At 53.7% G+C, this 89762-nt stretch carries 64 protein-coding genes and 4 pseudogenes; 38 read left to right on the top strand and 30 right to left on the bottom strand.

Annotated elements, in window-relative coordinates; genetic code table 11:
* Positions 1-55: 55 nt before the first annotated feature.
* The 7 genes and pseudogenes from ACTHYN_RS04575 to ACTHYN_RS04605 form a co-directional block, all read left to right on the top strand.
* Positions 56-1951, top strand: a pseudogene (locus tag ACTHYN_RS04575) (type VI secretion system Vgr family protein); the annotation flags it as partial.
* Positions 1952-1961: 10 nt separating this feature from the next.
* Positions 1962-2513: a DUF4123 domain-containing protein gene (locus ACTHYN_RS04580; RefSeq protein WP_441811323.1), complete on the top strand. Its 552-nt coding sequence runs from the start codon at positions 1962-1964 to the stop codon at positions 2511-2513.
* A gap of 38 nt (positions 2514-2551) precedes the next feature.
* On the top strand, positions 2552-6148 hold the full coding sequence (locus tag ACTHYN_RS04585; RefSeq protein WP_441811324.1) for a hypothetical protein: 3597 nt from the start codon (positions 2552-2554) through the stop codon (positions 6146-6148).
* The gene (locus ACTHYN_RS04590; RefSeq protein ID WP_441811325.1) at positions 6148-7170 is read left to right on the top strand and encodes a hypothetical protein; all 1023 of its coding nucleotides are present in this window, start codon (positions 6148-6150) and stop codon (positions 7168-7170) included. Before ACTHYN_RS04585 ends, ACTHYN_RS04590 begins: the two co-directional genes overlap by 1 nt.
* A gap of 480 nt (positions 7171-7650) precedes the next feature.
* Complete coding sequence (locus ACTHYN_RS04595) at positions 7651-8190, top strand: DUF4123 domain-containing protein (RefSeq protein WP_441809928.1); 540 nt, start codon at positions 7651-7653, stop codon at positions 8188-8190.
* A gap of 36 nt (positions 8191-8226) precedes the next feature.
* On the top strand, positions 8227-12111 hold the full coding sequence (locus tag ACTHYN_RS04600) for a hypothetical protein (protein WP_441811326.1): 3885 nt from the start codon (positions 8227-8229) through the stop codon (positions 12109-12111).
* A 142-nt stretch (positions 12112-12253) separates the two neighbouring features.
* Positions 12254-13096: a hypothetical protein gene (locus ACTHYN_RS04605; RefSeq protein WP_441811327.1), complete on the top strand. Its 843-nt coding sequence runs from the start codon at positions 12254-12256 to the stop codon at positions 13094-13096.
* A 127-nt stretch (positions 13097-13223) separates the two neighbouring features.
* On the opposite strand, the gene ACTHYN_RS04610 is transcribed toward ACTHYN_RS04605, so the two are convergent.
* Positions 13224-13703 carry a biotin transporter BioY gene (locus ACTHYN_RS04610; RefSeq protein WP_441811328.1) on the bottom strand — a complete coding sequence of 160 codons (480 nt, stop codon included), beginning with the start codon at positions 13701-13703 and terminating at the stop codon, positions 13224-13226.
* A gap of 168 nt (positions 13704-13871) precedes the next feature.
* Positions 13872-14966, bottom strand: coding sequence for a rhomboid family intramembrane serine protease (locus ACTHYN_RS04615; protein ID WP_441811329.1), 1095 nt, complete (start codon positions 14964-14966; stop codon positions 13872-13874).
* Between the two features lie 279 nt (positions 14967-15245).
* Here ACTHYN_RS04615 and ACTHYN_RS04620 point away from each other — a divergent pair, with 279 nt between their 5' ends.
* The 10 genes and pseudogenes from ACTHYN_RS04620 to ACTHYN_RS04665 all read left to right on the top strand — a co-directional run bounded on the left by ACTHYN_RS04620 (position 15246) and on the right by ACTHYN_RS04665 (position 24203).
* Positions 15246-16358, top strand: a complete 1113-nt coding sequence (locus ACTHYN_RS04620; protein ID WP_441810016.1) for an AI-2E family transporter — start codon at positions 15246-15248, stop codon at positions 16356-16358.
* Positions 16359-16467: 109 nt separating this feature from the next.
* Positions 16468-16866 (top strand): annotated as a pseudogene (locus ACTHYN_RS04625) (alcohol dehydrogenase catalytic domain-containing protein); the annotation flags it as partial.
* Positions 16867-16998: 132 nt separating this feature from the next.
* Positions 16999-17151 carry a hypothetical protein gene (locus tag ACTHYN_RS04630; protein ID WP_441811330.1) on the top strand — a complete coding sequence of 51 codons (153 nt, stop codon included), beginning with the start codon at positions 16999-17001 and terminating at the stop codon, positions 17149-17151.
* 96 nt (positions 17152-17247) lie between these two features.
* Positions 17248-18897 (top strand): AMP-binding protein, encoded by a 1650-nt coding sequence (locus tag ACTHYN_RS04635; RefSeq protein ID WP_441810018.1) that lies wholly within the window; start codon positions 17248-17250, stop codon positions 18895-18897.
* On the top strand, positions 18894-19319 hold the full coding sequence (locus ACTHYN_RS04640) for a PaaI family thioesterase (RefSeq protein WP_441810019.1): 426 nt from the start codon (positions 18894-18896) through the stop codon (positions 19317-19319). Before ACTHYN_RS04635 ends, ACTHYN_RS04640 begins: the two co-directional genes overlap by 4 nt.
* A gap of 77 nt (positions 19320-19396) precedes the next feature.
* A complete protein-coding gene (locus ACTHYN_RS04645) occupies positions 19397-20191 on the top strand; it encodes an ABC transporter ATP-binding protein (protein ID WP_441810020.1) in 795 nt (264 codons plus the stop codon).
* Complete coding sequence (locus ACTHYN_RS04650) at positions 20188-20910, top strand: ABC transporter ATP-binding protein (protein ID WP_441810021.1); 723 nt, start codon at positions 20188-20190, stop codon at positions 20908-20910. Before ACTHYN_RS04645 ends, ACTHYN_RS04650 begins: the two co-directional genes overlap by 4 nt.
* Positions 20911-21002: 92 nt before the next feature.
* Positions 21003-22217, top strand: coding sequence for an ABC transporter substrate-binding protein (locus ACTHYN_RS04655; protein WP_441810022.1), 1215 nt, complete (start codon positions 21003-21005; stop codon positions 22215-22217).
* A gap of 100 nt (positions 22218-22317) precedes the next feature.
* Entirely contained in the window at positions 22318-23205 is an 888-nt protein-coding gene (locus tag ACTHYN_RS04660) for a branched-chain amino acid ABC transporter permease (protein ID WP_441810023.1), read from the top strand.
* A 2-nt stretch (positions 23206-23207) separates the two neighbouring features.
* Positions 23208-24203 carry a branched-chain amino acid ABC transporter permease gene (locus ACTHYN_RS04665; RefSeq protein ID WP_441811331.1) on the top strand — a complete coding sequence of 332 codons (996 nt, stop codon included), beginning with the start codon at positions 23208-23210 and terminating at the stop codon, positions 24201-24203.
* A 69-nt stretch (positions 24204-24272) separates the two neighbouring features.
* Here ACTHYN_RS04665 and ACTHYN_RS04670 read toward each other — a convergent pair whose 3' ends face one another.
* Both ACTHYN_RS04670 and ACTHYN_RS04675 read right to left on the bottom strand, forming a co-directional pair.
* Positions 24273-24701, bottom strand: coding sequence for a hypothetical protein (locus ACTHYN_RS04670; protein WP_441811332.1), 429 nt, complete (start codon positions 24699-24701; stop codon positions 24273-24275).
* A 114-nt stretch (positions 24702-24815) separates the two neighbouring features.
* Positions 24816-25521, bottom strand: a pseudogene (locus tag ACTHYN_RS04675) (aspartate/glutamate racemase family protein).
* A 180-nt stretch (positions 25522-25701) separates the two neighbouring features.
* On the opposite strand from ACTHYN_RS04675, the gene ACTHYN_RS04680 reads away from it, so the two are divergent.
* The 5 genes from ACTHYN_RS04680 to ACTHYN_RS04700 all read left to right on the top strand — a co-directional run bounded on the left by ACTHYN_RS04680 (position 25702) and on the right by ACTHYN_RS04700 (position 37108).
* The gene (locus tag ACTHYN_RS04680; protein WP_441811333.1) at positions 25702-28848 is read left to right on the top strand and encodes a hypothetical protein; all 3147 of its coding nucleotides are present in this window, start codon (positions 25702-25704) and stop codon (positions 28846-28848) included.
* Between the two features lie 320 nt (positions 28849-29168).
* Complete coding sequence (locus tag ACTHYN_RS04685; protein ID WP_441811334.1) at positions 29169-30089, top strand: cytochrome-c peroxidase; 921 nt, start codon at positions 29169-29171, stop codon at positions 30087-30089.
* A gap of 96 nt (positions 30090-30185) precedes the next feature.
* Positions 30186-33389: a hypothetical protein gene (locus ACTHYN_RS04690; protein ID WP_441811335.1), complete on the top strand. Its 3204-nt coding sequence runs from the start codon at positions 30186-30188 to the stop codon at positions 33387-33389.
* Complete coding sequence (locus tag ACTHYN_RS04695; protein WP_441811336.1) at positions 33379-34515, top strand: cytochrome-c peroxidase; 1137 nt, start codon at positions 33379-33381, stop codon at positions 34513-34515. The genes ACTHYN_RS04690 and ACTHYN_RS04695 overlap by 11 nt, the downstream gene beginning before the upstream one ends.
* A 151-nt stretch (positions 34516-34666) precedes the next feature.
* A complete protein-coding gene (locus tag ACTHYN_RS04700; RefSeq protein WP_441811337.1) occupies positions 34667-37108 on the top strand; it encodes a hypothetical protein in 2442 nt (813 codons plus the stop codon).
* Positions 37109-37174: 66 nt separating this feature from the next.
* On the opposite strand, the gene ACTHYN_RS04705 is transcribed toward ACTHYN_RS04700, so the two are convergent.
* The 12 genes from ACTHYN_RS04705 to ACTHYN_RS04760 all read right to left on the bottom strand — a co-directional run bounded on the left by ACTHYN_RS04705 (position 37175) and on the right by ACTHYN_RS04760 (position 52142).
* On the bottom strand, positions 37175-38800 hold the full coding sequence (locus ACTHYN_RS04705) for a phytoene desaturase family protein (RefSeq protein WP_441810288.1): 1626 nt from the start codon (positions 38798-38800) through the stop codon (positions 37175-37177).
* A complete protein-coding gene (locus ACTHYN_RS04710; RefSeq protein ID WP_441811338.1) occupies positions 38797-39417 on the bottom strand; it encodes a TetR/AcrR family transcriptional regulator in 621 nt (206 codons plus the stop codon). The genes ACTHYN_RS04705 and ACTHYN_RS04710 overlap by 4 nt, the downstream gene beginning before the upstream one ends.
* A gap of 161 nt (positions 39418-39578) precedes the next feature.
* Positions 39579-41276 (bottom strand): AMP-binding protein, encoded by a 1698-nt coding sequence (locus ACTHYN_RS04715; RefSeq protein ID WP_441808158.1) that lies wholly within the window; start codon positions 41274-41276, stop codon positions 39579-39581.
* A 65-nt stretch (positions 41277-41341) separates the two neighbouring features.
* Positions 41342-41920 (bottom strand): peroxidase-related enzyme, encoded by a 579-nt coding sequence (locus ACTHYN_RS04720; protein ID WP_441808157.1) that lies wholly within the window; start codon positions 41918-41920, stop codon positions 41342-41344.
* 37 nt (positions 41921-41957) lie between these two features.
* Positions 41958-42860 (bottom strand): hydroxymethylglutaryl-CoA lyase, encoded by a 903-nt coding sequence (locus tag ACTHYN_RS04725; RefSeq protein ID WP_441811339.1) that lies wholly within the window; start codon positions 42858-42860, stop codon positions 41958-41960.
* A complete protein-coding gene (locus ACTHYN_RS04730) occupies positions 42860-44866 on the bottom strand; it encodes an acetyl/propionyl/methylcrotonyl-CoA carboxylase subunit alpha (RefSeq protein ID WP_441811340.1) in 2007 nt (668 codons plus the stop codon). The genes ACTHYN_RS04725 and ACTHYN_RS04730 overlap by 1 nt, the downstream gene beginning before the upstream one ends.
* Position 44867: 1 nt before the next feature.
* Positions 44868-45692, bottom strand: coding sequence for an enoyl-CoA hydratase-related protein (locus tag ACTHYN_RS04735; RefSeq protein WP_441808154.1), 825 nt, complete (start codon positions 45690-45692; stop codon positions 44868-44870).
* A 15-nt stretch (positions 45693-45707) separates the two neighbouring features.
* On the bottom strand, positions 45708-47315 hold the full coding sequence (locus ACTHYN_RS04740; RefSeq protein WP_441808153.1) for a carboxyl transferase domain-containing protein: 1608 nt from the start codon (positions 47313-47315) through the stop codon (positions 45708-45710).
* Positions 47316-47502: 187 nt separating this feature from the next.
* The gene (locus ACTHYN_RS04745) at positions 47503-48669 is read right to left on the bottom strand and encodes an isovaleryl-CoA dehydrogenase (RefSeq protein ID WP_441808152.1); all 1167 of its coding nucleotides are present in this window, start codon (positions 48667-48669) and stop codon (positions 47503-47505) included.
* Positions 48670-48737: 68 nt separating this feature from the next.
* Complete coding sequence (locus tag ACTHYN_RS04750; RefSeq protein WP_441808151.1) at positions 48738-49184, bottom strand: MerR family transcriptional regulator; 447 nt, start codon at positions 49182-49184, stop codon at positions 48738-48740.
* A 239-nt stretch (positions 49185-49423) separates the two neighbouring features.
* Positions 49424-50998 carry a fatty acyl-CoA synthetase gene (locus ACTHYN_RS04755; protein ID WP_441811341.1) on the bottom strand — a complete coding sequence of 525 codons (1575 nt, stop codon included), beginning with the start codon at positions 50996-50998 and terminating at the stop codon, positions 49424-49426.
* 130 nt (positions 50999-51128) lie between these two features.
* Positions 51129-52142, bottom strand: coding sequence for an AraC family transcriptional regulator (locus ACTHYN_RS04760; protein WP_441808149.1), 1014 nt, complete (start codon positions 52140-52142; stop codon positions 51129-51131).
* Positions 52143-52264: 122 nt separating this feature from the next.
* Between ACTHYN_RS04760 and ACTHYN_RS04765 the strand changes: the two genes are divergently transcribed.
* The 5 genes from ACTHYN_RS04765 (at position 52265) to ACTHYN_RS04785 (ending at position 57906) form a co-directional block, all read left to right on the top strand.
* A complete protein-coding gene (locus ACTHYN_RS04765) occupies positions 52265-53407 on the top strand; it encodes an acyl-CoA dehydrogenase family protein (protein ID WP_441808148.1) in 1143 nt (380 codons plus the stop codon).
* A gap of 51 nt (positions 53408-53458) precedes the next feature.
* The gene (bktB, locus tag ACTHYN_RS04770; RefSeq protein WP_441808147.1) at positions 53459-54646 is read left to right on the top strand and encodes a beta-ketothiolase BktB; all 1188 of its coding nucleotides are present in this window, start codon (positions 53459-53461) and stop codon (positions 54644-54646) included.
* Positions 54647-54756: 110 nt separating this feature from the next.
* Positions 54757-55518, top strand: a complete 762-nt coding sequence (locus tag ACTHYN_RS04775) for an SDR family NAD(P)-dependent oxidoreductase (RefSeq protein WP_441808146.1) — start codon at positions 54757-54759, stop codon at positions 55516-55518.
* A gap of 37 nt (positions 55519-55555) precedes the next feature.
* Positions 55556-56707 (top strand): acyl-CoA dehydrogenase family protein, encoded by a 1152-nt coding sequence (locus ACTHYN_RS04780; RefSeq protein WP_441808145.1) that lies wholly within the window; start codon positions 55556-55558, stop codon positions 56705-56707.
* A gap of 17 nt (positions 56708-56724) precedes the next feature.
* Entirely contained in the window at positions 56725-57906 is a 1182-nt protein-coding gene (locus ACTHYN_RS04785; protein WP_441811342.1) for an acetyl-CoA C-acyltransferase, read from the top strand.
* 18 nt (positions 57907-57924) lie between these two features.
* On the opposite strand, the gene ACTHYN_RS04790 is transcribed toward ACTHYN_RS04785, so the two are convergent.
* Genes ACTHYN_RS04790 through ilvG form a run of 4 tightly spaced genes read right to left on the bottom strand, consistent with a single transcriptional unit; the run spans position 57925 to position 61133 of the window.
* Positions 57925-58077, bottom strand: a complete 153-nt coding sequence (locus tag ACTHYN_RS04790) for a hypothetical protein (protein ID WP_441811343.1) — start codon at positions 58075-58077, stop codon at positions 57925-57927.
* 17 nt (positions 58078-58094) lie between these two features.
* Entirely contained in the window at positions 58095-59105 is a 1011-nt protein-coding gene (locus ACTHYN_RS04795; protein ID WP_441811356.1) for an MFS transporter, read from the bottom strand.
* A gap of 31 nt (positions 59106-59136) precedes the next feature.
* Positions 59137-59436 (bottom strand): ACT domain-containing protein, encoded by a 300-nt coding sequence (locus ACTHYN_RS04800; protein ID WP_441811344.1) that lies wholly within the window; start codon positions 59434-59436, stop codon positions 59137-59139.
* The gene (gene ilvG / locus ACTHYN_RS04805) at positions 59433-61133 is read right to left on the bottom strand and encodes an acetolactate synthase 2 catalytic subunit (protein WP_441811345.1); all 1701 of its coding nucleotides are present in this window, start codon (positions 61131-61133) and stop codon (positions 59433-59435) included. Before ilvG ends, ACTHYN_RS04800 begins: the two co-directional genes overlap by 4 nt.
* 334 nt (positions 61134-61467) lie before the next feature.
* On the opposite strand from ilvG, the gene ACTHYN_RS04810 reads away from it, so the two are divergent.
* Together ACTHYN_RS04810 and ACTHYN_RS04815 are read left to right on the top strand one after the other, a co-directional pair.
* Entirely contained in the window at positions 61468-62550 is a 1083-nt protein-coding gene (locus ACTHYN_RS04810) for an efflux RND transporter periplasmic adaptor subunit (protein WP_441811346.1), read from the top strand.
* Between the two features lie 5 nt (positions 62551-62555).
* Positions 62556-65639, top strand: a complete 3084-nt coding sequence (locus tag ACTHYN_RS04815) for an efflux RND transporter permease subunit (RefSeq protein WP_441811347.1) — start codon at positions 62556-62558, stop codon at positions 65637-65639.
* Positions 65640-65680: 41 nt separating this feature from the next.
* Here the strand turns inward: ACTHYN_RS04815 and ACTHYN_RS04820 are convergent, their stop codons facing one another.
* On the bottom strand, positions 65681-67132 hold the full coding sequence (locus tag ACTHYN_RS04820) for an amidase (protein ID WP_441811348.1): 1452 nt from the start codon (positions 67130-67132) through the stop codon (positions 65681-65683).
* Positions 67133-67289: 157 nt separating this feature from the next.
* A complete protein-coding gene (djlA, locus tag ACTHYN_RS04825) occupies positions 67290-68066 on the bottom strand; it encodes a co-chaperone DjlA (protein WP_441808138.1) in 777 nt (258 codons plus the stop codon).
* 200 nt (positions 68067-68266) lie between these two features.
* On the opposite strand from djlA, the pseudogene ACTHYN_RS04830 reads away from it, so the two are divergent.
* From ACTHYN_RS04830 to ACTHYN_RS04840, 3 genes and pseudogenes are all read left to right on the top strand, one after another.
* Positions 68267-68509: pseudogene (locus ACTHYN_RS04830) on the top strand (alpha-ketoglutarate-dependent dioxygenase AlkB); the annotation flags it as partial.
* Between the two features lie 125 nt (positions 68510-68634).
* Positions 68635-70122 carry a SulP family inorganic anion transporter gene (locus ACTHYN_RS04835; RefSeq protein WP_441811349.1) on the top strand — a complete coding sequence of 496 codons (1488 nt, stop codon included), beginning with the start codon at positions 68635-68637 and terminating at the stop codon, positions 70120-70122.
* Position 70123: 1 nt separating this feature from the next.
* Positions 70124-71017, top strand: a complete 894-nt coding sequence (locus ACTHYN_RS04840; RefSeq protein ID WP_441808136.1) for a universal stress protein — start codon at positions 70124-70126, stop codon at positions 71015-71017.
* A gap of 530 nt (positions 71018-71547) precedes the next feature.
* Here ACTHYN_RS04840 and ACTHYN_RS04845 read toward each other — a convergent pair.
* The 4 genes from ACTHYN_RS04845 to ACTHYN_RS04860 form a co-directional block, all read right to left on the bottom strand.
* Entirely contained in the window at positions 71548-73464 is a 1917-nt protein-coding gene (locus ACTHYN_RS04845; protein ID WP_441808135.1) for an LTA synthase family protein, read from the bottom strand.
* A 511-nt stretch (positions 73465-73975) separates the two neighbouring features.
* The gene (locus ACTHYN_RS04850) at positions 73976-75169 is read right to left on the bottom strand and encodes an NAD(P)/FAD-dependent oxidoreductase (RefSeq protein ID WP_441811350.1); all 1194 of its coding nucleotides are present in this window, start codon (positions 75167-75169) and stop codon (positions 73976-73978) included.
* A gap of 43 nt (positions 75170-75212) precedes the next feature.
* Positions 75213-76019: a PhzF family phenazine biosynthesis protein gene (locus ACTHYN_RS04855; protein ID WP_441811351.1), complete on the bottom strand. Its 807-nt coding sequence runs from the start codon at positions 76017-76019 to the stop codon at positions 75213-75215.
* A complete protein-coding gene (locus ACTHYN_RS04860; RefSeq protein WP_441811352.1) occupies positions 76016-76297 on the bottom strand; it encodes a hypothetical protein in 282 nt (93 codons plus the stop codon). The genes ACTHYN_RS04855 and ACTHYN_RS04860 overlap by 4 nt, the downstream gene beginning before the upstream one ends.
* A gap of 190 nt (positions 76298-76487) precedes the next feature.
* Between ACTHYN_RS04860 and ACTHYN_RS04865 the strand changes: the two genes are divergently transcribed.
* Positions 76488-77903, top strand: a complete 1416-nt coding sequence (locus tag ACTHYN_RS04865) for an aminotransferase-like domain-containing protein (RefSeq protein ID WP_441808131.1) — start codon at positions 76488-76490, stop codon at positions 77901-77903.
* Positions 77904-77927: 24 nt separating this feature from the next.
* Here the strand turns inward: ACTHYN_RS04865 and ACTHYN_RS04870 are convergent, their stop codons facing one another.
* Both ACTHYN_RS04870 and ACTHYN_RS04875 read right to left on the bottom strand, forming a co-directional pair.
* Positions 77928-78581, bottom strand: coding sequence for a response regulator transcription factor (locus ACTHYN_RS04870; RefSeq protein WP_441808130.1), 654 nt, complete (start codon positions 78579-78581; stop codon positions 77928-77930).
* Entirely contained in the window at positions 78574-80052 is a 1479-nt protein-coding gene (locus ACTHYN_RS04875) for a PAS domain-containing sensor histidine kinase (protein WP_441811353.1), read from the bottom strand. The genes ACTHYN_RS04870 and ACTHYN_RS04875 overlap by 8 nt, the downstream gene beginning before the upstream one ends.
* Before the next feature lie 173 nt (positions 80053-80225).
* On the opposite strand from ACTHYN_RS04875, the gene ACTHYN_RS04880 reads away from it, so the two are divergent.
* From ACTHYN_RS04880 to ACTHYN_RS04900, 5 genes are all read left to right on the top strand, one after another.
* Entirely contained in the window at positions 80226-81854 is a 1629-nt protein-coding gene (locus ACTHYN_RS04880) for an acyl-CoA synthetase (RefSeq protein WP_441808128.1), read from the top strand.
* 96 nt (positions 81855-81950) lie between these two features.
* Entirely contained in the window at positions 81951-83327 is a 1377-nt protein-coding gene (locus tag ACTHYN_RS04885) for a solute carrier family 23 protein (protein WP_441811354.1), read from the top strand.
* A gap of 250 nt (positions 83328-83577) precedes the next feature.
* Positions 83578-84411 (top strand): metal-dependent hydrolase, encoded by an 834-nt coding sequence (locus ACTHYN_RS04890; RefSeq protein ID WP_441811355.1) that lies wholly within the window; start codon positions 83578-83580, stop codon positions 84409-84411.
* Between the two features lie 111 nt (positions 84412-84522).
* Positions 84523-85473 (top strand): DegV family protein, encoded by a 951-nt coding sequence (locus ACTHYN_RS04895; protein WP_441810242.1) that lies wholly within the window; start codon positions 84523-84525, stop codon positions 85471-85473.
* A gap of 27 nt (positions 85474-85500) precedes the next feature.
* Positions 85501-86544: a hypothetical protein gene (locus ACTHYN_RS04900; RefSeq protein ID WP_441810241.1), complete on the top strand. Its 1044-nt coding sequence runs from the start codon at positions 85501-85503 to the stop codon at positions 86542-86544.
* Between the two features lie 120 nt (positions 86545-86664).
* On the opposite strand, the gene fdxA is transcribed toward ACTHYN_RS04900, so the two are convergent.
* Both fdxA and mutS read right to left on the bottom strand, forming a co-directional pair.
* Positions 86665-86988, bottom strand: a complete 324-nt coding sequence (gene fdxA / locus ACTHYN_RS04905; protein WP_441810240.1) for a ferredoxin FdxA — start codon at positions 86986-86988, stop codon at positions 86665-86667.
* Between the two features lie 147 nt (positions 86989-87135).
* Positions 87136-89754, bottom strand: a complete 2619-nt coding sequence (mutS, locus tag ACTHYN_RS04910; RefSeq protein ID WP_441811357.1) for a DNA mismatch repair protein MutS — start codon at positions 89752-89754, stop codon at positions 87136-87138.
* Positions 89755-89762: the final 8 nt, after the last annotated feature.

Consider the following 89762-nt stretch of genomic DNA (forward strand, 5'->3'; position numbering starts at 1 on the left):
TCGGTTTATAAGAACAGGGTATCAGAGGGTGCGACACTCATCCTGACACTGGGGGGTAAATGAATTTGCCCGTGGGGATAGTGGCCACCGCCGTACCAGTTACGAGCTGATCATTCAGCCGCCTTTATGGCGCTTAGGGCTGATGCACAACAGCCGCATCTTCCAAACCCAGACCACAGACACCATCGTGCGCACTCTGCTGGAAGAGCGGGGCATTGTGAGCTCGGGGTTTGATTTAAAACGTGCGCCCCAAGAACGGGAATACTGCGTTCAACACCGAGAAAGTGATCTAGCGTTCGTTGAACGCATGGCCGTAGAAGAAGGTTGGCACTATCGTTTTGAACACGGCAGTGTGGATGGTGGCGAACAGCCCGGCCTTATCCTCGCCGACCATCACGGTGACGCGCCAAGGCTGGATGCCGCCGAATACAACGGTAAAGCCGGCGGAAGCACCAAGCAGCCAGCCGTGTTCCGCTTCCGCTACGAAGAACGGGTGCGCGCAGCCTCCGTAGCCACGAAGGATTACACCTTCAAGAACCCGGCTTACGCCCTGATGCACGAGCAGAACGCAGCCAGCCCCAACCAGCGCCAAGACTATCAACACTTCGATTACCCGGGCCGGTTCAAAGTCGATGCCAGCGGCCAGCCGTTTACCGACGCTAAGCTAGATGCCCTCCGAAACGACGCCAGCACCGCGAGCGGCGAAAGCAACCGCGCAGACTTTACCTGTGGTGCCAAAACCGAACTGACCGAGCACGATAACGCCAACCTGAACCGGGATTGGTTGCTTACTGCAGTCACCCACACCGGCAAACAGCCCCAGGCGATGGAAGAGGAGGGTGGCTCTGGCCCGACTACTTACCACAACACATTCAGTGCCATTCCTGCAGACAAAACCTGGAGACCTCGGAGTGACCATCGCTTGCTGATGGACGGCCCTCAGATAGCCATCGTTACTGGCCCCGAAGGTGAAGAAATTCACTGCGATGAATTTGGCCGGGTAAAAGTACGATTTCCATGGGACAGATACAGTAAAAATGATGAACACAGCAGCGCTTGGCTAAGAGTGAGCCAGGGTTGGGCTGGCGGACAGTATGGCTTTATGGCCCTGCCCAGAATCGGCAACGAAGTGATTGTCAGTTTCCTCGATGGCGACCCAGACCAGCCCATCATCACCGGCCGCACCTATCACGCCACCAACACACCGCCGTACGCGTTGCCAGAACATAAAACCCGAACCACCCTGAAAACCCAGACCCACAAGGGCGAGGGCAGTAACGAATTACGATTCGAGGACGAAGCAGGCAAAGAGCAGGTATACGTCCACGCCCAGAAAGACCTGGACCTACTCACCGAAAACAACCGCACCGAAGTCATCAACAACGACAGCCACCTGACCGTTGAGAATGATCGCTTCAGTCACGTAAAAGGCAGCCGGCATCAAACCATCGATGGCGAAAAGCGCGAACAGACCGGTAAAAATCACAGCTTCAACGTAACTGGCACCCTGCATCTGGAAGCCGGCACGGCCTGGCTCAGTGACTCGGGTACCGAACTGCATATTAAGGCTGGGCAGAAAGCCGCTATTGAGGCCGGTGCCGAGATTACCCTCAAGGCTGGTGGTAGTTTTGTGAAGATTGATCCGAGTGGTGTGGCTATAGGTGGGGCGAGTATCAAGATGAATGCCGGGGGCGCGCCGGGTAAGGGGAGTGGGCAGAAGGTTGGTTTGCCGGGAATGCCAGGGTTGGTGGATAAGAGAGGTGAGGCCGTGGCGCCTGTGGGGTTGGAGGATGTTGGGCAGAGAGAAAATGCTGGCCCAAAGCCTATTGTGGCTCACCGGCTCATACAGGCACGAAAAAACAGGACAGCTGTTGTTGAACAGTGCCAAGAACAGCCTGACGGCACTTGCCCATTGAGCGATTGCCCCTGCGGGCGGGCAGCGATGTCATAGAGGAAGCGCCATGAACCATTATCCGGATCTGCAGCAACAGAAAGATCAACAGACTTATTTGCTTCTGGAAAAAAGCAATATTGTCGACGTACGCCAAGCTCTCTACCAGCATGAAAATACTCCTCAGTGGGTTCCGCTTTTTGCCGGCACCCAATGGGCAGTCTATATGGGTGAGAGCCCTTCGTTGATTCAGGCACATCCTAAGTCGTCATTTTTCAAGTGGGCAGTCGGTGCCATGGCTGACTCGGACAGTGTGCGCGGACTGGTTATTGAGTCTTCTGCTGAATTGGACGTTGTCGCTGAATGGTCACGACAGAGACTGACCGTTAATTTTGATGAGAGTCGGACGGGGCTGTTGCGCTTTTACGATCCCTTGGTTTGGGAGGCTCTGAAACCCCAATGTCTGGATAACCACGCGGCTGTGTCCCGTGTGCACTACTGGCAAAGACATACCGGGAAGGGTGGTTGGGGGTTCAGTGACAATCCTGAATTCGTGATTCCGGGCAATCCTGCGAAGCTAGACAAAGCACGGGCTAACGCCATCAGAAATGTTCGTGCATAAATCAGTAAAACTGAAAGACGACAGCAAGGACGACAGGGATGTCTGAACATCAGTCAAACGCAAATAATACGAGCAATGGCCTGGCCTGTGAAGGCGAAAAGCTGATTGTCGAGGTGATGGGGACAGAACATCCGGATCCGCATACATTTCGAATTTACGATCGAACCAATCAACAGCAACAGGAGTGGCTCGAAAACAAGGCTGAGACTGAAAGCCTGGATGCACAGCAGCTTCATTGCTGGCCGTGGGAAGGGAAAGACAAGAAAAATGTCTGGTTGGATATTGCATCTGAGGAGGGTGCGCCTGTTCGTGTGTCTCTATTCAGTGATGTCGAAGCAACACCACGCCAGTCAGAGGCGCAGTGGAATCGCATTTGGCCTGTTGTGCCACTCACTCTACTCCACGACCAGAATCCTGCTCCGGGGCTCCCGAAATTTCACCCTGTTCCGGTCCGGCCTGGATTCATTTATATCTTCCGTGAAGGAACTCTGTGGCGTGAGTTGGAAGTAACCAATACCGATTCAGGGCAGCTAACCTTTAGCGATGTTCGCCTGACGGACTATCGAAGTGCGCCCGGCCAACTATTGAATGCGGATCATCGCCCTCCAGTGGGCTCTAAACTTGAATCAGTCTGGTTGCCTGTTCGTGGCATGGCACAACCTGTAACCGACGCATTCGAGCTGGCTTTTTCTGAGGTTCAATGGTCGTCTGATCGCGTGATTTATCTGGAGCAAAACGCCAGTGCCAGGTCACAGCGCTGTGCAAAGCCCGGTAACCCGGATTCCGCTCAGATACCGGATGCGGCAGGTCAATGGGCCAGTGTCAGTGATTTGCCTGAGATGCGGGCGCGAGAGTCCTATCTGGAGCAGCATTTGCCCAAGCCCTGGAAGAGCATTCACGACCTGACGGGCTCCTACTCCAGCAACTTGTTTGGGCAGGCGGTGGAAGAGCAAGAGGCATTCGCAGCAGATAGAAACTCTGCGGAATCTGCTTATGAAGCTGCTAACTACCGGGATGCTTCGTTGCGAGGTGCACCTTCATTGCGTGTGGCGGCCCTTGAGGTTGTGAGAACGCAAGCGTGTGATGGCCTTGATGACCAGGCAATGTGGCAATCCCTCGGAAATGCCTCAGATGTGCTGGCACCGGTTCGTGAGCGAGGCTGGCATGCGTTGGTGCTCGACGACCCGCTATTTCAAATTCGCCACCGTTTGGCTCAGGCGATGGATGCGCAACGTTATCTCGCCACATTGACCGAGACTGTCGGCGAACAACCCAATACTGACAGCGCACAGCTGATTTACCGTGTCATGGGCCCCGCATACGTAAGCGGCAAGGAAAATCCGCTTCATAAGCACCTCGAGGAAATTGAAACCGGTCTGTTCAGCAAGTTACACCTCACACTTCGCACAGCTCAGCGGCAGGTGGCAACTGATGAGTTGGCAGTAGGTCAGCAACATTTTTTCGAGATTATCGAGCGCCCTGAAAACCAACGGGCGCTAGCTGATCTGTTTAGCCTGCAAGGCGCTGATTACATCGAAGGATTTGCCCTCGCTCAGCAGTTCATTCAGGTTCTGGCGATGAATCCACGAACCGCAGACAAGCTACGAATTAACGAAGCTAACGTTGAAACAGCTTATACCGATCGCGCTCATAAGCTATTGGTTGACATCCTTTCTGATGGCAGTAATCAGCCCATGCATGCCATGCTTTTCCCGGCGGGGGACGGCGACGAGATGGCGGACAAGGGAGAAACAGATGAAAATTGTGGTGATGGTCGCTGCCGCCCGCAGGACATTGAGGCCATCGCCAAAAATACTCCGGATACAGAAAGCCTTCAAACGCTATCCGCGGTAGCCCTTGCGGGCATCGCGAAGCACGAATCACTGAACCTGACAACACAACTCAAACGTTGGGTTACGGCCGTCAATGCCATATTTGATGGCATTCAGAAATCATCTCAGGCTGCCGTGACCACGCTAAAGTCTCACGCCTATCAAATCAACGCACGTTTATACGGGCCATTGTTACGAATGGCGAAAGCGCGTGATCCGAAATTACTGGGGGCTGTCAAATTAGTGTCTCGCTCATCGGTACCGGCTGACTGGGTTATCCTTGGCGTCACTGACCCCAAGGGTGGCCTGACCTTCGGGCTCACTGAAGCGGAACGACAGGAATACGTCAACCGGCACGGACGCCGACGTTTTTACGGCGAATTTTATCAGCCGGACAGCAATACGCCGCTGGGCAGCACTAATCGCTCAAAGATGCCGAATCTGGGGGCTGCCGCTGAGGCGCGCGACGTGCATGTTTATGCAGCTCCGGCCTCGTCGGAGGTCACGGAAACGCATCGTAAGTTGCGACGATATAAACGATGGGATGAGATTGCAGACAACATTCGGCTGCCCTATTTTATTGTGGTAATTGAGGCTTTTAATATTTGGAACGAAACAAAGCTCTTAAACAAGGTTTATGCAAATCGTGGACGAGCAAGGGCCTATTTAGGTTATGGTAGCGCCGGATTTGATCTGCTTTTCGCTTCAACATTGTCAGCTGAAAGGTTGCTTCTGGATGTCGGTAAATGGAGAGGATTAACTTCGGGCCTAAACGCCGCACATTTTTCGATAAACCGCAACTTGGTGGCTCGATTTTCTCCAAATCTAGCGAAAGCGTTGCCCCGTGTTGTGAGTTATCGCTTACTCGGTGGCATGGTGTCAGGCGGCCTTACCGCAATCGTCTCGCTGATGGATATGATGCACGAGATTGATACCGGCGACGGGGATGCAGCGCTTGCACACGGCGCATCAGCGGTCGGTGGTGGCATGATGTTGATGGGCGGCTTGATGTTTTCTAGTACCACTTCATCCAGTGCGTCTTTAATTCTTCTTGGAATGGGTCCAGCAGCTTGGCTGGCGATAGGGATTGCTCTGGCAATCGGTGGTGGAATTGCAGCCGTTATGCTGAATGATCCACCATTGGTCGACTGGCTTAAACGTGGCCCCTTTGGCGCTGAGCAAGACGACATGTACGGCCATTTAGCCAGCGACCCGGCTGAATCCTACTATCGTCTCGTTGGCCTGCTTTCCCAACCACGTATTCTCATGGAGCGCGTTCGTAATCTGCCGGTCAAATTACTGCAAAACGGTGTTGAACTGGATGCCCAGCAGGAGAGGCGCTTGAGTCAAGTGAACTATATGGTCCGCATTGAAAACAACGTCTCATCGTTTCTGGACGAAAGTAACCTGATCGGCCATCTCCGGCTGGTTACCGAAAATAAGACGATAAGCCACAAGCCAAGCTCCAATGGTTTCCCGGTGACGCGTCGCAGTGTGCAAAAAACGTCGCCCGACGTGTTGCTAGAACAGCCGCTGGCCAACGGAAGAGCTTACTATATTGCCTTGCCACCAAATCAAACCAGTAGCAGTCTTTTCCAGACCACTGTCAAAGGTAGCTCAGTGGCTGTTCGTGCCCAGTGGCATTCGCGCTGGAGCGACGATGAAAAGCGCTATTTTCCGGCGCCGGAATTGAGCGAAGCGCTGTCTTACTCTCCAGACGATCATAGCCAGCCGAAATTCGGTAAGGAAAATCAGCCATTTTGGGCCGATGAGCAAACACACCGAACTAAGGAGGATGCTTGATGACAACTGCTATAGATAGTCAGCAGCCATACGCTGACACCGCGTATCGTAGCAACCGCAAGCAGCCCGTCTTGTCGGAGCCCAATCAACAAAGCGCGCTGTTTCAGAAGGGTTGGACCATGGGCCCGCCGCTTTCCAGAGAGCGCCTAAGCTATGTCTATCCCACGGTCTTTGTCGATATCTGGACACCAGAAGGGCTTCGAGATAATGAGGCTGAGGAGGAAAGAAAGGGCGTTACAGAGCTTGAAAAACGTCACACCTACCATGGTCGACTGGATGAAGAAGTGATTCGCTACGCGACCCTCCCAAAAACCAGCTGGATTCTATTGTGGATGCGCCATGGGGGGCGTGCGATATTCCTGATGCTGTTTCCCGTATTTCTCCTGACTTGGATTGTTGGTTGGACATTTTTAGAAGGGCCGGATGTAACCTTCAATGAATTTTTTCTGGAAGGGGTTCTTCCCCTAATTGTTTATATGTTTTGTCCGCTGCTCTTTTGCTGGTGGTTCGGTGCCTTTCTTGAAAAGAAGTTTCCTCAGATTATTTACCAAGAACCCAAAGGCCCCCTCTGGGAGCTTAGCCGCCAAACGGGCCAGGTCACTGTGTTCCACCATCCCGAAAAATCAGACAAGCCCGGTCAGATCGACGCCCAGGCCCCTTTCCACGAATGGGATGGCTATATGCTCAGCCTGCCGGACCATCAGGGCAATATCTGGTATCGCCTGGTGCTGGTCCACAAAACTCAGGAATGGGCGTTGCCCCTGAATCAGCTTGTTGCCGCTACCACCCTTCGCGAAGACGTACTGGCCTACTGGGATCTGATTCGCCAATACATGGACGTGACCAAACCATTGCCAGACATTCCTTTGTTTGAAGCCTATCGTCGCCTCGATCCCACAACGGCCGAACACGACGAAAAGAAAGGTCGAGATCCACAGCACTGGCGCAATATGGATGATGAGAGCTACAAGACTTTTCAAAAGGACAACCTGACCAAACTGCACAAGCACAAATGGAACTGAACTGCGTGCGCAACATTTGATCGTAGAGATCAATATCAGCGGGATAGTTTTTATTGCAGAGGTGCCTTACTTCTCCTCCCTCCCGTCTTGGCCATCGCCGACCACCTCCGCGACCCAGCATCACTGACCGAACGTATCACGCCACCAACGCACCGCCTTACGCGCTGCCAGAACAAAAAACCGCACTCTGCACCTGAAAGCCGGGGGCGCGCCGGGTAAGGGGAGTGGGCAGAAGGTTGGTGTGCCGGGAATGCCAGGGTTGTTGACGGCTACGGGTGGGGTTGTGGAGCCTGTGGTGTTGGCAGAAGTCGGGCAGCGGATGGATGCAGAGCCTAAAGCAATCGTGGTGCACCGTATGAGGCAAGCAAAGCAGCAGCGCTCCGCTTTGGTGGAACAATGCCAAGAACAACCAGATGGAACTTGCCCGTTGACTCACTGCCCTTGTGGTAAGGCGCAGGCGGTTTGAAGAGCGCCGGGAGCATGAATAATCAGTCTGTTAAAAACGCGAATGTCCGCTATTTGGTGCTGGAAAGCACAGAGCGTAAGCCCTTGCTGCAGGAACTCTATGAAAAGTCAGAATCTCCTGTCTGGATGCATTTGTTTGCGGAGACAGAATGGCAGCCTTATCTGAGTGAAAGCCCTCTTGTGGTTGAGGTGTTTACGGATAGTGCAGCTTGTACTTGGGCCATGGAGGGGCTTGAGAGTGGCCGGCTTAGAGGGTTGGTTCTCGAGTCGCAGCATAATCTGAAAGTGGTGTCAGACTGGCTGCGGGAGCGACTCACCGTGCGCTTTGATAGAGGCCGCATAGGGCTTCTTCGATTCTATGATCCGCTAATCTGGCACAAACTAACCCCCGAAACCAGAAAAGAAAAGAGTGTTATTGAGCGTGCGTGGTATTGGCATGACGCGCTTGATGAGCAGCATTGGCTTGTGAGTGAACACCCCGAACCGGTCACGATGTTGCCGGTGCCATCATTGGAAGAAAAGCAGTGGCTCGCATTGAGCGCGGGAAGCGCTTGATCATGAGCCCGATATACAAAGAAGGGAGTGACAGGGATGTCTGAATCAAAACCAACCCGAGATCAAGGCAACTGCGGTCCTGCCTGTGAGGGCGATACGCTCATTGTGGAAGTGCTGGGTACGGATCATCCGCAGGGACAGGAACTTCGCATACTGCATCATGAAGGCTCGGCTCCCTACACCGCCGTTGATGGCCAAATTGACAAAGAAATTCTGGACTCCAGCGTGCTTCGCGTATGGCCATGGCAAAGCGCGCAGCAGGCCGATGTAGCTCTGGAAATTGCAGCGGAGGAGGGCGACCCGTTATTGATTCCGCTATATAGCCTTCCAGAGTCAACTCCACGGCAATTGAATCGCCAGAAGCTGATTCTTGCGCCATTTGTTCCGCTAACTTTGGTGGAGCGTGAGGAGCCAATAGCTGGGGTACCGGCACAACAGATTGTGTCGGCTCGGTCAGGTTATCTTTATCTGTTCCGGGATAACCGGTTATGGCGTGAAATAAACATAACTCAGAGTGATGATGGACAGCTCATATTTCGGGACGTCTCGCTGGGTAATTACAGAGAAGAAGGGCAGCAATACCTGAGCGCCAACATACGTTTGCCCACGTCGGTGCCTTTGGAAGAAATCTGGGTGCCTGTAAATTATTACCGCACAAGTGTTACTTACTCCAGCGACGTTAGAGTGGCCTGGTCGGAGGTTCAATGGTCTGCTGCACGCGTCAATTTCCTGGAAAACGATAGGGCGGCACTAGGCGAGCGAACCCAGAGGATAGTGCAGAACCCGAGTGCCCGTTGGGGCCCGAAGTTTGCAGAACTGGTTTCCTTGGATGAAGTGGAGCATCAGCGTGGCCGGCAACCTCTGCTGGAAGAACAGTTGCCTTGTGCTTTCGAGTTTCTCAGTAATCTTGACGGCCAGTATGGACTGGAGTGTTATGAGTTAGCGGTTGAGGAACAGAAAAACTTCTTTGCCGGCGGAGACGATGCTGAAAACGCATGGCGTGAGAGCCAATATCGAAATACAAACCTAGGCCCCACTGCAGCAATCAGGAACATGGTATTACAGGACCTTGCCGGTGAGACTGGCGAAGCCGCAACTGCGGACGCTAGCACTCGCAAAGTGTGGGAGAGTATTGGCAAATCCAAAGATATCTTTGATGGCTGCCGTAATAGGAGGGTACTGGGAGTCGTCGTTTACGATGAACTGTATGAAATCCGCAAAGCCATGGCTCGTACCAACGCCGGTATGGTGTACCAAAAGGGTTTGCGGGAGTGGGCCAATCGTCAGCCCCATTATCAAAGTGCTGAACTGGTCGAGCAAACGATATTGCCAGAGATGCTGGGCGGGCAGCCCAACCCTTTGAACAAACATACGGAGCATCTTGATCTCTCCATGGCTGGTAAGCTTGGGCAAGCTCTTCATCGTGCTTATAGGGCTCATGGAATTAATACGATCAAAGCTGCTCAACGACGACTACTGGCCTTGGTAGAAGACGCTCATAATCAGACCCGGCTGGCTGACCTGTTCTCTTTGGAGGGGGGTGATTACCAGAGCGGTTTTATGCTGACGGGGCAGCTGTTCAGCACCCTGCAGCATGACGCGGAGGTTGTTGATAAACCGTGGTTGGCTGCCAGCAACCCTGATTGCGATACCCGTTGCAGTGGCCGCCTGACCGACGCGGATGATAATCCGGCTCTGGGTGGCTCCCGGCTAGTCATCAATATTGCAAAGGAAGGTTCAAACCACCCATTGCATGCCATGTTGTATCCCCAACCAGAAGCTGTGCCGCTGAACCAACCCTACGAGTTACCGGAGTTGGAAACTAACACGGGTGACGGCTTGTTTCGGCCAGCAGCTTTTGCGGAGCTGGATCAGGATGACCAGTTGCCGGCTCAGGAAGACCTGCAGACTTTGGAGGCTGTCTCAATTGTGGCCTTAACTGAACAAGGGGCTTTCAATTCCCTCGGACACTTGAGGATGACAACCAAGGCTCTCGATGGAATAAGTGGCCATCTGATGAACCAGTTCAACAAAGCTCTGCAGCGCGTTTATGGTGAAACGATGCGTATCGATCTGGATATTCATGGCCCCATAGTGCGAGCCCTCAAGGCCATGAACCCCACATTGCTCGGTGAGCTTCATTTTCTGCCTCAAGGGTCGCAGGGGATGAATATGGTCGTGCTGGGCGTGGAAGATCCCGAGATCGGGTTGCGTAATGGGCTGACCGAAGCGGAGCGTGATTACTTCAATCGCAACAATAGCAGTGGTCGGTTCTTCGGAGAAGTCCAGGACAGCGAAGGGCGCATCATCGGTAGCACCAACCCAAACAGAGTGCCGGGCGGAGTGGGGGTGGAAGATTCCGGTCGGTTCTTCGCCTTTATGGCACCCGCAAACTCCGAACTTGTAAGGAACTACCGCGAGGTGCGGCAACAGATGAGCCGGCAGCGCAGTCTTGGGAAGTCTCTGGATCGGCTTGGGTTGCCTTATGTGGTGTTGGGGTTTGAGCTTTGGAACCTCAATAATGTAACCGCAAAGTATGCTGGCTTGACGAGATCACGAGGAAATGGGCGCGCTCGAGCAGAATATACGTCTGCAGTATCGGACCTCATGTTCGCGTCAATTGCTGTGGCTGAGCAACTGTCCAAGAAACTGATGGATAGCACGGCCATTGCCCGCCAAATGAATCGGGTGATATTTGACGTTGAGAAGGCCGTAGCTGCAGGCAGAATCTCTCAGGCTTTCGGAAGCCGATTGCCACGAGCGGTAACCTTGCGAATGGCGTCGGTTTCTATATTGGCCTTGCTGGATGCCGGTATCCGAGCAGCGGATTCGATTCACTACCTGAGAACAGGTCAAGCGGCCTCAGCCGTTGCCATGGGAGGCTCGAGTGTTGGTGCCCTAATGACAGGCTGGGCTGGCGCTGCACTGATGAGCCCAGGTCCTGCGGCGGCTTCCAGTACCGGAGCTGTGTTGGGGCTGAGCACCCCAGCGGGCTGGGTCGTGCTGGGCGTCGGCCTGACGCTGGTCATTGGCGGGTCACTGGCCGCCAGCTTATTGGAAGACGACGAATTGGAGTCCTGGCTTAAGAACGGGCCATTCGGGGACTACCGCAATTCGTCGTACGAGCACTTATGGGGCGAGGCTCCAGAAACAGATGCAGTCACCCTGGATGAGGAAACCCAGGTGGAATCCTCTGAGGGTTTCTGGTCTTGGCTGCCTTGGGCCAATGATACGCCCGAAGCGCCAGCACCCAAACCAGTGCCAGAACGGGAGGCCTTCTACCGGCTTGCCAATATTCTGGCCGGTGTTCGGATCGAGGAGTCGCTGCACCATGTAGACTCAGCTGAGGCGCGTAGAGTGGCTGAAACCCGCCTCAGCGAACATGGATCAACACCTTCTCGCCGGGAGGTAGATGCGTTGCACGATGAGCTGATAAAGACCAACTTCCGTGTGGTAGTTAAAAGCAATCTGGTTAGCATATTGGGAGATGCTGCACTTAAAGTTTATATTCGCCGCCTCAAAGAAGAGCGTCGACCAAACCCACCGGGGGGCGGCACCACAGTGATCAGTAGCGAGCTGGAGGAGCCTTCCTCTAGCCATTGGTGGACTCACCGCAGAGCCTTGCCAAATGGCATCGAGTACTGGCTGCATACACCCAAGCGGGCGGGGATGGTCTATTACGAGTGGACGGTACGGGGGCGACTGGTTGCCAAACTGGGTACGGACAGGGAATATGTGTTTCCGGCACCGCCCGTCCGCGATTCGTTAGTCTTTCAAACGAGCAAGTACGGCGATCACGATGAGCCGGACTTTACCCAGGATGACGCCCCTTTCTGGGCCAACCTGACCACAAACCGGGTAGCTCTGAATATCCGTGCCCACCGAAACCAGAATGTTATGGAGAAAGCTTCCAATGGGTGAGAGTAGCTACTACAGCCCGACCGCCTGGCAACCCGAGCGAGAAAGTAAGTCTCGTCGCCGAGGGCAACTGGACACTCGCTCCCGAAGCTTTCGGTTCCAGTGGGCAGCGGGACAAAAGCTGTCCAAGGAATATTTCCCTAATGTGGCGCCTGGTGATTTTCTGGAGACCTGGCCGCCGGGACAGGAGGAGGATACTAACTGGTACGTTGAAAAAGGGCCCGGTAAAGAGAACATACCGATTGCCTGGATCAACCAAGAGAGTATTCGTTACACCACGCTGCCGAGTTCGTCATGGCGCTGGTTAATAGTCAAAGCTTTTGCTAAGTTCCTTTCGACCATTGGGATTCTTGTCTTTACTTTTATCTGTATCACCATGCTCATCACGGTTGAAAATGATTGGCGGTCACTGCTTAAAGAATTTTATATACCCGTAATGTTTTATGGTGGGGGTACGAGTGTTTTGGTATGGGGTATTATCAGTCTCATCGAACGCCTCTTTCCTGCCTGGATCTACAAAGACCCTAAAGGCCCCCTCTGGGAATTCAACCGCCGCACTGGGCTGATCACAGTTTTTCGTAACCCAAAGAAGAAGCGGGATGCCGGCCAGATTGCCTGGCAGTCGCCGTTTTCCGAGTTTGATGGCTACGTCCACAGCGGCCCTACTCACCAGGGTCTACCGCTATACTATGGCGCAATGGTTCATAGGTTTCGTGAGGAGGCACTGACCCTGACTGCCTTCCAGGCGGCCTCTGCCAACGACGAAGACCACAAGGCGTTATGGAACTTCTGGCTGCAATACATGGACAGCACAGCCCCGTTGCCGGACATTCCGTTGTTTGAGCCCCATCGCGACAAAGACCCAGTGACCGCAGAACACGATAAAACTGACCGTCGCAATCCCAAGTACTGGCGAGACATGGATGAGGCCACCTACAAACAAAAAACGGATGATATGTACAAGCGATGCCTCAAGGTGTTTGGGTGACGATGAAAGACTCGCCTTTGAAGTGTGATTTTCCGGAAACGGCTCTAGAGCCACACCTTGGCCTGACCGCTTTTGACCTTGGGGAATAGGTCGCCCCAGATTTCATAGAAACTAGGGGGCAGGTCTCTTAATGGGCATGATCCGCGCTGAGAAAACGATCAGCAACGAGTATCGTTCCTACAGCAAGAGCTGATTTTATGATGCCTCCAACTAAGAATGGCAAAACGCCTTTTAGGAATGCATCTGCCGGGCCGATGGTAAGTGCGAGCCATAACCCGCCGAAACCAAGGCAAACGGCATGGCCCAACAGCATCGCCAAGAAAGCCAGGGCAACATTTTTCACGTTCCAGCCACGCTCAAAGAGCAAACCAACAACGGCAACGGCCAATGGAAAGGCAAAGAGGTAGCCAGCCGTCGGTCCGGAGAAGTAATCCAGCCCACTGGAACCGCCAGCAAGAACAGGAAGCCCTAGAGCCCCGAGAATCAGCCATAGGACCGTTGAGGCGGTGCCAAGTTTCCAGCCGAGAAGCCCAGCAGCGGTGAGAAGCACATAGGTTTGTGCGGTAATAGGCACAGGTACCATTGGAACCTCGATATACGATGCCACGGACAGGCACACGGTTGTGATCGCGACAGTAACCAGTTTCCAGCTTGCTGACTGGCCCTTTGGGTCGACAGGGCTAAAACTTTGGCGTGGCACAGAAATCATTCTTCTTTCCTCAGGTAGAGTTGGTTTTGAGACGTTAATGCCGCTTCAGCCTTTTAGGCAGGCCCCTCACCGTCGTAACATAGCTTCCGGCTGATTCAACATCGCAATCAGTGGGTTCTTCCTAAACACGTAGTCCTTCAACAGGTAACCCAGCAGCAACCCAAGGGCGAACCCGCCTAGGTGTGCGGCCCAAGCCACGTCGCCCTGTCCGGAAAACATACCAACCACATTTATCAGGCTCCAGATCAGGAAGTACCAATGGGGTGCGAGTTTCTTTTGGTAAACGACGATCATGAAGGTCAGGCTGGCGTGGCGGAACCACATTAGATAGAGGCCGAAAAGGGCCGCAATAGCGCCGCTGGCGCCAACCAGTAGCAAAGGGCCTTGACTGGTGTCGAACAGCAGCAGTTCGGCCAGTGCAGCCATTACGCCCGCGAACAGGTAGAGCGCCAGGAACGCACCATGGCCTAAGGCATCTTCAAGGTTGTCGCCAATAATCCACAGGAAATACATGTTGCCTGCCAGATGCATTAGCCCACCGTGCACGAACTGGTAGGTCAGCAGTTGTAGCACAAAGTCTGCAGGGCTTTGGGTATCTGAGTTCAACGCCAGGTTTACGAAGATCCATTCATTGGCCTCCGGCGACAGCGCGCCCAAGCCGAATATCAGGCTACACAGAACAACCAGTGTGCGGGTGATCCAGGGCGTGCGCTGGGGCTGTACGTTGTATTCCGCTGGCATGGCCGTCAGAAACTGGAACAGCCAGGATTTCCACGACACTGCCTGGTTCAGGTCCGTTAACGCTTGCTTCAATTTGGGCGAGTGCATCACCTGATCTATTTCATGCTTATCTAGCCAGACTCCGTCGCAGTCTGGGCAGCAATCGATTTCGGTGCTGTAGTGCACAAGCAGTTGATACTGAGTCATGGTTACGCGGCAACGTATGCACAAGCGTTCGCTGGTGCGAAGTGCGGGGCCCAGATGAAGTTCGTGGTCGTATTGGTCTAGACACTCGTGCTGTTGGACAATGGCCTGGTTCAGCGATCCGTCTTCAAACCACAAGCCATGGCAGTGGCGGCAGTCGAGAATGGCTGGATTACTGGTGGGCTTCAAACCTTTAGTAGTGCAGGACGGGCAGTATTTAGAACGTTTTCTGAGCATGAAATCCTTTTCCCTGTATGACGGCACCCGGCGTATTGAAGGCATATTCGGGTCAATCAGGCCTATATCGCCTCCAGTGCCCAGGCTGAAGCCTATCGCACGGAGCCCATCTTATTTCAGTCTACTTTCGATTTACCGCCTTTGCTCTAGCTTAGGCCGTTCTATAATGCGATAAAGCTTCACCAAAGGTACACTGATTGGCCTGCATGCCAGCCGACACCCTCGGTGGTGCACCAAATTATGCTGGCAGTGGCTCAGCGGACAGGCTACGGATTTTCTATGGAAGACGAACAATACTCGAGTGAACAACATAGTCTTAGAGCCGGCAAGACTCTAGCCGACCTTTCTACGCCTATTTACGGTCTCTTTATCCTAGGCGTGCTTTACACCCTCTATCTTGCTCACCAGATCATTTTGCCAATGGTGCTGGCGCTGCTGACAAGCCTGCTGTTGTCGCCTTTGGTTTCCCGCATGAGTACGGGGTTGCGTATGCCTAGAATGGTCAGCTCGCTGATTCTGGTATCGCTGGTGCTTGCGGGTATCGCCGGTGTGTCCTTGGCGGTCGCCACGCCTGCTTTGGAATGGGCAGGTAAGGCTCCTGAGGGTATTTCCCGTTTACTGGTCGGGGAAAGTGAACTAAAGCGTCAAATCAGCAAGGTTACGGAGTCTGCCCAGAAAGTGGAGGACTCTGTTAATGTGTTCTCGGAGGGCAGCGACAAGAAAGCTGCTGCTGAGCCGACAACCGTTGTTCTGCAGACAGAGTCTTGGCGTGCTCAGTTAATGAACAAGGCCCGTGATGGTGTTGCGGGGCTTGCGCTTGCCATGGCGCTCACATATTTCTTGTTGGTTAGCGGCGACAGGCTGGTGCTTAACTTTGTACGGCAGTTGCCGAGAAGTCACCGCAAAACTGTGCTGCGCATAACCCGAGACTCCCAGCATCAGATTGCCCAGTATCTCTGTGTTCTGGGTGTCAGTAATACGTCTGTTGGTTTGGCTACTGGATTAATGGCCTGGGCTGTCGGGTTGCCTGATCCGGCGGTTTGGGGGCTTGTGGCTGGGCTGGCTCGCTTCATCCCTTATCTTGGCGTTATCCTCACCATTTTGATGCTCGCTGTTGTCTCAGCGGTGAGTCTGGACACCTTGTGGATGATGGCCATCGCACCTGTCGGTTATCTTGCCCTGACCACAATGGTGGGTTTCTTCATCGAACCGTGGATACACGGTTTTCGCATGGCGATTAACCCGGTGATTATATTTGTTTCCATCTTTTTCTGGGGCTGGCTCTGGGGGCCAGTGGGCGTTTTGCTTGCGGTGCCCTTGATGACTGTTATTCAGGTGGTTTTGAAGCAGATCCCCAAGCTGCGCCCGATATACAAGGTTATTGCTCGCTAGCGAGTGGTGGGCAAGATAATGAATCCTCGGTGTGCGCCCGGACACCTGCGTGAATGTCGCCTATTCTGATGGAATACCTTATTCCGCAGACAGGGAGGATCATTTGCTTGTGATTCCGAACACCATGAAAGCCATGGTTCTAACTGGCCATGGCGACCTCGATAAGCTTGAATATAAAGACGTACCTACCCCGTCTCCGTCGCCTGGGGAAGTGCTTGTTCAGGTAACCGCGACCGCAAAAAACAATACAGACCGCAAAGCACGGGAAAGGTTGTACCCCACCAAAAAGGGGGAAAACACCTCATTTCAGATGGGTGGCAAACCCACTCTGATTTTCCCCTGTATTCAAGGTGCAGACATTGCTGGCCGAGTTGTGGCAGTCGGTGAGGGCGTTGATGCCGGTCGTATTGGCGAGCGAGGTCTGATGGATTTTAATATCTATGCCAATAACCGCCGAGATATAAACCTGACTCCGGATTACTACGGACATGGTGCAGACGGCGCTTTTTGACTTTCGGAGCTGCATCAGGCCGAGCGTTATTTTATGAACCGTGGCAGCAATTATCTAGGCAAGATCGTCATAGCATCCGGATGCCCAATGGGAAGAGCACGGCAAATCCTATTCTCTGGAGAGCACTCCATGAAACAGGAACTGACGATTCAGCTTATTGATACCCACGCCGGAGGCGATGTCAGCCTTATTATGACCTATAGCGTGGCATACAGTGGTTGGTTTTACGCGCTGGTGGACTGCGATGAGCTGCGCCAAATCCTCAGTAATGGCTCTTCCTGACGACACCCTTTCGCCTAAAGTTTACCTTTACGTAAAGTGAAGGCTGTGCTAAATCTTCATCCATGCATTTAAAGATAAAAATAGCAGGAGTTGATTATGAGCCTTCCTAAATACGCAGATGTCTATAACGAATTCGACCCCGGCGCTCTTGAAGCGGAAATTCTAGATGGAAATCTGGCAAGTGGGCTGAATGTCTGTCATGAGATTTGTGATAAGTGGGCCGCTGATCCAAAGAAAGTTGCGCTTTTTTATGAAAAAGACGGCGGTGGCGACGGTGTGCTTACCTTTGCTGAATTGAAGGAGCAGTCCGCCCGTTTTGCCAACTATCTAACGTCGCAAGGCATCGGTAAGGGGGATCGGGTAGCAGCTTTGCTGCCAAGAGGGCCGGAACTATTGATCGTTATTGCCGGCACACTGCGTATTGGTGGGGTGTATCAGCCGCTGTTCACAGCATTTGGTTCCGGTGCTATTGAATACCGCCTTGAACGTGCGGGCACAAAGCTGGTGGTCACCGACCCGGCAAACTACCCCAAACTCAACGACGTGAAGGGTTGCTCACCAGTACTTTGCATTGATGCAGAAAAGACCGGCGCCGATGTTCCAGATTTTCGGAGCACTCTTGAGGCGCAGAACCCGGACTTTGAGCCGGTGATGATCAAGGGTGACGATCCCTTCCTGCAGATGTTCACCTCCGGCACTGTGGGCAAATCCAAGGGCGTAGCCGTGCCTGCCCGGGCATTGATGGGCTTCTATGTATACATGAAGTACGCCATTGATCTGCGCGATGACGATGTGTTCTGGAACGTTGCGGATCCGGGCTGGGCGTATGGTCTTTATTACGCCGTGGTTGGCCCATTGCTGATGGGGCACGCTACCCACTTCAACCCAGGCGCGTTTACCCCTGAATCCACCTACGACATGATTCGTAAGTACAAAATCACCAACCTGGCTGCGGCACCCACTGCCTATCGTCTGCTGAAAGCCAATGACCATGTTTTGCCTGAAGGTGAGAACCTTGGGTTGCGTGTCGCCAGCAGTGCCGGCGAGCCACTAAACCCAGAAGTTGTTAGCTGGATTAAAAACCGCCATTTCTGCCCGGTTACAGACCACTATGGCCAAACTGAAACCGGTATGACCTGCTGCAACTTCCTGGCGCTTGAGCACCCGCAACGCCCGGGCTCAATGGGTTTCTCTTCCCCAGGCCATAGAGTGGTTGCCCTGAACGAGAAAAATGAAGAAGTGGGCGAGGGCGAAGTAGGGCAGATTGCTGTGGATGTGAAAGCGTCTCCACTGTTCCACTTTGATGGCTATACCTGGGGCGAAAAAGACCCATTCGTGAACGGCTACTACCTCACCGGTGATATGGCGATCTGCCATGGCGATGGCAGTTTCTCATTCAGCGGTCGTGACGATGATATTATCACCACAGCCGGTTATCGGGTTGGTCCAGCAGATGTGGAAAGCACGTTGCTGGAACACGTTGCAGTTGCAGAATCTGGCGTAGTTGCCAAGCCTGATGAGAAGCGTGGCTCTATAATCAAAGCATATGTTGTGGTCAAGAGCGATCAACAGCCTGCAGACGATCAGGCACTGCGGGACGAACTGCAGGAGCTGGTTCGCCGTCGCCTTTCCACACATGCATTCCCCCGTGAAATTGAATTTGTGGATGAGCTACCGAAAACCCCCAGCGGCAAGATTCAGCGGTTTGTACTGCGTAACCGAGCCCAAGAAGAGCCAGGTTCATGAAGATTACGCTTGAGGAGCTTGAAGGATTTCTTCAGGAGCAGTTTCCCCAGGGTGCCGCCTACGGCAGCCTGAGGAAGCTCGGTGATGGTTGGGCCGAGATGGGCCTGGATGTTGACGACGGGCATCTCCGGCCGGGTGGAACCGTATCCGGTCCGGTGATGATGGGCTTGGCAGACGTGACTGTCTATGCGGCACTGCTTAGTAGAATTGGGCTAGTGCCCTTGGCGGTAACCACTAGCCTGAACATTAACTTTCTGCGCAAGCCTGCCGCCCACACTCCTATTTGGGCACGAGCGACTATGCTCAAAGTGGGTCGCACCATGGGGGTGGGAGAGGTGTTCGTGTATTCGGAAGGCGTAGAGGAGCCTGTTGCTCACTCAACGATGACCTACTCTATTCCGCCAAAAAAACATGAGAATTAGATTGACGTATACGTAAACGTCAATCTAATCTGTAAGCAAGAAAAATTGTACAACAATAACAAAAGGTAGATTGGATCATGAGTGACCAGTACGTGCTGGAGACCCAGAACCTTGTGAAAGAATTCAAAGGCTTTGTTGCGGTCGACAACGTGAATCTTAAGATTCAGAAAGGCCATATACACGCTCTGATCGGTCCTAACGGTGCAGGCAAGACCACCGTGTTCAACCTGCTCACCAAGTTTCTCATTCCGACACGTGGCAAAATTCTCTTCAAAGGCGAAGATATAACCACACTGAAATCGGCGTCGATTGCCCGCAAAGGCATGGTTCGCTCTTTTCAAATCTCCGCGGTTTTCCCCCATATGACGGCTTTGGAAAATATCCGCATTGCGTTGCAAAGCTTTGAGGGAAGCTCTTTTAGTTTCTGGAAATCCGGCGCGTCCCTGAACAGGCTTAACGCGCGTTCCATGGAACTTCTGGAGTCCGTTGGCCTAACTGAATTTGCGAACACCACAACCGTTGAGTTGGCCTATGGCCGTAAACGGGCATTAGAGTTGGCGACAACTTTGGCAATGGAGCCGGAAATACTGCTGCTTGATGAACCGACTCAGGGGATGGGCACGGAAGACGTTGATCGCGTTGTGGAGTTGGTGCGCAAGGCTGCACAAGGCCGAACGGTTCTGATGGTAGAGCACAACTTGAGTGTGGTCTCCAAACTGTGCGACCGCATAACGGTTCTTGCACAGGGTGCCGTGCTTACGGAAGGCGATTATGAAGCAGTCTCTGCTGATCCCCGCGTGCGCGAAGTGTATATGGGCACGGGATCAAGTGGTGAGAGGGGCGCGGTACCAGAAGAGGAGGCTGCCCAATGAGCCAAAATGTGGGAAAAGAATACGAACAGCTGCGTATTTCAGGGCTGCATGCGTTTTATGGCGAATCTCATATTCTGCACGGAATTGAATTGGTCGTTAACCGGGGTGAGTTGGTCACGCTGCTTGGCCGTAATGGTGCCGGTCGCAGCACTACGCTTAAAGCGATCATGAACATGGTTGGCCGTCGTACCGGTTCCATCATGATAAACGGCGAGGAGACCATGTCTTGCGCCCCACACAATATTGCAAGGTTGGGAGTTGGGTATTGCCCCGAACACAGGGGCATTTTTTCGTCACTCAACGTTCAGGAAAACCTCACCTTGCCGCCGATTGTGCGCAGCGGAGGTATGAGCCTGGAAGAAATCTACTCCATGTTCCCCAATCTCTATGAACGTCGCTTCAGCCAAGGCTCCAAGCTCTCGGGTGGAGAGCAGCAGATGTTGGCACTGGCGCGCATTCTTCGCACCGGCGCCAACATGCTTTTGCTAGACGAAATCACAGAAGGCCTGGCGCCGGTTATCGTAGAGAAGCTGGGTGAGGTTTTGTTAGCCCTTAAAAAGAAGGGGTTAACCATCATTCTAGTAGAGCAGAATTTCCACTTTGCAGCGCCATTGGCCGACCGACATTACGTGGTTGAGCATGGTCGAATTGTGGAAGAAGTCAGTGCCGAAGAGCTTCATGCAAAACAGTCGGTGCTGGATGGCTATTTGGGGGTTTAAACCCGGATAGGTATCCCGGATAGGTATGTGTAAACGTAAAACAATAGCAACAAAAACCCGAACCAACGCAACACAGTCGCGGAGATATAATAATGACAATCATGAAAAAGCTTCTGACCTCAGCCATTGCATCAGCCATGATGGTGGGCGGCGCCCAAGCAGAAATCAGCGACAACGTCGTTAAAATCGGCTACCTGGCGGATATGTCTGGTACTTACCGCGACCTGTCCGGCCCGAACGGCCTTAAAGCCCTTGAAATGGCCATTGCCGATTTTGGCGGCAAGGTAGACGGTGCAAAAATTGAAATTGTCACGGCTGATGACCGTAACAGCCCAGATGTAGCTTCCACCACAGTGCGTCGCTGGGTTGAAAACGATAACGTCGATATGGTGGCTGGCCTTGTTGCATCTTCTGTAACCATTGCAGCAACCAAAGTGCTAGAGGAGAGCGACAAGCTCGGTCTGGTTAACGGCTCTGCGGCATCCAGTATTACCAACGAGCACTGCACCCCGAACCACATTCACTATGCTTATGACACCTACGCGTTATCTATCGGTACCCCCACGGCGATCGTTAAGGAAGGTGGCAAAACCTGGTATATCCTGACTGCTGATTATGCCTTTGGTCACGCGATGGAGAAGGACGTAACCCGCGTTGTAGAGGCCAATGGCGGTGAAATTGTAGGCAGCATTCGTCATCCGTTCCCAACCCCGGACTTTTCATCATTCATCTTGCAGGCGCAAGCCTCAGGTGCGGATGTTATCGCTTTGGCAAACGCCGGTGCAGATACCACTAACGCCATTACCACGGCCGCAGAATTTGGTGTCACTCAGTCGGGCCAGACCATTGCCGGCCTTGTTGTTTTCCTGAGTGATGTTCATGCCCTTGGCACCGAAGCCGCGCAAGGCCTTCAGCTGACCACCGGCTGGTACTGGGATATGAACGATGAGACTCGCGCCTGGTCTGACCGCTTCATGAAAGAAACCGGTGCAAGACCAACCATGGTTCATGCAGGTATCTACTCCAGCACGCTTCAGTATCTGAATGCCATTAAGGCGACTGGCTCCGATGATACCCAGACTGTGCGCAAGCAGATGATGGATACGCCCATCAACGACATGTTCGCCACGAACGGTCGCATTCGGGAGGATGGCCGCATGGTGCACGATATGTATCTGGCCCAGGTTAAAACGCCGGAAGAGTCCAAAGACGAGTGGGATCTGTACGAGATTCTCCGCACCATTCCAGCAGACGAGGCTTTTCGCCCGTTGGCAGACAGCGACTGCAAACTGGTTAGTGGTAAGTAAAACGTAGACTAAGGAGCTCTCCGGCGTTTGCCGGAGAGTTCAAAGCACTACGTAAAATAAAAACTGATTCAACGTCTGTGCTGCTTTTGGAGTTAGCAACATGTCCATGATTTTCGGCGTCCCCATGGCGGTGCTGTTTGGCCAGCTTTTGATCGGGGTGATCAACGGTGCCTTCTATGCACTTTTGAGCCTCGGCCTGGCTGTTATTTTCGGCCTTCTCAAAATTATCAATTTTGCCCACGGTGCCATGTATATGCTTGGCGCCATGGGCACGGTCATCCTGTTTGACACTTTGGGCGTCAACTACTGGGTGGCTCTTTTTCTAGCCCCGGTTCTAGTCGGCATAGTTGGGGTGCTTGTTGAGTATTTCCTTCTTCGCCGTATCGCCGGTCAGGATCATATCTACAGTTTGCTGCTGACGTTTGGCGTTGCGCTGATCATGCAGGGCGTTCTCACCAATATCTACGGCGTCTCCGGCCTGCGTTATTCCATGCCGGATATGTTCAAGGGTGGCGTAAATCTCGGCTTCATGTTCCTGCCATTCTACCGGGCCTGGGTTATCGTGGCGGCCCTTATTGTGTGCTTTGGTACCTGGTTCATGATTGAAAAAACCAAATTGGGCGCATACTTGCGTGCGGGCACCGAAGACTCCCAACTTATGCAGGGCTTTGGTATAAACGTGCCCTTGCTGGTCAGCCTTACTTATGGGTTTGGGGTCATGCTGGCGGCTTTCGCGGGCGTGTTGGCTGCACCTATTTACTCGGTAACTCCAGTGATGGGCTCACACATACTGATTGTGGTGTTTGCTGTGGTAGTTATTGGCGGCATGGGCTCCATAGGTGGGGCCATTATTACCGGTATTCTCATGGGTGTTGTGGAGGGCCTTACAAAAACCTTCTACCCGCCTGCATCGTCTGCTGTGATCTTTCTGGTTATGGTCGTGGTGCTGATGATCCGGCCCACTGGCCTTTTCGGTAAGGAGGCATAATTATGAGCCAGACCGATATTCAGTCAGATATCCAGAAGACGATCATGCAGCAGCAAAAAGCCGAGGATCGCAGAAAACTCATACTGAACGGTGTACTGCTGGTGCTTTTGCTGTCGGCCCCGTTTGTGATGTACCCCGTGTTCCTGATGAAAATCCTTTGCTTCGCGCTGTTCGCGGTAGCCTTCAACCTGTTGTTCGGGTTCACCGGCTTGCTGTCGTTTGGCCACGCAGCTTTTCTGGCCACAGGCGGTTACACCACCGGTTACCTGCTCAGCAACTTTAGCGGCCTAACCACCGAAATGGGCATAATTGCAGGAACCCTTGTGGCAACCGCGCTCGGGCTGGGCTTCGCCCTCCTGTCTATCCGGCGCCAAGGTATCTACTTTGCCATGGTCACCCTGGCTCTGGCGCAGTTAGTGTTTTTCTTCTTCGTGCAGTCGCCATTCACCGGTGGAGAAGATGGCATGCACGGTGTGCCCAGAGGTGAGCTGTTCGGGCTGATCGACCTTGAAAACAACCTGAATATGTATTATTTCGTGCTAGCGGTATTCCTTGGCTGCTACCTGTTGGTTCAGCGAATTGTCAGCAGTCCCTATGGCCAAGTGTTGAAAGCAATCAAACAGAACGAGCCCCGGGCCGTATCCCTGGGTTACAAAGTGGATCGCTACAAAATATTGGCGTTTGTGATCTCGGCGGCACTTGCCGGCCTTGCGGGCTCCATGAAATCGGTGGTGTTCCAGCTAGCTTCTCTGAACGACGCGCACTGGCATATGTCTGGTGAAGTCATTCTGATGACACTCGTAGGCGGCATGGGCACATTGTTGGGGCCGGTTATAGGCGCAACCCTTGTTGTAAACATCGAGTATCAGCTTTCTCAGAGCCTGCTCAGAGACTGGGTAGATCCGATTCTGGGGGGGATATTTGTACTCACAGTACTGGCGTTCCGAAGCGGTATTGTGGGCGAGATTCAGAAGTTTGTGAGGAAGAATATGGGGTAGAGGCTCAGCCCTGGCTAGCAAACAGAAAAGGGCCACTTTTATAGTGGCCCTTTTTACAACTTCTTAAATCTACTTCGTTTCGAGCATTTTTTGCACACTCATAGCGGCGGTTTTTGCTTCGTCGTAATCGTCTGTGTCGAGCCCACTGTTCGCTTTCTCAACAGCGCCCTCCAGCTTTTTCTTCATGTCATCGTCTTTGTTATCAGGAATGGCACCCTTGCCCATGTCACCACATGGGTTCATTTCATCACTGTCAAAATCATCTCCATCTGGGCCGACAAGACAATTCAGTGTGTGATGTAAGTGCGTGTGCACCCCTTTAACATCTGCCGCCTGGGAAGCAAGGCCTGCGTGTACCGCGGCGGTCTTCACTTGGGGGGCCATGTCTGCGGCCAACGCCGATGATGAAATCAGCAGGGCGAGTGTTGTTCCAAAAACAGTCGATACGAACCGTACAGCGAAACCGGGACGTAAGGTAAAGCCAGAATGAATGTTCATTTGTGCTTCTCCTTAACGTGATAAACGTGAAATTGCCGGGTCAGCTTTTTTGCCAACCGGATATTAAGCGTAGCAGTTTTCTAGAGACCTTTATTTACTCGCGAGATAGACACATTAAAAATTTGCATACTGCCTATTCAAGGCTAACTCAACCGCCTGAGCCGCATGGATCTCAGTGGTGTCGTACAGAGCAACCGGCGTATCGGAAGCTTGAATCAGCAAACCGATTTCAGTGCAGCCCAGAATAACGGCTTGAGCACCACGCATGGCCAGTGAATCTACAACCTCAAGGTAGATCGCTTTTGAATCAGGGTTGACGATGCCCTGGCACAATTCTTCATAGATTATCCGGTGTACAGCGTCTCGCTCGCCGCCCTCTGGAATGATGACATTAATACCCTTTTCCTCAAGGCGTTCACGATAGAACGTTTGCTCCATGGTGAACCGGGTTCCAAGCAACCCGACCGATGATATCCCGTCTTGCAGCAGTCTACTGGCAGTGGCGTCGGTAATGTGAAGCAGGGGAGTGGCAAGCCTGCTCAATCTAAGGTGCAACCTTATGCATGGTGTTGGTGCAAACCAACAGAATATCGGCGCCACCGGCCTCAACAGATTGCGCTGCTGATATCAGTGTTTTCGCAGTTTCGTCCCGGTTTTCCTTATGCTGAAGACTCTCGATTTCTGCAAAATCCACGCTGTAGAGAATAATCTTTGCAGAGTGGAGCCCACCGAGTTGTTCCCGAACTTTCTGGTTGATGAGGCGGTAATAAGTCTGAGTTGACTCTCAGCTCATGCCTCCGATTAATCCGATGGTTTTCATAAGGCTTCCGTTGCTCAACAGATTCGCATAGATGCCGGCGCTGCAATTTCTGCAGTACCGTCAGGATTATGGATATCGGTCACCGTACAAGCATCTAGCTCGCAGATGAAATTTCTTGTTATAAGAGTGTAAATAAGTATCATTAGCATTTGCTTGTGATTTACATCTGGAGGTTAGTTCATGATCCAACGCACTATGGATTGGTTGCAGTTCTTTGGAGCTCGGAAAGCTGCTTTGGTATTGGCAGGGAGTCTTACCATTGCGGGCTGTGGTGGCAGTTCCGGAGGAGATTCATCATCGGCTGACCCAGCCTCAGGAAACGTGGCATTTAGTGGGGTTGTTACCGATCCAGCCATTGTCGGATCTTCGGTGCGTCTGGTTAACAGCGAAGGCGAGGTGCTGAGTCGGCTCGCTCAGACAGGAATTAATGGTGAGTTCCAACTCGAGCTTGACGCTGAGCAGGCGGAAGAGGTTGCAGGGATTTTGGCGACTGGCGGCAAAGACAGCGTAACCGGGCTGGACTTCAGTGGGTTGGCTTTAACCGCGCCGATAGATGGTGCCGGCGACTCCTTGGTAGTGTCGCCATTAACAACCTTGCTTGGCAGCAAGGGAGAGCAGGAGCTGGCGCAGATTCTGGGGTTGTCTGAAGCCGAGATCAAAGGCGACCCAGCTGCATCGGTGAATGCTCAGCGTGCAAGCATGTTGTTGTCAGAGTTGATGGTTGCCTTGCGAGGAGTTGAAGATGCCAACGACCTTATTGCTGATGCTCTTGCGGCGGCTGGCACAGATACAACCGGTGGAGCGAATTTCATTGCTGCTGCTGAGAGGTTGGAGGCCAGTGAGTTAACCACGGGTTCTGTGGATCTGGCTTTGCAATCACTGGCTAAGCGAGTTGCTGCCTTGAATTTACTGATAACAGATCCGCAAGCAACTCCGAAAGACACCGTTGAGGCATTTAACCGCATCAACCTTCGTGAAGGCGTCGAGCAGTATTTTATTTTCAATCTGGGGCTGTCAGAAACTGAACAGCTCGCCAGTAATGCCGATAACGTGGCCGATGCAATCTGGGGCGCCATTGGAAAGCGGGGTGTTCCAGCCGAGAGTTCCGCATTGCTGAATATGGTCCGTTTCGTGTTGCTTGATAACAATGTTGCCGTCACTGAGTTGGCTGCCGGGAGTGTGGCTTTGCCTACGGCCATTGGCGCCGATGGTGTGCTGCTTCAACTGGCGAACCGTAACTATGTGGACGTTACCCAGCCCCTGGCTTCCGGTGAAGAGCTGGGTGACGATAATGCTGCCCGCGTTGACTATTTTTTCCGCTCCGATGCATCTCCATATTTTCGTGCTCTTCAGCTTTTTGAAGGTGTTTATGATGATGCATTACTGGATCCGATATATGGCGTTGCGGCGGCGGGGCAGGCTTCGGCCGGCTTGATTGACGAGGCGGAGCTGACGGTTTCGGCTTCAGTTTTTGGTGCGGTTGAGCGTGCTTTGGCTTATCGCTCTATCGGACTGGCGTTGCTTGATCAGGGAGACAGTAGTGCCGCTGGTGATTACCTCAAGAGATCCCGGGATATCTATGTGAGCTACCTTGAGGCCAAAAGCGATCCTTCTGGCCCGCTGGAGCTTGATGGTGATGACGCTGCGTATTTCCAGCAACTCAGCGATGACTTTCTTGAAGCGGGCGATGAAGCTGAATCGAACGCCTCGTTTGACCGGATATCTACATACCTGACCGCTCAGCAGGGAACTTATTCCACGGCTTATGCACGCCTGGTTTACGCCATGAAGCGCAACATGGAAGAGCTGTTCGAAGCCGAGTCTGATCGCGTTGTAACTGCAAATCGTGCTTTTCGCGAAGCGGTCTACGGGCTGGGTTCCAATGGAACGACGCGCAACTGTAACTCTGTTAGAAATAGCCTGCTGGCTGATGTTGCGGATTTCGCCGTCCGTTTAAACGACACGGTGGCAGTTAGTGAAGCGCTGGGAGCCTTCAGCCAAAGCTTTGATAACGCTTGCGATGTGTCATGGTCTTCTCGTATTTCTGAACGTTTTGCGTACAGCTTTGGCTATCTGGAACGTGCCGACGAATTCCGTCAGTTGGTTGAGCAAAAGGTTCTACCAGAAAGCGAGCAGTATGCAAGCTCCGCACTGGCGGCGCTGTATCTATACGATGCGTTGGCTAAAGTTGAGGAGGGTGATCTGGAAGGTGCCATCAATGTGATTGTTGCAAGCACGACCGATATAGAGGATCAGCTGCAGGCACTGACTTACGACGACATTATTGATCGCAACTATCTCGCTGGCACACTTTACGCCCGTGGAGAGAAAGACAAGGCAAGGCAGGTGTTGGACTTTGCGTACGATTTATCCATATCTAACGAATTCTACAATCAAACATCGCCTACTACATTCACCGCGAATGGCTGTGCGGAAATGTCACTGCGTTATCAGCAGTGGGAAAGCGATGAACTGGCGCAGGAGAAGATGAGGCTTTGTAAGGACGAAGTCACGGGCAGGGATAACCAGCAATCCACGAATGACCAATTTCTTGTTCGTGCGGTACTGATACCCAAGTACCAGCGGGTGGGTCTTGTTGATGAAACCCTGGAGTTGGTGCAGAGCTACAACGACCTGATCCCGATTCTGCAGACGCCCTCTGATCGTTTGGCAAAAACTCTGGTGGCTGGCGAATTTTTTGCTTCGGCAGGATCTTCTGAAAAAGCTGAGCAGAATCTGACGAGCACCTGGGATCTGGCTAAAGACCTGGTAAATGCGTCGACTACAGATGAAGAGCTTGTCGATGCCGTCGAGAGCTGGGTAAACGTCAGCAAATATCATGCAGACGTTGCCGACATCATTCGTGAAAACCTTCGTGGTGAAAATGCTGTTCTGACCCGCAGTGTGGCGGATCTTCGAGCCAGCGCAATTGCTGAGCTTACGTCGGGTGAGGGTATTCAGTCATCTATTGGTCAGCTTAATTCACCGGAGGACCGGGAAGATCTCTACAGTGATGTGGTGAGTCAGTTGGCCCGGGCCCGGGCTTTTGATCAGGCAACTGCAGTTGCACAGAAAGCTGATACCACGCCTGATATTAACAGCCGCCTGAAACTTGTTGCAGAAGAGCTGGTTAGTTATGACGATTTTCCAGGTACTACGGTGATTCGTTTCGACTTTGATCAGGACGGACTTCCGGACTTTTTCAGCCCACAGTCCACAGCTGAGGAGCGGACAACCCTGGGTGTAGCGATGGATTCAGATATTGATGGCGATGGTATTTTCGATACCACGGATATCGCTCCATACGATGCTCTTAATGCTGACTGATATTGAGGGGGCCGGCGGATGTGCCGGCCCCCTCCTCTATATAAAGTCTGGAGATGCTAGCTTTGCCTGATCACGAAGGTCAAATCATTGTTCAGCTATGGAAACAACGTTGTAAGCAGATCGGGATTGCCTTGGTTGCGGGTGTTCTGGGTGGGGGTAGTGCGTTTTCATACGCTGGTGCTGCTGAACCGGAAAGCTGTGAATCCTCCATAGATGCCTTACGCCAATGTTATCAGCAGCCTGTTGCGAACTGGCCTGCTCCGACCCTGGACGTAGAGGAGCACGTTGAGCTGGGGCTTGTGCCCAAGGCACCACCCGCAGTGGGGATTGAAAAACAGCGCCAGGCACTTGGTAAACGTCTTTTCTTCGAGCCTCTCCTGTCTGGCTCGGGTCAGATCTCATGTTCTTCGTGCCACCGGCCTGAGCAAAAATACAGCGATGGCTTGCGTGTCGCCATTGGTCATAACCATCAGAGGGGTACGCGCAATACCCCGGGGTTGTTGAACGTTGGCTTGAAGCAGGCATTTTTTTGGGATGGACGAGCGGTAACGTTAGCGGAACAAGCCGCGGCGTCAATGACTAGCCCGATTGAAATGGCCGCTGATCCGGAACAGGTTGTAGCCCGTTTAGCTGCGCATCCTGAATATCCTGCGTTGTTCGCGGAAATCTATGATGAGCCGCTGAGTTTCGGCCAGATTACAGAATCAATCTCTGCCTGGGTGGGCACGCTGCGGTCACGCCGAAGTTCTTTTGATCAATTTTTAGCGGGCAAGTCCAACGCATTGAGCGATAGCGCTGTTCGCGGGCTACACCTGTTTCGCACGAAAGCTCGGTGCATGAACTGTCATCAGGGGCCACTGCTCAGCGATGATAGATATCATAATTTGGGATTAACCGGATATGGCGGCAAACGTGAAGATTTGGGGCGTTATCTGGTAACCGGCAATCCGGAAGATGTAGGGCGCTTTAAAACGTCGTCGCTTCGGGACATCAGTAGTACCGGCCCGTATTTTCATTGGGGTACTTTTTCTGCGTTGCATAATGTTTTATCGACTTACAATGCTGGTGGCTATCACTTCAAACGCGGTGAGAAATATCGCGATGATCCGCTCTTTCCGTCCACATCAGAACTGCTTCAGCCTTTAGGTTTAACGGATGAGGAGTTCAACCAGCTTGAAACCTTTCTGCACAGCCTGTCATCCGACACCCGAAACGGATTCAGCCTCAAGTCAACGAGATAATAATATAAATAACAATAATAATGATTTGCATTAGGGTGTTCGAGTACGGATAATTACTGCCTTAAAAATCATATCGGTTTCGCTGTCGGAGTTTCTATGTCTCGTTTAAATAAACCCAAGCCCCGTGTTCCGGGGTTGTGGCAGTTAATTGCAATTGTTGTTACCGCTTTATCTTTGGCTGCCTGTGGTGGAGGATCCTCCGGTGGCGACAGCTCCGCAGCCCAGGAGTCATCGTCGGTAGTGTCCGGGGTTGTAACAGACCCGGCCATCGAACAATCTGCAGTACGTCTGGTCGATGTTGACGGCAATGCATTAACCAGCATTGTACGTACCGACGGCGATGGCAGCTTCCGTTTTGAATTGAGCGACCAGCAACTCGGTCAGCTTGCCGCCGTGGTTGCTATCGGCGGACGGGACGTGGAAACCGGTGCCGATTTGCAGGGCGTTACCCTGCGCGCGGATGTCAGCACCAGCGGTGAATTTGTGGTTTCCCCTTTAACCACATTGGCTGCCAACGCCAGTGACAATTTATCCGCACAACAACTTGCCGATTTGCTGAACCTCAGCTCCGCCGAAGAATTGGATGACAACCCTGCTGATAATCCGGACGTTCAGGTTCTGAGCCTGAAACTGACTGAAATCACGAAAGCATTGCGTGACACAGGGCTTGAGTGGGCCGACTTTATCGAAGAATTACAGTTAGCTGACGGTGACTTGACCGGCGCATTCAATGGTCTGGCAGCGGCTAACACCGAACGTCCGCTGCTGGCGGTTGTTGCTGGGCGCCTTGGAGCACTTGATACAGCGCTGGTGAACCCTGAGCCGGGTGTTGGAACCGTGCAGCTCTGGAACCGCCTTCAGTTTGAAAGTGGCCTGGCGCGCTTTTATCGTGAATCTTTGAGTGTTGTCGAATCTCCGGAAACTACCGAGGCTATCGCCCGCATCGCGCAGGCGGTATGGGAAGCGAATGGGCGTAAAGGTGTCGACCCCGATAGCCCGGGAATTGATAACCTGGCGCGCTATCTGATCAGCATTTATGGGCTTGATAGCGATAGCTTGACGCAAGATCTGGTGGTGCCTGATGAGGTGGTAACAGATGACCTTGTCGCTTTTGTGGCGAGCATCGATTTTATTGATCATGAGTTACCCCTAGCACAGGAAGAGCTACTGAACGACGACAATGAAACCAAAGCCCAGTACTTTCTGAGTTCTGATCTGTCGCCTTTCTACAAAGCGGAAACCCTGTTCACCGGGTTATACGATGACGCTATTACAGATCCTGTCTACGCCCAGATTGCTGTCGGTCTTGCCGCCGCCGGGCTGGACGAACGCGCCGAGTTGATTGCCTTGAGCAAAATCTTTCAGCCCAGTGAGCGGGCCGATGCCTTCCGGAAAATAGGAAAGGCATTTTTTGATAGTGGTAATACAGAAAAAGGCTCCCATTACCTGGACCTGGCTGCTGATATCTATCTTTCCGGAAACGGAGTCCTTGCGCAAAAAGGCGTTGAAAACCTGAGTTTTGACGATACCCGGTTTCTGCAGAACCTGAGTACTAACTACGGTCAGGCAGGGCTGAATCAGAAAGCTATAGAGGTTTTAGAGCCAGTGGAGTCATTCAGAGATCAGTTTGGAGGCTCTGGTGCTGCCTGGTCAGGTAACTACTCTAATCTGACCTATGCATTGCTTGAACAGGCAATTAATCTCGTGGAACAGGCAGAGGCAGAAGGTCTTGTTGGTTCGTCTGTTCAGCAGGCCCTCGACTACACGAATCTGGCTGCATCCTGGATTGATAACATGCCTGTTCAGCCGGGCCCGATTACTTGTGCCGCCCTTCAGACCCAGTACACAAGCCGTTATGTCGACTTGTACAGTCGCCTTGGAGAAAACACCAAGGCATTGGCGGGAATTGAAAAATTCGAACCACTGCTCAGTGTCGCATGTAATGGGTTTGCACGATTCTACGTGGGTACAGCAGCAGCTCCCTATGTGCGCCTGGGTCTGATTGACCGATACGAGACTCTGCTCACTGAAAAAGTTGAAGGTCAGCCATTTGGCGCGGACGCAGTGACTGCTGCACGGCTGGAACTTGCTGTGTTCAAAGCGGTCGATGCGGCCAGGACTGGTAACGCGAGTAGTGCTATTGAGGTGATGACAGCGCAGGTTCCAGACGTTCTGGATCGCGTGTACCACATGGTCTATCAGATTCGGGGCCTTTCTTTCCAGGGGACAACACTCGTCGCCCAGCTGCTGGAGGCAGATTTGCCTGCAGCAGCAGAAGCCGCGGCCGAAAACGCCTGGTCCCTTGCGGTAAGCGATGATTTTATTGCCAGCACGTCCACTCCAAAGCAACTGGTTGCTGAAAGCTGTGCCGCTGCTGCGAGAGCAACAGCGACAACCGGTAGAGAGGCACTGGCGCTTGAGCGCATGAACGTATGTGCCAACACGGCAGCCGCACGCTATGGCGACGGTGCGGCCACTCAAGACCGAATTGACGCTGATATTGCCGTAGCCAATGGGTATGTTGCGCTGGGTGAATACCCTGAAACACAGATTAATCGTGCCAAGGGTCTGGTGGCTTCGATTACTGAATCCGACGACCAGCTTGAACTCTATCGCGAACTGGTGGTTTTGCAGAGTAACGCAGGACGTCCCGGTGAGGCGATTGAGACTCTGGATACCCTTTCTTTGCCAGTCCTGAACACCATGATGGCAAGTGCAGATAGCGTTGATGCCGCAAACACTCTGGCCAAAGAGTTGGAAGATGTGGCTGCTGACTATGCCGATATTGCGACTGCCACACGCAAGTTGCTGGCGACCTGGGGTACCTGGAATCCGGAAAACGCCGCCTATATACAGCAAGCAAGAGCCCGTGTAGCTGATATGGCAAAAGGAAACGCCAGTTCGCCTCTGGTATTTGGTGGTGCTCTGGAGGTTTTCGAGCTATTGGATGATAACAATCGCGTTCTGCGCAGTAAGGAGCTGGTTGTTACCTTGGCTGAGGGCCGTCATTACGAACTGGCTGAAAGCATCTCACGTACGTCGACTTATACGACGGCTGATCGCAATGCGATGCTGTCGAGCATTGCTGAAAAACTGCCGGCTCAGGACGACTACCCTGGAACGGACATGGCCCGTTTTGATTTCGACGGCGATAGCAACGCCGACTTTTTTGACCCGCAAAGTTCAACCGAAGAACAGGCCGCTGCTCCATTTGAAGTTGATGATGATATTGATGGCGACGGGACCAACAACAGTCTGGACGAAACCCCGTACTGCGCCATCTGTATAAATGCGGCTTAGCAGATTTGTGCTGTTCCTGCTGCTTTTGGCGGGAACAGCATCGGCTGCAACAGAATCGGTGCAAGGTGCCACAGACTTGCGAGCGAAATATTCGGCACCTCAGGAGCAGTGGCCGGCCCCGGTATTGGCTCCGGGCAACCGGATCGAGCCATTGGCGGCCTTACCCGAAAGGGTGAGAGACACCGATGGTGCGAAAAGCAGGAGTAGCGCCTTAAGAAAGGCGCGTCAGGAACTGGGAGAGTTGTTGTTTTTTGACCCAATTCTATCCGGCTCCGGCCAGCATGCGTGCGCCTCCTGCCACGATCCGGATCTTGGGTGGGCCGATGGTCGCCGTTTCTCATTTGGTCACAACCGCCAACTGGGCCAGCTGAATTCGCCAACGATTCTGAATGCAGGTTATCTGAAAGAGCTGTTCTGGGATGGCCGGGCTGTTTCGTTGGAAGAACAGGCCGCGGCGAGTATTACAAACCCCATTGAAATGGCGGGTGATCCGCCGAAGATTATCGGTCGGCTTCAGGATATTGGTGCTTATGATCAACTTTTTGAGAGGGCTTTCGGTGACCCGAGGCTGGACTTTGACCGGGTAACGATCGCCATTGCGGAGTTTGTGCGCCAGCGCACCACCACTGCCACACGCTTTGATCGTTTCATGCGCGGCGAGCGAAGCGCACTCAACGATCAGGAACTTCAAGGTTTGCACCTCTTCCGCACCAAAGGCCGTTGCATGAACTGCCACAACGGCCCGCTACTTACTGATGGTAAATACCACCATCTGGGGACTGCTTTTTATGAAGTCGGCAATTTTACTGGCCGTTATGCAGTGACGAAAAAAAATCAAGATTTCAGTGCTTTTCGAACCGCGCCCCTGCGTAATGTGGCCGTTACGGCGCCATATATGCATAACGGCCTGCTGGCTGACCTCGATCACGTGCTGGCCTCTTACAACATGGGTTGGTGGCAAAACCAGCCTACCGAGCTGGGCCGCCAGGACCCCCGCTTTGCTCAACTGTCGTCGCTCATACAGCCGTTGAATCTCGACCAGCAAGAGCTCCAGGCATTGAAGGCTTTTCTGCTTACTTTAGGTAATGGCGCGCCTTATACGACGCCCACAGAATTGCCCCGCTGACACTTTTCAGCCCAATGGTTTTTGACTTTCCTTTCAGGTTTAACTCATGACAAACAGGCGTTGTTTAATCAATGGTCCTTCGCGAAAACACTATGTGTCGGGCCGACATTGGATTGTGGCTTCCTTTCTGTCACTTTCAGGTTCTGGGCTAATGGCTGAAGAGCAAGAATCGGTCTCGGTCTCGGCCTCGACCTCCCGCCCTGTTCAGTTACCTGAGTTGTTGATTACCGCGCCGGTGCAGAACCCGGGTGGTACAAGTGAATCCGGTGCTGGTGAATATATTTTTGATCAGAGCTATATAGAGCGATTTGGTAGTGCTGATGGCGGTCTTGAGAACATTTTAAAGTTGGTGCCAAGTATCCAGTTTGGCGAAAGCAGTCAGAGTGTCGAGGGGTTGACCGACCTGCGGCCTGAATCAATATCTATTTCTGGCGGACGCTTTTATGAAAATAACTTTGTACTGGATGGGCTGAGTAACAGTAACCGCCTTGATCCGGCTTCGGACAGCAGCAGCTCTTCTGTCAGTGATATTGGTGGTCATGAGCAGTCGCTGTTCATCGATGCCGATCTTATTGGTGAGCTGAAAGTATACGATAGCAATGTACCCGCGGCTTATGGTGGATTTACCGGCGGCGTGGTGGATGCGACAACCAGGCGTGCTGGTCGCGAGCCGGAAGGCAAGTTGACGGTTAGCGGCACGCGCAGCCAGTGGACTCAATTTCGTACCTTTACCCGGGAGTGGGATCCTGAGGTCGAAACATTACCTCCCACGCCTCCCGAAGAGCCGGACTTCGAGCGATACAGGGCGGCCTTTAGTTATTCTGCACCGCTTAACGATCAGATCGGAATGATAACCAGTGTTAGTCAGGCATACTCTGAAACACCAGATGTCAGTTTGGGTAGTACCCGAAACCGGACGCAAAGCAACCAGAATGTGTTGCTGAAGTTGTCCTCCCAACTCGGAGACGCCGCAATTCTGGACCTTTCGGCGACCTGGTCTCCTTATTCCAGTGACACATTTATTACCGACACCAAGGCCAGTGATTACATGGTCAACGGTGGGGGCTATAACCTTAAAGCCGGTTTCGAATACCTTGGCGAGCAGTTGGAACATAATCTGGACCTGGGTTGGACAAGCAGTGTTAACGAACGGGAGGCACCAAACGGCTACTTCAGTTGGGAAAACACCAGTAGCCGCCAGTGGGGCCGTGAAGCCGATGTTGGCCTGAGCCGTGAAGGTGGTTATGGCGATCTGGATAAAATTCAGAATTCGACCGATCTGGCGTATTCCGTGGCAACCTTGCCGGTTCGTATAGGTCCTATGGAAGTCACCAATGAAGCCGGAATTCAGGCCAGCCACAGTACTTATCGCTTTCGGCGTGATGAGGACCTTGCGATATACAGCAATGCAGTGATCAACACCGATGTGCAGTGTCGGGGAATTACGACGGATTGCGTGCAGAGCGAACAGTATTTTTCCAGTCGCAATATTTATCAGGCCGACGATGTTGAAGTAGCGCTGAATGAGGCTGGGTTCTATGGCGAAACGACACTGGCTTGGCAACGCCTGACAGGAACCCTTGGGCTGCGTTATGACTACAATGATTTTCTTGAGAACCATGATGTTGCATTCCGTACGCGCGCGACATTTGATGTGTTTGATAACGCAAGTACCGTTCTAATCGCGGGGTTTAACCGGTACTACGGCGCAGCGTTGCTCACCTACAAGTTGCGGGAGGCAAGGGCCCCGTTTTATACGGAATACCGCTCTACCGAACAGAACATCGTGACGGATTGGGAGCGAGAAGTAGGCCAGGGCGACTACCGCTATGTGTTTGATGATGTAGACACCCCCTTTAGCGATGAGCAGACTCTGGGCCTGGATCAGGCCCTGTTGGGTGGACGCATGGTGTTGAAAGTGGTGAAACGTGATAACAAGGACGAGTTTGCCAGAACCACCACCGATACTCAGGCAGACGGCTATCGTTATTACATCATGAATAATGAGGGCAGCAGCGAGTACCTCGGGGTTTCCCTGGGCTGGAACGGCGTTTATGGTGACACTATGGTCAGCGTTAGCGGCACCTGGTCTGAAACCAAAACAAACAATGCCGATTACGATGACCCCATAGATAATACCCAGCCAGAAGAATTTGTCTGGTATCAGGGGCAGCGTGTGGCGTACGGCGAACTGGATGTTCTGCGCAGTGATTTTAACCGGCCGGTTGTGATTAACATCGGTGTGTCACACCGTTTCAATAATCAACTCAGTGGAACGATCAATGGCCGCTATCGTGGCGATTATGCTCAGATAATTGATACCGGCCGGGAAGTAGACGGTGAGCTGGTCACCTCTGCCAGTGGTGAGGTTGTCCGTGAGAGCCTGACTGAATACGCTGATGAAGATCGCCCGGACACGTTTCTGTTCGACCTTTCCATGCGCTATACCCAACCAGCGATATACGGCACCTCACTGATTGCCGAAGCTGAACTGCGCAACCTGTTCAACGATCGCGTGCACACCGTTCTTGATGGTGATTCAGGGGTTGAGCCTGGTCGTCAGCTTTGGTTGACTCTCGGGTTGGAGTTTTAATCTTTTAAGCGGTGCGGCCGGGCAGGTTTGATACCTGCCCCGTGCCGCCGGGAATGAGACTGTCTATCATCCGCGAAACATCTTCTTGGCCAACGGCAGCCCCTTAAATCCACTCACCGCCACGGTTGTTAGCAAGCCACCAAGCATGGCGCCGACTACGCCACAGGTCATGATGTCTTGGCCAGTTAGGTACAGGCCAGGAATGCGGGTTTTAGGTTTCAGCCAGTCCAGCTCGAAGCGGTCCGGAGTGTGGTCCAGCCCGTAAATTTCTCCCTCGCTGTAACGGCAGAAGTAGTCCGTGGAAAGAGACGTAGATAACTCGTAGTAATCCACTTTGCCTTCAAGGTGAGGGAACTTCTCGTACAGTTTTGCTAGCAGGCGCTGGGCGAATTCTTCCTTTTTCGCTTCGTACTCTTCGCCGCGTTTGCCCCAGGGTTTGTCGGCCCATTCCTCGTACCACTCAAAGGGACCGGGCGCCACGATCTCAATGGTGGCGCGGCCGGGGTAGCGCTCGGCAAAGCTTGGGTCTTTGGCCGAAGGAAACGAAATATAGGTCAGCGATATGTCGTTGTTCTCCGGGTCTTCTGCAAAGTCTTGCACATGCTTTTCGTAGTCTGTGCCCGGGTAAATCCAGTAGTTAGTTTTCGGTAGGCCCAAATTTTCGGCTGTATCCTGCAATCCTATGTATAGGCAGTTGCTGGCCATGGAGCGCTTAACGGTCGTTAACTTGTCTTGGTAATAGTCCCAGTTGGGCGCGTCTTTCGGCAACAGTTTGTTGAAGGTGTTGAACACCCCGGCGTTGCTAATCACCAGTGGTGAGCGTATCTCTGCGCCATCTGCCATGCGCACACCCACGGCTTTGCCTTTCTCGATCAGGATGCTGGTCACGTCGGCGTAGGTGAACACTTCACCACTGCTTTGCTGAATCACCGGGATGATGGTTTTTGCCATTTCAGACGCACCACCAATCGGGTAGTAGCCGCCATGCAGGTAATGGCGGGCAATCAGCGAGTGGATAATGAAACTGGATTGTGCCGGGGGCAGGCCGTTGTCGCCCCATTGGCCGGTTAGTACCGCAATCAATTCCTGATTGCTGGTAATCCCTTCAAGCACTTCGCGGGTCGGCTTGTTAAGAAATTCCGGGGCCCTGCGTTTGGCAAGCATGTTCAGGGGGCCGAGAGCCAGGTTTGGTAATACTTTACCCAGAACAATGGCCGGCATGGCTTTGGACACCTGGCGCAGATAACTCAGGTAGGTGTCGATAGCCTGTTCTTCTTCCGGGAATACTTTGATCAGTTCCGCACGGAATGCATCCGGGCCGGCAACCAAATCTACGTGCTTGTCGCCCAGAAAAATGCGGTCGTAATTGGCGTCCATGGGCGCCCATTTCAATTGGCCATCGGTGATGTGATCAAACAGTCGCTTACCGAGAGTGTGGTCTGCGCCCATGTCGCCGATATAGTGCACACCTACATCCCACTCATAGCCGTTTCGGTCGTAGCTGTGAGTAAAGCCGCCGGCCGTGTAGTGCTGCTCCAGTACCAGCACCTTCTTGCCCATTTTGCTCATGCAGGCAGCGGCTGTTAAGCCACCAATGCCGGAACCAATAACGATGGCATCGTAGGAGCCGTCCAATCGTTTCTCACGATACCTGCGGCCAACGCGAATGGTGCTGGGTTTTGGGCTGCTCATAGGGTTATGTCCTGTTGTAATTGTTGTGGGTTAGATCGGGAGCCGTCCAGCAGCAAGCTGAGTACGCCCTCGGTTAACGTGGGTTCGGCCTTTTCGCTGGGTAAATGGCCATCGATGGTGAGTTGCGACAGTCCGTGTACTAAAGACCAGGCGGCAGCGGTCATCAAAGAGACAGGCGAAGGTTTGAGGTAACCAAGCTGGCGGGCGCGGGCCACGGTGTCTTCCAGAACCTGAAACGCACCTTTACCCGCAGCATCCAAGCGCGGGTGTGTGCCCATGGGTAATACACGACCGCCAAACATTAGGCGGTACAGGTTGGGCTCTTCCTGAGCAAAGGTGACATACACTAGTCCGATGTTGATCAGTGCCTTGCGAGGCACCTGCTGGTCTACCGCGCGCAGGCGATTGCGCAGGGCTTCGAACCCGCTGATCGCCAATTCAGCCAGCAGCGCATTTCTGTCTGAAAAATGTCGGTATAGGGCTGGCGCGCTGACCCCTAGTTGCTTCGCGAGGGCGCGCAGGCTAATGGCGGCATCGCCATCTGCTCTTAGCGTGTCGAGGGCCAGTTGTTGGGCTTGTAAGGGCAGGTCGCCGTGGTGGTAGGTCGGCTTTTCCATGGCTAGATGGGCTCAATGAATGTTATCGGTGGCAACAATGTTAACCATGATAACATCACGAAACTGCGAGGCAGTCAATCAGATTCTCGAAGGCTTAAACAGAACCCAAAAAAAGCCCCGGGCTCAGCTAATGAGTGCCGGGGTCGCAGGTGCTCAGGCTTTTACTTCAACCCCATTTCCTCAATGGAAATTTCACGCATCTTGAATTTCTGGATCTTGCCGGTAACGGTCATCGGGAACTCGTCCACGAATTTGTAGTTCCGGGGAATCTTGAAGTGGGCAATTTTGCCCTTGCAAAAGGCCATCAAGCCGTCTGCATCAACAGGGTCAGCATCTGGGCGTAGCTTCACCCAGGCAACCAGTTCTTCGCCGTATTTGTCATCGGGAACGCCGGTCACTTGAACCTCTTCGATGGAGGGGTGGGTGTAAAGGAACTCTTCGATTTCTTTCGGGTAAATGTTCTCGCCGCCGCGGATCACCATATCCTTGATGCGGCCAACTATTTGCACATAGCCTTCGTCGTCCATGGTGGCCAGATCACCTGTGTGCATCCAGCCGGCAGCGTCGATGGCCTCCCGAGTCTTTTCTTCGTTGTTCCAGTACTTCAGCATCACGCTGTAGCCACGGGTACACAGCTCACCAATTTCGCCACGAGGCAGCACGTTGCCGGTGCCCGGGTCGACAATTTTGGTTTCCAGATGCGGTTGGGTGCGCCCCACGGTGGTTACTTGCTTCTCGAACGGGTCGAGAGAGCTGGTTTGGGTAGACACTGGGCTGGTTTCGGTCATGCCGTAGGCAATTTGAACCTCTTTCATGTTCATCTTGCCATTGACCTGTTTCATCACCTCCGCCGGGCAAATCGAGCCCGCCATAATGCCGGTGCGCAAAGTGGAGAGGTCGTAGGATTCGAACTCCGGCTCGGCCAACTCTGCGATGAACATGGTGGGCACGCCATACAGCGCCGTCGCTTTTTCCTGGTGAACCGCCTGCAAAACGGCCTTGGGTTCAAACCCCTCCCCAGGGTAGATCATGGTAGAACCGTGGGTGATGCAGCCCAAGTTGCCCATTACCATGCCGAAGCAGTGATACAGCGGCACTGGGATAACCAGGCGGTCTTTTTCAGTCAGTACCTGGCTTTCACCTACAAAAAAACCGTTGTTCAGCAGGTTGTGGTGGGTGAGGGTGGCGCCTTTGGGGCTGCCCGTTGTGCCGGAGGTGAATTGAATATTAATGGGGTCGTCGAACTGAAGCTGGCTCTGAATTTTGTCTACTTCGTCCTGACTGACGTCACTCGCAAAACCGGTGAACTCATCCCAACTCCACATGCCGGCATGTTTTTCAGTATCCAGGTTGATCACCGCACGCAGTTCAGAAAGTCGTTGGGCTTTGAGTTTTCCGGCTGTGCCCGTTTTTATCTCAGGTGCCAAGTCATAGAGAGCTTGACGGTAATTGGATGCCTTAAAACTGTCCGCTGTAACCAACACGCTGATGCCCGACAGGTTCATGGCGTATTCCAGCTCATGCATGCCGTAAGCCGGGTTGATATTGACCAGAATGGCGCCCACTTTAGCAGTGGCAAACTGGGTAACCGTCCACTCATAGCGGTTGGGGGCCCATATACCCACCCGGTCACCGCGTTTAACGCCAGTGGCCAGGAAGGCGCGAGCAGCTTCGTTCACCTTGGCGACGAACTCTTTGTACGTCCAGCGAATGTCCTGGTGCAAACACACCAAGGCTTCGGTGTCGGGATACTTACCAGCAGTGTGGTCAAGCATCTCGCCGATGGTCATGCCCAGCAGTGGTACTTTGGAGGTACCGCTGGTGTAGCTTGGCATGGTCTGATTTAAGGCCTGATTCATTGTTTGCCTCCATTTGTTTTTGTGGTCGAGGTCCAACAGGATTAATAATAGTGTTGCAGAGCCTGTTAGCGACTCTGGCTGTGGTACTCAGGATTTGGCCGCATGTCGCTGGCAATCGCCACGCGGTTAGTCATGTTGTAGAAACCGATTACGTTGCTCAGGTCCCAAATGGCGGTATCGCTGAAACCGGCATCTCTAAGCGCCTGAACCTCGTCTTCAGCAACCGTTTGGGGTGAGCGGGTTAGAAGGGAGGCGAAGTCCATCATGGCGCGCTGGCGCTTATCCAGCTTGGCTGTTCGGTAGTTCATCACCAGGTGCTCACCCAACGCTGGATCGCCACTCATTACTCGTACGGCTGCGCCGTGCGCTACCAGGCAGTAAAAGCATTTGTTTTCTGAAGAAACGACCACGGCAATCATTTCACGCTCAAGCTTGCTGAGCTCGCTCTCACCCATCATCAGTTCGTTATAGAAACGGGTAAAGCCGTCCAACTGCTTCAGGTTCTGGCTGAACACAGTGAGCACATTCGGAACCATACCCAGCTTTTCGATACAGATATCAAAGTACTTTTTGACATCCGCAGGCAGGTCTTCCAAATCGGGGATAGGGAGATCCAGAGCGACCACATCTTTGTTGTTCGTCATGTCTGATCCTTAGGAGCGTGTTGTTGGTGTTAGGTGTTTAGTTTCCACCAAGAGCCTGACCCACTTTAGAGCCGTTGTGTCGTTTAAGCTGTCCACTGATCCACCCGCCGGTAGCGACCAATTTGTTTAGATCTACACCTGAGCTGATGCCCAAGCCATTCAATAAATAAAGTACGTCTTCCGTGGCCACGTTGCCAGAGGCACCTTTGGCATATGGGCACCCACCCAGGCCTGCAACCGACGCATCAATAACACCGACGCCTTCTTCCAATACGGCGTAGAGGTTAGCCAGGGCTTGGCCGTAAGTATCGTGAAAGTGTGCGGCCAGGCGCTCCACAGGTACGTGTTTCGCCACGGCTTCCAGCATCCGCTTGGCCTTCAGTGGCGTGCCTACGCCAATGGTGTCGCCCAGTGAGATTTCATAGCAGCCCATATCAGCCAGGTCTTTGGCAACCTTCGCCACTTGTTCGGGGGCAATGTCGCCTTCATAGGGGCAGCCCAGCACGGTCGAAACATAACCGCGCACGGGTATGTTGTGCTTTTTGGCGGCTTCCATCACTGGCAAAAAGCGCTCCAGGCTTTGGGCAATGGAGCAGTTGATGTTCTTTTGGCTGAAAGATTCAGAGGCCGCGCCGAACACCGCTACTTCGTCTACACCCGCGGCCAAGGCGTTTTCGAAGCCTCTTAGATTGGGGGTCAGAACGGAATAGCGCACGCCGGCCTTGCGGCTGATGCCCGCCATCACTTCAGCGGCATCGCCCATTTGCGGCACCCATTTGGGTGACACAAAGCTGGCGGATTCAATGTGGCTGAGACCGCAATCGGCCAGGCGGTCGATTAGCCTGGTTTTGATGCGCGTGGCAATCACCGGGCCGGCTTCGTTTTGCAGGCCGTCCCGGGGGCTCATTTCAACCAGCCGAGCCTGTTTTGGAAAGGCCATTAGCCTGCCTCCTCGGAGCTGCTTGCTTCCTCAACCTCAATAGCGATCAGTTCTGCGCCATCGGAAACCTGTTCGCCTTCATTGAAGAATATCTCGCTAACCACACCGTCTGCCGGGGCTTTGATGGCGTGTTCCATTTTCATGGCTTCCATGATGACCAGGGTTTGGCCGGCCGTCACGGCATCACCTACCTTGGCTTGTACCGCTACAATCGCACCATTCATTGGCGCGCATAAGCTACCTTGAGGCTCCATGTCTTCAGACACGTAGTTTTCCCGGTACAAGGTGCACTGGAAGGTGTCGCCGTGGTAAAACAGCACCAGGTGGTCGTCGTGCAGGTTGCCGTGAATACTCAACCGGTGGCCATTGATTACGGCCTGCATGTAATCGTCATCCAGCTTTGCCGCGAGGTTGTAAACGCTGCCGTTCACAAACACTTGATAACGGTCATCCTGCTCCAGCACTTTCAATTCGTGAATCTCGTCGCCCACTTGCAGCTGTAATGGTTGAGCGTATTCAGAGTTCAGGCGCCAGCTGTTGCTGCGGCCGAACGGCGACCAAGGGTCTGTGCTTACGGACTCACGGGATTTTCGTTGTTCCAACACAAAGCCGGCGGCCAGTACCAGCGCCTTGTGGGTGTCCAGCTTCGATTTGGTGAACAGCAGGTCCCGGTGGTCTTCGATAAAGCCCGTTGTGAGATCGGCTTCCCGGAAGGGCTGTGCATCGGCCAGAGCATGGAGGAAACGGATGTTGGTTTTTACGCCCGCAATCCGGTAATGCTCCAAGGCCTGAACCATGCGGTTGATGGCCTGATCGCGGGTTTCGTCCCAGACAATCAGTTTGGCAATCATCGGGTCGTAGTGAATGCTGATGTCGTCGCCTTCAACAACGCCGGTATCCACTCGCACGTGGGCGCTTTCATCGGGTGTACTCAGGTAACGCAGGTTGCCGGTGGCGGGCAGAAAATCCTGATCCGGGTCTTCGGCATAAATGCGGGCTTCCAGAGCATGGCCGCGGGTTTTTACCTGAAACTGCTCCAGTGGTAGCGGCTCACCCCAGGCGACTTTCAGTTGCCATTCCACCAAATCCTGGCCGGTTACCATTTCTGTCACCGGGTGCTCTACCTGCAGGCGGGTGTTCATTTCCATAAAGAAGAATGAACCGTCTACATCGTAAAGAAACTCTACGGTGCCGGCGCCCACATAGTTAATGGCTTGGGCTGCTTTAACCGCTGTTTCACCCATGGCCTTGCGAGTTTCTTCGCTTAGGCCCGGTGCAGGGGCTTCTTCCAACACTTTCTGGTGACGACGCTGAACCGAGCAATCACGCTCGGCCAGATACACGCCTTGGCCGCTCTGGTCACAGAACACCTGAATTTCAACGTGGCGGGGTTGGGTCAGGTAGCGTTCAATCAGCATGTCCGGGTTGCCAAACGAATTCTTTGCTTCTCGTTTGGCAGCGGCAAGGGCGTCATCAAATTCGCCAATGTTCTCCACCACGCGCATGCCTTTGCCGCCACCACCGGCCACGGCTTTTAGTAGCAGTGGAAAGCCGCATTTTTCAGCTTCGGCGCGCAGGGTTTCTGGTGACTGGTCGTCGCCGTGGTAACCGGGCACCAAGGGTACGCCGGCCTTTTCCATAATAATTTTGGCGGCAGACTTCGAGCCCATGGCGGCAATGGCAGAGGAGGGCGGCCCGATGAATACCAGGTTGTTGGCTTCGCACGCCTCGGCAAAATCGGTGTTTTCAGAAAGAAAACCATAGCCTGGGTGAATGGCCTGGGCACCGCTCTGCTTGGCGATTTCGATGATTTTTTCGCTGCACAGGTAGCTTTCGGAGCTGGGCGCAGGGCCAATGCGAAAGGCTTCGTCGGCCAAGGCCACGTGGTGGGCGTTGGCGTCGGCATCGGAATACACAGCCACACAGCGAATGCCCATACGTTGTGCAGTCTGGATAATGCGGCAGGCGATTTCGCCCCGGTTTGCAATCAGGATTTTATTGAACATATTATTTGCTCTCCGGAATCCAGTTGGCGCTGCGTTTGTTAAGGAAGGCGCTTAGGCCTTCCTGACCTTCTTCGCCTACGCGGATGTCAGCGATGCGATGGGCGGTGTCGTCAATCACAACGCTATCAATCGGCTTGTGGCTGACCGCAAATACCAGGTTTTTGGCGGCTTCCATAGCTTCAGGGCCGTTCTGGGCAAGCTGTTTCAGCATCTCGTCGCAGCGCGTGTTCATGGCTTCTACATCGTCGCAGACGATATGCACAAGGCCGAAGCGTTCGGCATCCCGAGCACCGAATACTTCTGCAGACAGGAAGTAGCGACGGGCCTGGCGTTCGCCAATGGCGCGCACCACGTAGGGGCTGATGACCGCCGGAATCAGCCCAAGCTTTACTTCACTCAAGCAGAAACTGGTTTTTTCTGTGGCTATCACTATGTCGCAGCATGCGGCCAAGCCAACGGCGCCGCCGAAGGCTGCGCCCTGAACAAGACCAATGACGGGCTTTTTGAGCTCGTTCAAGCATTCCATCATGCGGGCAAGCTGGCGGGAGTCATCCAGGTTTTCCTGGCGGCTGTTGTCTGCCATACGGCGCATCCAGCCAAGATCCGCCCCGGCAGAGAAGTGTTTGCCTTCGGAGCGCAGAATGACCACTTTGGTGTCATTATCGTTGTGCGCATCTGTGAAGGCGCTGATCAATTGTTGGATGATCACGTCGTCAAATGCGTTGCGCTTTTCTGGGCGGTTCAGCACGATCTCGGTCACGCCGTTAGCAAGGCGTTTGGTCAGAACCGCAGATTCCTGATCTGACGCTGTGTTGGTATCTGTCATGGTCATTCTCCCCTATTACATCCGGAACACGCCGAAGCGCGTAGGCTTCGCCGGCCGGTTGAGGGTGGCGGAGAGGCTGAGGGCAACCACTTCCCGGGTTTGGGCCGGGTCAATGACGCCGTCGTCCCACAACCGGGCGCTGGCGTAGTAGGGGTGGCCCTGTTCCTCGTAGGTGTCGGTAATGGGCTTTTTGAAGGCGGCTTCTTCTTCCTCGCTCCATTCCTGACCTTTGCGCTCCATGCCTTCACGGCGAACTTGCGCCAATACGCCGGCCGCCTGTTCGCCACCCATGACGGAGATGCGGGCATTTGGCCACATCCAAAGGAAATCGGGGCTGTAGGCGCGGCCGCACATGCCGTAGTTGCCGGCGCCATAGCTGCCACCAATCAATACGGTAATCTTGGGTACGTTGGCGCAGGCAACAGCCATCACCATTTTGGCGCCGTGCTTGGCGATGCCTTCGGCTTCGTATTTCTGGCCAACCATAAAGCCGGTGATGTTCTGCAGGAATAGCAGCGGGATATTGCGCTGGCAGCACAGCTCAACAAAGTGCGCGCCTTTCTGGGCCGACTCGCTGAACAGTATGCCGTTGTTGGCAATGATGCCCACCGGGTAGCCGTGTATGTGGGCAAAGCCGGTAACCAGGGTTTGGCCGTAGAAGCGTTTGAATTCGTCGAATTCTGAGCCGTCTACCGTGCGGGCGATCACGTCGCGCACGTCGAATTGTTTGCGCAGATCGGTGCCAACGATGCCGTAGATTTCGCTTGGGTCGTACAGGGGCGCTTTGGGTTTGCGAATCTCTACGTCGACCGGTTTGCGGCGATTGAGGTGGGAAATGCAGCGCCGGGCTATGTCCAGGGCGTGGGCGTCGTTTTCGGCGTAATGGTCGGCAACACCAGAGGTTTTGCAGTGTACGTCTGCACCGCCCAGGTCTTCGGCTGTGACGACTTCGCCGGTGGCGGCTTTAACCAGCGGCGGGCCGGCCAGGAAGATGGTGCCCTGGTTGCGCACGATGATGGACTCGTCGGCCATGGCGGGTACGTAAGCACCGCCGGCAGTGCACAGGCCCATTACGACGGCGATCTGGGGAATGTCGTCGGCGGACATACGGGCCTGGTTGTAGAAGATGCGGCCAAAGTGGTCACGATCTGGAAAGACTTCGTCTTGCCTTGGCAGGTTGGCGCCGCCGGAATCTACGAGGTAGATGCAGGGCAGGCGGTTTTCCAGGGCGATTTCCTGGGCGCGTAGGTGTTTTTTGACGGACAGTGGGTAGTAGCTGCCGCCTTTTACAGTGGCGTCGTTGGCGATGATCATACATTCGGTGCCAGAGACGCGGCCTACGCCTGCAATTACGCCGGCTGCGGGTACGTTTTCGCCGTAGACGTTGTAGGCCGCAAACTGGCCGATTTCCAGGAAGGCTGAGCCGTCATCCAGGAGGCGGTTAATGCGTTCTCTGGGTAGGAGTTTGCCGCGGGCGATATGGCGCTCCTGGTAAGAGGGGCCGCCACCTTGCTGAATGGTGGATACTTTGTCCCGCAGGTCTGCAACGGCTTCTGCCATGGAGGCCTGGTTGGCCTGAAACTCTTCAGACCTTGGGTTTATTTTGCTTTGGAGTATTGTCATTTTCCTAGCCTCGAGTGTCGGGGCGGCGGGGCTGGCGAGGTGTCTTTCCGGGAACCGCTACGAGCACATCCATGTGCGCTTGGCTGTGGCCATCCTTGGCCACAGACATTCCCGGAAAGACACCCCACCAGCCCCTCGTCATACTTTGAGTGCCGGCCTATTAAAGCCGATAAGTTGAAGCTACGGCTTAGTTGTTCAGAAACAGCTCCCGACCGATCAGCATGCGGCGGATTTCGGATGTACCCGCACCGATTTCATACAGCTTGGCGTCGCGCAGCAGGCGGCCGGTGGCATATTCGTTGATGTAGCCGTTGCCGCCCAGAAGCTGGATGGAGTCCAGCGCCAGTTTGGTGGCCATTTCGGCGGAGTAGAGGATTGCGCCGGCGGAGTCTTTGCGGGTGGTTTCACCGCGGTCAGCGGATTGCGCCACCATGTAAACGTAGGATTTGGCGGTGTTCATGAAGGTGTACATATCGGCAACCTTGCCTTGCACCAGTTGGAATTCGCCAATCGCCTGTTCAAATTGTTTCCGTTCGCGAATATAGGGAACCACAATATCCATGGCTGCCTGCATGATGCCCAGTGGGCCGCCCGAGAGTACCAGGCGTTCGTAGTCCAGGCCGCTCATGAGTACTTTTGCGCCTTTGCCTACATCACCTAGTACGTTTTCTTTGGGTACTTTGCAGTCTTGGAATACCAGTTCGCAGGTGTTGGAGCCGCGCATGCCGAGTTTGTCGAGTTTCTGGTGTCGGCTAAAGCCTTCGGAGTCGCGGTCTACGATGAAGGCGGTGATGCCTTTGGAGCCGGCTTTTACGTCGGTTTTGGCGTAGATCACGTATACGTTGGCGTCTGGGCCGTTGGTGATCCACATCTTGTTGCCGTTCAGCACGTAGTGGTCGCCGGCGTCTTTGGCGCTCAGTTTCATGGAGATAACGTCGGAGCCGGCGTTGGGCTCAGACATGGCCAAGGCGCCGATATGGTCGCCGCTGACGAGTTTGGGCAGGTATTTCTGCTTTTGTTCTTCGGTGCCGTTGCGGTGAATCTGGTTTACACACAGGTTGGAGTGGGCGCCGTAAGACAGCCCAACAGAGGCGGAGGCGCGGCTGATTTCTTCCATGGCAATTACGTGGGCTATGTAGCCCATGCCTGAACCGCCATAGGCTTCGTCTACGGTAATGCCCAGCAGACCCATATCGCCGAACTTTTTCCACAGGTCGTTGGGGAATTCGTTGTTGCGGTCGATCTCCTCGGCACGGGGTGCGATCTCAGTGGCTGCGAAATTGTTGACCTGCTCGCGCAACATATCGAGGGTTTCGCCAAGGCCGAAATTGAGTTCTGAGTATTGTGATTTCATGCTAATTTGCCTTTTGTTCTGCCAGAGATATGTTTTGAAACCGAGATCGGGCTGCTCGTTGTGTGCTGTTAGTGTTGTTCCGTGACGCTTTCGGTTTCGTCGTTGGCCGGGGACTGTTGTTTTTTCCGTTTCTGCAACTCAGTCAGTGCTTCCCTACACCGGGACTCTGCCGTGTCGATTTCCATTTCTGCCATGGCTATGTCATTTTTTTGCTGTTCCATGTGGGCTCGTTTGTTGCCTAAAATAGTCAGCATCTTCAATAGTTGTTTTTCGTTACCGGTCAGGGTCTCATCCCACAGATCGAAAAGTTCTTTCGTCTCAGCAAGTGAAAAACCCATGCGCTTGCCACGTAGGATCAGCTTCAGGCGCACTTTGTCTTTGGTGCTGAAGATTCGTGTTTGCCCGCGCCGTGCCGGCTTCAGCAGACCTTGGTCTTCGTAAAAGCGGATGCTACGGGTGGTAACATCGAACTCGTTGGAGAGCTCGCTGATACTGAACGTTCTCTTTTCGATCATGGCGATATCCTTTTTGAGTAAGGTTAGATGAAGCTTACGTAAACGTAAAGCTGTTTCCGACGTTAAATCGCTGGTGTTCAGTACCAGAAAATAATTAAGTCAGTCTGTTCGTTAGGTTACGATGGATTGTAGCAGAAGGTGTTTAGAGACTGGATAGCGCCAGGGCGTTGGGGTGGTGACGCCCAGTTGCCCGGCTTGTCCGCAAAATAGCGGGAATGAGCCGGGCAATAAGCAGGATTTTAAGCCAGGTTTTCTCTGAGCTTGCGCTTCAGAAGTTTGCCTGCAGTGTTTTTGGGCAGTTGTTGTTCAAAGAGAATCTGCTTGGGCACCTTGAAACTGGCCAGTCTGGCTCGGGCGTGGCCCATCAGCACTTCTGCATCCTCCGGGTAGCCTTCTTTAACGACCACGACGGCGCAAATTGCCTCGATCCATTTTTCATCCGGTACTCCAATAACCGCAACTTCAGCAACGGATTCGTGTTCGTAAAGTGCTTCTTCCACGTCGCGGCTGGCCACTAGCACTCCGCCGGTGTTCACTACATCTTTGATGCGGTCGACGATGAATATATAACCCTCTTCGTCTTGGTAGCCCAGATCGCCGGAGTGAAACCAGCCATGTTTAAAGGCTTCTTCGGTTGCCTCCGGTTTGGCCCAATAGCCCACCATCAGCTGCGGCGATTGGTGCACCAGTTCGCCCTGTTCTCCCGGTTTGCAATCTTTGCCGGTAATCGGATCCACAATGCAGGTTCTAACGGTTTGCATGGGGCGGCCAGCCGAAGACGGTCGGTCGGCGTGTTCTTCTGGCAACAGAACGGTTGCCAGCGGTGCGATTTCGCTTTGGCCGTAACAGTTGTATAAGCCAGCGCCCGGTAGTTTCTCTCCAAGCTCTTTCACTACTTGGACGGGCATGATGGATGCGCCGTAGTAGAGTTTATCCATGTGCTGCAGCTTATCTGGATTGAACTCAGGGTGGCGCAATAGCGAGATCCAGACGGTAGGTGGTGCAAAAAAAGCGTTAAGCTGCTCGCTCGCTAGCAGCCCAAGGATAGCGTCTGGTGTTGGTGTGTTGATCATTCGGCTGTAACCGCCGCTCAGTAGCATGGGCATGGTGAACACATGCATTTGTGCCGAGTGATACAACGGCAACGCAGCCAGGGATCGATCGGCGGGCCGGATCTCCAGATGATATTGGCAGGCGCCATAGTGCGTCATGAGCGAGCGGTGCGTATGCATGGCACCTTTGGGGTCGGAGGTGGTGCCAGAGGTGTAGAGAATCTGCACCACGTCTGTGTCGGCGAGCACCAGTTCGGGTGCTGTGTCTTTGCCAGCCTCAAGCGCTAACTGCAGTGCGTCCAGTTTGCTACCGCCGTGAAAACTGCCGTTAATGCCCACCTCGGTTTTGTCTGCAACAGCGTTGATCTGGGGCTGTAGGTCCAGGTCGGCAAATAAAGCTTTGCAGCCAGACTGGTTGAGTACGTAGGTAAGCTCATTTTCAACCAGAGCATAGTTGATGGGCACGTGAATCAGGCCAGCTTTTGCGCAAGCCAGCCAGAGCAGAACGTAGGCATCTGAGTTTTTACCATAGGCACCCACACGGTCGCCTTGTTCCAGCCCCAATTCGATTAATCGATGGGCGAGCCGGTTTGAGGCTGCGTGAATCTCTGAGAACGTCCAGATACGGTCGTCGAACGCCAGCGCAGTGCGGTTTCCGTGGGTGCTCGCGGAACGGGCAATGGCGTCTCCGATGGTGTTGCGCAGAGCCCGATGGATATCCGCCGATACGGAGGAAGAAGCGGATGTACGGGAATTTTTCATGCAGTTACCCCTTAGCTGTTGTTATTTATTGCGTGTCGGCATTAACTCAGAGGAATGGAGTCTCCGTGAATGACCCGTTAGGTCGAAAAAATTGACCCAATTAGACGCCTTTGAGTATTTTACCTGCCAACTACCCTGGCCACTGAGAGGGGGATTTGCCAGTCCAGCGTTTGAATGCCCTGCAAAACGATGCGGTTTCTGAAAAGCCCACCCGCTCACTGATGTCGGCAACGCTGAGATTTTCGGTACTCATCAGCTTGGTTGCATACTCCCGCCGCAAAGACGTTTTGATAGTGCGCAGGGAGGTGCCTTCTTCTTGCAGTTTTCGCCCGATACTTCTGGGTGTCATGTGCAGGTGTTGGGCAATCTGATCCAGGCTTGGCATGTCTTTGAGGCTTTGTTGGGCCAGCAGGGTGCGAACTCGATTGCGCAGGCTGTCGTCATGATCCGGGCGGTGCAGAATATAAGCCGGCGCTTCTTTTAGAAAAACGTCGAGCTCAGCTTCACTGCGGGCAATGGGCAGTTGCAGGTATCGTTCGTGCAAATAAAACCCACACACAGATTGATCAAACTGCAACTCGCTGGGGTACATGGCCCGGTATTCTGCAACATGGGGCGGTGATGGGTAGCTGAACTGGGTTGTGGCAAACGGAATTTGCTGATCCACCAGCCAGCACGCGAATCTTTGCCACATAAGCGTCAAGAACTCCTGCAGCAGGTGGTCTGTATCCTGGCTGGCATCTTCAAGGCTCAGGCAGAAAAACACCAATTTGTTGCGATTACTTTGGCCCAGGCCGATCTCGATGTTGTCACAGGCTATGTTGAAAAAACGCGCGCTTTTTCGCAGCACAGCACCAAGCGTGGCAGAGTCAAGACAATAGTCGGTCATCAACGCAAACGTACCGTTTTTACAGCGGCGGGTAGACAGCCCCATAAACTCGTCTCGGGTTGCTCGCCATACACTCTTGATAAGCCGGGTAAGTTGCTCTTCGGTGATCAGTTGATCAGGCTTGTTAAGCCAGGCTGTTGGTATGCTCGCGCTTTCCAAAAGTGCTTCAGGTTGAACCCCGTGTCGCTCTGCCCCTCTAATAGTGGCCTGCAGATAATGGTTTGCAATATGGGGTTTGAGCTGGGAGTTGGGCATGTCTATGGTGATTCGGTTGCGTAATGAGTCAATTTTTTCGGCTTATACGGCCATTCTCGGTGCACAGGATAACCCTTTAAATGGTCGCCTGCTGATTAATCAGGTTAACAATGGGGTTGTGTATGTCGGAACACGAAGAAGATAGTGAGCTCTTTCATTCTATGATCAACCGGGTACTCGACAAAGAAGTCGCACCCTTTTACGACCAATGGGAAGAGCAATTCGCCATTCCGCGTAACCTATGGAATACCCTGGGGCAGGCTGGCATGCTGGGTATCGACATGCCCGAGGAGTATGGCGGCGCGCAGGCGAGTTTTGAAATCTCGCAGTTGGCCATTGAGGAAATGGCCCGCAAAGGTTTCGCTGGCCTGGCTGGCGGCTATAACATTCACGCCAACATTGTGATGCCTTATATTCTGCACCTCGGTACGGATGCTCAAAAGCAACGGTATCTGCCAGGCATGATTAGCGGCGATGTGCTTAGTGCAATTGCAATGACCGAGCCGGGTGCCGGTAGCGATCTGGCCGCTATGCGCACTACAGCACAGCGCACCGATGAAGGCTATGTAATTAACGGTGCCAAGGTGTTTATTACAAACGGTTTGCAGGCTGAATTGGTGATTGTGTGTGCTAAAACCAACCCTGCGGCAGGTTCTAAGGGCGTATCTTTGTTTTTGGTAGATACCAATTTGCCGGGCTTCTCCCGGGGCAAGGGTATTCGTAAAATTGGTCAGCACGCCAGTGATACTGCCGAATTGTTCTTTTCAGACCTTGTGGTTCCACACGATGCGCTGCTAGGTGAAGAGGGCAAAGGGTTTGCCTATCTGATGCAGGAGTTGCCACGTGAGCGCTTGGGTGTTGGTGCGCAAGCGGTAGGGGCAACAGAAGGCGTGCTGTCGATTACCTTGGAATACGTGCAGCAACGCCAGGCGTTTGGTCAGCGAGTGGCGGATTTCCAGAATACCCGGTTTAAGCTTGCAGAGGCCCGGGCAAGGCTGGAGATGGCAAAAGCCTACCTGAAACAGTGCATTGCGAATTACCACAAGGGCGAAATGGGCCCAACAGAAGCGGCCATTCTGAAATTGATGCTCACTGAAATGCAGTGCGATATAGCTAACGACTGCCTGCAGCTCTTTGGTGGTTACGGGTATACCCTGGAGTATCCTGTATCGCGATTCTTTGTAGATGCCCGGGTGCAGACCATTTATGCCGGGACATCTGAAATCATGAAAGAAGTCATTGCTCGCTCCATGCTGGGTAAATAGATTACCGAGTTTCCAGATTCATACTGAACTGAACATTAAAGGGAAAAAACCATGAAATTAACCGATGTTGTGATTCTTGACGGCGCACGTACTGCCATTGGCGGCTTCGGCGGCAGCCTGAGCTCGCTAAGCCCGGCTGACCTGGGCACCTGTGCCGCAAAAGAAGCCATCACGCGCTCGGGCGTGTCGGCTGAAGACATCGACCACTCTGTGTTTGGCCACATTATTCCAACCGGCCCGGCAGATGCCTACGTGGCTCGCCACATTGGCCTGAACTCTGGCCTGCAGAAAGGCTCTGCGGCGTTTAACGTGAACCGTTTGTGCGGTTCTGGTGTGCAGTCGGTTATCAGTGCTGCGCAAATGATTGTCATGGGCGACAGCCAAATTGCTCTGGCCGGTGGTGCCGAGAGCATGAGCCAGGGCGCCTATGTGCTGCCCAACGTTCGCAAGGGCCTGCGGATGGGTGATGGCAAAATGATTGATATGACCATGGGCACCCTCAGCGATCCATTTGGCAGTGGCCACATGGGTATGACAGCTGAGCGGATTGCGGAAAAGTACGGCCTTACCCGCGAAGACCTGGATGCGTTCTCTGCAGAAAGTCATCGTCGTGCCAGCCAAGCCATCGAAAGTGGCTATTTTAAAGAGCAGATTGTGCCGGTAACGGTAAAACAGGGCCGCAAGGAGTTCACTTTCGATCAGGATGAGCATGTGCGCGCTGGCACCACTGCGGAAAGCCTTGCAGGCTTGAAGCCGGCCTTTACCAAGGATGGCATAGTCACACCCGGCAACGCCTCCGGCATTAACGATGGTGCGGCAGCCATGGTGCTCACCAGCGCCGAAGAAGCCGAAAAGCGCGGCCTTAAAGCGCGCGCAAGAATTGTCGGCTATGCCTTTGCAGGGGTAGATCCGAGTGTGATGGGCTTGGGCCCGATTCCGGCGGTGCGCCGGGTGCTGGAGCAGACTGGCCTGAATGTGACAGATCTGGATGTGATCGAATCCAACGAGGCCTTTGCCGCTCAGGCGTTGGCTGTCAGCAAGGAGCTTGGCCTGCCTGCCGACAAAGTGAACCCGAACGGCGGTGCAGTGGCGATGGGCCACCCGGTAGGCGCGACGGGCTCTATCCTGATTATTAAAGCCCTAGCTGAGCTTGAACGTACAGGCGGGCGCTATGGCCTGATTACTATGTGCATTGGCGGCGGCCAGGGCATTGCGTTGATTGTTGAGAGCATCCGCTAAGCTGACATGTAGATTTCTTTTTAGGGCTGAATTGGATAAAGTTGACGTTAACGTAAAGATTTTTCTATTTCCAATTCAGTCAACAACATTTGATGCGAAGGGAGAAAACGATGGAATTCAATAATGTCCCCGCCATTGTTACAGGTGGTGCATCCGGGCTTGGCGAAGGCGCAGCCCGGGCACTGGCCGCAGCCGGCTGTAAAGTCGCCATCCTTGATCTGCAAAAAGAGCAGGGCGAGAAGGTCGCTGCAGAGATTGGCGGCATCTTCGTACATTGCGATGTGAGCTCATCCGAAAGCGCCGAAGCAGCGTTGGCCACCGCTCGTGAAGCCCATGGTTTTTGCGGAGTTGCCGTTAGCTGTGCCGGTATTGGCCCGGCGGCCAAGATTCTGGGCCGCGACGGTGTTATGCCACTGGAAAGTTTCAGCAAGGTGATACAGGTGAACCTGATCGGAACCTTCAATATTCTAAGGCTTGCAGCTGCCGATATGGCGCAACGTGAACCCAATGCCGACGGCGAGCGTGGTGTCATTATCAACACCGCTTCGGTAGCCGCATACGAGGGTCAAATTGGGCAGGCAGCGTACAGCGCATCCAAAGGCGGCGTGGTTGCTCTGACCATTCAGTCGGCTCGGGAATTGGCTCGTGAAGGCATTCGCGTGAACACCATCGCACCTGGGCTGTTTATGACGCCAATGATGTCTGGCATGCCGCAAGAAGTGCAGGACAGCTTGGCTGCCACGCTGCCGTTCCCCAAACGCCTGGGTAAGCCCGAGGAGTTTGGCATGATGGTAGATCAAATGGTTCGCAACCCGGTTCTGAACGGCGAAACGATACGGCTCGACAGTGCCTTGCGTATGGCGCCCAAGTGAATTCAATTGTAGGTAGGAGATAGCAATGGAGAGCGCAATGACCAATTCAGTGGATCAAGAAGAGCTCGCACTGTTCCGGGCGTCTGTCATCAAGGCTCTGGAAACGGAAGTTGCGCCGCATTACGAGGCCTGGGAGAAGTCCGGGGTTGTACCCCGTGAGCTTTGGAACACGCTCGGCGATGCCGGCATGCTATGTGTGGATATTCCTGAAGATTGCGGTGGGTGTGAGGCGCCGTTCCAGTACTCTGTGGTTGTCGGTGAAGAGCTGGCTCGCATGGGGTTTGGTGCCCTTTCAACCAACGTAATGGTGCATTCGGACATCGTGGCTCCCTACATAAGTCACTTGGGTAATGAGGCTCAGAAGCAGCAGTGGCTGCCCAAAATGGTGTCGGGTGAAGTAGTTGGCGCTATCGCCATGACCGAACCGGGCGCCGGCAGTGACTTGCAGGCCATGCGCACCAGTGCGGTGCGAGACGGCGACCACTATATTCTGAACGGCTCAAAAACCTTCATCACCAACGGCCAGCATGCCGGTATGGTGATTGTTGCGGCAAAAACCGATCCCTCGGCTGGCGCCAAAGGCATCAGTCTGTTTTTGGTGGATACCACCTTGCCGGGTTATAGCAAAGGGCGGAATCTCGATAAGATAGGCCAGCACAGCGGCGATACCTCCGAGCTGTTCTTTTCAGATATGCGTGTACCGGCAACTGCGCTGGTGGGCGAGGAAGGAAAAGGCTTTGCTTACCTAATGCAGGAGTTGCCACGTGAGCGGCTGGTTATCGGCGCCTTGGGCGTGGCAGCGGCCAGAGGCGCACTGGATCTGACCATAGCCTACACCCACGAGAGAGAGCTGTTTGGCCAGAAGCTGGCGCAGATTCAGAACACCCGTTTCGAAATTGCCCGTATGGAAACCGAGTACCAGGTTAACAGGGCATTCGTGTCCCAGTGCATAAGCCAGTATGAAACCGGTGAACTGGATGCTCCTACGGCATCCATGGCCAAGTACAGTGCCACCGAAATGCAGTGCCGAGTGGCAGATGGCTGTTTGCAGCTATTTGGCGGTTATGGCTACACCACGGAATACCCCATTTCCCGCGCGTTTACGGATGCTCGTGTTCAGCGCATTTATGGCGGCACGTCGGAAGTCATGAAAGAAATCATTGCCCGCTCTGTTCTGGGTAGAGTTTGAAATCAGTGAGGTTTGATATGAGCGATAATAGCGTTGTGATTGCGGGTTCTGCCCGCACCCCCATGGGCAGCATGATGGGTTCCCTGAGTTCAGTGCGCTCTCCGGATTTGGGTGCCGCGTCCATCAAAGCCGCTATTGAGCGCAGCGGTTTGAAGCCCGTGGACATTCAGGAAGTGATCATGGGCTGTGTGTTGCCCGCAGGACTTGGCCAAGCGCCAGCCCGCCAAGCCTCCCGAGCTTCTGGTATTCCCGACAGCTCAGGCTGCACCACTGTGAACAAGATGTGTGGTTCTGGCATGCAAGCTGTGATCATGGCTCACGACCAGATTAAGGCAGGCACCAACAACATCATGATTGCCGGCGGCATGGAAAACATGAGCCAGGCGCCTTACCTGTTGCCTAAAGCTCGCGGCGGCATGCGCATGGGCCACGGTCAGGTGATGGACAGCATGTTCCTCGACGGCCTGGAGGATGCCTACGAAGGCGGCCTTATGGGTGTGTTTGCTCAGCGCACGGCCGATAAGTACAAGGTTACCAGACAAGCGATGGACGAGTTCGCCATCGGCTCACTGAATAAAGCGCAGGCGGCGATAGAGAACGGTTGGTTTGAGCCCGAAATTGCGGCAGTGACTGTTCCCGGCCGTGGTGGTGAAACCCAGGTGAGTGCGGACGAACAGCCAGGCAATGCCAAACCGGAGAAAATTCCCACGCTTAAGCCTGCGTTTGCGAAAGATGGCACGGTAACGGCCGCTAACGCTAGCTCCATAAGCGATGGCGCGTCTGCACTGGTGTTGGCTTCAGCGGCTGAAGCTGAAGCCCGTGGTTTAGCGCCGCAGGCCCGTATTGTGGCCCATGCGACCTACGCCGGGCTACCAGCCGACTTCTCTGAGGCGCCCATAAGTGCCATCGGGAAAGTGCTGGAGAAGGCCGGCTGGAGCAAGGACGACGTGGATCTGTTCGAGATCAACGAAGCCTTTGCGGTTGTCAGCCTGCTGGCCATCAATGAGCTGAAGCTGCCCGCAGAGAAGGTCAACGTGTATGGCGGTGCCTGTGCTCTGGGTCATCCGATTGGCTCATCAGGCTCTCGGATACTGGTCACACTTATCAACGCTCTGAAACAAAAAGGGTTGAAGCGAGGAGTGGCTTCTCTGTGTATTGGTGGTGGCGAGGCGACAGCGGTCGCTATCGAACTTATCTGATACAGATGAGCGTCGGCCTTAGCCTTTCTGGCTATTGAGCCGGCGCATCGACCAGAGCCCCAGAATTGGGCCGGGTAACAACCAGAGTGTTACCCATACGCCCTGAGTCTCCCAGAGATTACTGGTAATCCAGATGGCCGGTATGGTCAGCGCAAAACCTATAGCATTCATTACTGCCAGTGACGCACCTACGAATTCCCTGGGCGCGGTGGCCGCCGCCAGTGCAGAAAACTGGGGGAATCGGCAATCACCGTAATCCCCCAGAGCATTAGCAGTACCAGTAGAGCGCCCGGTGGTGCCCAAACAAGAACAGGGTAGGCCAGGCAGATTGCCCCCGAAATGGCCAGCGCCTGATTCGCGACCCGTTGGCTACCAAACCGTCGGCTGAGCCTGCCACCACCTACACAACCGACAAATCCCACACCAATCACCATGAATGAAAGCAGAGGAATCAGCGCCGGTTCGGCTTGCATGCGCAGCACTTCCCGTGTGATCAATAGTGGGGTTAGTGTCCAGAAGGCATAAAGCTCCCAGCAGTGGCCGAAGTAGCCGCCTGCTACAGCACGGAATCTGGGCGATTTGAGCCCGGAAAGCCCTCTACGCAACCGGGTTCTTGCAGCGGTCAGTGGCAGGTGAGGGCCATCCCCCAAAAGCAGAATCATCAGGCCACCCAAAAGAGCCAGCGCCGAAGAACCCAGTAACGGCCACTGCCAGGGCAGCCCCGGTGTTACTCCGCGCAGCAAGTGAGGCATAGCGGTGCCAAGGGTGAGCATGGCAACCAACCAAGCCAGTGCGGCCCCTGTATGTTTGGGCGTCCAGCCAATGACCAGCTTCATGCCCAGAGGGTAAATGCCGGCTAAACAAAGGCCGGTCAGAAAGCGCATAGCCAGATCAAACGGCGGGGATGCTGCGGTGAGTACGAAGCCGGCGTTCATCAGTGCGCCAAACAAGCTGGAGCAGACAAAAATATAACTGGCCCGGTACCGGTCGGCCAGGCCTGTAACGGCAATGCCTAAGGTGCCAATGATGAAGCCTGCCTGCACAGAGAGTGTCAGGCTTCCCACATCTGATTCGGATAGCCCCAGTTCGCGGGAAAGGGATATCCAGACACCGTTGATGCTGAACCAGAGAGAGGTTCCACAAAGCTGCGCCAAGACAATGACAAACAGAGGATAACGCTGCAAAGTGTTGCGGAGCATCACGGATTTTACCTGTTGTCGTGTTGGCCTGTCAGGCTGTGTGGCTTACTGCAGGCGCTATGGCTGGAGTGGTCAATATGACCTCCGCTACAGTGTGCAGCTTTTCCAGCTGTGATTGAAGCATGGCCACCGAACGAGCGCCGTGAATCGTCAAGGCGATATCCAGCGCCTCGTCTGTTCCTTCCAAAACACTTTCTACTGCCATTTTTGCAATCCGAAAGCCGCGGATACGTATCACTTGGCACAGGCGTTCGAGGGCAGCCGATTCATGGCTCATACGGCAAGTAAGGGTATAACTTGGTGTTTTGTGGGGGTGGCTTTCAGTGTTCATGCAACCTTCTCCTTTTTGTCTGTTGAAGCGCGACGGGTTTCGTCAACCATGTCTGCGTTACTTCCACCAGGCTTAACAATTGGCCAAACGTTTTCTTCCCGAGCGATGGCTACGTGCAACAGCATGGGGCCGTTGTAGGCCAGTATAGTTTCAATGCCCCGGCGAACCTGGTCCGTGCGCTCAATTTTTAGGGCCGGAATGTCGAACGCCCGGGCCATGGCGACAAAATCCGGGTTGTCGTTCAGATCAATCTGGCTTTCCCGGTTGTTGTAAAATAGCTCCTGTTGCTGGCGCACCATACCCAGGCATTGGTTGTCCATGATGATCAGCTTCACGGGTAAGTTATAGCGGCGAATGGTGGCCAGCTCCTGTGCGTTCATCATGAAGGAGCCGTCGCCAGCAACATTGATAATCGTGCTTTGGCGGTTGGCAAACTGAGCGCCAATCGCTGCTGGCAAACCAAAGCCCATGGTGCCGAGGCCGCCGCTGGTGAGGTGATGGCGGGGACGATCAAACTGGTAATGTTGAGCCACCCACATCTGATGCTGGCCAACGTCACAGGCGATAACCGTGTCTTCTGGAGTAACGCGGGATAGCTGGCGGATGAACGCCGGGCCGGTAATGGGTGCTAGTGGCTCTTCATTATCTGCTGCAGGGAACCCACCGGTTGTGCGCCAGGTTTGGCACTGCTTCTGCCACTCACTGATTGCCAAAGGCGCTTCCTGAAGCGCGTCACTCAAGCCGCTTAGAATGACGTTTAAATCACCGCGCAACGCGAGATCGGCATTGCGCAGTTTGTGGAATTCTGCAGCATCTGCATCAATATGGATGGTTCGGGCATTGGGCGCAAAGCCGTCCAGCTTGCCGGTTGCTCTGTCGTCCAAACGTGCGCCTATAACCAAAAGAAGGTCGCATTCGTCAACCGCCCGGTTGGCGGCTCGGGAACCGTGCATGCCCAGCATGCCGAGGTTGTTAGCACTGTGTTTGCCAGCGTTCCCGATTCCCTTGAGGGTGACTACCGCAGGCAGGGCTGAGCACGCGGCAAACTCACGAAAGTTCTCTTCCGCATGGGCCAGGCTGATGCCACCGCCACTGTAAAGCAGCGGTTTACGGGCTGTGCGCAACATGGCTAGCGCGTCTGACAGATTGGGGCAGGAGTGGTCCTGCGGCGCCGATTGGCGAATGGGTGCGGGTGTGGTATCTAACAGCAATACATCCTTGGGGATATCAATCCACACCGGCCCGGGCCGGCCGCTTTGAGCCAGTGCCATGGCTTCTTCCAGGATAGCAGGCAGTTCGTCTGCACTCTCAATCAGGTAGCTGTGCTTTACGATTCCCAGGGTCATGCCAAGAACATCGGTTTCCTGAAAGGCATCGGTGCCAATCAGCCCGGAGGGAACCTGACCGGTAATGACCAACATGGGGATGGAATCCCTGTGTGCATTGGCAACGCCGGTAATCAAGTTGGTGGCGCCTGGGCCGGAGGTGGCAATGCAAACGCCCAGCATGCCACTGGCCCTCGCGTAGCCGTCTGCGGCCAGTGCACAGGCTTGTTCGTGGCGGCACAACACATGCTCCACACGCACATCATCCACCAGGGCATCGTATAGCGGCATGATGCAGCCACCCGGGTAACCAAAAACCGTTTGGATATTGTGGCGGTGAAACGTGTCAAGAATGTGCTGTGCGCCGTTCATTGTCGTATTTCCTGTTTTTTTCTTCCGCAAAAAAGAAACCCCCGGGACCTTGCGGTGCCGGGGGTTTCTGGTGTTTTTGTCAGGTTTGTCTCTATCTCACCTGCTATCCACGCAAAAGCCCCCGGACGGTACCACGACCACCAGAATTAGCTTTGCTAGGACGACAACTTGGTTGAGATTCATAAAACGGACAATCTGCTCTGAATTCGTAAAAGGATTCTGTGTAGAATCTACCCCACGCTTTAAACCAGTTGCAACTGTTTCGACGAAGTTTTTTCTGGCAGCGTCGTTTTTAGGGTTGTCATCCACCTAGTTCAAGCCGTGTAGGTACTTAATGAGCAAAGTAAAATGGAGTTCGCTGGGTCTGTCGGTGATCGTTGTGATTGTTCTGGTGATTTGGATGGCGATGGGCGATATCAAGGTCGCTAGCACCGAGCCACCCGCACAGCAGAGCGCGGCACCACAAGAGCCAACACGAGTTCAGGTTACCATCCTAAATACACAGCTATATGAGCCGGGCCTTTTGCTCCAAGGCCAGCTGGAACCATGGAGTGCTGTAACCGTAAGCGCTAGGGTTGCGGGTACGGTTGAAGCGGTTAAGGCAAATCTCGGCGACTCGGTAAAAAGCGGAGATGTGCTTTTAACTTTGTCTGAAGATGGGCGCGGTGCCGGAGTCAAACGCTGGGAGGCAAGGGTTAAAAAGCTTGAGGCTGATTTGGCGGGCGCCCGTAAACTGCGATCTAAAAATCTGGCGTCTCAGTCAGAAATTCTTAGCATCGACAGTGATCTTGCAGCCGCTCGGGCGGAGTTGAAGGGTGCTCAGCTAGCGGTTTCACACCTCAGGCCAGAGGCGCCGATTGATGGTGTGATCAACAACAAAAGCGTTGAAACGGGAAGTTTGGTGCAAGTGGGATCTGCTTTGTATGAGGTGGTGCGCACAGATAGGCTTAAAGCCAAAGGGCAGGTGCCCCAGCAATCCGTTGCACAGGTTTCGCCCGGGCAAACGGTGCGGGTACAACCGTTAGACGGACAGGCTCTGAATGGCGTTGTCACCTTTGTGGCCAGTGCCGCGAGTGCGGAAACCCGGAGTTTTGCAGTGGAAATTGCCGTTGAAAATCCGGAGCAAAAACGTGTGGCTGGCGGCAGCGCGAACCTGCGCGTTGCTCTACCTGAAGTTAAAGCGGCATTTATCTCCCCGGCATATCTGATCCTGGGAGACGATGGGCGCCCAGGTGTCAAGTATGTTGACGAGCAAAATCTGGTGGTGTTCCGATCGGTTGAATTGCTGAGTGTCTCTACCAAAGGCGCCTGGGTAACAGGGTTGCCAGATGAGATACAGCTGATTACTCGCGGTGGTGGGTTTGTGAATGAAGGCCAGAAAGTTGAGCCGGTTGATGCCGCCGACGAGCGAGGCTGAACAGAATGCGCGCACTTATTTTTGCTGCCATAGATCGTAGCCGCACCACACTGCTAACCCTGATATTTCTGACTCTGGGCGGCATAGCGGCGTTTCAGGCGATACCCAGGGAAGCAAATCCCGACATCACCATCCCAATGATTTATGTCTCCATGAGCCTGGAGGGTATTAGCCCGGAAGATGCTGAGCGGCTGCTGGTGCGCCCGATGGAACAGGAGCTGCGTTCGCTGGAAGGCATCAAAGAAATGCGTGGCAACGCCTCCGAAGGGCATGCTTCGGTGATGCTTGAGTTTGATGCTGGGTTTGATCCGGATACCGCCCTGCAGGATGTCCGGGAAAAGGTGGATACCGCACGCAATAAACTTCCCCGAGAAGCAGACGAGCCAAGGGTGAACGAAATCAACGTTTCGTTGTTCCCGGTGTTGTCCATAGGCTTGTCTGGGCAATTGTCCGAGCGCGAACTGATCACCATTGCCCGAGGGCTGCAGGATGCCATCGAAGCGGTTCCCGACGTTCTGGAAGTTGAAATTGGCGGCGACAGGGAAGACCTTCTTGAAATTGTAGTAGACCCACAGGTGCTGGAAAGCTACGGCATAGACTTCGACCAGCTCAGCTCCTTGGTCAGCCGCAATAACCAGCTAGTAGCCGCCGGCTCTCTGGATACCGGCAACGGCCGCATGACCCTGAAAGTGCCAGGTGTTATCGAGAACATTGAAGATGTTATGTCCATGCCGATCAAGGTGGATGGCGACACGGTGGTGACCTTTGGCGACGTTGCCATGCTGCAGCGCACGTTCAAAGACCCAAGGGGGTTCGCTCGCATTAACGGCGAAACGGCTGTGGTATTGGAGGTATCCAAACGCACGGGCGCCAACATTATTGAAACCGTGGGGCAGGTGCGCGAGCTGATCGCCCAGGCGCAACCGCAATTGCCAGATGCCCTAGAAGTCCGTTACATCATGGATCAGTCCGACGAAGTCCAAGACATACTGAGCGACCTGCTCAATAACGTATTAACCGCCATTGTGCTGGTTCTTATCGTTATCATCGCCGCCATGGGGTTGCGCTCGGCTTTGTTGGTAGGGCTGACGATTCCCGGAGCATTTCTTGCGGGCGTTCTGGTGATCTGGTTGATGGGCTTTACCCTCAACATTGTTGTGTTGTTCAGCCTGATACTGGTAGCAGGCATGTTGGTAGACGGTGCCATTGTGGTGTCTGAGCTGGCAGACCGTAACCTGTCTGAAGGGCAAACAGTAAAAGGGGCCTGGGCAGAAGCGGCAAGCCGTATGGCCTGGCCAATCATTGCCTCTACCGCAACCACGCTGGCGGTGTTTGTGCCCCTGCTGTTTTGGCCCGGAGTGGTGGGCGAATTCATGAAGTTCCTGCCGATTACGGTAATTATCTGCTTGGTTGCCTCCCTGGCAATGGCGCTTGTGTTTCTGCCGGTTTTGGGTGGTGTGAGTGGGGGCCGTAGAGCCCGCTCGGCCCATGAAAGCGGGCGAATGATGCAGCGTTATCGTGGCCTGCTTTCCAGGCTGCTGTCTTATCCCGGTTTTACCCTGCTAGGTGTGCTGGCGCTGGTTTTGGTGGTCTATGTCGCCTATGGCAAGTTCAATTATGGCATTGAGTTTTTCCCAAGCGTGGAGCCGGATTCGGCCCAAGTGCAGATTCGCGCACGGGGAGACCTGTCGGTACTGGAGCGCGATGCCATCGTGCAGCAAGTAGAGGGCCGTTTGCAGGGAATGCCTGAAGTAAAAGCCCTGTATGCGCGTTCCATGCTAAGCACCAATACACAGCTGGCGCCAGATGTGATCGGCGTGCTTCAGTTCCAGTTTACCGACTGGTTTACCCGCCGCCCGGCTAGCGCCATTCTTGATGATTTTCTGGCTCGCACTGATGACATTCCGGGCATTGAACTGGAGTTTCGAAAGCAGGAAAACGGCCCGGCAGGCGGCAAGCCCATTGAGCTGCAAGTGAGTAGCCTGGATAGCAGCAAGCTTAGTGGGTTTGTGGACCAGATTGAAAACCAAATGCGCGCCCAGGGCGGCTTTGTGGATATTGAAGACGACCGCAGCCTGCCGGGAATCGAGTGGCGGCTGGAAGTAGATCGAGAAGCCGCCGCCCGTTTCGGCACCGATGTGCTCAGCATTGGCAGTGCCGTTCGCCTGGTGACCAACGGCTTAGTGCTGGCCACGTATCGCCCGGAGGATGTGCGCGATGAAGTGGACATTGCCGTGCGGGTGCCAAACAACTGGCGAGAGCTGGATCAGCTGCAGCGCCAAACCATTAACACGGCCCGCGGGCAGGTTCCGCTGTCGCAGTTTGTGGATCTGCAGCCGGGGGAGAAAACCGGCAGCATTGTTCGGGTGGATGGCCAGAGAACCGTAACCATCAAATCTGATATACAACCGGGCGAGCGAGTAGATGCGCTGCTGAAAGCCCTTCAGGCGGAACTTCCAGAGGTGCCAGAGGGCGTGTCGGTTAAGTTTGCCGGCGAAAATGAAGACCAACAGCAGGCCTCCACGTTTCTTGCTACCGCGTTTCTGGTGGCTCTTGGCATGATGCTGATTATTCTGGTGACCCAATTCAACTCGCTGTATCAGAGTTTTCTGATTCTATCGGCGATTGTTCTGTCCACGGCGGGGGTTCTTCTGGGGTTGTTACTGAACGGGCAATCGTTCGGAATCGTGATGGTGGGCATGGGCATTATTGCGCTGGCGGGCATTGTGGTGAACAACAACATCATTTTGATTGATACCTACAATCAGATGAAGAAAGACGGAATGGCGGCTTATGAGGCGGCGCTGGAAACCAGTTGCCTGCGTTTGCGACCGGTGCTGCTGACCGCCGTGACCACCGTGTTGGGGCTGATGCCGATGGTGTTGGGGGTTAACGTGAATCTCCTAACCCCATCCCTCGGGTTGGGCGCGCCATCAACTCAGTGGTGGGAACAGTTGTCTAGTGCCATTGCGGGAGGTCTTGCGTTTGCCACTGTGCTGACACTCTTGCTGACACCCGCGATGTTGGTGCTCGGCGATAAAGTCAGTCAGAAGCTGAGAGCTGCCAAACAGCGCCTGAGCCGAAGTTAAAGCTCAGGCACAGAGTTAACCGAAAATGGTAAGTTTGGGTGCTAAGCCCTATCGCAGAGCAACGGCCAGGGATTGTCTGCCTCAAGAGCGTAGGCAATCTCCAGCAGCGTGCGCTCGTCGCCATGGCGACCCATGATCTGCACTGAAACGGGGAGGTTCTCCGGCGTCTGAGCCATGGGCAACGACAGCGCGGGCGCACCGGTCACGTTGGCCAGAGGCGTAAAATTCGCATACCGAGTGAGTCGATCAAATAACATCTCAAACGGCACCTCGGGGCTGAGATGCCCAAGCTTTGGGGTGGTATGCCCCAGTACCGGTGTTAGTACCGCATCGAAGCCTTTCATTGCCTTGGCATAGTCGAACCTGGCGCGACGCAGGCGCCACAAAATCGCCGGCAGTCGCCAGGCCCCACGCAGGAACATCCGGCTCATGCCTTCGGTAAGACCATCGACCCGTCGTTTATCAAAATCTGGATGAGTCATCTTGTGGCCGTTGAGCTTCATGCCAAAGGCCAGCAATCCCCAATACATAGCAAAATCATCAGGAAACGAAGACTTCACCGGTATGGGGACAGGTTCTATACGGTGCCCTTGTGCCTCAAGCAGCCGCGCAGTGGCTTCGACGGTTTCCCGGGTAACGTTATCCGTTGCGTGGCCGTTGATGGAGTCTATCACTATGCCAATTTTCAGTGGTCGGCTCGAAGGGCCTTCCACTTTACCCATCGCCTGCATTTTAGGGTTGCGGAAATACTGCTCGGCCTGGTGGAAAAAGTTGGCGGTATCTCGCACCGAACGGGTTACTACACCGTCACTCACAATATTGATGGGTAGGGATTTGGCGGCATCGTTGTCGATAACACGACCACGGGTGGGTTTAAGCCCCACAAGCCCGCAGCAGGCCGCTGGGATGCGTATGGAGCCGCCACCGTCGTTGGCGTGGGCAATGGGCACTGCGCCACTGGCAACCAGTGCGGCTGAACCGCCAGAAGAGGCGCCAGTGGAATAGGCCAGGTTCCACGGGTTGCGGCTGGGTGCATCATGTAGTGGCTCGGTGCTGGCATTAAACCCGAATTCGGGGAGTGTGCTTTTGCCAAGGCAGAGAAAGCCCTGGGCCAGCATTTGCTGTGCGAAGAGGCTGGTTTTGTTTACAGGATGGCCGGCAGGCACGGCGGCTGAGCCATGGCGGGTAGCCATTCCGGCCACGTCTGTGTTGTCTTTGATAAAGGTAGGCACACCGGCAAAAAAAGGAGCATCCTCTAGGCTCTTTTCTTTGTCTAGCTTGGCCGCTGCCGTCAACATCTGATCATAACGCTCGGCGATCACACCATGGACCAGAGGTTCTGCCTTGTCCAGCCGATTAATAGCGGCCTGGGTCAGTTCGGCAACCGATACGTCTTTGCGGCGAATACGATCTGCCAATGCGGTGGCATCATCATTGCCCAAGGCGTCATTAGTGAAGGCATTGGCGGTTTGCGGGGAATCAGCGGCTGACATCCGGGAAGTACTCCGTCATTATTTTCAGCGGCTCTTTTGATGGGAGCTGCTTTGTTGGCAGCTACTCTACTCGAACGCAAAACGGGGTGACATGTCATTTCAGGTATGAGTTCACACGCCCGATATGTTAACCAGGCGTGCACGGGGAGAGGGGGGGTCAGGCGCTGTTTTTGCGGGATTCTTTGATTATATCGTAAGCGTGGGTAATTTCCTGTGTACGCTCTTCTGCCATTTCGCGCATGCTTTCAGGAAGGCCGCGCCCTGCAAGTTTATCCGGGTGATTCTCGCTCATTAACTTGCGATACACCTTTTTGAGCTCGGCATCACTAATTGAGGGCGAAACTCCCAGAACCTTGTAAGCATCGTCGTTTTGTTGAGCGGTAGATCGCTGGCTGCCGGATTGGCCCGCATGCGCGCCTCTCAGCATGGCCTCCAGTTGGTCAACCTGGCTTTCAGGTAGGCCTAAACGGCGGGCAATGCGCATCAGCATTTCCCGTTCTGCCGGATGTACTACACCATCCGCTGCAACCGCAGAAAACTGCACTTGAAGAAACATTTGCAGGAACGCCGGCTGCCGCCCACTGATCCGCAGGAAATGATCCAGCTCTGCATCCAGGTCGAAGCCAGGCTCTTTGCCGCGGCTGAATGCAGCCTTGGCTGTCGCTCTTTGCGCGTCGTTCAAACGAAAGCGCACAAACATGGCCTCGGCCATCTCTATTTCGTCTTTTGAGACCACGCCATCGGCTTTGCACAGTGCGCCCATAACTGCAAAAACAGAGTCAACAAAGCCTGACTGAATGTTATGGAGTTTGCCTATCAAGCGGCTTTTAGCGCGGTTGAGCAAAAATGCGCCAATGGCTGCCCCGATAAGAAAGCCGGGGAACTTGCCAAAGGCGTAACCAATCAAACCACCAATGATTATTGCAAACAGCATTAAAACGTCCTTACCGGAGAATGAATCAGACCACAGAATATACGTGTTTTTTAGTGGATCTTCATGAACAGGCTTTCATTCGGTTCATTTGCTTTATTCTGAGTGCGTGAGCTGCCATATTTTTCATGTTAACAGTGCAAGTTATGACTCTTGATTTGTTTGCTAGCCAACCGGTTGAAATGAATACTGAGACTGTCTCGGAGAATGAGCGCGACTTCTCTCAGCCGATTGTATCTGTGTCTCTTGGGTTGCCTCAGGTGTTCCAATTTTGCGGACTAACACGGGGCGAGCGGCCTTTAAACCTCCCACTGGGTCATGGCGATGTGGCCGTCTGGGGTGGGCCTTCACGATTACGCTACCATGGTGTGTTCACGCTCAAGGCTGGAACGCACCCGCTGACGGGCCCTTGTCGATACAACCTGACCTTTCGTTGCGCTCGATAGCGCAGCTAGTCGCTCTTACGCCAGCACCCGCATTTTGATAGAATTCGCGCCCTTTATTTTGCCGCGATTTTTTTCTGGCAGCCCTATTTTTATTAAACAGTGTAGCCACCTGGATACCTAAGACTATGGTAAATACTTTGAAAGCCACTTGGTTTTCCAACACCAAAGGCGACCTGCTCGCCGGAATTGTGGTAGCCCTCGCGTTGATTCCAGAAGCGATTGCTTTCTCTATCATCGCTGGTGTGGATCCCAAGGTGGGGCTTTACGCCTCATTTTGCATCGCTGTTATCATCGCATTTGTAGGCGGTCGCCCAGGCATGATCTCTGCAGCGACCGGCGCCATGGCGCTGCTGATGGTCACGCTGGTAAAGGAGCACGGCCTGGAATACCTGTTGGCCGCCACCTTGTTAACCGGGGTGATCCAGATTTTGGCTGGTTGGCTGAAACTGGGGAGCCTGATGCGTTTTGTTTCGCGATCGGTGGTGACGGGCTTCGTGAACGCCCTCGCTATTCTGATTTTCATGGCTCAGTTGCCGGAGCTTACCAACGTAACCTGGCACGTCTACGCCATGACAGCAGCCGGGCTGGGAATCATTTACTTGTTTCCTTTTGTACCGGTGCTGGGCAAGGTTCTGCCATCGCCGCTGATCTGCATCGTGGCGCTGACCATTGTGGCGGTGCTGTTCAATATTGATGTGCGTACCGTAGGCGATATGGGCGAGTTGCCCGATACTTTGCCGATCTTCCTGTGGCCGGATGTGCCACTGAACCTGGAAACCCTGATGATTGTTCTGCCGTATTCCATTCCGCTGGCGGTGGTCGGCCTACTGGAATCCATGATGACAGCCACCATTGTGGACGATCTGACCGATACAGAAAGTGACCGTAACCGCGAGTGCCGGGGGCAGGGCATTGCTAATATTGGGTCTGGTTTACTTGGTGGTATGGCTGGTTGCGCAATGATTGGTCAGTCGGTTATCAACATCAAATCCGGTGGTCGCACCAGGCTGTCCACGCTTACCGCCGGTGTGTTCCTGATGGTGATGATACTGGTGCTGGACGACATATTGGTGCAGATTCCCATGGCCGCTCTGGTGGCTGTGATGATCATGGTGTCTATCGGCACCTTCTCTTGGGAATCTATCCGCAACCTGAAAACCCATCCGCTTTCTACCAACATTGTGATGTTAGTAACCGTGTGCGTGGTGGTTGCAACCCACAACCTGGCGCTGGGTGTGTTTGCCGGGGTGTTGCTTGCGGCACTGTTCTTTGCCAACAAGATCGGGCACTTTATGGAAGTGCAAACGACTCTGGATGAATCGACAGGTACCCGCAGTTATAACGTGATGGGGCAGGTGTTTTTCAGTTCCTCAGAAAAATTTGTTGCTGCGTTTGATTTCCGCGAGGTGGTAGATAAAGTGGTGATAGACGTTAGCCGCGCCCACTTCTGGGACATTACTGCGGTGGGTGCGCTGGATAAGGTGGTTATCAAGTTCCGCCGTGATGGCGCGGAGGTGGAAGTGATCGGCATGAACCAGGCCAGCGCTACCATTGTTGACCGCTTTGGAGTGCACGACAAGCCGGAAGGCGTTGACCAGTTGATGGGCCATTAATATGCAAGATACGATAGGTAACCCTCAAGCGACCCCGCAGGATACATTGCATGTTGTAGCGTGTGTCGACGGTTCCCGTGCGGCACCGGCGGTGTGTGATTATGCTGCTTGGGCCAGTAAATATATGGGCTCACCATTGATCCTGTTGCACGTGCTCGACCAAGAGCGCTATCCCGCGGAGCCAGATTTGGCCGGTAACATTGGCCTGGGTAGCCGCGAGCACCTTTTGGATGAATTGGCGTTGCTGGATCGCAAGCGGGCCAAACTGGCTTTGGAGCATGGCAACCACATGCTCGACGAAGCCGCCTACAGGTTACGGGATGCCGGCCTTGGCGAGATCAAAAAACGCCAGCGCCATGGTGACTTGACCGAATCACTGTTGGCCATGCAGGAGCATACGCGCCTGCTGGTAATGGGGCTGCACGGCGAAAGTAGCTCAGAACGGGATCAGCGTATTGGCAGCCAGCTGGAAACCGTTATCCGCAGTATGAGCCGGCCTATTCTGTTAGTGCCGAATGAATATTCTGCGCCAAAAAGCGCCATGTTGGCCTTTGATGGCAGCGCCACGGCTTTTCGTGGGGTTGAGCATCTAGCTGCCAGTCCGGTACTCAAAGGGTTGCCTATGCACCTGGTGATGGTGGGTGATGAAACACCCGAAGCCATGGCTCAGCTTCGTAAGGCCGAGACCATGCTGGCGCCATTGGAGTCTGAAATCACCCTGGCTGTTCGTAGCGGTGAAGTAGAGCCTGCGCTGCACAGTTATCAGGAAGAGTTCGACATCGATATTCTGGTGATGGGCGCTTACGGCCACTCGAAAATCCGTCGTTTTTTGTTGGGCAGCACAACAACCAACATGTTGAACTCTGCTAAAACACCGCTGGTGATTTTGCGTTAAGTTTTCCCGTAGAACCTTAAGCAATAAAAAAGGCAAAGCCACATAATGGCTTCGCCTTTTTTATAACGAAAATCGGAGCTTACAGGCCCAGCTTCTCTGCCACGTAGTTTGCGTCTTTGTCGCCACGACAACGCATTCAGGCATTCGTCGTCTGTGGCGCTGGCGTATTCCACTCGGCCTAGATCTTTCAGGTAACTGTGTTGCGGGCCGCTGCCCGGGCTTGCCCAGTGTCATTGTCGCGCCTGTATCCAAACCCTCACCAGCCGGCTCTACACCCACCAGTTTGACGTTTTCATCGTTCAGAAAGGCTGTGAACATACCGATGGCGTTAGAGCCGCCGCCTATGCAGGCTGTTACGTAATCCGGCAGTGTGTTGTAGCGCTCTGTTCAGGATCTCCCCCCGATCCGACGCAATGGGGTGCCCGGGCAGAGTGTCCGGATAATAGAAGTTGGTCAATGATCAAACAGTCATGCCTGCAACTGAGCGGTCATGACGGTAATCGGCCCAGTCTGCGAGACTTGCTAGTTGGTTATGGGGAATCCGGGCTAGTCGTAGCGAGTACCCGGGAACGAAGGTAATAATCCATCAATCGATGATATTCCTCTGGCCACCCAGCATCGAATGGCCGGTTCTCTTCCGGCTGTTGCTGGTTGAGCAGCGGGTCATCTTTATTCCAAGGATAATACAGTCCGGACCTGTCATTACTGAACGCTCCATGCTCATTGATACTGCGCTTCAGGTTGAACCCCACGTTACTGACCCCATCCGTGCCCAGCAGGTTTTCACCGCCGAGGGTAATATAGTCCTGGTCTGACAGGCTGAAATGATACAGTGTCGGGAAAATATCCCGGTGCGACCCGATGCGCATTGGGTCATATTTGTGTGGCGTGTTTTCAAGGATCGGGTCCGGCACGTGTAGGAAGAACGGCACCGCATAGGTAAGACCATATTCCGTGGGCTCATCTGTACTCAGGTTCCGCACGCGGTGATCGCCGGTTACCGCAATAATGGTGTTGTCGCGCAGAGTCGCGGACTGCTTGATACGCTTCATGAATTGACCTAGCGCATCAGAGGCGTACTGAAAAGTCTCAAGAAGCACCTTGGCCTGCTTGCTCTCATACTCGGCCATGGCGGAAAACCGATCGCTGATTTCCGTCGGCTCGGGCTCATAGTTTTCCGGCACCTTGTACGGCGAATGATTGGTGGTGGTCATAATAAAGAGCAGGGTGGGCTTATCCGCCTCTTCCATTAGCTTGTTGGCAAACTGGAACAAAAAACCATCGGGCACGCCCCAGGTACCTGAATATTCGTCGGCCTCGGGAATCGCCTCAATAATGTCATTTTCACCATAGACATGGTCAAACCCCTGGGCAGGCAAATAGCTAGCCAGGTTACGCCACATGCCATTTCCACCGTACAGGAACGCCACTTCATATCCTGCCTGCTTGTAAGGCAGAACAGCAGAACCTGGTAAGGCGGTATTCCGGGCCGAGGAATGACTGATGGTGGCCACGGGGCTATGAAACAGTGTCATGACAATGCTGTCGATCGTCCCGGAGGTGCCCGCCAAAAAGCGCTGAAAAAGAAAACCGTCTGCGAAATGAGGGCGAAGGCTTCCCAGCAGGTCGTTACCTGGAAGATTGTCTTCCACCATAATATTCATGCCCATACCCTCCATCATGGCCACAACCACATGGGGCGGGTTCTGTTGGAGGTGATTATTTTCTGGCGTGTGATAAACCGGGGTCGGCTGGCCGAGCACTTTCTCCATCTGGGCGCTCAGCGTGGGCTCAGAAACTGGATCAAAACGCCGCTGTTCCTGGTAATCAGTGGTCGCCCAGTCCAGTGCCATAAATACGTTCGGGGTGATCATATTCAGCGGTTTGTACTGGGAAACGCTGGCGTGATAGCGCTTGAGGGGATGACTATCGAGAGTTCCTCGCGCTGTCACAAAGGTGGACAGAAAAATTGTGGCTACCGCCAGTGACGTAACGCTCCAGTGCCAATAGGCTTGCGGGTTTATACGACCCAACGGAGCGTGGAGGAACCACCGGGAGGTCAGGTATGCCAACGCACCGACAATGAACGCCACCAGAAAACCACGTACCACGGGATAGTCTTCCCAGATATTGACAAGCACTGCGGTTGAGTCGTCTTCCCATAGCCCGAAAACAAAAAGGTCAATATGGCTGCCATAGGTTGTGTAGTAATAAAAATTGCATATGCAGCCGACTACATAGAGTGCTGCTACAACCGTATGATAACCGACCGAAAACCTTAACCAGCGCTGGTAAGCGCCATGAAACGCGGCGGCGACAAGGCCGCTCAACAAAAGAGGTGAATAGGCAATTGCCGTTACCTTGGCATCAAAACGCCCGCCAACAAAGAAAGCCCTCCAAGTGTCATCACCAACCCCTGTTGCTGGCAACACATCCTGTATATACATGAAAAACAGGTAGCGCGAAATCAGCAGTATGCTGAAGGAAAATAGAAAGCACTTGAATAAAAATAGTGATAGCTGACGAAAGCGGGATTGATATTTCATCTTGGGAAATGGCAACACGTGTAAGGGTCAGGAAATCAATAACTGGCTCAACAACAGTCATCCGCATGGTAACGGGCGTCGAACACCGGGGACGTTATGCATGACAAGCAAGCACGTCTGAGCCAATCCATAGGAAGCAAATATTTTATAGCGGAAAGATGTCGGCTACCACAGCAATATGACAGATCGATGTTTTTTGCCTGCCTCGGTCTAAAATTGTGCGCTAGTGCGTGTCTACTCCTAACAAGAATCTGAGTAGGTAGGGGCCGAACCTACAGCAATAACTGCCCCTCGTCTGCCAGAAAACGCACCCGCCTGAAAATCTGGTTCTCGGAAATGTCCAAAAACAACTACGATTGTCTAAAATCGAATTATTCTAAACAATCAATCAATCAGTCAATCAGTCAATCAATCAAGCTGCCTGCCCAGCCGCCACGCCCGAAGCCCAGGCCCACTGAAAGTTGTGCCCGCCCAAGTGGCCGGTTACGTCTACAACTTCGCCAATAAAGAACAGGTTTGGGTGATCCAGAGCGGCCATGGTTTTTGATGAAAGCTGGCGGGTATCTACGCCGCCCAGCGTAACTTCCGCCGTTCGATACCCCTCTGTTCCGGCAGGTTTTACCGTCCACTGGGCCAAAGAGTCTGCAATCTGCTCAAGATCGGTGTTTCTATAGCTTTGAAGTGGACCTTGCCAGCTGTAGAGTTCGTTAAATGCCTGTGCGAAACGTTTTGGCAGGTGCTGGGCGAGGTATTGCGCCACGGTGGACTGTGGCTTTTGTTTGCGTAGGGATGCCAGGTCTTCTTGGATATTGCGTTCCGGGAGCAGGTTGATGGTCAGCGGATCGCCGGGCTGCCAAAAGCTGGAAATTTGCAGCATTGACGGCCCACTCAATCCCCGGTGCGTGACTAGCATAGGTTCACGAAAATGCTGATTGTTGCAGGCTGCTTCTACCGGACAGCTTACGCCAGACAGTGGTGCTAACTGCTGCTTCAACTCCGGGTGGAGAGTGAAAGGCACCAGCCCAGCCCGGGTGGGCAGAACCGTGAGCCCGAATTGTTTGGCGATCTCGTAGCCGAATCCTGTGGCACCCATGGTTGGGATGGACAGGCCGCCGCAGGCGATAACCAGAGATTCACAGGTCAAAGTGCCGGAGCCCGTGTTCACGCGGTAGTGTTCAGCTTCTTTGCCGACGCTCTTAACGTTGGCCTTCATGCGAATCTCAGAGCCCGCCCATTCGCACTCTGTCAGCAGCATGCTAAGGATGTCTTTTGCGCTGTCCTTGCAGAACAATTGCCCTGCAGCTTTCTCTTCGTGCTCTATGCCGTGGCGTTCCACAAGATCCAGGAAATGCTGTGAGGTGTAGCGCTTTAGGGCGGAGATACAAAAATGCGGGTTGTCTGATAAAAAATTGGCTGGGGCGCTGTTGAGATTGGTGAAGTTACAGCGGCCACCACCAGACATGAGAATCTTCTTCCCGGGTTTGTTGGCGTGATCAAGCACCAGTACCTTGCGCCCGCGATAGCCTGCGGTGGCCGCGCACATCAGCCCAGCAGCGCCGGCCCCTATGATGATCAGGTCGTACTGGTTACTGGAACTTGTTGTCATTACTGCCCGCCCTTTGGTTTATATGGCGGGCAGTATATCAGCCTCACGTTAGGTGTACGGTTCCTTCCATATAAAACGTCGCCTGCCCAGCAATGGCAACACGGTCACCTTTCAATTCACAGCGCAATAAACCGCCACGGGATGAAAGCTGCCGGGCTTCAAGCTTTGTTTTGCCTAGTGTCTCCGCCCAGTAGGGCGCCAGAACACTGTGAATAGAGCCGGTAACCGGGTCTTCATCAAGGCCTGCGCCGGGCGCAAAGTACCGACTCACAAAGTCGGCAGTCTCACCCGGTGCGGTGATGATCAACCCGAGATTGTCCAGCTCTTTTAACAGTCGCATATCTGGTTGCGCGGCTTTAACGGCGGCCTCGTTTTCCAGAACAACCATGTAGTTGGCGTCGCTTGGTACGTAGAAGGCTGTGGTGGGCGCGCCTGCAAGGGCTTCGCTGATAAGTGCCGGTGTTTCCCGCTCCTCGATAGGAAGGTTGGGGAAGTCTAAAACCAGCCAGTCGTCTTGGGTTTTGTGAACACCCAAAGGGCCGCTTCTGGAGTGAAGGCGAATGTGCTCCGCAGGCCAATTCAACTTATTGAAAATAACCCAGGCACTGGCCAGAGTGGCATGTCCACAAAGCGGCACCTCAATATTCGGAGTGAACCAGCGGATATGGAAATCCGAGTCATCAACACCAGGCTCGGGCACAAAAAATGCCGTCTCCGACAGATTGTTCTCTGCCGCCAGAGCCTGCAACGTTTCGTCCGGAAGCCATTTTTCCAACGGCATTACAGCAGCGGGGTTGCCTTTGAAAAGCTCACTGGTAAAGGCATCTACCTGATAGATGGGGTAAGTCATGCGCGGTTCTCCAAGAGCAAACGCTTAGCGTAGTGCCGCGCCTTGTGGCTGGCAAACTGAGCCAGTTCCCGCTCACTGTAAAAGTGCAGTTCGGGAAGTGGGGATTGGTGAGTGACTACCCAGTGATCTTGGTCGCGCTGATCAACCGAAAACCCAAGGTCTTGCAACCACTGATGAGTGATGCCCAAAGACTCGGAATACAGCGGTACGGCACTCGCGTGCAGGCCAAAAAGATTGTTCCGGGTGGCGGATAAGTTGTGGATGTGAGCGATGCCCATGGTGAAACTCCTTCTTCTGATTGCGATGTTATTATTGTCCCCCTTAGCTGACATCCATAACAGATTCAGATAATCTGTTTTTGAACCGGTACAGGGTGTGTTTTTGATTATCTGTACTGGTGGGTTTTTCTGACATCTGTACTGTTCTGCTCAGGTGTCAATCTGTAGCAGCGAGCGCGAGGCAAGCAGAATGGGTGTTCTATACAGCCAAGTGGCAGACAGGCTTCAGGCATTGATTCAGGAAGGGGTCTATCGAGACGGCGATAGGCTGCCGGGTGTGCGGGTGCTGAGCAAGCAGCTTGGGGTTAGTATCTCAACGGTATTGCAAGCCCACCAAACACTGGAAGCCCGCGGTTATCTTCAGGCGCGGGAGCGCAGCGGCTATTTCGTGCGTTTGCCAGTGGTTGATGCCCCGGAACCTATAATGCACAAACACCGCAATCGCCCAGTTCCGGTCAGTGCCCGTGAGATGGCGCTGGATTTGTGCGCGGATGAGCAAAAGCGCATGGTGCCGCTGGCTACGGCTATTCCCCATGCGGATTACCTGCCGTTGCGGCAGATTCAGCAGAGCACACTCTGGGCGGCACGGCGCGGCCTTGAAACATTGGACTATGCCTTTCCGGGCAAGGAGTCGTTTCGTAGGCAGATCGCCCAGCGTATGGCGACCATGGGCGTGCCTATAACCCTGGAAGATGTACTGGTTACCAACGGGGCTCAGGAAGCCATTATTCTTGGCTTGCGCGCCGTTACCCAGCCAGGTGACATAGTGGCGGTTGAGTCACCCTCATTCCCCGGCATTTTGCAGGCGTTAGAAGTCGTTGGGCTGCGGGCCATGGAAATTCCCACACATCCTTCGGATGGTCTAAGCCTTGAAGGCCTGCAGCTGGCTTTGGAGCAGTGGCCGCTGAAGGCCTGTGTGGTGGTGGCCAACCACAGCAACCCTATGGGCGCCAGAATGCCCGATGAACGCAAAAAACAGCTGGTGTCGATGCTTGCTGCAGCTGGAGTGCCGTTGATTGAAGACGATATTTACGGTGATCTGTATCACACCGGCGAAAGGCCCCGGCCCGCGAAAGCTTTTGACCGCACCGACAATGTCATTTACTGCAATTCTTTTTCAAAGACCATTTCTCCGGGCCTAAGGCTGGGCTGGATGCTACCTGGGCGCTACATGGCGAGCGCCCGACAGCAAAAGTATTTTTCTAATCTGGCTACGTCATCTATACCGCAGCTCGCGGTTGCGCATTTTTTGGAGCAGGGCGGTTACGATCGTTACTTGCGTTCTGCACGACAGAATTACCGAGAGGCGGTAGAGCGTATGCGTACTGCGGTGGCACGTTCATTCCCAGCGGGGACGGCAGTAAGTAGGCCCCAGGGCGGCTTTGTGCTTTGGGTACAACTGCCCGCTGGAGTCTCCGGCACCCGGGTGTATCACCGAGCCCGGGCGGAAGGTATCAACGTGGCACCGGGTTTGATGTTCTCGATTTCAGGCAAGTTCGAATCTTGCTTGAGGCTTAACGGCGGCAATCCCTGGAGCGAACGTATCGACCAAGCCATCGCCAGGCTTGGTGCGTTGGCTCATGAAGAGCAGGCTCAAGGTAGTTAGTTGAGTGGCCATTGCCCAGTTCGCTCAGGGCTCAGCGCGCAGGTTCAGCGCGTCCACCAGGCCGGCTGCAATAGCTATGCCAGTCACATCGGGTAGTTTTTCTGCCCCTAAACGCTTCATCACCCGGGCCCGGTATAGGTCAATGGTCTTAACGCTAATGCTCAGCTGGTCGGCAATTTCCCGACTTGTGTAACCTAACGCCATTGGCAGAAACACATCCCGTTCTCGGCGCGTAAGGGTCGCGATAAGTGCGCCTGTCTTCTCGTCGCCTAATTGCAGATGGTTGGATTGCTGCCTAGCTTCCAATGCCTGCTGCACGCTGTCCAGAAGGAGCTGCTCATTGAACGGTTTTTCAATGAAATCAAAGGCGCCGGATTTAAATGCGCGCACCACGATGGGTACATCCGCATGGCCAGACACAAAGATAATCGGCAGTTCAATGCTTCGCTTTTGTAGTTCTTCTTGTACGTTGAGGCCGCCAAGGCCTGGCATTCGGACATCCAGCACAACACAGCCGCCCCGACTATCTCCCAAGGCATCAAGAAACTTGCGGCCATCGCTGTACGCTTGCACATTCAAACCGACTGATTCCAGCAACCACTGGGTGGATTCCAACATGCCTGCGTCGTCGTCCACAATGTAAACGGTGGTGGTATCCGGGGCAGGTTGGTCACTCATCGGGTGAAATCTCCGTGCTTGGTTCAGGTTTGGTCGCAAGAGCGGCCGGGAAGCGGCAGATCAGCTTCAAGCCGCCGGTAGAAGCGGGCTGGGCATCCAGAAAGCCACCAAAACCTTCTATAATGGAGCGGCTCATTGACAGCCCTAAGCCCAGCCCTTGAGGCCTGTTGGTATAAAACGGCTGAAACATCTGGCGTATGCCCTGATCATCAAGGCCCGGGCCTTCATCCACGACTTCAATCAGCGTTTCTCCCTTGTTGTTTACAGAGGTTGAAAGAACCAGGCAAGAGCCTGCGCTACCTGCGTGAGAACTGCGCGCCTCCACGTTTGCTTCGATACCGTTGCGGATCAGGTTGATGAGTACCTGTTCCAACAACACCGGATCTGCAGTGATGGTTGGAGCGCAAGTGGTGGATGCACAGATAATCTCCACCTGGTTTTTGTCGGCTTCCCATTGGCATAACTGGGCGACAGTGGTGAGAGTCTGGTTTAGCGAAACTGCTGCCGAGCGCTTCTGGCCCTTGCGGAGGAAGGAGCGCAGGCGTCGGATGACTTCTGAAGCGCGATTGGCATGATGGATAACTTTTTGGAGGCCATCGCCGACACGCTCTAAGTGCTCTGGTTTCTTTGTCGCACTTTTAAGGTAGCGCTGGCTGGCGCTGGCAAAATTGACGATGGTTGCCAGCGGCTGGTTCATTTCGTGGGCAATGCTTGAAGCGAGTTCGCCAAGCGTGGCCAGCCTTGAGGTTCGTGCAAGTTCATCGGCCAGCCTGCGGCTATTTTCTTCCGAGGCCACCCTGGCCGTGATGTCCCTGGATACGCTAACTACCTCAATCACCGCACCTGTGTACGTTTCTCTGATTGCCCGGCTTGCGATCTCAAACCATCGTTTACTGCCATCACGATGGCTTATATCCAAAGTCATGGTGGCGTAGCCGTCGTCTCTCAGTAAATTATGAGCCTCAATCAACTGCTGGGCGGCGTTATCACTGTGGAAAATATCCTCCAGGCGTTTTCCCCGAAGTTCCTCCGGCCAGTATCCTAGCAGGCGCCATGATGCCGGCGTGGCATCAATAAAGCGCCCATCTGGTGCGTGTCGTGAAATAAGGTCGGTGGTGTTTTCTGTAATCAAGCGATAGAGCCGGTTCGACCGAACAGCCTGCTCGTGTGTCAGTATATCGTGTGTGGCATCCCGGCTACGGGCCAGCACTTGGCCGGTTTGTGGGCAAGGAATAAATGTCCACATGAGTATGACGGTGTTGATTCGAGCTTCCACATCCTCGATGGCCCGGGCCTGATTTAAAGCAGCGTTCACCAGTGCCTTCACATTTGGCGGGAGTAAGCTGGAGGGGCCTTGCAGGTTGTTTGCCATCCACAATGTTTCCGCAGCCTGATTGCTCCGCAGAGTGTGTGCCGAGTTGTCTAGGATCACGCTAGGTTGCGGGTCTGCGTCTGACAAGCTAAAACCCATAGTAGGACAGAATCTTTTGTAAAGTTTGAAGTATAGTAATTATACTATAATACGTTGGTGTAATTTCTAGTCACTGTGCTATTAAATACCATTCCGGTCATATGAAAGCATAGTCACTTTACTCATTTGCTGAATACACCACAAAAACAACAGGCTCACAAGAGGAATACTCAATGACCTCGATCTTCGATCAGGGCCTTGCGCCCGTTGATGCCAATTATGCCGTTCAATCCCCGATTGATTTCATCGAACGTACCGCCAGCGTGTACCCGGATTCCCCCTCCATTATTCATGGGGCCATCCGTTACAACTGGTCGCAAACCTACGACCGGTCACGGCGTCTGGCGTCTGCGCTGAAAGGGCGGGGCATAGGCCGAGGCGATACTGTGGCTGCTATGTTGCCCAATATTCCGGCTATGGTGGAGTGCCATTTCGGTGTGCCGATGATTGGCGCAGTGCTAAATACGCTGAACGTGCGCCTGGATGCAGAAGCCATTGCTTTCATGTTTGAGCATGGCGAAGCCAAGGCAGTGATTGCCGATCGCGAATTCGGCGAGGTGGTTCGCGATGCCGTCAGCCGTATGGAAAACAAGCCACTGGTTATTGATGTGGATGATCCGGAATACGGCGAGGGTGTTCAGGTTAGCGACTTGGACTACGAAGCGTTTCTGAAGGAAGGCGATCCTCAATTCCAGTGGAGTTTCCCGGAAAGTGAATGGGATGCCATATCACTGAACTATACCTCCGGAACCACCGGCAATCCTAAAGGTGTGGTGTATCACCATCGCGGTGCTTATATCAATTCGCTGGGTAACCAAGCCGTTTGGTCGATGGGAATGCATCCGGTGTATCTGTGGACGCTGCCAATGTTCCACTGTAACGGCTGGTGTTTTCCCTGGACGATTACGGCTATGGCGGGCACTCACGTTTGCCTGCGCCGGGTAGATCCGGAGAAAATCTTGCGGTTGATCAAAGAACACCAGGTTACCCACATGTGCGGTGCGCCCATTGTGCTGAACGCGCTGCTGAATGTGCCACCTGAGTCCAAGGCCGGTATTGATCACGAAGTCCGCTCTATGACCGCAGGTGCGGCTCCCCCGGCTCAGGTGATTGGTGCTGTTGAGGAGATGGGCATTAAGGTGACGCACGTATATGGCTTGACGGAAGTTTATGGCCCGGTAACCGTTTGCGCATGGAAATCCGAGTGGGACGAGTTGCCGTTGGATGATCGTGCCAAGATCAAAGCCCGCCAGGGCGTGCGCTACCACACCCTCGCAGGCACCATGGTGGGTGATCCGAATACCATGGAGGCCGTCCCCAAAGATGGCAAAACCATCGGCGAAATCTTCCTGCGTGGCAATACGGTGATGAAGGGGTATCTGAAAAACCCGAAAGCCACCGAAGAAGCTTTCCGTGGCGGCTGGTTCCACACTGGGGATCTGGCGGTGATGCATGAAGATGGCTACATGGAAATCAAAGACCGTCTGAAGGACATCATCATCTCTGGTGGCGAGAACATATCTACTATTGAGGTTGAGGACACGCTTTATCGACATCCTTCCATTCTGGAAGCGGCCGTTGTGGCACGACCTGATGAAAAGTGGGGCGAAACGCCTTGTGCATTTGTAACCCTCAAGCCGGAAGCAGGCGATGTAAGCGAAGAAGATATCATCAGCTTCTGTCGTGAGCATCTGGCTCGATTCAAGGTGCCCAAGACTGTTGTTTTCTCGGAGTTGCCCAAAACCTCCACGGGTAAAATCCAGAAGTTCGTATTAAGGGACCAAGCCAAAGAACTGGACTGATTCCCTGACCGGCAGCACCCGTCCCGGTGCTGCCGAATACCCTCACAAAAACAACATGATTGGCATTCGCCGCTGGCGAGTGCAGGAGACGCTATTATGCAAATATTCCAACGTAAGAAAGGGGAAGAGCAGCCTTTCTGGCCAGCTGGTCCTTTTAAGATCCGGCTTCCTTTTGTTCATTACCGCTGGGAATTTGCGGAGATGGTTCAAGGGTTAATCATGTTTGTGGTTAGCCTGGCCATGATTCCGCTATTGGAAACCTATCTGGGTGTGCCTTACGACGTGGCGCTGGCCTATGTGGTGATCTGTGGCATTGGTTTCTTGCTGCCCGCGCTGTTAGGTGTGCCCCTTGTTCCTGGCTGGATTACGCCGGGTATTCCTGTGGTACTGCTGTTTTTGAGTGATTTTGAGCCTGGCCCCGAGGCTATACAGGCGATGTTCGCATTGCAGTTTTTGGTGTTTGTCATTTTCCTTTTACTTGGAGTGACACGTCTTGGAAGCAAGCTGGTAGACGTGATACCGCGATCCATGAAGGGGGGCATTATTATTGGTGCGGGTATTGCAGCGCTGATGGGGGAAATTGAGGCAGGTGGTCGCCTTGCCAATACGCCGATTTCCTTGATTGTCGGCGGCCTGGTTTGTCTGTATCTAATGTTCTCAGTGTCGTTCAAAGGATTTGTCGAGAGTAGCTCCATCGCGCGCAAAATCGCCAATTATGGGATGGTGCCGGGTATGATTGTGGCCATTCTGGTGGGCTTCGCTACCGGCGAATATGACGTGCCAGATGTGCAGTGGGGTATTACTAAGCCTGCTTTTGACGAGTTGTGGAACTATCTTCCGTTTTCTGTGGGTTTTCCGGATGCCGAAGTATTTCTCTACGCTATTCCAACGGCGGTAATCGCCTACGTTATTGCTTTCGGGGATATCGTGGTGGGCCAGTCCCTGATGAATCGCGTGGATCATCTTCGTAAAGACGAAAACATTGATAACAGCATCGATCGTGCGCATTTGGTAACCGCAATCCGGAACGGCGGTCATGCCTTCTTTGCTCCGTACCCTGGCTTGGCCGGTCCGATCTGGACAGCAGTAACCGCTACCATGGCCGAGCGTTATAAGTATGGTCGCAACGCCATGGATTCTATCTATAGCGGAGGTGGTACGTTCTGGGTCACCGGATTCATAGCTCTGTTTGTTTTGCCGCTGGTGAGCTTTTTCCAGCCGGTGTTACCCATTGCACTGTCTCTGACTCTGCTGTTGACCGGTTACATTTGTTTGATGGTTGGTCTGGAGCAGTTGGAGAATAACACCGAGCGGGGCATTGCCGGCACCATGGGTGTGGTGCTGGCAGTTTATGGCGCTGGCTGGGGGTTGGCGACCGGTGTGGTTCTTTATTTGTTGATTGAACGAACGAAGTTGCTTGGCTTTACTGCAGACCCTGAAGCTCCGGGTGCAGAAGAGGCTGACAAGCACTGAATTGATTGTTTCCGGCTTGCCCGGAGGCAATCCACACCCTGTGTGTCCTTGGGAGGCAAAAAGCCTCCCTTTTTTTTGCCAGCCGTTTTCATTCCTCTCTCGACCCACTACTGGCGATATGTCATTTTGTGACAATCTGTCCGTTTTCCTGAGTATTCCCTTCCTTCCCTCTCGTTCTCATGACTAAACTGGCGGTGCTGGTGATTTTTTGTTCGCCGTTCGAAAGCCATAATAAAAACAGGAGGCAGTCATGACCGTTAGCTCCACTCCCCTGGGTGTGTCCGTTAAACCGCGGTCCCTTCGCTTTGATGGCAGCGAAGAGCTGAAAACGCTCTGGCATAGTGATGATGCTTTCCGGACAGCATTCTTCAATGCGCTGTCGCTTCAGTTTCCAGACGGTGAACAGCAATTTATCAATGCGGTTCGGCTATATCAGGATAGGGTTGATGACCCCAAACTAAAAGCCGAAATTCGTGGATTTATCGGGCAAGAAGCGTTGCACAGCCGTGAGCACAAAGCCTACAACGAGGCGCTGAAAGCACGGGGTTATGACGTTGAACGATTGGATCGCCGATTTCGCAAGCATATGGAATGGGTTGGAAAGCTGTCGCCTAGCCGTCAACTGGCCGGCACTTGCGGCGCCGAGCATTACACTGCAGTGCTAGCCAATGCCATTCTGAGCCACCCAGAGTGGCTGGAAGGCGCAACGCCTGTTATGGCAAAGCTCTGGCGCTGGCATGCTATAGAAGAAACCGAGCACAAATCGGTGGCGTTTGATGTGTACCGGGAGTGCGTTGGTAACGAGCGCTTACGGCGGATTATTTTCCTGTTTGTGACCTGGAATTTCTTCAAATACACCTTCTTGAACACCTGCAGTTTGCTGAAAACCGATGGCAAGCTTTGGAGCCTTCGCACCTGGCTTGGAGGCCTCAGTTTCCTGTGGGGTAAACCCGGTATTTTGCGAAGGTGTATGCCTGACTTTCTGGCGTACTTTCGTAAAGGCTTCCACCCGTGGCAGCAGGATAACCGAGCGCTTCTGGAGAAAAACCTCCGTGAGCTGGATCCTGAGACAGCTGTCGTATAACCCGGGGTGTACGGAAATCCGGTGCAGGGTATGTAAAATTGAACCTTAATTGCGTGATTACAATAAAGCGCGCTTCCTTTTCTGACAGCGGCCCAAAACTGGAGGCCCAGTATGCGAGTTGGTCTGATCGTCGATTCGGCGTGTGATCTACCTTTCGAGTTCAGTCGCAAACACGACTTGTTTATTCTCCCCATTACGGCGGTTATTGATGGGGAGACCTACATTGATGATCACGACCCGGTAAGAACTCAGGAGTTTTATCAGAGTGGGCTTTTAGAGAAAGGGCGACACGCAGAAACTCAAGCCTTTACCACCGAGCAAATATACGACCTGTTCATTGAGAAAATTGTTCCCCAGTTCGACGTGGCGGTCTGTGAGACGGTCACCCGTACCCGTAGCCTGATTTACCAGAATGCTACGGAAGCCATGAATAGCGTGATGGCCAATCACGAACAGGCGCGTGCCGCGTCGGGCCGTGAAGGCAAGTTTTCCATGCGCGTGATTGATAGCAAACAGATCTTCGCAGGGCAGGGTTTGCTGGCGGCTCATACGCTTCGGCTAATCGACCAAAAGCTTTCCAAAAATGCGTTGCGCAACGAAGTGGAGAAGTTTTCAGATAAAATATACACATGCATCATTCCCCGGGATCTCCACTACATTCGCGAGCGCGCCAGGCGACGGGGCGATAAGAGTGTGTCGGCAATGTCGGCGTTTCTGGGTAAGGCTTTAAACATCACACCTGTGATTTTCGGTCAGGGCGTGGAAGGTCAGCCAGTGGCAAAGACCCGCAGCTTTGATATGGCGGTGGAAAAGGTTATGAGCTATGCCGCTGCCCGAGTTGAGGCTGGACTACTAACTCCCTATGTAAGCTTATCCTGCGGCTTAACTTGGGCCGAAATCGAAGAGTTGCCTGGTTTGAATCAGCTCAAAAGTGCCTGCGAGCGCAACGGTGTTGAACTATTGCTTTCGCAGATGGGTATTACCAGCAGTATTTATGTTGGCCCAGGTAGTTTATGCCTGGCGCTGGCGTCGGAATCTCACAGTTTTAACGACTATCAGTAAATCTCTACAAACGCGGCTACCAACACCATGACCAGTAAAAAAAATGATTCAGCCAATCAACTACTTGAGCTGCATGTAAAGCATGAAGTGGCCTCGCTGAAAGGCGCCAAGCTGCGCAAATTTCTGAAACAAGAGGCGGATGAACTTCTTGATCACGCGGGTAGTCTTACATTGAATCGCCTTGCTTCAGAAGGCCAGGTGATGGAGACCATTCAGCGTGTTGTTGTGAACATGGAGCTGGATGCGGGGATACCGGAACTGGCGGGCGAGATGGCCGCCGAGGTGCTGAACGCCCCAGTTCAAGCGACGACAGCCCTGGGTGAAATAGTTACCCGTGAGCAGGCCACAGGTTTTGTAGAAGAATTGCTTGAGCTGAGGCACCAGCGCGAACAGGTGATTAGCGAGATTATGGCGCACCCGGTTTACCAGGAGTTGATTTCAAACGTGGTTTATCAGGGGGTGGTCAATTACCTCTACGAAGACAATCTGATTACTAAGTCAGTACCCGGCGTTGGCTCCATGATGAAGTTTGGCAAACGTATGGCCAATAAGGCTGTTCCGGGGCTGGATGAAACGTTTGAGCGCCGCTTCAAGGCTTGGCTTTCAGACAGTTTGCCAGGGCTGATTGGCCGCAGTGAGCAGTTTCTTCAGCGGGCGCTTTCCGATGACGAAGTACGGGATACGGTGATGGCGGCCTGGGTGGCCGTTGAAGATAAAACGATCGCGCAACTGCACGAAGGGCTGGGAGACGTTGAACTGCAGGAGTTTGTGGTGCTTGGTTACGAATTCTGGCTGCAGTTCCGAAAAACCGCCTACTTTGAAGGCTGTGCTCAGGCTGTGGTTGCGCATCTTTTTGTGAAATATGGCGATCGGCCGCTTACCGATCTGCTCGGCGACGTAGGGGTCACTCGTGAGGTGATTATGGCGGAAATCGATGCTTGGGCCATCCCGCTCATTGACGTGCTTCAGGAGGAGGGTTATATCGAGGCCCTTGTGCGACGGCGGTTGTCAGGCTTTTATAAATCCGCGGCGGCGCGCAAAGTTTTAGAATCCAAAGCGCTAGAATCCTAGTGGCTGCTCGCTGTTATTGAGTAGGCAGGCTAGCTGGGCCAGGTAGATTAAAAAAGGGAAGCCGATATAGGCTTCCCTTTTAGCATTCTGGCTTAGGCGATAGCGCCAAGCTTGCTGAAATTACCTCTCCAGATACTGCAGCTTGTTAGGAACACCGTCCCATTCAGCGGCATCTGCCGGCGCATCTTTTTTCTCGGTAATGTTTGGCCATTTGCCCGCCAGATCGGCGTTAATTTCTACATACTGCTCTTGATCTGCTGGCAGCTCGTCTTCTGAGAAAATAGCTTCAACCGGGCATTCCGGCTCGCACAATGCGCAGTCGATACACTCGTCTGGGTCGATTACCAAAAAGTTCGGCCCCTCGTAAAAACAGTCTACTGGGCAGACTTCCACACAGTCTGTGTGTTTGCACTTGATGCAGTTATCGGTAACGATAAACGCCATAATCAAATCCCTGGTCCAGTGGTCAATCTCATCTGGAGCTAATTGTCAGCTCCATGGTTATATTTTAATGGGCGATATTGTAGGGAGCAGCCCTCGTAGCCGCAAGCGTTTGGCTGCTATAACCTTATTACCCAGGTCAACTTCCTGTCAGTTTTTCAATAATCCCTTCAATTCGTAAAGCCGATTCATGGCTTCTCTGGGTGATAGTTCGTCTAGATCGAGATCTTGAAGTGCGTCTTCCACGGCGCTCGGCTCTGCACTGGAAAACATATCACTCTGGTAAACCGCCTGGCTGGATGCTGCCGGCTGCTTTTGGTGTGGCTCAGCTATCGATGTATGCACGGGAGTGGCGGTCGCCGCACTACCTTCCAATTGCGCCAGTTGAGTTTTGGCGTTACGTATAACGTTTTGTGGTACACCGGCCAGTTTTGCTACCTGTAGGCCGTAGCTTTGGCTGGCAGGACCTTCGTGTACGTTGTGCAGAAATACAATGCTGTCGTCGTGCTCGGTTGCGGTCAGGTGTACATTTACCGCGTGCTCAAGGTCGTCCGCCAGTTGTGTGAGCTCAAAATAGTGCGTGGCGAACAGTGTGTAGCAGCGAATCTCCTTCGCCATGTGCTCTGCGGTGGCCCAAGCCAGAGACAAACCATCGAACGTACTGGTGCCTCGGCCTACTTCGTCCATAAGAACCAAACTGAACTCAGTGGCATTGTGCAGAATGTTTGCAGTCTCTGTCATTTCTACCATAAAAGTAGAGCGCCCACCGGCAATGTCGTCTGATGACCCCATGCGGGTGAAAATGCGATCCACCGGCCCTAGTACGGCACGGTTTGCAGGCACGAAACTCCCGGTGTAGGCGAGTAGGGCGATCAGAGCTACTTGGCGCATATAGGTGGATTTACCACCCATGTTCGGACCGGTAATAACCAGCATTCGGCGTTGGGTATCCATCACCAGATTGTTGGGTACGAAAGGTTCATCAAGGAGCTGTTCCACTACCGGGTGCCGCCCATCTTCAATATCGAACCCCGGAGAGTCACGAAACTCAGGCGCGGCAAAACGCAGTGTAGAGGCACGCTCGGCAAAGTTGCTGATCACATCCAGCTGTGCCAATGCTTGAGCGGCATCCTGCAGTGGCGCAAGTTGTTCGGCCACCGTTTCTAGCACTTCGTCGTAAAGGGCTTTCTCTCTTGCTAGCGCCCGGCTTTTGGCGCTTAGGGCTTTGTCTTCGAATTCTTTCAGTTCGGGCGTAATAAACCGTTCAGCGTTTTTCAGGGTTTGGCGACGAATATAATCCACTGGCGCCTGAGCAGATTGCGCCCGGCTGATTTCAATGTAGTAGCCATGTACCCGGTTGTAGCCAACCTTCAAGGTGCTGATGCCGGTGCGCTCACGCTCGCGGGTTTCTACATCCAGCAGGTATTGGCCGGCGTTTTCACTGATGTTGCGCAGGTCATCTAACTGTTCATCGAAACCCTCACGGATCACGCCGCCTTCACGAATCACAACCGGTGGATTGTCGATAATTGCCCTTTCCAGCATATCTGCCAGCTCGGGGTATTCGTCAATCACTGTGGCCAATTCGGCGATGTGGGGTGAGTTGACTGGCTTGAGGGTTTGCTGAAGTTCGGGCAGAGCTATAAAAGCATCCCGTAGGCGTGCCAAATCTCTCGGGCGAGCTGAACGCAGTGCCACACGGGCCAGTACACGCTCAATGTCGCCCACGGTTTTTAAAAGGCCATGTACCGGTTCGTAATGGAAGCCCTCAAGCAGTGCTGATACCGCTTGCTGGCGCTGTTGCACCACATTCACATTCCGCAGTGGGCGGTTCAGCCAGCGCCGTAACTCCCGGCCGCCCATAGACGTTGCGGTTCGGTCCATCACCCAGGCCAGAGTATGTTGTTGGCCGCCCATGAGGTTTACGTCTATTTCCAAGTTTCGGCGGCTGGCGGCATCCAGAATCACCGCCTCATCGCGCAGCTCCCGGGTCAGCTTACGAATGTGAGGCAGGGCGGTGCGCTGGGTTTCTTTTGCGTACTGCAGAAGGCAGCCGGCGGCACAAATGGCCAGGTTGAGATCTTCACAGCCAAAGCCGGTGAGGTCTCGAACCTGTAATTGCTGGGTGATTACCCGGCGAGCTGTATCGCCTTCAAACAGCCAAGGCCCCTGACGACGAATGCCGGTAAAACCCGTCAACACTTCCTCAAAAGGAAAGTCTTCACTGATAAGGATTTCTGCTGGCCGCAATCGCTGCAGCTCTCCCTGCAGGGCTTCCAAGCTTTCCAGCTCTGAAACCACAAAGCGCCCACTGGAGATATCCAGTGACGCAAAGCCGAACTGCTCCCGGTGGTGGAATATGGCCGTCAGCAGGTTGTCGCGGCGGTCTTCCAGATAGGCGTCATCGCTCAAAGTGCCGGGGGTAACAATTCTGACCACTTGGCGATCAACCGGGCCTTTACTGGTTGCCGGGTCGCCGATTTGTTCACAGATAGCTATGGATTGACCCGCTCTGACCAGCCGTGCAATGTATCCCTCGGATGCGTGAAACGGAATACCTGCCATGGGGATTGGGTTGCCGCCGGACTGGCCTCGTGCAGTGAGGGTAATGTCCATTAGCTCTGCGGCTTTCTTGGCGTCGTCATAGAACAGCTCGTAAAAGTCCCCCATGCGGTAGAACACCAGCTCATCCGGGTGTTGACCCTTGATCTTAAGGTACTGTTGCATCATTGGGGTGTGTTGGGGTTTGTTGTTCTGAGCTGCTGACATGAACGCGT

The sequence above is a fragment of the Marinobacter sp. genome, from assembly GCF_052091845.1.
Lineage (GTDB): Bacteria > Pseudomonadota > Gammaproteobacteria > Pseudomonadales > Oleiphilaceae > Marinobacter.

Excerpts from the sequence above, each read along its gene's own strand:
- ACTHYN_RS04810 (WP_441811346.1), top strand. The coding sequence starts at position 61,468 with ATGAGCAAAGTAAAATGGAGTTCGCTGGGTCTGTCGGTGATCGTTGTG.
- ACTHYN_RS04595 (WP_441809928.1), top strand. The coding sequence starts at position 7,651 with ATGAATAATCAGTCTGTTAAAAACGCGAATGTCCGCTATTTGGTGCTG.
- ACTHYN_RS04740 (WP_441808153.1), bottom strand. The coding sequence starts at position 47,315 with ATGACAATACTCCAAAGCAAAATAAACCCAAGGTCTGAAGAGTTTCAG.
- ACTHYN_RS04715 (WP_441808158.1), bottom strand. The coding sequence starts at position 41,276 with ATGAATCAGGCCTTAAATCAGACCATGCCAAGCTACACCAGCGGTACC.
- ACTHYN_RS04775 (WP_441808146.1), top strand. The coding sequence starts at position 54,757 with ATGGAATTCAATAATGTCCCCGCCATTGTTACAGGTGGTGCATCCGGG.
- ACTHYN_RS04695 (WP_441811336.1), top strand. The coding sequence starts at position 33,379 with ATGCGGCTTAGCAGATTTGTGCTGTTCCTGCTGCTTTTGGCGGGAACA.
- ACTHYN_RS04655 (WP_441810022.1), top strand. The coding sequence starts at position 21,003 with ATGACAATCATGAAAAAGCTTCTGACCTCAGCCATTGCATCAGCCATG.
- ACTHYN_RS04615 (WP_441811329.1), bottom strand. The coding sequence starts at position 14,966 with ATGCTCAGAAAACGTTCTAAATACTGCCCGTCCTGCACTACTAAAGGT.
- ACTHYN_RS04725 (WP_441811339.1), bottom strand. The coding sequence starts at position 42,860 with ATGGCCTTTCCAAAACAGGCTCGGCTGGTTGAAATGAGCCCCCGGGAC.
- mutS (WP_441811357.1), bottom strand. The coding sequence starts at position 89,754 with ATGTCAGCAGCTCAGAACAACAAACCCCAACACACCCCAATGATGCAA.
- fdxA (WP_441810240.1), bottom strand. The coding sequence starts at position 86,988 with ATGGCGTTTATCGTTACCGATAACTGCATCAAGTGCAAACACACAGAC.
- ACTHYN_RS04900 (WP_441810241.1), top strand. The coding sequence starts at position 85,501 with ATGACCAGTAAAAAAAATGATTCAGCCAATCAACTACTTGAGCTGCAT.
- ACTHYN_RS04795 (WP_441811356.1), bottom strand. The coding sequence starts at position 59,105 with ATGCTCCGCAACACTTTGCAGCGTTATCCTCTGTTTGTCATTGTCTTG.
- ACTHYN_RS04835 (WP_441811349.1), top strand. The coding sequence starts at position 68,635 with ATGGTAAATACTTTGAAAGCCACTTGGTTTTCCAACACCAAAGGCGAC.
- ACTHYN_RS04670 (WP_441811332.1), bottom strand. The coding sequence starts at position 24,701 with ATGAACATTCATTCTGGCTTTACCTTACGTCCCGGTTTCGCTGTACGG.
- ACTHYN_RS04850 (WP_441811350.1), bottom strand. The coding sequence starts at position 75,169 with ATGACAACAAGTTCCAGTAACCAGTACGACCTGATCATCATAGGGGCC.
- ACTHYN_RS04640 (WP_441810019.1), top strand. The coding sequence starts at position 18,894 with ATGAAGATTACGCTTGAGGAGCTTGAAGGATTTCTTCAGGAGCAGTTT.
- ACTHYN_RS04710 (WP_441811338.1), bottom strand. The coding sequence starts at position 39,417 with ATGGAAAAGCCGACCTACCACCACGGCGACCTGCCCTTACAAGCCCAA.
- ACTHYN_RS04750 (WP_441808151.1), bottom strand. The coding sequence starts at position 49,184 with ATGATCGAAAAGAGAACGTTCAGTATCAGCGAGCTCTCCAACGAGTTC.
- ACTHYN_RS04765 (WP_441808148.1), top strand. The coding sequence starts at position 52,265 with ATGTCGGAACACGAAGAAGATAGTGAGCTCTTTCATTCTATGATCAAC.
- ACTHYN_RS04745 (WP_441808152.1), bottom strand. The coding sequence starts at position 48,669 with ATGAAATCACAATACTCAGAACTCAATTTCGGCCTTGGCGAAACCCTC.
- bktB (WP_441808147.1), top strand. The coding sequence starts at position 53,459 with ATGAAATTAACCGATGTTGTGATTCTTGACGGCGCACGTACTGCCATT.
- ACTHYN_RS04860 (WP_441811352.1), bottom strand. The coding sequence starts at position 76,297 with ATGGGCATCGCTCACATCCACAACTTATCCGCCACCCGGAACAATCTT.
- ACTHYN_RS04815 (WP_441811347.1), top strand. The coding sequence starts at position 62,556 with ATGCGCGCACTTATTTTTGCTGCCATAGATCGTAGCCGCACCACACTG.
- ACTHYN_RS04820 (WP_441811348.1), bottom strand. The coding sequence starts at position 67,132 with ATGTCAGCCGCTGATTCCCCGCAAACCGCCAATGCCTTCACTAATGAC.
- ACTHYN_RS04880 (WP_441808128.1), top strand. The coding sequence starts at position 80,226 with ATGACCTCGATCTTCGATCAGGGCCTTGCGCCCGTTGATGCCAATTAT.
- ACTHYN_RS04840 (WP_441808136.1), top strand. The coding sequence starts at position 70,124 with ATGCAAGATACGATAGGTAACCCTCAAGCGACCCCGCAGGATACATTG.
- ACTHYN_RS04790 (WP_441811343.1), bottom strand. The coding sequence starts at position 58,077 with ATGAATGCTATAGGTTTTGCGCTGACCATACCGGCCATCTGGATTACC.
- ACTHYN_RS04665 (WP_441811331.1), top strand. The coding sequence starts at position 23,208 with ATGAGCCAGACCGATATTCAGTCAGATATCCAGAAGACGATCATGCAG.
- ACTHYN_RS04730 (WP_441811340.1), bottom strand. The coding sequence starts at position 44,866 with ATGTTCAATAAAATCCTGATTGCAAACCGGGGCGAAATCGCCTGCCGC.
- ACTHYN_RS04800 (WP_441811344.1), bottom strand. The coding sequence starts at position 59,436 with ATGAACACTGAAAGCCACCCCCACAAAACACCAAGTTATACCCTTACT.
- ACTHYN_RS04635 (WP_441810018.1), top strand. The coding sequence starts at position 17,248 with ATGAGCCTTCCTAAATACGCAGATGTCTATAACGAATTCGACCCCGGC.
- ACTHYN_RS04660 (WP_441810023.1), top strand. The coding sequence starts at position 22,318 with ATGTCCATGATTTTCGGCGTCCCCATGGCGGTGCTGTTTGGCCAGCTT.
- ACTHYN_RS04690 (WP_441811335.1), top strand. The coding sequence starts at position 30,186 with ATGTCTCGTTTAAATAAACCCAAGCCCCGTGTTCCGGGGTTGTGGCAG.
- ACTHYN_RS04630 (WP_441811330.1), top strand. The coding sequence starts at position 16,999 with ATGAAACAGGAACTGACGATTCAGCTTATTGATACCCACGCCGGAGGC.
- ACTHYN_RS04785 (WP_441811342.1), top strand. The coding sequence starts at position 56,725 with ATGAGCGATAATAGCGTTGTGATTGCGGGTTCTGCCCGCACCCCCATG.
- ACTHYN_RS04645 (WP_441810020.1), top strand. The coding sequence starts at position 19,397 with ATGAGTGACCAGTACGTGCTGGAGACCCAGAACCTTGTGAAAGAATTC.
- ACTHYN_RS04885 (WP_441811354.1), top strand. The coding sequence starts at position 81,951 with ATGCAAATATTCCAACGTAAGAAAGGGGAAGAGCAGCCTTTCTGGCCA.
- ACTHYN_RS04705 (WP_441810288.1), bottom strand. The coding sequence starts at position 38,800 with ATGAGCAGCCCAAAACCCAGCACCATTCGCGTTGGCCGCAGGTATCGT.
- ACTHYN_RS04700 (WP_441811337.1), top strand. The coding sequence starts at position 34,667 with ATGGCTGAAGAGCAAGAATCGGTCTCGGTCTCGGCCTCGACCTCCCGC.
- ACTHYN_RS04755 (WP_441811341.1), bottom strand. The coding sequence starts at position 50,998 with ATGAAAAATTCCCGTACATCCGCTTCTTCCTCCGTATCGGCGGATATC.
- ACTHYN_RS04875 (WP_441811353.1), bottom strand. The coding sequence starts at position 80,052 with ATGGGTTTTAGCTTGTCAGACGCAGACCCGCAACCTAGCGTGATCCTA.
- djlA (WP_441808138.1), bottom strand. The coding sequence starts at position 68,066 with ATGCTGTTTGCAATAATCATTGGTGGTTTGATTGGTTACGCCTTTGGC.
- ACTHYN_RS04895 (WP_441810242.1), top strand. The coding sequence starts at position 84,523 with ATGCGAGTTGGTCTGATCGTCGATTCGGCGTGTGATCTACCTTTCGAG.
- ACTHYN_RS04680 (WP_441811333.1), top strand. The coding sequence starts at position 25,702 with ATGATCCAACGCACTATGGATTGGTTGCAGTTCTTTGGAGCTCGGAAA.
- ACTHYN_RS04870 (WP_441808130.1), bottom strand. The coding sequence starts at position 78,581 with ATGAGTGACCAACCTGCCCCGGATACCACCACCGTTTACATTGTGGAC.
- ACTHYN_RS04855 (WP_441811351.1), bottom strand. The coding sequence starts at position 76,019 with ATGACTTACCCCATCTATCAGGTAGATGCCTTTACCAGTGAGCTTTTC.
- ACTHYN_RS04845 (WP_441808135.1), bottom strand. The coding sequence starts at position 73,464 with ATGTATATACAGGATGTGTTGCCAGCAACAGGGGTTGGTGATGACACT.
- ACTHYN_RS04600 (WP_441811326.1), top strand. The coding sequence starts at position 8,227 with ATGTCTGAATCAAAACCAACCCGAGATCAAGGCAACTGCGGTCCTGCC.
- ACTHYN_RS04890 (WP_441811355.1), top strand. The coding sequence starts at position 83,578 with ATGACCGTTAGCTCCACTCCCCTGGGTGTGTCCGTTAAACCGCGGTCC.
- ACTHYN_RS04760 (WP_441808149.1), bottom strand. The coding sequence starts at position 52,142 with ATGCCCAACTCCCAGCTCAAACCCCATATTGCAAACCATTATCTGCAG.
- ACTHYN_RS04780 (WP_441808145.1), top strand. The coding sequence starts at position 55,556 with ATGACCAATTCAGTGGATCAAGAAGAGCTCGCACTGTTCCGGGCGTCT.
- ACTHYN_RS04735 (WP_441808154.1), bottom strand. The coding sequence starts at position 45,692 with ATGACAGATACCAACACAGCGTCAGATCAGGAATCTGCGGTTCTGACC.
- ACTHYN_RS04865 (WP_441808131.1), top strand. The coding sequence starts at position 76,488 with ATGGGTGTTCTATACAGCCAAGTGGCAGACAGGCTTCAGGCATTGATT.
- ACTHYN_RS04585 (WP_441811324.1), top strand. The coding sequence starts at position 2,552 with ATGTCTGAACATCAGTCAAACGCAAATAATACGAGCAATGGCCTGGCC.
- ACTHYN_RS04650 (WP_441810021.1), top strand. The coding sequence starts at position 20,188 with ATGAGCCAAAATGTGGGAAAAGAATACGAACAGCTGCGTATTTCAGGG.
- ACTHYN_RS04590 (WP_441811325.1), top strand. The coding sequence starts at position 6,148 with ATGACAACTGCTATAGATAGTCAGCAGCCATACGCTGACACCGCGTAT.
- ACTHYN_RS04580 (WP_441811323.1), top strand. The coding sequence starts at position 1,962 with ATGAACCATTATCCGGATCTGCAGCAACAGAAAGATCAACAGACTTAT.
- ilvG (WP_441811345.1), bottom strand. The coding sequence starts at position 61,133 with ATGAACGGCGCACAGCACATTCTTGACACGTTTCACCGCCACAATATC.
- ACTHYN_RS04720 (WP_441808157.1), bottom strand. The coding sequence starts at position 41,920 with ATGACGAACAACAAAGATGTGGTCGCTCTGGATCTCCCTATCCCCGAT.
- ACTHYN_RS04620 (WP_441810016.1), top strand. The coding sequence starts at position 15,246 with ATGGAAGACGAACAATACTCGAGTGAACAACATAGTCTTAGAGCCGGC.